Raw genomic sequence first — 98,453 nt, 5'->3', positions numbered from 1 at the left:
ACACTGGTGCAACTGGTGACACTGGTGCAACGGGCGACACTGGTGCAACTGGTGACACTGGTGCTACAGGTGCAACTGGCGACATCGGAGCTACTGGAGCAACCGGAGACACTGGTGCTACTGGTGCAACGGGCGACATCGGTGCTACTGGAGCTACTGGAGCAACGGGTGACACCGGAGACACTGGTGCAACTGGTGCAACTGGTGACACTGGTGCAACTGGTGACACTGGTGCAACGGGCGACACTGGTGCAACTGGTGACACTGGTGCTACCGGTGCAACTGGCGACATCGGTGCTACTGGAGCAACCGGAGACCCTGGTGCTACAGGAGCAACTGGCGACACCGGAGCCACTGGTGACACTGGTGCAACAGGAGCAACTGGCGACACCGGTGCAACTGGAGCAACGGGTGACACCGGTGCAACTGGTGACACTGGTGCTACAGGTGCAACTGGCGACATCGGTGCTACTGGAGCAACCGGAGACACTGGTGCTACCGGAGCTACTGGCGACACCGGAGCCACTGGTGACACTGGTGCTACAGGTGCAACTGGCGACACCGGTGCAACTGGAGCAACGGGTGAAACCGGTGCAACTGGTGACACTGGTGCAACGGGCGACACTGGTGCAACTGGTGACACTGGTGCTACCGGTGCAACTGGCGACATCGGTGCTACTGGAGCACCCGGAGACACTGGTGCTACTGGTGACACTGGTGCTACTGGTGCAACTGGCGACACCGGAGCTACTGGAGCAACGGGTGACACCGGTGCTACGGGAGCAACCGGAGACACTGGTGCTACTGGTGACACTGGTGACACTGGAGCTACTGGAGCTACTGGAGCTACTGGAGCAACCGGAGACACTGGAGCTACCGGAGCTACTGGCGACACGGGCGCTACTGGCGACACGGGCGCTACTGGCGACACGGGCGCTACTGGCGACACGGGCGCTACTGGCGACACGGGCGCTACTGGCGACACGGGCGCTACTGGCGACACGGGCGCTACTGGCGACACGGGCGCTACTGGCGACACGGGCGCTACTGGCGACACGGGTGCTACTGGTGACACTGGTGCTACTGGTGCTACTGGCGACACTGGCGCTACTGGCGACACTGGTGCTACTGGTGACACTGGTGCTACTGGTGCTACTGGTGCTACTGGAGAAAATGGTGCTACTGGAGCTACTGGAGCAACCGGAGACACTGGTGCTACGGGTGACACTGGTGCTACGGGCGCTACGGGCGCCACCGGCGCGACGGGCGACACTGGTGCTACTGGTGACACTGGTGCTACTGGTGCTACTGGTGCTACTGGCGCAACCGGCGACACTGGTGCTACTGGAGCTACCGGAGCTACCGGAGCTACCGGAGCTACCGGCGACATCGGTGCTACTGGTGCAACGGGTGAAACCGGAGCTACTGGAGCAACCGGAGACACTGGTGCTACTGGCGACACCGGAGCTACTGGTGACACTGGTGCTACTGGTGCTACCGGAGCTACCGGAGCTACCGGCGACACCGGTGCTACTGGTGCAACGGGTGATACCGGAGCTACTGGAGCAACCGGAGACACTGGTGCTACTGGCGACACCGGAGCTACTGGTGACACTGGTGCTACAGGTGCTACTGGTGCAACTGGCGCTACTGGTGACACTGGCGCTACCGGCGACACCGGAGCAACTGGCGATACTGGCGCAACTGGTGACACTGGAGCTACTGGTGACACTGGTGCTACAGGTGCTACTGGTGCTACTGGCGCTACTGGTGACACTGGCGCTACCGGCGCCACCGGAGCAACAGGCGCTACTGGCGCAACTGGAGACACTGGCGCTACCGGCGACACCGGAGCAACTGGCGATACTGGCGCAACTGGTGACACTGGCGCTACCGGCGGCACCGGAGCAACTGGCGCTACTGGCGCAACTGGTGACACTGGCGCTACTGGTGACACTGGCGCTACCGGCGGCACCGGAGCAACTGGCGCTACTGGCGCTACTGGTGACACTGGCGCTACCGGCGGCACCGGAGCAACTGGCGCTACTGGCGCTACTGGTGACACTGGCGCTACCGGCGGCACCGGAGCAACTGGCGCTACTGGCGCTACTGGTGACACTGGCGCTACCGGCGGCACCGGAGCAACTGGCGCTACTGGCGCAACTGGTGACACTGGCGCTACTGGTGACACTGGCGCTACCGGCGCTACTGGAGCAACTGGCGCTACCGGCGACACCGGAGCATCTGGCGCTACTGGAGTAACTGGTGACACTGGCGCTACCGGCGACACCGGAGCAACTGGCGCTACTGGAGCAACTGGTGACACTGGCGCTACCGGCGACACCGGAGCAACTGGCGCTACTGGTGACACTGGCGCTACTGGAGCAACTGGTCCTACTGAACCCGAATCAGCGTTTAGAGCATTTAGTAATACTTCTCAACCAGCGACCGGTCAAGTCTTATTTCAAGTTGAAGAGTTTGATTTGAATAATGAATATGACCCAGCTACATCTATATATACTCCACAACAATCAGGGGTATATTCTATTTTATCTTCTGTAGGTATAGATCCCACTGTACTAGGTACCTATGTAGTGGAACTAGATATCCTTGTTAATGGAAGTGTAAGAGCTAGGGAAGTTGAGGAAGAACTTGGAACTCAAGCTACTACTGTAACAGTTTCATCTATTCTTCAGCTACTGGCCGGTGATGAGGTGACTATAACGATTTCTACAACTCAAGCTTCTGCGGTCACAGTACCAGGAATCACAGACACAAACTTTGAAGCAGCAAGATTCCCTTCATAATAAAAAATGCTAAAAATACTCCGCACTTGTTGCGGGGTATTTTATTGCCTACTTACTCAAACACATGTCTTTTTGTCTGAGGATTTTTATAAAATAACAGGTTTTTGTAAAAATAACCTTGGATGGAGCGCCATGGTGGAATCAGACGTATTAGGTTACCACCATTAAGATTCCATGTGATAAAAATTCCTTTTAAGAACGCATATATTGTTGTTATTTACTTTCTTTCTATTTTTACCACTTGTTATTTTATTTGTACGTTCTTTTGAAACGAGTCAGGGTTTCGATTTCTCTAATTATCAATCCATACTGTCTAATAAAGACCTAATAGAGGCCATTGGAAACAGCATGAAAATGTCTATCATTACTGCTGTTATAACAACTATTTCAGCATTTACTCTAGCGTATTCCATCATTTGCACCAGAATCTATCAGCCAATAAAAAGTGTGATTAAAATGGGAATTCTTATTCCGATGCTATTTCCTACAATCACATACGGATTTGCGATTATGTATTCTTTTGGAAAACAAGGATTAATAACAAAACTAGTTGGACGAGATTTATTTGAAATTTACGGATTTAACGGGTTGTTAATTGGCTATGTGATTTACACCAATCTGAAACACAAGCTACTTAAAGGTAGATTGTATTTATTTCAAAAGAAATTAATTGCAAAGTTGCAAATGAAATGGTAAATAATATTCTTGTCACCAAGCCATTCTTTTAACATGAAGTTTCTAATTACCCTCTCCTAAGTGACTCTAATAACTGGTCAATTTAAACTCGCTTTACTTCTAATAACTGTTGAGAAACCTATTAAAAATAGTACCCATATGCTTGGATTAAATGGATGTGTTGAAATAGACGAATCTGCTAATAAGGTACATATGTAATTGAAGAAAAGCGTAAATCCCATTGTTCATGGATCTTAGGCTTCTGCGTCATCTCTCAGACATCATCGATATTTGCTTGAATGGTTAAAGTGGTAGGTTGATTTCCGTGGGCAAGCACCCTCCACTACAATCAACCAAAAAATGTAATAACATACGTTAGTATTGAGCATCTAATCAACACACCTGATATATTGGTTTATTCTTTATCAAATAACACCCTTATAATTGAAGTTACTTCAGATATATGTTGGATAACAAAATCGGCTTGCTCTAATTCACTTAGCTTGGCAAAGTCAAATTGACAACCAATAGCAATCAGTTGATTGTCTTTAGCGGCTTTAATGTCTGATATGCGATCACCGACAACGCAACCATACGAAATATTATTTTCTAGAACAAGACCTTTTACCAATTCGGATTTACTGTCACTCATAATTTCTTGAATGCTATATGTTCGTTTTATCCATCGATCTAATCGATATTTTTCAACAATGGCTTGTAAATACTCAACCTGTCCATTGCTAGCTATGTATAAATCATAATTATTTGCTAACGATTCTAAAGTGGCTTCTACCCCCTCATATAATGCACCATTTCCCGCTTGAATATGTTGCACTAATTGTTCATGAAAAACGGTATTTGCTTCGCTTCGTATTTTTTGTGAATGTTGAGGTAATAACGTTTCCCATACTACAGGTAATGGTACACCCATAATTTCTCTGTATTCTTCTATTGGCGTTTTGTCGTTCCATAATCCTCTATTGCGAAGTACATTAAATGTTGTTTCTAATGCTGGTTCTAAAATGAGATTCGTCTGAAATAAAGTGCCATCCATGTCAAAGATAATTGTTTTATTCAAAATTTACACTTCCTCCCTTTATTTAGTTGACGAATTAGTATGATGAAAGGTTCTATAAAAAAACATAAGATTAGCGTCTCGTTTGGCATAATAATTTAGGGAAAATGCGTAAATATAAGCCTATTTTTTGCAAGCCGGCTCTACAAAGGGATCAGTCAAAAGTAAAAGGCAACTGGAGTTGGCTGCCTTCGATACGATAATTATTTTTTCGTTGTTGGGAAAACGATATAGGAGATACTAATAATGCCATCAACTACAACGACGATTGACCAAATGCTCCAAACATAAAAGAGCGAGATTGTCTGTTCATCTTTCCCAAGAAACAGTAGAATTCCCCATAAAACCGCAGAGCCAATTGCATATGCGAAGAGATGTCGGACAAATCCAATTGTTTCTCGCTTACTTTTTTCCTTACCATATGCTTTTTTAGGTCTTTCATCTACTTTTAATACAAGCCATTTAAATTGTTGATCAGCCCATTCGATCATTTGCTTTCCATAAGCAATGGATACGCCAATATAAATGGCAGACAATCCATGAACGAATGTTGCGATCTCCCCATTTTTCAAATCTAACACCGTAAGTAAAATAAGTACAAGATCGATTACTGGTGATGCCGCTAATACGAAGATACTTAACCGCTTTAGCTTCAAAATGTAGCGTAATACTAAACCGACTACAATCAAAATCCAAAAAGCAATTTCTGCTCCAATTATAAAATATGCAATCATTTAATGCCTCCATTACGCAGAATGTCTTTTAAACGTGTAACAACCTGCTCCTCATCATCCGCTAATTTATAGTAGGGAACGTTTTCTGTAGTACGCGCATTGAAAATAATGTCTAACAACGCTGTGTATGGCTCGGATGCGTTTCTTGGTATGTTAAGCTCGCTTCTACAAATACTCGCAATTGATCTACAGCACTTTCTTTCACTATAGTACGCTATGTATTATAAACCATTGACTGTTCAATCAGTACATAATTCATCAGATCGCTCTTACCTGAAAAATGGTACGAAACAAGTGCAGTAAAAATCCCTGCCCGTTTTGCGATTTGCGACAAACTTATTTTTACGAAACCTATTTCATCTAATGGCATAATAGCTGCTTGCATGATTTGCATCTTCTTGCCTCCACAATGAATGATTGTTTATCTTCTTTCTATAATTACTCTTTTTTAATTAAGTCTTCAGTTTTTATTTGATTAATCAATCAAATTTCAACGTGGGAATAGTTGCATTACAAGTAGCAGAATATAACAAAATCCGAAGAGAAAATGACTTTTCCCTCCGGACTTTTAATTTTTCTCGTTCAGACTTATAAAATCTACAATATCTCTCATATGCATGCTTTGAAAATTATATTTTCTCTTTAAATAATCTACATGCTTTAATATTTCTTCTAGAAACTGCAGGTTTTTTTCGATGTTTTTCCCAAAATTATGTGGATGCCACCATAAATGATAGTACTCATCATTTTTAGCAGCTTCAGTTAGGCTATTTTTTATTCGTTGCAAACGAAGTCTCTCTAATACTTTCAATTTATTGCTATACGGTCGTAAAAAACGGCTAGATGGTAAATTGATGATTGGATGAGCCCTTTCTTTTTCCAGTTTATAACTATGATGACCAGTTAAATTTATATAAGCATCTGTTAATCGGAGCATTTGCTTTATTTTCGTATTCGTTTTTTGGATGTATGGTCCATATATCCAGCTATCTTCATTCCCACGATAAGCAGTTATACCATGTTCAGCACATAACTTTAAATACTCCAAATTAACTTGATTTCTCGGAAATACTAAAGATGTAATTCCCTCTTTCAAATTAATTACTGCTTGCAAATCCTTTTCAAAATGCTCAATTCGCTGTCCATCTTCTAGGCAGTAGTAATGACTGAAAGTATGAGAACCAATTTCTTGGTTTGGAATTTCTTTAATTATTTTAATAAGTGAATTTCCATAATGATACAAATCCTGTTGCTCATCTTCGCCTACATGCGGAAGGTTATATTTTGCCGATAAAGTTTCATTTTCATATGGAATTTCTAAACTTTCCAAGCAAGCTAAAAGTTCATTTTTATTTTTGCAATACAGCATTCCAACAATAGCCCAAGTGGCGTGAATGTCATACTTCAGAAATAACTGTAGTATTTTAGGAATTGCGAGGCGAGCTCCTAGTATATTTTCTCCGTATTCTTCAAGAGTAAATGCATCATGTATTCCCCAATTTAGTTCAAAATCTAATGAAATGATAAGGGCCCCCAGATCCTCATCCTTTCCTCATTTTTTTTGCTCGCAGCCATAGTATAAATTGGCCCATTTTTGAATTTGCTTCATAACCGGAATAAACATGCGCTATTTCTCCACCAAATTCCAATTTGAATTTACGAATATTTTGATTCGTTGTGAGCCCACCCATATCGTAAATCATATGATTTCGCTCTTTAAAATAAAGAATATTTATCCAAATCAAATATCTATTCGCTACACTTATTAACCTTTTCTCCTCTGCATTTTCCTTCATCCGAAAATGCGAGGCAGAGTATAAAGAAGCGGCTATTTCCCCGTCCGTAATGTACACCCGATAGCAAAGTATTTCATTTACTTCATTCATCAACTTAGTAATGATAAGCGAATTTTTGTCTTTTAACATTTTCATCGTATTCACATGGAAAACATTACAAGCGTACGTATTGGCAAATGTCGCAAACTCATTATAAAATTTTTGAAATGCTCGAATATCTGCGGTTGACGGTTTTTCAAGCACTTCTATATGAAAAGGATGGCTCGCAGCTTTATTAATTTGTTTTCTATTTGTTCGATGCAATTGCTGAAATAATTCTTCTTCACTTTTCGTTAAATTGATATGAAGTGTTTCGAATTGCTGAAGTCGCTTTTTCGGGACTAGTGAATTCAAGAAACTTTCTACATCCGTAAACTTTTCATTTGAAACATCCTCTTTTAAAAAATAATAACTATTCATTTTTATACTTAGAAAATTTCTCTTTAAAAGAATAATAAAAGGCACCTTCTCTTTTTATTTTTCTCTTCCCTAAAACTCTTGAGTAAGACAGCCTTTCAGTGAATTCAAAATCAAATGACTCAAGTGTGTGAATACTCTTCTGATCACGTTTATTTACATGCACAAAAATGTACTTTGGTCGATAGTTTACCTGGGCAAAAGAAAGAATCTGCTCTAAATTTTCATTTTCCCAATCCCTAATATAAATACTTTTTTTCTTTAGATTTTCTACTACTTCAATGTCGTCTAACCGAATTACATTTTCATTGACCCAAAATGCTTTATTCACATCAGTTGAATAATATCCTTTATAACCGTTATATATTTTTTGCAGCATTTCTTTTCGATTCTGCTTTATTTCAAGAGCTATTTCAGGGGTCACTTTTTCAAAGTAACTTTCCTTCTTTAATTCGCTAACAGTCAATTTAGCTATTAAATATTGTTTTCGCTCATATACAAAAGGTCGAAGTCTATTCTTCCAGATATCTTTCCAGAAATGGAATTTCTCCTTATTTCGAAGGTAGTATTTCAACTTACCAATCGTGTTTCTTCTAAAAATAACAACTGAATAGTGCTTTCTAAGCTTAGAAAATACAGTTTCTTTTAGCCATATGAAATTACGATATATTCTTGCTCTAAATGTATTTGTCGAGAAAACTGTTTTTCTCGTATAATCATTATCTGTATTCCATTCTAGCTTATAAGGTTCATAGCCTATACTCATATCGAGTTTATGAAATTCATCTTCTATATTTCTTTTAATCTTCTCTTTAACTAAAATCCTACCAGGACCGTAGACATCAAAATCTGAATCATGCCCTAATACATATCCCAAATACCTTCCTCTACATGCAAAACCATAAGTAAATGCAATCATTTCATTTTGTAATGTTAATGTGGATAAGCGAACACGCAACTTCCCATCATTCTGTTCAGCTAAGTATTTGAAAAAAGATTGCTTTCTACCACTAGAAAATCCGCTTGTATCATTTTTCTTTTCCCATCGTTTTTGATGCACTTTGAATACCTGGTTTATCTCCGCTGAAGGGGAAATTTGCAGTTGTACATTTCCAAGTGCTCGCAATCTTTTTTCCCTTCGATCTAATCCATGCAGTTTTTGACGCGGTTTCAAATACTCTTCATAGGAAATATTTTGCAAATCAATGTAAGGAGTGACAATACGAGAATATCGCTCCTTCATATTTCTAGCTTTCAAATAATTCGAAAGTTTACTATGTGTTTCTATACTTTCTAATAATCCATGTAAATAAAAAACTATACTCTTTTTCTCTTTTATTAACGCATCAAATACAAACATAATTACTCGGTCCTTGTCTCGTTCCCTTGCAATTATATCCATATAATTAGCATCTCCAAGTGCTAAAAAGTGCAACATATAGCCATACCAGTTTTTTTTCAATTGAAACGGAAAAAATGCAATAATACGATCATTTTCTTTAACCACATATATTTCCACATTTTCATTACCACCTAAAAACCTCCACCAATTATAAACAAATTCATACTCTATAAATGGATTGGTATTGTCATTTTCCTCTAAAATAGCCGACCATTCTTTCTCGTATCTTCCCAGATCCTTATATGTAGTAATCTGAATGAGTTCCAAGTTATCCTCCATTCGGTTTAGGTTTGTTTTGACGAATTTTATCCCGCAAGAAATTTACTAGTATTTTCGACTCTTTCACCTTTAATAGTGTAATTAGAATGAAATAGATACTGCCCCCTATAAGTATGACCACACCCATTTTTATAGGTGAACTCCAATCTGTTAACACATATTTGTTCAAAATATATACAATAAACCCCATTACACTGGACGCAAAAGTTACTTTTAGTAAGGTTATGAAATTCCCTTTCAAACCGAATGCTCCTATTTTTTTTCGAAGCTTAATAACTAAAAGGGTTGAACAGAAAAGTGCAGAAATGCTCGTGGCTAATGCTATTCCACTGATTCCTATATAAGAAGACAATATAAAACTTAAAATAATGTTCAAAATAACTGCAATAGAAGCATTATACATAGGGGTTTTCGTATCCTGAATAGAATAAAAAGCCCTATTTAAAATCTCACGGATGCCATACCCAATCATCCCTATAGAATAGAAGAAGAGTGCATGCGTTGTCATATCTATTGCATGTTCGTCAAAATGTCCATGTCCAAAGAGTAACCTAATGATTGGCTCTGCTAAAATCATTATTCCAATGCTAGCAGGAATGACGATCAGAATGACCACCGAAATCACCCCACTAATGGATTTTTTAAAATCTTCCTTATTTTTTTGAACTGCCAAATTAGAGATGAGTGGAAACATTACCGTAACGAATGAAAGAACAAAAATACCTTGTACAAAATCATTTAATCGACTAGCATACGTCAAAGCAGAAACTCCACCTTCCACTAGAGTAGAAGCAAGAGTTTTATCAACCATCAAGTTGATCTGATCAATGGATATACCAATCATAATTGGAAAAACGATAACTACCATTTTCTTTATATTCTTGTCGGTAAACTGCACAATCGGAACATAAGAATAATTTGTTTTTTTTAATGAGGGGATTAAGAATAACAGTTGAATGAATGCAGCTGTAACACTTCCAATTGCTAATGCAACAATGTTTGTTTGAGTGCTAACTATAATTGAAAGAATAATAATAAAATTGAAAGGCAAACCAACCATAGCGGGTACTGTGAATTTTCCATACAACTGTAGATAACCACTGAAAAGTTGAGTAACACTAGTGAAATATATACCTACTAATCCTATTCGTGTGAAAAGAACAGCAATTCTTAATGTTTCTTCATCAAATCCTAAAGCAAATAATTTTACCAGCACGTTAGAAAATAGAAGACCAATTAGTATTACAGCAGTTGTAACTATCAATACAATGTTGATGAGATTATTCGTAAAATATGTGGCAGATTGCTTACCTTCGCTATGTTCGATTTGTTTAAACATTGGAATATATGCCGTAGATATACCTGATATGATAAGGCTAAACAATACAGATGTAATCGTAATGGAAATAATATATGCATCACTCGTAGAAGTAGCACCATAAAAATAGGATAGTGTAATATCCCGTAGAAATCCGGAAACTTTTGATAGAATTGTAATGACCATCAAAAGAACAGCTGTTTTTTTTATAGTTTCTATGATTTTTCCTTCTTTTCTTTTTATTTATGTAGCAATGCTATATTTATTATTATCCATAGTCGTTCTTCATCAAATAGTTCTCCAATGAATCAAATTCCTGTAGGTTTTTCATTGCGAAAAGGAGTAAAAGGAAAAAACTTTCGTTAGACATTGCATTTAAAGACAAATAACTTATCCCCATACAAATAATAGGTAGCCAACTTATAAAATCGTTTTTTACATCCTTTCTGTTAGTATTGCCATATTTTAAAAGTGTTGCTACAAATAAGATAAAAACTAGGAATCCTACTATTCCCCATACTACAAGAAGTTCTAAAATAATATTATGTGCTTGAAGTTGAATGCCTGATCTAAGATGATAATCTTGAATTCCTATTCCGAAAATCATATCTTTTGTATCTGACATTAATAATTGTAGATATTGTTCCGCGAGTACATTTCTATTACTTGTAAGAGCTGATGGATCACCAATGAAATCTGTAAACCTAGAAAGTAGTACGTTAATTATTGACGTAAAATCCGCAATAAAGAAGATAGAAAACAGAAAGAGAATACTAATCACAGAAATAATAAAAAACAATATTTTTTTATTTTTCTTCATTTTAAAAATGATCTTAATAAGTAATAACATCAATAATAGTGAGATAACGAGTAAAAACATTCTCGACAAGCTTAGTACACCAAAAGCAACAAACAAAACAAATACTAATGGATAAATGAACTTAAGAAGTTTTTTTGTCTCTCGGTTTACGAGAAACAATAGTAGAAACAAAGAAATCATTATATACATTGAAAAATAATTAGGATCTCCTGCTCCACCTTTAAATCTAATAGTCGCATTATTTGTCATTAGTGTTCCGTATTTCTCAAGAAAATCTAATACACCGTATATTATTGAGATAAATACACCGGTAATAAAATATATAATCACGACTTTATGATTATATGTTTTAAGAGAATAAAAAAAATATAAAGAAACGTACAAAATAGCAAAACTCCAACTAAATAGCAAAATAATCGATTTTATATCATAATAAAAAATGTGGCTCCATTCATAAGCAATAAATAATCCAATAACAAAAAGAAAACTTTTATTAACGGGATTCTTAAAATTTGAAATGCATACCTTAAATAAAGCAACTCCCATTAATACATTTATTATTGGTACAGACATACTTGGAATTGGAATAAACATTACTGCTAAATTGGGGATTAATGAAATTAAAATTGCAAAAGCGTAATTAGATGAAATAAATAATATACGGAAAGCTAAATAGATACCCAGACAATAAACCAATAAATTAATATTTAACAACTTATCACCTAGAATACAAAATCCAATTAGATATAAGTCTAGATAACCAAATCTTTGACGTAAGTATCGACTTGTTTTTTTTGAAGTATAGGACAAGTGTTCTTTTCGAAGTTCAAAGGACACTACAATACACCTGCTGCAATTGATTCTTATAATCTTCCATATTAAACATTTCTTCCGCTTTTTTAGAAGCCCTTAAAGACATCTCTTCATATTCATTCTCTGAAAGTAAAAGTGTAATTATCGCATTGATAAATTCTTGATCATCTTTACAAATAACTCCACAATTACTATTAACAATACTCTTCATTTCTTCCAGGTTAGGTACCACTATAGGCTTGCCCAATGATAACGCTTCAATCGCAACCATTGGTAACCCTTCAGATTTTGATGTCATAACTAGAATTTTTGAGTTTTGTAAAACTGGGTATGGATTATCCATAAATCCTATTAAATCAATATTCTCCTCTAATTCTAATTTTTTAATTAAATCTTTACATTGTCCTTCTAACCTTCCTTCCCCCATCATCACTATTGAGATAGTTGGAATCTCTTTAACTAATTGTGAGATAATTTTAATAAATCGAAGAGGATCTTTAACATCTTCCAATCGTCCTACGAATGCTACGTCATATCTTTTCACAGTTGGTAACGAAGCCCTTTCAGCTATCCATTTTACATCTACAATATTTTTTATTACGATTGTTTTTTCTTTGAATATTCGAGACAAAAATGTAGATTCTTTGATTGCTGGTGTAACTACTATTATTTTTTTTATTTTAATACATGCTAAAAAAAATAGAATTGAGAATTTATTTAGACTTTTCAGCCATTTTGGGTATTGATGAATATGTGATACTACAGGGATATTAATGCTTGCAGTTAAACTTTTAATAGTAGCAGTAAAATCATGTGCATGAATTATATCTGGCTTCCATATTTTAATTACTTTTCTTATTTGTATAATCGAAAGTTTTTTCATCGGAATATAGGTAATATCTCTACTTATCAGTATTTTTTCAATATTTCCCATTGGTGATGAATAGGCCGATTCGGAGAGTTCGGATAAATTATTAATTATACAAATAGCTACATTTTCAGCACCAGCTAGCCCATCAGTACTGAGAATATGTAAGACTTTTCTTTTCATCATGTTCTCCTTCCACTAAACAATATGAAAAAATTTATTCATATCTAGCCACATAGATTATAATTAACAACCTAAATGCGCTCCAAATTATCTTCTTTCAGGTTTGTTTTATATAGGTATTCAACTCACCGAAGTACTTTGTATTTCCATTCCAATAGTCCCCCGAATCAAAACTTTCATTGAATCCAGGTCACATATAATTATTGCGTACACCCTAATAGAAATAACCATCCAATTATATGCTTACTGCATCAACAGTGTTAATCATACATATATCACTTAATTGCTTTTTACTAATCGGCCGTTCACCATATACTTTGGCAAACACGATAAGTAACGGAAACCAGCCGTCCATTCTTAATCGGACTGCTGCTCCGATATTATCATTGAATATTCCAATCAGCATAAACCATACAAGACTATTGATGGTAAGAAAACAAGCTTAGCGTTCTTAGCTGATTTTTCATGTCAATCTAGCTACAATTTACATATCTTCCCCATAATACTGATAAGAATAATGACCCTTTTCAAGCTTAAAGTTGTTAAGAACCGTCCCAATCAGGTGGGCTTTGGCAGCTTGAAGTGCTTCCTTCGCTTTTACAGCATTCCCTTTCTCTGTTGTCCCCGAGCTAATGACAAGAATAGTGGCATCACACTTATCAGATAAAATTTGCGCATCCGCAACTGAAAGAACTGGGGGAGCATCGAAGATAACAAGTTCATATCTAACTTTCATTGCTTCAATAAATACGTCCATTGAAGTCGATCCAAGAAGTTCAGCTGGATTCGAAGGTATCGGTCCGCATGTTACTAGATCTAATCCTTTTGTTCCAGATTCTGTGACAACATCATCAATATGCCATTGACTCATTAGCAAGTTAGTAAGTCCTGGTGAGATTAGCGTTTTAAACGTGTAATGCATAGTAGGTTTTCTCAAATCAGCATCGACGAGAAGTACTTTCTTTCCTTCTTGTGCAAATGTAATCGCAATGTTAGCTGCTACCGTTGACTTACCCTCTCCTATAGAAGCTGAAGTAAATAGCAAAGTGCAAAGTTGCTTGTCCTTCATCGCGAATTTGATATTCGCACGAACAGTTCTAAATTGTTCCGAAACAATTGACTTAGGATCACTGCTTGTCACAAGCTTCCTTGCAAGTTTTATAAGCTTCTGCTTTTTTTTAAACACCTTTCCACCCCCTTTTTTCCTAAACTCTTTTATTCTTTTTCAATTTCTTTTGAGTAATCGGGCTGACTATACCAAGAAGTGGTAAACCTAAAAACTCGTCAACATCTTGCTCCGTTTTAATGGAGTGGTCAAAAAATTCAATAAGAAATGCCATTCCAATACCCAGCATTAATCCGATAATAGCTGCAATTGCCATATTGAGTATTGGATTGGGTTTAACTGATTTTACATTTTTTGTATTGACAGCAGGTGAGAGGATTTTAACGTTATCTACGTTCATCAGTTTCGGAATTTCTTCTTGAAACACTTCTGCAGTCGTATTGGCTATATCTATAGCTTTCTCTAGATCAGGATCTTGCACACTTACGTTTATAACTTGTGAGTTTTGCTCACTGCTAACTTTAATATTTTCATTTAGTAGTTCTAAACTTGTATTAAGCTTTAGATTATCTACTACTTTTGATAGAATAACAGGGCTTTTAATAATGACACTATATGTGTTAACCAGTTGAAGATTCGCCTGAACGTCCTGTGCCATAAATTGATCCCGTTCAGATTCCTTCTGACTAATAAGAATTTGAGTTGAAGCCTCGTAAATTGGTGTTAGAAAGAAGTAACTAACTCCCCCTGCAATCGTCACTGCTAAAAAAAAGGTACTAATAATGAGTAAAAACCTTTTCTTCATTGTTTTGAGTAGTTCCTGTAGACTAAGCGTTTCTTCCATAAGAGTCATCCCCCCTTTTGCCCTACAATTTGAATAGCATTCGCATTTAATTTATTAGTCACGAGTTTTTTTGAAACTGATTGGCGGGATTGGTTGAAATACTGTGCCAAATATGACGTGTTTTGCATTTTCACTATAATAAGTAACATGATCCTCGGAAAACTTTTCTCGCACATATTGATAAGCATCTTTCAATAAAAAAGGTCGCCTAACATAATGGTGTGAATCTGAAGATATAAAGTGAACTAAATTATGTTTTATTAATTTTTTTGTGTACTTTTTTAGTGCTCTCCCCTTTTCACCAATCAAACTAGAAGCCGTTATTTGCACGAGAGACCCTTTATTCACCAAATCATATAGCTTTTGCTTATCTTTTCTAAATACCATATTTCTTTCGGGGTGGGCAATTATTGGGATATACCCCCTTAACTGTATTTGGAAAAGGATATCAAAAGTGAATGTAGGAATATGATTTGTTGGTAGTTCTATTAATATATATTTTCTACTATTGGCTAGTGTTAATAGGTCCTTATCTAAATCTTGTGGAATGCTATTGTATAAATGAATTTCTTGCCCAGGTAGAATTTGCAATGGGATGGCTTTTTCAGAAAGTTCCTTATTGAAATTAACCACTGCATCTTCTACAACAGAGGAAGCGTTCATATATTTTCCATTATGATGATGGGGAGTGGCAATAATATGCGTCATCCCATTAGCCACTGCATTTGTAGCAAGTAACATTGCCTCTTCCATTGACTTTGCACCGTCATCGAGCCCAGGTAAAATATGATTATGTATATCTACTAGCAATCTCTCTCGCCCCTTCTGTCATATTTAGATAAAAAAAGTATGTCGATATTACATTTTTTCATTGCATCGACTAATATATATTTTAATTTGATTCTTATTTATTTTAGCTTCATCTTTTCAATGACTAGTATGTTCCGCTTCCAGTTTTAACAAGTAAAATTGTACGCATGGTACTCCTCAAATCTAGTAGAAAAAAGAGGGCAACAGCTGGGCTCACCCAAAAATAACCGGATTTTTTTGAGTGTCGAATCCTTGGTATTTCTAAAAGTGCAGTCTCCTTAACTATTCATAAATACGAGCTACTTAAAAAAGTTTATTCGACTTCTTTAGTAAAAAGAACTAAACGAAAACAACTATTGGAAAAGTACATGAACTGAAAAAAGCTGTCCTAAGGTTCGCATCCCAAGACAGCTCATATATTATGTTTAACTCAACTTTGGTAGGTTGAAATTGGCAAATAAGCATTGATATTCGTGTTGGGATGTTTGATGGGACTTCTAGGGTATGTACGATTTAGTAGCTTTTCTAATAAAGAGTTAAAAATTAAAATACATCCTTTCCTTAAATTCAGGACAGGATGCATTTACTTACTAAACTAATCTCTTTACAAATCCAGAGCTCTTTAATGTATAACCAAAATCTAAGTAGAACTTATGAGCATCCTCTCTTTCCGTTCTATTACCACTATTTAAAATAATGGTTTTTCCTCCATTTTCAATAATGAAAGTTTCCGCTTCAGCCATTAGTTGTTTGCCTATGCCCATTCTTCGAAATTGTTGATTTACTACCATGCAAACAATCCTGCCATAACAACCGTTAAATTCGTAAGCAATACCTATATGCAAACCAAGTAACCCGACTACATGATTATCTATCTCTGCAACAAATGTATAATAATCAGGATGCCTACTAACTTTTGCTAATCTCTCGCTCATTTCCGCTTTTGTTGTCTTATAACCTAGCTCACCCATTAAATAGGTTATATCTGTTAAATCATTTTCATTTGCATATCGAATAATAACCACTGCAGCTCCCCCTATTTATTAACTTCTTTAATGACTTCTTTATAAGGATTAATATATCCGCTGTACTCTTCAGTTAAAGTATTAGGCAATTTGTCTACATTAAAATATTGTAAATCCAGCGTTTCTACATCATCTTTTAGCATTTCACCTTTAGCATTTCTGGTTAAAAAAACTGCGGTTACTGAATACAGTTCATCACCATTTGCTACTTTGAAATAATAATCTGTTCCGGAAAATACACCTAGAAGTTTTAAATCATCGATTACTAAGCCAGTTTCCTCCAATACTTCTCTTTTTGCTGTTTCTTCTAAACTCTCACCTAGTCCCATTAAACCACCAGGTAATCCCCAACCACCATCCGAACGGTGTTGCAATAATACCTCATTCATTTCATTCACTATAAGTACAACAGATCCAGGTATAATTAATGGTAGATGTCCGACTAGTTTTCTTATTTCGCTTACATAACTCACTAGTTCAACTCCCTCTCATTCAAAATGGCTTCAATAATCCAGTAATCTCCTTGTTTTCGCAAAATATGTGTGTTTGTTTATTCAATTATACTAACTTATCTATTATTTTGACGTAAGAAAGGTATTTTGAAATATGTAAAGAATTAATGGGAAATGATTTATAAATATTTCAACTGAAGGAGGGCGTAACCTTATAAAACTAAAAGCTACACCTACTTATTGGTATTTTTCTTCTAAGATTAAATCTTCTTGAGCATATTTAATCCCGCTACTTCAAAGCCCAATTCATCATATAATTTTATTGCTCCCGTATTCGTTCCAAATACATGTAACTTAAAATAACAAATTCCTTTTTCTGCTATGTAGTCCTCAATTTCTTTCATAACTGTTTTTCCAATCCCCTTTGAACGCTGTGAATCAAAAATATATATTTCATAGAGGAAAGCACTTTTTTTTTGCTCTTCTATTTTCAACCATACATACCCTATTATGTTCTTTTCTTTCTCAATCATATAGAATTCGTGGTTTATGGTGTGGTAACCCTGTGGCAAAATATTAGATAATTGCTTTTGGGCTCTTATCTTTGGATTTTCACTATACTCATGAACATTTTCTGCAAGTACTTCCGCAAATCGAACTTCTTTGTCTTGTATGTATAAAATGAAATCTTCTTCACTCATTCGTTTTAAAGATTGCATACGACTAACAACCCCATTCATATTCATTTTCCTCCCCTAAATAAGCACTAAACTAGTTTCCTTACAAATCTAGAGCCCTTTGATGTAAAACCGAGATCTAAGTAGAACTTATAAACGGCTCCTGTTGTCTTGTAGTTTAGCTAACCGAGTAAATAGGTTATTTCTGTTTAATCACTTTCAATCGCATATCGAATATTAATCATTAAATCTCCACCTCGATAATCAGTTGTGGCTTTGTAATGATTGATACAGTAAGCATAATCTTCCTTGCTATATTCATTTCAATGATTCTTCCCCAATTGACAACAACTGCTGTACGTCATCAAATATAAAGGTGGGTTGTTCCTCAAGTAATTTGTCTCTTCCATGACTTCCCCAAGTAACACCACAAGAAGAAACTTTCGCAGCTTTTGCCATTTGCAAATCAAATATCGCGTCGCCAATCATAATTGTTTCTGCTTTTTCTAATTGATAGAGATCTACCAATTTTAAAATACCTGCTGGATGTGGCTTATAATGTGTTACCTTGTCAGAACCAATTATATCCTTGAAATATGTATCGATTTGGAGTGTTTTCAAGTTGCGAAGTAATACATCTGATTTTTTGCTAGATACAACAAATATTTGTTTGTTCGCTTGTTGTAATTGTTCTAACATTTCTGGAATATACGGGAAAGCGATTAATGAATCGTTTTCCAATACTTTATAATGTTCGCGGAAGTTTTGCAGTAGCAATTCGAAGGATTCTTCGGTAAATGGTTGTTCAGCCATTTCTTTAAATGACACTTCGATGGGAATGCCCATATAATGTTCAATTATTTTTGCACTTGGAGACTCTAATCCACATTCCTTAAAAGCTGCTTGTGTTGCCATCACACTACATTGCTTAGAATCTGCTAATGTACCATCAAAATCGAAAATATAATTTTTCAACGTAAACCCTCTTTTCATTATTTCTATATTTTTTTACAACATTACTCATTCAAAATATTAACATCACTTAGAATCTTTTTATAACAATCAAGTTTTCTGTACTGTATTACTAATAATTTAACGTATGAAGTATATCGAAAATTTCATCCAACTCATCGATCACATATCTCGTCTCATATGATTCGATAAGATGATCTCGTTTCCAAACGCCTAAAATACCCACATTGAAAGCTGCTTCCACATCATTTATTGGGTTATCACCAATAAATATTGCCTCATTCGGTACCACATGTAATTTGGCTAAAGTGTATTCAAAAATGTCCTTATCTGGCTTTTTCATCCCTACTTCTTCAGACACAGTGATGACATCAAAAATATCTGCAATTCCAAGCCCCTGAATATTTTCTCGTTGAAAACCCTTCTTCCCATTTGTAATCATACCGAGCAGAAAACCTTGTTCTTTTAATTCAACTAGCACTTCCTTGTATCTTGGAAATCCTATCACAAAGTGCGGGAACTGCTCAGTATAATCTATTAGCAATTCATCAACTGACGCATTCAGTTTATATTCTTCGATTAACTGAGCATACACTTTATCCTTCCAAACATTACCTCTTTCATCCAGCTCTACAAATCGCTGAATGAATGGCTCTTTTTCGATATGCTCCCATAAATGAAGAAATCTCTCATACTGATCATCCAAAAACGAGAGCAACGACAAATCCCTATTTAAAATCGTCTCATCTAAATCAAAAATGATGGCCTTCATTTAAACCTCCTAAAAAGATGTATTTGGTCATTCAATTACAATGTTTCATGTAAACCTAAAAGTTGTGCACCATTTTGTACATCAATTAAGCTGAATGCTATATTCACTTCCTACACCCACCAACATTCTCCTTAATTAACATAATATTACCACAAATTCACTATATGCTACTGATGGTTATTACATTTTATAACGTAATGAAAAATGACCACTTGCCTTTTGGCGAATCTACGTTAATGATTCATGTTGAAAATGAAGGCTATGTTAAAGTTCTCGGTTGAATAAACCATAATTATTTATGGACTGATTGTAATTAATGACAAAAGGGGTAATTCAAATGACCGTGGCGAATATATTAGCTGATATTTCTTCTTTATGCAATTAAGACTAAGAAAAAACTAATGCTTATCTTAGCGAGTGTCCACCGAACGTGGGAAACCGCAGATACAATAAGACTATTAAATACCGCATTCTAAGGTGAAAAGCTAAAGCAGGTCAACACTAAAAATGAGCTTGGAAATGTATCTCCAAGCTCATAATATTTTTCTGTCATTTTTTTGCTAAAGCCCCTGTTAGTTCAGGAAATTTTGAAATTTGTTGTTCCTATTCATTAAACCTACTCATTAAAATGGTATTATAGTAATTTCCGTCAGATAGAAGTTTGTCCTTGTTTAAAATACCTTCCACTTCAAAACCATATTTTTTATACGTCATCATAGCTTTTTCATTGGTTTCAAGAACATTCAAAGTCATTTTCTTCATTCCATTTGAATCTGCCCAATGAATAGATTCTTTTAATAAATTTGTCCCCATTCTATATCCCCAGTACTCTTTTAATACACAGACTCCAAATCCCACTTTATGAGAAGTTCTTTTCAATTTGTTCCCTTCACATCTTGAAAAACCTACAATCCTTTGATTAACTTCAGCAACTAAAAATAGGTTACTATTACTTTCTGTATCATCTTTAATTAGTTGTTTAAAACCTGATTCATTTATGTACGCCTCGCCTTTCTCTCTATCTAAATTCTCTGTTTCCCCATCTATCTGCAATCTTATTTCAGATAGGTTTTTCGCATCAGTTTCTATTGCTGACCTCACTATATATCGTAAATTATGAATAAAAAATTCTTTTGAATTAACCCTCATTACAATTTCCTCCCATCAATTCTTTCTTGTACTATCCTACCCTTTAGATGAATAAAAATAAAAGCTGTTTAAATAGCTCAGTGCTCTTCAAGTAAAGCCTCCGTTGATGTAAAAATTACTTAAAAGGAAAATCATATCCTATATAGTTAAATACATTTTTGAATCCTATATTTTCTGCAACTGCAATAGAAGGCTTGTTTGATTCCATACAATCCCAATACGGAACAATATTATTATTTAGACAATCGTTTACGAAAGATTTAGCTATTTTTTGGGCTAACTTTTTCCCTCGATGTCCTTCAATAGTTTCAATGGTTACAGCATGTACATTTCCAACGACAAAACCTGAAAAACAAATACTTACAATTTCATCTTTGTAAATCATACAATATCCTATACCTTCACTTAAGAACGTTTCAAAAGAAGACCAAAACTCTAAAATTTTGGAATGTAAAAATTCAATGTTTTTTATTGAGTAATCATTGTTTTCAAAGAGGGTTTCACAAATTTTCACAACCTTATATCCTTCTTCAATGGCAAGTTCATAGTTGCATTTATAATCATCCTTTTGTAACGTATATACCCTCTGATTCCAACTTCCTAATTTACGGCTTTTAAGCACTTTTTTAATAGTTGTATTCCATTTTCTGTGATTACCAATACCTTCAAACCAATTTAATCCAACTTTTATTGCTTCTGGTATAATTATCTTATCAATGAAATTGTTTAATTCGTTATTGAACCCTTCGTTTTTTTCATCCCCAATAAAGATAAAGCCATCATTATTACCTAACCAAATAAGTCCAGAAGTAGGCAAACCAATATCATCTACAAATACTCGACCTGGATTTACTCCTTCAATTACTGCTTTTGCTTCTAATTGACCTTGCTCATATAACAGTTCTTTACATTTATAGAATTCAAACTTTTTTAACTCTGAAATCATACGTGACCCTCCCTGTTAAACACTAACTTTATCATTTATACAAAATTTTTCCTTTTAATCTAAACTGACCCGTTAGTTTAAGTAGAAATCTTCACAATCTTATATTTATTTTAACATAAATATCTACTTATACCTTTTCTTACATAATTATTTTCTAAATCAACATTTTTCTTTAACATAGCCAAAATGAAAGATAAAAAAAGAAAGGGTTGTCTACAGAAACCCTTCCTATACAGGAAATAAATCAATTCAACTTTGGCTTTGATGGAGTTAACTTAATAATCATTTCAACTATCGTAACAGCAGATATAACAATTATAATTGAGGTTATAATTGAATTTACTTCAAGCCCATATTTATTAAAGGCAGATGCTAAAAGATAGCTTATCACAAAAGAAAACAGCAACACACTTAAAGTACTCCACATTTTATCCATTGCCTCACCTCCTTTCACGCTATGTACTGATACGTTTTTAGTGACTGATCAATTGCATTATACTTACCGAAATGAACAACTTGTTTTGAACCACAATGTATGCAAATATATCCATCTTATTTTTTCCGTTCAGTCACTTCTTGCGGCTTCCCTTACAGAATATGAAGTAGGAGAATGGATAAAGAAATCTTACAAACGATGTTGTTCTTCAGGAATCAGCTTTTTAATCGCTGCTTTTAATTCTCTCTCCGTTAATAAACACATTATAGAACGTTCGTTTTAAACGAATATCAATAAAGTATATTTACATAGATTTGACAAGAGTAAATGGTCCGTTATAGTGGGATTTCTTGTTCAATAATTAATTAATTCAGCTTTTCTTCACCCATTTTCTATAAAGCAAAGAAGCAACCATCATCAAACACGGAATTGTAAAAACCTCACTAGCAAGCAATATGTAATGGAAGATCGAGCTTACAATTCCTGTTGTCAGTTCACTTACAAAATACGAAACAACAGTCATCAAGACGAAAAATACCGCTGTCATATATACATTTTTGCTAAGCCGCTGTACTTTATCTATTTGAGACTCTACATCGGTATAAATCGGTTGAGTGCCCATCGGTGCTACAAAAAAATGTATACCTACCTCTGAACAAACATGATTCCAACCAGCCATTTCAAATAGTTCAAAATACTCCTGATCTTCTCCGTCCTGTAAATGTCGATAATCCACACTATATTGCAGTTCCTTTGGCTCGCCCTTTTGCAGGTTATAACCCATAGGTAAAAAGCTAAATAAATGCCATCCTTCTTTCGATTTCTTCTGGAGCCTTTTTAAATCTCTTTTTTCCGAAAATGCTAATCCATCTGACATCATATACTTTGTTGACTGTTTCATTCTGCATTGCCTCCTCTTAATTCACGCTCTGCCAATGACAGCATTGTTTTACGTCGTTCTATATCTTTTACAAGGATGTGATGCCCCTTCTCAGTTAAGGCATACACTTTTCTTCTTGGATTACTTTCATCATGTAGAAAAATTAAATTTTCATTAAGTAGCTTTTTTATAATCGTGTAAAGTGTTGCAGGACCAATTGTAAATTCGCCTCCTGTTTCCTTTTCTACTAATGCCATCACTGCATAACCGTGCTTTGGTTGCACAAGTGCAGCCATTATATAAAAAACAGAGTCAGTCAACTGTTCTAATGATTTCATATACATACCTCCATATTATATCACTAAGTAATATATCATTTAGTGATATAAAAAAACAACCTCAAATGAGATTGCTTTTTGGAAAACTAGTTAAATTATTATGTATTCTTATTGTAAATAGCCTTTGTATACACTAAATCCATCATACTTTTTTGCATATTCGAGTGACTTATGCTTCCAAACTGCGCTTCACTTGTAATATATTTTGCCCCCTGCGGTAAGGCATATTGGGCCCTTGCTTGAATGAGTGCTTTTTGAATACCTTGTCCCCGATATTCAGACAGAGTTGTTGCAGCCGCTAACGTTGCAATATCATCCTGTACGTATAAAACAGCTATCCCTACAATTTTTCCTTGTAGGGTTGCTTTAAAAAATCTCCATCCCCCTATATCATATAAAATCTCATTATTTTGCTTAACGCCCTCCGTTATAAATTCAGGTAATCCAAACCCTCTTACATAGACATCTGCAAAATCAGTGAACTCCTCTTTCTGCAATAATTCAACTTCGAAGTTTGAAGTGGTTGTTGTATCGACAACTTCCTGTATATCTCCAATAAATGATGCATGAAAGCCTGTCTGATAAAATGAACATTTATGTAATTGACGAAACACCTCTTGGCTCGCATTATGCGGTGTCACCTCAATCTGGAAGCCCATATTCTGCTCGTTATACCAAGTTTCAATATCCGAGAAATAAATAAGATCTTCACCATTTAGATTACGAACAGTATTAAAAGCTGGGCCGGGTATTTGTTGCACTTGAAAAGCAAGCGTTGTGCCGAACTGCTTAATGTTAGATCCTAATGCGTTATTATTTACTATCCTAAAAGCATTTAATCGAGAAATTAATACGTTATTTTCACTTTTCATGATAATGTCGGAGTTTCGTTTCATGTTTTCATCCTTTCTATTATTAATCTAAATTGCTTAACTGTAATAACGTGATTTAATCATACTCACTAATTGATGATCAATTTCTCTTAATTGCTTGGATAGTATTAAAACTTCGATACTTGGAAGTTTTAATACCGGAAAGTCTATCATATTTATTCGACCTTCCATATGTTCTTTATACAGGATTGATTTTGGCATAAATGATATCCCTAATCCATCCTGTATAAATCGTTTTACGACATAAGATTGTGTTACACGAATCGATTTCATCGTTGAGAACTCTTTTTGCAATCGAATTAGCAAAGGGTCCCAAATCGTTGGATGATGGTGAGTAAAAAGAGGATATTGTTCAAAATAATGCTCAATATCTAAGTAAATTCCCGTTTCATCATCATAAGCATCAATTGGCACTGCAAATTGTAATGTATCTTGCAATAATTCTGTTACTTGAATTGTCTTATTTTGAGGCTTGATCAAAGAAATCCCTATATGCGCCTCCCCCATTTCCACCATTTTTTCAATTTGATTTGATTCCTCAACAAGTATTGATACATCTATTTCAGGATATCGCTTTATATAGTCATAAATAACATGTGGCAAAATGGTCTCTACCATCATTGGTGTCATTGCCACAATAATTTGTTCACGATAGCCATTTTTAAACAGTTGAAAGTTCTCCAAGCTGCTCTCCCACTGCTCTTGAATCTTGATTGCTTCACTGAAAAACGCTCGTCCAGATTCTGTTAAAGTCACACGATTTTTTTTTCTCTTAAATAACTTTGTATTAAGCGATTGCTCCAATTGATGAATATGTACCGTCACATTAGGCTGTGACATCAGAAGCATTTCGGCCGTTTGCCTAAAATTACATGTCTTCGCTGCAACAATAAAGGTTCGAATCCATTGATAATCCATCAACACATCTCCACTCAATTAACATTTATAATCATATCAATTAAAATGATTTAATTTAGTTAATTATAAATATTCTGTATATTAATTACAACAGAGGCGCACTGTTACATTTGAAAATGGGAAGGTGATAATATGATCGCTTTAGAAAAAATCAGTCGTAATTTTTCTTATTTTGCGAAAACAGAATGTGCAGGTTCCAGTGACTTATATGAATGTTTATCATATGAAATCGCTAAAGATTCATCATTATTAACGTTAGCTAGTAAGATCCCTCAAGGTCAGCCAATACCGAATTTATTTTTTGCCAGTGTACACTATTTATTAGAAACTTCCGAATCAATTGAATTAATGTCCTTCTATAAAAGCTTTGAATCCAACACGAGAAATCCTAATGAGGCATTTCCTTACTTTAAGAACTTTTGCTTAGAACACGAGGAAATGTTAATCTCATTATTTCAAACAAAACTTGTCCAAACAAATGAAGTCAGACGATGTGCTTATCTATATCCAATCTTTACTGAAATATATGCAAGACACCACAAGCCATTAGCACTTATTGAAATTGGCACGAGCGCAGGGCTTCAGCTAGGCTTAGATCAATATGCTTATCAATATAATGAAGGTATGGTTGTGGGGAAAACTAATTCGAAAGTACTTTTAACTTCTGACAATAAAGGAACAGCTTTACCAGGGTCAATAAAGGAAATCCCCCTCGTTAGTAATCGGATCGGCATTGATTTGCATACAAATGACTTAAATAATGTAGAAGATGTGAAATGGTTGCAAGCACTTATTTGGCCAGAACATACAGAACGTCGCACATTATTTAATGCTGCAACCGAAGTTGTTCAAGATTTAGAAATTGAATTAATAGACGGTAATGCAGTGGAATTACTAGAAGAAATTGTACAAAAAATAAGTCCAAATTCAATTATTTGCGTATTTCACACACATGTAGGGAATCAAATACCTCATGTTCAAAAAGAGCTTCTGGTGAAAACATTACACACTATTAGTCAAGGAAGAGAAATTTATCATGTCTATAACAATTTATTTGATACGAATTTGCATCGTGATTATTTCTTTAAAAATACATTTGATGAACAAGTATTTGAACGTCCGGACGGTCATGCTCGTTGGTTTACTTGGAAATAGATAAAACAAAAGAGGAACTGTATCCTTAAACAGTTCCTCTTTGTATTGGTTTAAAATAAATTCAATATAATTATAGACTTGAGCACTAGAATAAGATGAAAAACGTTAGAACTCATCACAAACAATTTCATATAAAAATTCGCCAAAACTATCTGCAATTGCATCATATTGTAGTCCCATTCCTACTTCTGGCATAAAAGATACAATCTCCGGTTCATCATCTTTTATTTGATGAAAATCCAAACAAAATAATTCACCATTTCCAGGATTATAAATGACTAGTAGATTACACGGTAAACCAACTTCCTTCCTTAAAGTTAACGTGTAACTAACACCGTTCAACAATGAGGGATTCCCAAAATCATCACCCGGGATGCCTAATATTTTAACACCCGAAAAAAAACCTGCACCAAAAGTTAAGAGAAATTCTCTATATGAACCTATGATTTTCAAATTCAGGGCATCTTCTACTCGCTCAAGCAATTCGCTCGATTGAGGACCAATGAAATTAGCTATATCAGCTTCTGATAATAATATTTTTTTAGCAGCTTCATAAGGTGACAGCTTCATATTCTCTCATCTCCCATCAATTTAGATGTTTTTTCAATGCAAATTAGGTTTCACTTTATAGTATTCTATGCTTCAAATATAGTTCTCACTACTAATTTTTCAGCAATTAGTAACTTCTACTTTTTTAAAGATGTTTTCAAATAACGGAGGCTCCGCAAGGTTAGTAGAAATTCTATTTTATGAATATCGTACCTTTTATTTTTTTTGAATGAAAGGCGGTGCTGTAGGTTTGAAATAAAGTTATACCGTTTGTTGCATCGTTTCACCCCTTTGGATATGATTATCCAAAGGGGTGTTTTAATTGAAAAATAAATCTATTTCATTTAGAAATAAAACTCAAACTCATGCAAAGCCTTTAATTAGAAAAGCGATACTTTGCATGAGGAAAAATATTTAATCGCTAGATACTATTTCTAATATTTTGGCTTTGCACCTTATTTATGTTAAATCGAAATAAGGAGCGAGCAAATTTGAATTATATAAATGCTACAAAAGTATTACCAAAAGAGCTATTGGCAGAAGTTCAAAAATATATACAAGGGGAAACTTTATATATTCCAATACAACAAACCACTCGAAAAAAATGGGGTTCTGTTAGTGGTATACAAAAGCAACTGAATCATCGAAATCAAAAAATTCGAGAAAACTTTGAGAATGGAATGAACATCCAAGAAATATCTGAAAAGTATTTTTTATCAGTTGAAACAATCAAAAAAATTGTTTATGCAAAAAAAGAAATAAAATAATTGATATGGCTAGTCTGGGGAATTATTAAAATAATACACCAGATAGCCTTTTTGTTTTTTAAAAATCTAAAATATGATGTCTAATTACAAATCAGTATGGGTATAAAGTATTATTAGGCATTAAATGTTTCATTACTATTCTTTATCTATCCTTACTAATAATTATGATGTAATCTTAAAAACAAGTAATGATTGTTAAGTGTTTGAATAAATAATTTATGGAGGAGATATAATGAATTTAACAAGTGAAAGAATTTACCTTCGCTCTTTAAAAGAAACAGATGCACCTCTTTTATTAGCGAACACAAACGATAAAGAGATAAGATATATGACAGGCACAAAATCTACATTTACATTGGAACAAATTCAACAGCACATTAAAAATTTAGATGAAGATCCGTCACGCTTTGATTTAGCTATTTGTTTAAATGAAAATGACGAAATGATTGGAGAACTATCTATTTCTGATATAGAAAAGGATAATAATAAGGCAGGGTTTAGAATTTCAATGTGTTCTATTGAGTTAACTGGTAAAGGCTATGGTACTGAAGCTATTAGACTGGTCTTAAAATTTGTATTTGAAGAATTGAAATTAAATCGTTTACAGTTAGAAGTATTCAGTCATAATAAACGTGGGATCAAAGCTTATGAAAAGACTGGATTTATAAGAGAAGGGATTTTGCGCGAGTCTTTAAATTATAATGGACATTATTCTGATGAAATAATAATGTCTATACTTAAAAGTGACTATGGAAAATTGGAAGATGTTACTTTAACGTAGTAAAGGTTCGTACTTTTATTTGAAAATAAGACAGATATGAAACAATGAATGATAGTTTTTAATCAATCTTTTTTACAAAATTTCACTACATACTAAACCAAACTCACACATTTTGATCAAACTTTGTTCAAAACGCGTGGGCTTCTTCAATATATAAAATCATTATTTGCAGCTTACTTTTGATCAAACTTTATTTCAAAGATACATGTGCCTTTGAATCAGTATTCCTTTCCTTTTGCCATTCCACTTAAGCTATTTATCAATAATAAAAAACGAGTGACCCTAACACTCATTTTTCAATAATCCGAAGAGCCCCTCACTATTGTTTTTTTGATTTAAAATTAGCAAGCAACTAAAAAATATAGTAACATACGTTAATATTGAACATAAAAAAACCATTTTGAACGGTAAATAACACCCTAATCAACACAACTGCTAAATTATATTAATAAAATAAAACACAAGCCTTAGTCTGAATTGAGACTAAGGCTTGTGCGCTAAGAATGGTAGTTGTTATATCCATTCGTATTATTGAATTGCCATTTCCATGAAACTGCACACATCTCCTCTAGCCCTCTTTTAACAGTTCAATTATTACCTGCATCACCAGTAACAAAAATATCCATTTTATAACACTAAAAGGATTTTGCCTGAGATTCTATTTACGTAGAATCAATAAAATTTCGAGTTACTTTCCACAGCTTTAGCTATGTCAGGAGGTAATTGATCAATATTCGATTGTAGTCGTTTTAAAGCTTCACGGCCTAAAATACGCTTGCTTTCGTTATAATAAGCACAAATCGAAATTTCATAATCAAAAAGATAGTCATATACTTGATAATTTATAAAGAGAATGTCATCTTTTGGGAAAGGGATCTCTTTTCCTTGCAAAGCATACATCAAACCGAGGTTATTATTGGATTTAGTACGATGAATTCGAGCTAAAGCATACAAAGATTCCGCTCTGCTCGGTCGGTATTCCCAAGCCTTTTGAAAATAAAAAATAGCTAGAGCCATAGATTGTTCTTCTTGCTGTTTTAACTGCTCAATAATGTGTAGACCATCTACTAATTTATTTCCTTCTGAATTTTGAACTTTCTGTTTATTAATAGCGTTATTTGCTAACCGTTCATAACTCAGCCCTATTTGAAAAAGTGCATAAAACACTTCTTCTTCCCATCCACCAGCTTCTACTCTTTTTTTATACCAGTGAATCGATTGTTCATGTTCGTTGAGGCAGGAATAGGTCTGTGCTAAATAAAACATATAGCGTTGTATTAAATATGGAGGAGTTGTTGGGTCAGAAATTCCTTCTAATAATAATCGTTTATCTCGTTCAAATTTATCAGCCCTACTACCACCATCTGCTTGATCTTGAATCATTAATCCATCTAATTTTCCAGTTGACCCTATATTTATAGCATTCTTAAGTTCTAACTTTTCACGATTCAAATCCCAATATTCATGTGTAACCCCGACAGATTTCCAAGGGATTGAAGTTTTCAAAAGTCGCTTTAACCAATATTTTAAATGACCATCAGATTGGGGCGTAAGATATTGATCATGTGCTAAAGCACGCTTATCAAAATGAGGCTCAACAGTTAAAATCATATCCGCATCAAGCAGCAACAAATAATCTGATTCGGGATACGTTTTTTGCGCAAGCTCTGCAGATAACGTTCGATTATAGCCGAAATTTTTAAACGGCTCACGGTGGACGGTACAAGGCATATTATTTTTTTTACACCAATCTTCAATGATCTCAACAGTTTGATCCGTAGAACCTGTATCACAAATCGAAACATAATCGATAATGGATTTAGCACCATTTAAACATCTTTCTATAATTTTCGATTCATTTTTTACAATCATACAAAGACATAATTTCTTTTCAATTGCACTTTTATTCATCTCTTAAATAGATCCCCCTAATTAAATAAAAATATATTTATTACTCCATATCTGGACAATCTATAGCAAACAAATAAATTACACTCTGTAATATCATATGTATTTTGCTACTAAATGGTGAGACGTTCCACAATTAAATTATGAGATTATAAGTGATTACACTTATCAGATGTCGACGTTTTTAAATCCTTATTTTATGGCATATAAAAAGAATCCATTTTGAAATTCATTGGTCAACATGGATTCTTTCCTTAGTAATAGCTAAATTTACTTATTTACATCATTTTCATATTCAATCAATATGTTATTTATATTTCCTTTTCCATTCATGTACTTTACAAAGTAATCTGCTCCGGCTGATTTAATTTCATTATATTTTGGCCCTTTAAATTCAGCGTTATCAATTAGCGCCCCAGGTTGCTCATATACTGGTGAGAAGTCATATCCGTGTTTTTTCATGAGACGTTTTTTCATATCACCATCCCAATAACTAGGGAAAATTGAAGCATTAGCTAACAATTCAGCAAATTCTTTACCCTGTACATATTCTAAAAATTTTACTGCTTCATCATTGTTACTATACTTAGAAATGGAAAAAAGAGAATCCGAAAATGCAAGACCACCTTTATTTTCTTCAAATATTGGCATGCCGACTAATCCCCATTGCGACTTATCAAAATCTCCATAAAACTCAAGAAATTTAGTATCTACAAGTTTACTTAAAGGTAAAACAGCCATTGCTACTTCGCCCTTTACAAATTCTTCTCCGGTTACTTTTAAGTTATCTTTATAGAGGTTAGTAAAAATCTTCCAATATTTTCTATTTAATTCATTATTAAGTATTGCTTTTCCTTTTTTGTTTTTGAAGTTGCCAATTGGTTCACTTAAGTTTTGATATAAGTAGTAAAATTCATGATCAGAAGTAGGAAAACCTAGTGTAATACCTTTAAAATTCGACTTCACTTGAATTTCTTTAGCCAGGGTACTTACTTCTTCCCAATTCATACTATTTCGTGGTTTGTCTACTCCAACCTCTTTAAAAATATCTTTATTATATACTAGTACATAATCATGAAAAGAAGGAGCAACTGCATAAACAGCTCCTTCACCAGCAAGTTTTATAGGTTCCAAAATAGCGGTTGCTATTTTTTCAATCAAAGCTTCATCCAATAGTGCACTCAAATCTTTTATACTACCTTTTTCAACCAAACCATTTAAATAATCTGGTGTGAAACCATAAACTAAATCAACATCCTTATTTTTTTTTAAGTATTCATCAATCACCACATCTATATCGTCCCAATGAGAAGGTACGTCATTAGAATTAGGGAATACCGATTTAGTTTTTATATCATTATCATAACCTTTACTGTATACATTCTTAATTGTTTCTTCGTATTCGGGAACTAACGTGGCAATTACTAGTGACTTTTCTACGGACACTTTAGGGCCTTGCTGAGAGCATCCAGTTAAAACTAAAAGTACTGATATGAATAACGAAGCATATATTGCTAATTTATTTGGCATAATTACCCCCCCTTTTTCTTTATTCTACTAAAATATAGTCATACTGTAAATAATTCCTATTTAAAATTATTATATGCTAAAAATGTTATATAATGTGTAATTAGGTTAATGCATTGGGAGGGAGAAATATGAATTATTATGTTTCTGTTTTTACGAAAAATATAGCAATGAACTGAAAACGATACTATCAATTGAAGAATAACTAATAACTGCAACTCTAAAATGATTGTAGAGATTATTTTAGTAAAAAGTGTTTTTATAATCCAAACATTAAGTAATCCAAAAATAAAAAGTATCCCCGTTCTCCAAAGTATCAAAACTGCAGTAAGACCTGGAGGAGGGGATAATAATGACAAAGAAGATGAGGAAAGCCGTGAGGATCTGCTACCATGTGCTTGAAGTAGCAGGTAGTATTTCATCTATATATAGGACTATACATAGCATTAATGTAACATCAGGAAAATCCTACATATAAAGTTAACCATTTTATATGTAGGGTTATTTTGATTAATAATCGTAAATATTGAATAAAAAATAGATACAATGATTAAATTTATGAGAGATGGTGTGTGTAATGAGTAGCGTAAAATGGTAAGACTTCCAGCCAGCAATTTCTTAACCTTAGTCCTTTAGATTACGATATTGCCGTGCCTAAGGACAATCAGCTTGTCAAATGAATGAACTTGTCGGTTTTTCATTCGTTTATGAGGAATTACACAATAATAATGTTTCCATAACAGTCGCAATGCAGTGCAATCTATTCGCATGTTTAAAATTTTTTTTACTCAAATCGATTTTTGACTTATCAGATATCGACGTTGTTTAACACTCTAAATATGACATGTCCTTTAAATATTTCTTAGATATGGCGCCAGAAGACCCCGTCATCAATCCCAGTTCATGATGTTTAGTGTGGTAACTTACATTTTACACGGAATCGCTATGGAAGTTTTCTATTTTGTCTTGGTGCTGCACTTAATATTACAACTCGTCGAAAATAGAACGTAAATATTTCAATTGCATCTGCTTCATTGCGAACGTAAATATAAGCAAAGCGATATAAAGCATCTTGTTCATTTTCTATTAAGTATTGAAATGCAGAATGGTCACCATTTCTAGCTGCTATGATCCGTTCTTCTTTTTCGCTCAAATGTTTTGCGCCCCCTTCCCTATCTATTAGATAATTGACAAGCCTAAAACGATTCAATTATTTTACATATTTTATTTTCGTAATAAAATATGTACTACTTTTCTATTACAATTTTCATTTCCATTCATTCAAGGAAAACACATGATTTTTCTTGAATCCACCGCCCATTTCATCATCTTGAGCTCGTTGTACAATTAATACCTTACCCTCATTTAAAAGCACACCTTTAACAGCAACAACATTTTTATTTGCATTTGTCATTTTTAACGCCTTAGCAATCAAATATATAAAAGAAAAAAACAAAAGGATATCCCATTTGGAATATCCTTTCATCTGTTCAGTAATAGTCATACTGATAAAATAAACCTCGAACATAGTAAATTTATTAGACAATAGACTTCATAAGAGAAATAAGCTGATCTTCTTGTTCTGTATTTACTGCTACTTTATTTTTTCCAACCTTGCCACACTTCACACATTCATGGACTAACTGATACCCCTTTTTACTCGAATACTCCATACCAATAGGGGCCATCAATCCTTTACATTTACTAGCCCGGTCACCTGGTTTATCATCCATATGCTTAGAATATAAGCAGTACGGACAATGATTGCGAAAGCTCCCGTTTGTTAATGGTTCAATTTGCGAGCCACATTGCTCGCATTGAAATGCTGTATTTTCTGTTTTTCTGCTCACGTGCCATTCCTCCAAGATGTTATTTTCATCTATGGAGAAAGGGTTCCGTTCGTTTTTACTACAAACTGTAGCTTCAGGCTTTTGAAAAGAATGGACTCATTCACCGCCTCGATTTACGAAGCGATTACTTCTAGTTCCTGCTTCACTAGAGCTTTTTTCATCTCAAGATCCGAACCTCGATTGACTTTATGTATTTGTATCAACCACTGTAGGACAGTCAACGCCACCCTCCACTAGTAGGTGTTCTTTTTCAATCACTGACAAAGGCATCGTCCCCTAGAACGCACGCTCACTTTTATACATGTATTTCATAATACCACTCCAACTTTCACTATGTTCAAAGACTTCAAGATAATTATACCAGGTTTATGTAAATTATCCCCTAAAATGTTTGTTGAAGAGATGTAATAGATAATGGGTACTTCCAGCCATAGCTCTTTTATAAAAACTTATCCGGAAAGGAAATTGGAAGAAAATATTTTTAACTTCAAGCTCCTTGTTACGTATGTTCATTAATATAAATAGTAGCAATACTTGCGGCATTTATCATTCAGTGCATTAGAGCAGCAATAACTAAGTTTTATTTAAGAAATACGTAAAGTAATGGTTAAGATAATAAGCAGTATACTGTGATTCACCCCTCCTAAAAGAACGCTTGGCTTGAAAGTACTATTATGAATAAATATGAATATTAAATTCATGAAATTATTTCTTCTATTTACTTCTACCAATTAAGATGTTTTATTAGATTTAAGGAATTTAATAAGGATTTCATCTGTTTCTTTAGATGATTTACCTAATAAAGTACGTAAACTACTTTATTACAAATCATCGAACCTTATTCAAAATTCACACCCACATTCTTGGGTTATCTGATACCCTTTTCCTTCTCAAAATCCGTACCTCGATAGCCTTTATATTTGTATTAACCACTGTAGGACGGATAGGACGGATATATTCTCCCTCAACCATCACTATGTTAAGGAGATTCACTCTAATTATACCAATCATTTTTTAAACACCCCCTTTAATGTACATTTAACGTCATTTCTATAATGTTGTATTTTATTGTGGATTTATCCAATAAAAATCCAAATAAAAAAAGAACCAAATATGGCTCCTTAGCTATTCATATATTCTTTTTGTGGATTTTTATTAGAAGCTTCATCTATGCTATTTTCTTGTTCATAAACATATGTAACAAAATTTTTATATTGCTCATCAAATACATATTTACTTGCCCAACCGGTTAATTTCACAAGTATTTTGTAGAACCAGTTACTTGGGATTAAACTAGCTTCCACTTCTAACTTTGTTGAATTGCCGACTGGTGTTAATCGATACCGCGTAATACTAGTGCCTTCTTTCGTCTTAGTTTTCATTGTTGCGCGATAAGGTGGCTTGTATTCGATCAATTCAGCCTCAAAAGAATAGACCTTTTTATCGATTTTTTGGACAGTTGTAACTATGGATCCTTCACCTATATCGTCCTCAGAACCTTCATAAATATTTTCTACAATCATTGAATTCCATTTGAGTACATGTTCATCTTTATTTAGATAATCAAATAGATCTTTTATAGGAACTTCAATTATTTCTTCAAATCTATATACGCCTAATTCCTTCATTGTTTGACTTAACCTCCATGAATTACCAATTACCTCTCATTATACCAAATTACTTTATAAATACGAGAGATAATTTATAAATTACCTTAGAGGTACTACCTTTACTATTGAGCTCACACTAGGTGTCTTTCCTATGCTTATAATATTGGTATTCAAATTGTTTTATTCTCTTTTCTAATTTTTTATTTTTCTCCATTATTAGCATGACCTGTATGATCTGTGAAGCAAAAATAATCACTATTCCACCTGTTAAAAGTGCTAGCCTTTTCATCGATTTTCCCCTTTCTTTTTTTCCATACATAAATACGAATTTACTGCTGCTCTAACCACTCGCTTATTCTCTGCTTTTGAAAAAAGATATGGCCATTCAGTTCAATATACGGAACCTCTGGATGTTCAAAAACAAAATTACTCGTCGCTTCTTTTGGCACGTTCAGAAATACGTGTAATTCCTTTGCAGCAATCAGTTCAACTTCTTCACCTTCATCAAGTATGTCTAGTAAACTTTTTGCATTAGGGTTGCCAAAGTTTTTCAAGCCATCTCCTATTAAATAACCGGCCGCAACAATGCTTAAGCTAAGCCATATAAAATCATATGTCATCCTTAAAACTCCTTTAAAACCGCTAGCAGACTAGGCTGCTAACGGCGTCTTTAGTAGATTTATTTCACTAACTTCATATCTTTTGTCATTTTCAAGATATCCTTTATCTTCAAATCTGGATTGATAGGTAAAATTGAGTAGTTATAACCTTTTTCTGACCATGATATAACTCGGAACGATTTCTCTTCCATGACTAAGCCTTTTTGACCACGTATTTTCGTTTGTTTTTCTCCTGGTAACGATCCTACATCTTCAACTTTTTCTTTCGGTGTTGGGAATACAGAAAGCGAGAAGGATAAAACGCCATCTTTTTCATAGTTAATCGTTAATTCTTTATGATCTACAACATCCATTACTTCAACATTCGCTATCTTTAACGAATCTTTCTCTGGAAAATATAGAAATGCTTTTTTAAATACATTTGGCATTTCCTTAGTTGTTACTGTTTTCGCCTTCTTTGAACTATCAATTTTCTCTATTTCAGCATCCTTTGGTAGTTCAATTGTAAATATGCTATCTGGAATTTTCGCATCAAAATCTAATTTTGTGTATTCAATTTCGGAACCACCACTTACACCTGACATGCTGTATTTAAGCGCCATCCAGTTTTCTTTATCGACCCATATTTCTTGGTTACCGAAAAGTGTTTTTTCATCTTTTTCTTTGGCCACTAGGTGATACGTATCACGGCCTAGTATTTTTTCTTCTCCTTTAAGTGAAATCTCATGCGTATCTTTTACCATTTTCAGCATTGCTTCTGCTTGTGCTTTTGGTGAAAATTGTGTGCCATCCTTTAACTCATCTGTTATAGGAATAACAATACCTTTATTTTGCGCTTGATTATAGCTCGTTATATTTTTTCCATCATTTACAGAAATCGATTGCTGTTTGGCCTCTTCATCCCACATTTCTATACGGCGTTTACCATCTTTTCCATTCCATTCTTTAACGTGCATTTTTTCTTTCGACAAGGTCATATCATATTCGCCATAGTATGTGCCTATTGGTTTTGAATCTTTTAATGTATTTTGAATAACCTGTTCTGGTGAAAAATCACTTCCCTCTGTTGAGCAACCTACTAATGCAACTGTCATAATGCCTACTAAACTAAGACTTTTCATAATTTTCTTCATTATTATCACCTGTTCTTTCTATTTTTTGTAGTTTACAAATTACACATGTACCTATTGTTTTATGCGACAACATTTGCACTGTGCCACCATGTTTTTCAATTATACTTTTTGTAATACTTAGTCCGAGCCCTGTACCACTTTCACCCTTTTTACTGCGAGCAGTATCTGCTTGATATAAAGGCTTAAATACATGAGAGAGCTGTTCTTTTTCTAGCCCTGCTCCACTATTTTGTACAATTAATAGAGGACCTTCTAGCTGTAACTCTTGTGTGACAAATGGGAAAACCCACTTTGGCAAGTTTTCAGATGACACCATCGCAAGCCATATCGATCCTTCTATTGGCGTATGCATAATAGCATTGCTCATCAAATTATCTGTTACACGCATAAGTTGTTTCGGATTGACATTGAAAATGCCATCCACATTACTATTTACTTCTAGCGTAATTTTTTTCTCATAGCATAATGGCTCATAATCAGATAGCAGCATGTCAAAGAATTCACTGCCTTCTGCTTGAACAAATTCCATCTCGTAGGTGGGCGATTGTAATAAAGTATACATGAGTAAATCATCTAACATTTGCTGCATATAATTGGCTTTGTTAATGATCACTTCACGATATTCCTCACGCTCGTCTTCATGCAAATTACGGTCAGCTGATAATGATTCTGCATATGCACGAATGGATGTTAAAGGCGTTTTTAAATCATGCGAAATAGCCGCAACCATAAATTCCTTATCCTGCTGTTCTTGCGCTATCTTTTCCCTTGCTACTTCAATCTGCTCCCGCATGCTATAAAAGCTTTCTGTTAATTCACCAATTTCATCTTTTGAAGTCTGGATTTCTTCAACTTTCCCCCTACTTCCATAGGCTGTCATTTGCTTCATCAATTGAGCAAGTCGTTTATTTAACTTACGATTGATTAGTATTGTGACACAAAGGAAAGTAAAGACGAAAATACCAATAAATATTGCAATGACAAGTACTGTACGATTATTTACCCCATCTACCCATTTTTCTCTCGCTAAGGTGACTTCGAAAAAACCGACTAATTTATTGTCTGAAAAGACGGGCTCCCTGTATGAATAACTTCGATAGTCATTTTCAAATTGAAATAGGTTTTTGTACAATGATTCCTTTGATAATACATAATCATTTGTATAAGCGAGTGGATTTGAATTGTACAACGCAAGTCCATCTGGTCGATACAAAACAATAGCTGTTTTTAAATCGGTTAACTCCTCAACTTGTGGTCGTTCAATACCAGGCTCATACAGCATAGGTTCTTTTAATACAATTGAGATTTGTTGTAGTTCCGCCCACTTTTCAAAATACTCTTCTACATTACGATCGTCATGATAGGCATTTATCCATGCAAAAAGCGCATATGCTGCCGCTAAAGGGAGGCTCATGACGATAAAATAGGACAGCAGTAACCACGTTTTCAGTTTCATAATCGTTCACCGATGAAACGATAGCCTTTACCCCATACTGTTTGGATAAAATGTGGTGTTTTGACCGGATCATTCAACTTTTCACGTAAGCCTTTAACGTGAACAGTAACAGTTTGTAAGCCTTCCGCATCTGCTTGCTGCCATACATGTTGATACAGTTCACTTTTTGAAAATACGCGTTGTGGATTTTGCACCATGACATTGAATAAAGCGAATTCCTTTTGCGTTAGATAAATTTCTTCGTTTTGAAGGAATATCTGCTCATTATTTAGGTCGACTGTTAAACCGTTTGTAAATGTTGTTTTATGATCCACATCCGGTACGCCTTGATAGCGCCTCCAGCGGCGTAGTTGAGATTCTACTCTCGCCTTTAATTCAGCCAAACTAAAAGGCTTTGCTAAATAATCATCCGCTCCTAAATGTAAGCCTTCCACTTTATCTTCATCCTCTTTACGCGCGCTAATGATGATGATCGGTACATCACTTTTCCAGCGAATGTTTTGACAAAGTGTTAGTCCGTCCATTTCAGGGAGCATTAAATCCACTAAAACCAGATCGTAAGGATGGCTTTGAAAGTCTTCCCACCCCTCTAACCCTGTCGTTGCCCAAGTAACGCCATATCCCTCACGCAAAAATGTATCGCGTACAACACGTGCAATTTCTATATCATCTTCCACAAGTAATAACTGCCATTTCATGCAATATTCCTCCCACAAACAATGTATCATAGTCAATTTCTCTATTTTAAAACTTAATAAATTCTTTATAATTACAAAAAACTACTATTTCCATTTTAAAGTGAATCTGTCCACATTACAGTAGAATATGAAAATTATTTTCGTTAACAAAAAAAATTCATTTCGGCACTATAGTTGCCCAAATGAATTTCGTATTTACAATCTGTCAATTCACTTTTTTTTGCCCTCATTCGAAAGCCGCTACTTCATTAATTATGATGTAAACCTCGCTAACTTATTGGTTGAAGGAAAGAAAGTATTTCTTTCCTTCTCAACGCCATCTTGTTTAGAAAGGTATTTTATAGTAATTACTACTTCCTCATGTTTGAACAACATTTTTTGTAAAAACACTAATAGTCATCCCAATAACAAGTACTGTGATAATAGAGAGAAAAAGAGTGTCAAAGGATAATATGAAACCTCCAAATAAGATAACAATTGAATCAATGAAGAGAATAAGACTGCCAACATTTATACCTGTTTTATCACTTATGAACTGGGCTATAAGATCAGTACCGCCTGTACTTGTCTTAAAACGTAACATTAGCCCATCGCCAAGACCTATAAGGATTCCCCCTAAAATCGAGCTGTAGACTGCATCAATATGAACTACGAAGTCAACAGATTCTAAAATATCAATAAAAAAAGAAGAAACAATCAAACCATGTAAACTATTATAGAAATAATCTCTGTAGTGCAACCAAGCAATAATAAAAATGGGGATACTTAAAAGTATAATTATGAATCCGACCTTTAGTCCCCATAAATAATTCGAAATTAATCCTAAACCTATAATACCTCCATCCAATACTTCGTATGGTGCTAAAAATAAATTTATACCTAAAGATACTAAAATACTGCCAGCAATCACTATCATACTTTTTTTCAAAAAATACATATAGCTTTACCTCCAAAAATTCCACATGTAGATACCCTATGCAATCATCTATTGGAAAATGTAAAGCTGAAAGCATCAGTAATCTTGTATAATTACTACTAAAGTAATGCTCAGAGTACATTACACTACTGCTCCGTCACATTTTCAATAATATTACCTAATCTTCAAATGGTGAATTTTACAGTATAAGGCTATTTGAAAAATCTATTGTAGGGAAAGTTATTCATCTTAATGACAAACTTTAAATCCTCTAATATTACTAAAGTGTATTTCTCTTTGTTCTAATATTCGGTTAGAAGTATTTTTAATTTAATGTTGTAGTAAAACAGTGTGTGATTCTGTATTTTACTACATACAAAAAATCCATTTCGGTATAAATTACACCCAAATGGATTCTTTTTTCTGTATTTTGTATTTAGTTTTTATAATAAATTTGACTATTTTTGTACTTCATAATGAACATATTGAATTTCAAAAGCAGGTTCAATAAGTTAAATTCCTACTATTATAACAAACAGTAATGTACAGTAAATGACCATTTCTCAAACTTTTATAACAATCCTGCTTCCTCTAAAAATTCGCGTGCTACTTCTGATGCTTTTTTACCTTCTACGTTTACTTGATAATTCATCTCACGCATTTCATCATCAGTTATTTGATCTGTTAGTTTATTCAAAGCTTGCTCTATTTCAGGATACTTTTTAATTGTTTCTTTTCTTAATAACGGTGCACCTTGGTAGGGAGGAAATAAGTGCTTGTCATCTTCTAAAACGATTAAATTGTATTGTCGTATCTCACTGTCAGTTGAATATGCATCTAATAAATCGATATCTCTTGTATTTATGGCCTGATATCTAAGTTTCGGTTCCATCGTAGTAATTTTAGAAATAGTAGTTCCATAACGTTTTTGAATACCACGATACCCATCTTCACGATCATTAAACTCCATTGTAAATCCTGCTTTTATTTTTTCTTGAATAGCCTTTATATCTGAAATACTTTTCAACTGGTATGTTTTTGCTGCTTCTTCTGAAACAGCCAATGCGTAAGTATTGTTATACTTCATAGGGCTGAGCATTACCATGTCAAAATTTCTCTGCATTCCTTCTTTTGCTTGTTTATATACATCTTCTTGATTATTATTTATAGCCTCTTCTTTCAAAAACTCAGAAATTGCTGTACCCGTAAATTCTGGATAAATATCAATATCACCAGATTTTAGTGCATTAAATACAAAAGAAGTCCAACCAAGACCAGGCTTTAATTGAACATTTAAATCAGTGTCATTTTCAATTAGTAATTTATACATATTGATAAGAATTTCGGGTTCTGGTCCACGTTTCCCTGCAATAATTATGTCTTCTTTTTCATTGATGTTTATTAATGGAACAAAAATTATTAGTAACGCTGCAACACTAATCGTACTTAATGCAATTACTGTTTTTTGGAAGGAAAGGGATTCAAGTTTTTTAAGTAAAAAATCAAATACTAACGCTAATAATGCAGCCGGTGCCGCTCCTAAAAGGATCAGAGATGTATTATTCCTGTCAATACCTAGTAAAATAATATCTCCTAATCCCCCAGCACCAATCAGTGCCGCTAATGTAGCTGTACCAACTATCAATACCATGGCTGTCCTGATCCCCGCCATAATAACAGGCATAGCAAGAGGAATCTCCACTTTCACCAATCTCTTTCGAGTATTCATCCCCATAGCCATAGCTGCTTCTTTCAAGGATGGATCCACCTCATTTATGCCTGTGTATGTATTTCGTAAAATGGGCAAAAGAGCATAAACTACTAATGCTATTATTGCAGGCATCTTACCTATCCCAAATAATGGAATTAAAAAACCAAGCAACGCTAATGAAGGAATCGTTTGTAAAATAGCACTAATCCCTATAATACTTTCCGCTATTTTTTTCTTATTAGTTAAATAGATTCCTATTGGTATTGCAATAACTACTGCAAAAAAGAGAGCAATAAATGAAATCTGAATATGTTCTAGTAAAGAGGCTAACAGCTGTCCTTTGCGTTCGTTAAAAACATCTACTAAATTTGTCATATGGTTAACCTCTTTCTAAAGAATCTTTTGCTAAATACTTAATAATCGATTCTCTCGTAATAATACCTATAATTTCACCGTCACGATCTACTGATAAACATTCATGATGTACCAACTTATTAAGGATTACTCGTAGTGAATCATTTACTGAAACTTTGTGTAAAACTTGCAAATAGCCATCTTCTTTTGAGATTGGCTGGATAATACTCTGTATATTGAACGTATCCGAAATATCCCCAGTCAGTCCAATAAATTCTCTAACAAAATCATTTACTGGATTTTGCATAATTTCTTGAGGTGTACCGAGCTGTACTATTTCTCCATCCTTCATCACACATATCCTGTCTCCTAGTTTTAGTGCTTCTTGCATATCGTGCGAAACGAAGACAATCGTTTTTTTGATTGTTCGTTGAAGGGTAAGAAGGTCATCTTGTAATTTGGTACGGCTAAGGGGATCCAAAGCACTGAACGGCTCATCCATTAGAATGATTTCAGGATCTGCTGCTAATGCACGAACAACACCCACTCTTTGTTGTTCTCCACCGGAAAGTTCTGCTGGTTTTCGATGACTATACTTTTCTGCTTCAAGTCCAACCATATTTAGTAAATCATGAACTCGACACTGAATCTGTTTCTTACTCCATTTTTTTAATTCTGGAACAATAGCAACATTCTCTTCAATCGTCATATGTGGAAAAAGTGCAATTTGTTGTAGGACATAGCCAATATTCCAACGTAACTCATGTATGTCATAATCACTTATTCGTTTTCCTTCAATTCTTATAGTTCCTTCAGTCAAATGAATTAATCGATTTATCATTTTCAGTAAAGTTGTTTTCCCACACCCACTTGGACCTATAATGACAAAGAATTCTCCCTTCTTTATTTCCAAATTGAGATAGTTTACTGCGGATTGGTTATTATCATACTTTTTAGATACATTCTCAAATACGATCATTTAATTACCTCGCTTTAATTCTATAATAATCTTTAACTGGACTTACTGATTTACATCAGTTAATTGTTGTTCTATTTTCATTCTTTATTGTAATTCATCTTTTTTTGCATCTCATATGTTAAATATTTTGCTTAAGATAAACAAAAATCACTAATCTTATACGTATTTTAAAATCTTTAAAGCTTTTATTTTCTTATTTTTCCCCCATCTAATTATTTAATTCTGTATTATATTCGTATATGATTGCCTCATTTGAATCTTCTTTCAACCTTTTAAGAAAAATATTTCTATATCAAATATTGATAACCTCTTATTTCATTTGATATTTTCCTTGCATCTTTCATTTAATAGGCGTATAATTCATATTTAGGTGCCAAACCTACGTAATGATTGTTTTCGAACTTTCATTACAAACTAAGATTCCATAACGACTCGGATTGTCGGGAATCTTTTTCTTTTTTCTAGCAGGCAGATGAGCGCCTGCTTTTTTTTATGTCTTTTTTAAGTGATCCTCTATTATTATGCTTATTTCTCAGTAAAATAATGTTTTCTAATTTTAACTTTCAAAACATTAAAGTCACATCACTTATTTGTAGCAGGGACTTTTAAACCTCTGTCATTGTGATTGGATTTAGTTAATATAGCTTATTGAAAATGACAATAAAATTGTTATATTCTTCTTACAACAACGCCCCAACAATTTTTCTATTATACACTATAATATCCATTAAATAATTTATACTGTTCGCAAGAAATCTGTATGAAATCTTCTAAATAAGAGAAAATATATTTATCCTTATGCCACGCAAGCTCAGTAAATACAGTCTCCATTATAATAGTGGTTTGTAATTCTATTAATAGTCCTTTTTCTAACTCTTTTTCAACTGTCATTTTTGGCAACAATGTAATACCTAATCCAGCAATCACGCACTGCTTTATCGCTTCAATACTAGAAAATTCTATTATTTGTTTTGGATGAATACCTTCTGAATGACATTGATATTCAAATTGATTTCGATAAGAGCATCCTTCTTCCGTTAATAATATTGTTTCCTTAGCAACGTTCTGTAAAGTTAAAGTCTTATTATGCGTTAAATGATGAGTTGGTGCCACTACAAATACTAAATTTTCTTCGATTAATTCCTCTTTACATAGCATTGGTGTTTCTTTATGTGTATCCGTTATAAAAGCCAAATCCAGATTACCAGACTGCAATAAATCCTTGGCAACTTCAATTGTATGAACAGGCTTAAATACTATTTTCACCCTCGGATGACGATTTTTAAACAATTGCAAAATTTTTGGTAAACGATAAGTACATTGACTTTCCTGTGCACCGATCGTTAAAGTCACATTCGATTCATCTTGATTGGATAATGCCTTTCTCATTGTTTCCTCAAGATCTACCATCTTTTGTGCATATTGTTCTATTTGCTTACCGTCCTCTGTTAAATAAATTCGTTTTCCTAAACGCTCAAATAAAGGTATTCCTAATTCTCCCTCTAAAGACTTGATTTGAGCTGTAATACTAGACTGTGCGTAATCCAATATTTCTGCTGTTTGCGTAAAACTTAATGTTTTAGCAGCTGTTAAAAATGTATGTAAATGCTTAATATCCATATGCCACACTCCTAAATCGGTTTTAGCGATTAATATGATCGAAACATTCATCTTTATTAATAACGACTTTAAGTTTAAGCTTTTTATATACGAAAGTATAGAGAGGAATGACATATATGAACATTACAACATTTATCGGCAGTTCTAGAGAAGAAAGCAACAGTGAACTACTGTCAGATTTGGTGACAAAGGATATAAAACATCACAAAATTGATTTAAAAAACTTATCCATTCAACCAATTCATGATTTACGTCATGCTGAAGGTGGCTTTCAATTAGTAGACGATGATTATGACAAAATTATTAGCGCTTTCTTAGAAAGTGACCTAATTATCTTTTCTACTCCGATTTATTGGTACAGCATGTCAGGTATTATGAAAACCATGATTGATCGACTAAGCCATGCAATACGAGATGAACGATTTCCACAGTTTAAAGAACACTTAAAATCCGTTAATGCCATTGTAATTGCTGTCGGTGGAGATGAACCAAAAATAAAAGGACTACCTCTTATTCAGCAATTCCAATATACTTTTGACTTCTTAAATATGCGTTTTTCATCTTATATTATAGGTGAAGGTAATAAACCCGGTGATATTTTACAAGATCAACAAGCGGTATCTCAAGCTAACTTACTAAATAAACAATTAAAGAATTTAAAATAATTGTAAGTGACGCTTTTTGGTTTTGAATGGCCTTACTTACAACTAACGGTCCATTATTTCCATGATCTATGCGCTCATTTTTATTCATCTACAATTACTTCACTATCATTAATAACAGCATCCATCTAATACAAAATAAGTATTTCCTGGAAAATAAAAGCGCTCATTAAATGATCCTAATGAGCGCTTTTTTTACATTTCATTTTATTTAGAGAAGATTTCTTCGATTTGATCGAGCATTAAGTCAGTAGCTAATAACGATTTTACCCAATCTTCGGTGCCCCTATGGTAAAGGAAGAGAAATAACGAATCATTAATAGACAAAAGGATGATACACAGTGTGCGCTGTTATCGTCCTTTTCCTTTCTAACGGTTTCTATACTCCACTAACCAGCAATCTCTTAGCTTTCCTTCATGCAGTTCTCGTTTTGGCAAATATTTCACCTTCTGAAAGCCACATTTTTCATAGCAATGAATCGCTCTTTCATTCCATACTTGAGGATCCATCACGATAATATCAGCTTGTTTTTCTTCTATTAAATAGTACCTCATAGCTACTATGAGCTTTGTGCCAATTCCTTGGCCCCAGTAGGATGACTCACCGATAAATTGATCCAATCCATATATTATTTCAGTGTCATCACAGTAATCAAATGCTATTCTACTGTCTTTTTCTAGAGGGTAAAATTGTATGTAACCAATGCTGATGCCATCATATTCAATAATACATCGCGTCTCTACATCATTTTCTTTATAAAATACCTTATTTACTTTTTCTAAATTAAAAGGATTATCTCTTCCCTCATAATATGCTAAAATAGTTGTATCTGAAAGCCATTTTGCAAGAAGTATATCATCTTCTCGCTCAAGTTTTCGAATAGTTAATAGACCCTGTTGTACTATCATTACTCTTCCCTCCATATTTCTTCAGATTATTTTGCTGAATTTGCCAATGGATATCTAACAAAGCTACACATTCGTTCTAACTTTTAACACTTTTTTTAATGGTTTGATTTTGATTGAACTGAGCACAATAATTACATCATTACAACTGTTAAACCACCACTTAAGTTACAATCATATATTAAAATTGTAACGGTTGTAACAATCTTATAACAAATCCTTTGTTTTGTAGAGATATCCAGCACCTTCATGATTAAATTGAAATAGTTAATGTTGTATGACACAGGAAATTAGAATTGTATAGATATTATTTTTCTATTTTATCCCAACAAAATAGAAACAACTGATACAAATTAAATTTTCTATTCAATATCGATATTAATAAAAGTCGTTATGAAAATGGCTTTTAAACGTACAAAGGAGATTAGCATGTCTAATAACAAGATCTTATTTACACAAGAGGAACAAAATACCCACAAGAATAATAAAAATAAGGATGTCAGTACTCAAATTGCCCACGACATTTTAACGCAAAAGAGGTCTGTACCTAGTAGGTCTAATTATGTTGACGTTGCTAAACTACTAAAACGAGAAAATAAAGTTAACCAAGCTACAAAGTTATTGCAAGAAGGTGCAAATATACATTCAATGAGCCTGTCTATTCATGCTGAATTGATGAAGATTTATATTCGCAAAAAAAACTTAAAGGCTATTGCAATGCATTTACCACGAACGGTTAAAAACATACCACGCAGGAAAGAATCTACTCTTTACTACAAGCTATATAAGTATTTAGTATGTAAAAGACATTATGTTGAAGCAGATGAAATACTCCAACTTGTTATAAAGAAAGACCCCACAAATGAAATGCTACGATTTGAATTCACACAGCTAGCATTAGCTGAGAAGAATTGGCCAAAAGCCATCCAAAGAATAGAGGAACTTGTGCAATTTTTAGGTGAAGAGGTACCTGCTTCGGTGCTTGTTGACTTAAGTATTGCCTATCAAATTGTAGGTGATCATTCAAAAGCTGAATTACTATTCGCTGAATGTTTGACGAAATACAAAGAGGAAATACCTAATCTATTTGATAATGGTTATCGAAAAGTCGTTTTATTTGATAATGGTGAAAGCAGAATTGAATTCTATAAATATATAGAACCTACAAAAACTGTATTCGCCACATTTGATGCTATTGATAAAACATGGGAAAGAACACCTTTTGCATTCAATTTATTGAAGAGAAAACAAGTTGATCTAATTTCATTAAGACGCAGAACTACGAAAAATTATCACCAAGATTTATCACGTGAAGAATATTATGATACCGTTGCCAAACTTGCTACTGGCTATGACAAAAAATTCTCTTACGGCACAAGCCTTGGTGGGTATGGGGCTTTGTATTTTGGCTCGACAATTGATTGTAATATCCTAGCACTTAGCCCAAGGAACTCTGCTCATCCAAATCACGGCTCTAAAATGAGAGCGTATACTGAGTTCACACATGGGCTTGAACATCCTTATAATCCTGGGATTTCTCCCACGATTATGTACGATCCTAAGGATCCTATTGATAGTAAATACATGAAAAAAGTAATTCAGAAAGCTTATCCTAATGCGAAATTCATTTACTTCCCTTATGCTGGTCACCGTATTTCTATTTACTTATCACAAGTAGGTATTTTAAAGGATATCGTTAGTAAATTTATGGCGGAGGAAGAAATCCCTAATTACGAACGAGTGTTACGTTCAAAATCAACAGAATATCATCGGATATTAGCTATCCATTGCGCTAGAACAAAGAAAAAGAATTGGGCACTCCAGTTAACGGAGCAATCGATTCAGTTATCACCAACCTATGACCGACCGCGATTATTAAAGGTTGAACTATTACGAGATCTAAACCGAATAGACGAAGCATTTGAAGCTGCATACGCGGGACTAGAGCTCTTCCCTCGATACACAAGAATGCATTTACTATTAATCAGTCTTTTAGAACAGCAAGATCGATTACCTGAAGCAATTGAAGCTGTCGATCATGCACTCCAATCCAGCAAGTCTGCGAAACTGAAAGAGAAAAGAGAAGAACTATTAGCAAAAGCAGAAACTCTTGCGACTATCTAACAACCTTTATAAACAACATCGTAGTTCATTTAACTGCGATGTTGTTTTTCTTTTGCACTTTTGTAGGTGATTCGTGTTTAAACTAAAAAAGAGTAGCTATTCTATATTGTCAATAGAATAGCTACTCAATTATTTATTTCCTTAGTCTAGCTAAAGGGGCGCTACTTTACTATTAAACAAACAGGTGCTTTAACGGACGTAAAGTAGCACTTGCTGTACATCTTGGTATTAGAAATGAAGAATTTAAATTTAATTAGCAAGGACTAAGGGCTTTGTTTATTAGATTTTAGTAAGAGGAAATTACTTTTTCATATACTCTCTTAGATTATCATGCAGTTTTTTAATTTCTTCCGTCTGTTCAAGAATATTATTATTAACTCTTCTTATTGCATCATATATTGCAAAAATTCCTGAAATAATTAAAACAGCAAAAAGCATTTTCATCGATACCCTCCTTTTAAAGCTTCTCTGTATTTATTTCTATATACCTCCTTATATTACCTTTTATAGAGGAACTGCATTCCATTATTATCTTATATTCACTTTTTATCCACAATAGTTCTGCAAGTCAAAAACTCTAACAATAGCACTTCTATATTATACTTTAAAAATATGTTAGGAGTGTTATTCAATGAAGTATGGATTTACCGGCCTTCGTAGTATGGCCTCCGCCATTACAAAAGGCATGTATAATAGTGAATAATTTACATCTACGGAGATTTACTGTTATACCCGGACGATTGAGAAAACGAAAAGTCTTGCGGATAATTACAGCATTATCACTTGTCAATCTGTGTAAGAGATCATGAAAAATACAGATGTCATCATTCTAGCAGTGCAACCACAAATGTTAGCTGAGGTTTTACTTGAGGTGAAAATATATATACACGAAAAGCATCTCATTATTTCAGTCGCGGTTGGAAAATCGATAGACTATTTACAGCAAAATTTACAATCAGACACACCAATTATCCGTGTGATGCCAAATATTAACGCCATTGTTGCCGCTTCCACAACTTGCTTCTCTATTTCTCCAACTGTAAAAGAGCAGCACAAAACAATAGTTGCTACACTTTTTGAAACAATCGGTTCGATTATAGAGCTACCAGAAAATCTCTTCACGATATTTTCAGCTATCGGCGGAGCTTCCCCTGCTTTTACCTATTTATATATCGATTCATTAGCAAGAGCCGCTGTGCGCGAGGGTATTGATAAGAAAATGGCTTTAGAGATCGCTGCGAGCTCTGTCCTTAGCAGTGCCAAAATGATTTTAGAATCTAATGAGCATCCTTGGGAACTTGTTGATCAAGTTTGTTCACCTGGAGGTACAACAATTCAAGGCGTCACTTCCCTACAAAATGACCATTTTGCCAGTACGATCTATGATGCAGTATCAGCTGTAATCGCACAAAATGGTACATTATCATAATTCACTACCTAGACAGAACTTTTCGCTACTTTGCGTTATGTTCTGTCTGTTTTTTATCATTCGGAATCAAATACCTACCTTTCTTATAGGAATAGTGTATAATGAAGATACTATTACTTCGAATTTGAAAGGTGGATTTGATGAATAACTTAACGAATGCATCTAAAGAATATATCGCCAACACTAATAAATCGCCAAAATATTATCATTTACAACCAGCGGAAGTTAGAGCTGCACGAGCACTTTGCCCTCAGCCTAAAATTGACTTACCGCTATTAAAACAAAAAATAGATCGTAAAATCCCTGTCCGAGATGGTAACGAAATTGATGTTCGCATCTACATTCCAAATGGGCAAGGCCCGTTCCCAATTATCATTTATTATCACGGTGGTGGCTGGGTATTTGGTAACTTAGAATCTGCAGATGCAGGCTGTCACTTACTTGCGGCACAAGCAAATGCAGTCGTAGTTTCGGTCGACTACCGCTTAGCACCAGAATATAAATTCCCTACTCCTTTACATGACGCCTTTGATGCACTACTTTGGGCATATGAATATGCTACAGAATTAAACGGAGATCCGAATAATATTAGTGTTGCAGGTGATAGCGCGGGTGGAAATCTAGCAACGGTTGTCACGCATATTGCGAAGGCTCAAAATGGCCCCGATATAACTGCTCAAGTATTAATTTACCCCGTTACTAATATGGATATGACTACTACATCTTACGAAAATTATGCATACGATCTTGGATTGGATCGTGACGGAATGATTTGGTTTGGAGAGCATTATGTTAATGATTTAGCAGAGTATGAAAAGAATACCGTCTCCCCTCTTCTGCAAAATAATTTAAGGTATTTACCAAAAGCACTTATTATTGCTGCCGAATATGACGTCCTTTTTGATGAAGGGGTTGCTTATGCTAAACGATTGCAGGAAGCCGGTGTTCCTACTCAGCATACTGTTATGCCAGGCCTCATCCATAGTTATTTTAGTAAAATGGAATTTTTTGAAGAAGATACGAAAAAGACAGTTCAACTGATTGCAGATTTCATTAAAAGTTAATATAGTAGGTGTGTTGATTAGAGAAATATTACGTTGTTATTTACCGTTAATATGGCTTTTTTAAGTTGAATACTAACGTATGTTACTACATTTTTTAGTTGATTGTAGCGGCGGGTGCTCGACTCCTGCGGGAAATGCAAGCGAACCGAGACCCTGCACGGAGCGTAGCGAAGGAAGCGGCTCGGTGCTTACCCGCGGAAACCGATCATCACGTAGCGGAAATCAACCTACCACTTTAATGGTAATGGTTAAAATTAGTTAATCAATACACCTGTTAAAATAGATTATAAAAAGCCAGTGACTCAATAAGAATCTAGATTGAGTAGCTGGCTTTTATTGTTCACGAACAGGTGTGTTGATTAGGGGAATATTAGGTTGTTATTTACCGTTAAAATGGTTTTTTTATGTTCAATATTAACGTATGTTATTACATTTTTTATTGATTGTAGCTGAGGATGCTCGACTCCTGCGGGAAATGCAAGTGAACCGAGACCCTGCACGGAGCGTAGTGAAGGAAGCGGCTCGGTGCTTGCCCGCGGAAACCGATCATCACGTAGCGGAAATCAACCTACCACTTTAATGGTAATGGTTTAAATTGGTTAATCAACACGCCTTCACAAATATGAAAATTCTTTAAAAGAGAAACATGTACAAAACCGAGAAAAACGCTTGGATCAACCTTTCTCCAAGCGTTTTTTAGCAATCATTTAGTATTAAGCCGCCTTCTTATGAAAACGTTCCTTGTATACATAAGTCAAAGTAATAAAAATATAGATAGCTAGTGTAATACTTGTTACAATAATAGATGTTGTAAAGATAATACCAATTAGGATTGCACATAAAGCGATAATAGCAAACCAAGTTGTATAAGGGAACCATTTAACTGCATAGGCACTTGTTTTTTCGGGTTGTTTTTTACGAGATTTTAGATGAGCAATCGCAATGATTAACCAGATAAATAATACCGTATACCCTAGTGAACCCATTAGAAAATCAAAAGTCTTACTTCCGGCAAATAAAGAAATTAACACACCCATATATAAAGCAGAAGTACACATTAATATGGCATACACTGGAACTTTCTTTTTCGATAAATGCGAAAAGATTTTGGGAATACGGCCATCCATAGCTTGTGTATATAGAACACGTGATGAGCCATATAATCCAGAGTTCATCGATGAAATGATCGCGAGTAAAACCACTGCGTTCATAATATGGTCAGCACCTGGGATTCCAATCATTTTAAATACCATCACAAACGGACTTTCTGGTACCCCGTTTACTTCATTCCAAGGAATTAAACTAACGATAATGAAAAATGGCACTAGATAGAAAGAGATGATTCGTACTAGTGTACTGCGAACGGCTTTTGGAACCACTTTTTCGGGATTTTTCGTTTCAGCTAAAGTGACACCAATAATTTCTGTACCCCCATAAGAATAGATGACAACAAGCATCGCAGTAATTAATCCTGCTGATCCATTCGGAAAGAAACCGCCGTGGTCAGTTAAGTTAGAAAAACCAACTGCTGTATGATTTCCAAAAGTTACGAGTAATAACACGAATCCAGCTATGATAAATACCACAATAACGGTAATTTTAATTAATGCAAGCCAGTACTCCGTTTCAGCAAACACTTTTACAGATAGCAAGTTAATGGCTGTAACTAACACCGAAACCGATAAAGCAAGTATCCAAATTGGATAATCTGGTAACCAGTATTGAATGAAAATTGCCGCAACGACGGATTCAGCTGTAATATTTAAAACCCACATTTTCCAATAGATCCAATCTAAAAAATAAGCGGGGTATTTCCCTAAAATCGATTGGACTAAATCTCTAAATGTTCTTGCATCGCTATTGCGGACTGCCATTTCAGCTAGACCTTGCATAACGAATAATAGAATAATACCACCAATTAAGTACGCAAGAAGTACTGATGGACCTGCCATATCGATAGCCGAACTGCTTCCTTTAAATAATCCTGCTCCAATAGCACCACCTAAAGCCATCATCGTAATATGTCGTGAAGTCATTGTTCTTTGTAAATGCTGTCTGTCTTTCTCCATTTCATTACCTCCTAAAATCAAAAAAGCATATCGTCTTTTCCTTCATAATCAAATGAAAGAAGAGACGATATGCCTTAAACATACCGCGGTACCACTCTTATTGGTTCTTAATGAACCCTACTTAAAAACCTTGTAACGATGGTTAATCGTTAAAATAAAAAGAATAGTCTGTCTATTGTTTTCACTTTACCACTCCTAGGCAAGTTCAAAGTATTATTTGACTGCGTTGCACCAACCCGCAGCTCTCTTGACCAAATAATAAGCTTTTACTACTCCTAATCTTTGCGTTTCGAAAATTATATCTGAAAATTTTTAATGAATATCCAATACTATACGGACTCGTTTTAATTTTGTCAACATTTTATTTCAGAATAATTTATAAAGTGAAAACATAATACCCAATATGATGAAATTGTTCTAAATGTTAGACCATCAATCTTTTGTGAGTTACTACTTTATACTAAACATTTTGACCGTAGAGCATTTGAGTACGCACACTGTCTATTGCACTATTTCTGGGTATTTCCAAGAAATATGCTTGTTGCCATTTCTGCGTTTTTTGGGCTAGACGGCTTGTAGGTTTATCCCAAGGTGGGTAAACGCGCATTGCCCGTTTACCACCTTCCCCTCTATTGGATACTATATCCATATTACATAGAACCGCTTTTGGAAATACAAACTGGCCAAAATTATTTCCTTTGCGGGTACTAATAACAAACAAATCTACTGGATCTGATATGTCGTATGGTTGGATCGGTCCAGCCCCAATTCTGTCCCACAAAGTCACAAATTGCCCTATCTTTGTAGGAGTAATTTTAGCAACACGAAATCGAATGGATAGAGCATTCAACTGAAATACATATGCCCCATATTCAGCATTTTGTGCTTCTATTTTTGGTTGAGAGCATTCGAATCTACATGGACTATAGACAAGATCCCTTGTTGCAAGAAGGTCACTATGAATTGTGGCAGAGGAAGTCCAAAGATTTTGACCTCTGGTGTCAGCATCTGAAAAGTTACTATTTTTCTGATTCATTTGTTCAAATACTCCATTTTAAATATAAAGGTCACTATTCATTATTCAACCGACAAAAAGATCTTGATGCTACCATCCTTCGAATAATATTCAAAATCAGTTTTATATGCTCTTTTTATATCACTGTTCCAAATATCTACCCAAGCGTTAAAAACACCCTTTGGATCCGTATTATCTACGTCTACTACATGGTAGTTACCTGATGGGATTATGATATTACTTACATCATTAAATTTCTCTTCTGTACCAATATGGAAATCATAATCACCTGTAAAATCACTTGAATAATTAGTATATACACCATATATATCACCTTTTAAATTTAAACGAAGAAAGTCTTCCCACAGACTAAGTATGACATCTGTATTTTGATTATTCGTTCTTACACATTTTCCATAAATGGTTTTTTCAGTAACTTCTGTTTTCATATAAATTTCCTCCTATTAGTTAATACAGAAAGCATAGCATTCATATGTTGACAACTGTCTGTCAGCTTTTATAAATAAATTTAATTTCATTCATATATTCATCTTTCAGCCATTGTGGAGATAGAATCTTTACATGCCTACCAAACATCAATATAAATGGCAGTATATTTTTGTTGACATCATAGTTAAAGGCTACCTCAATATGTCCGTCTTCAAGTATCGAAATTTCATCCTCAGTAAAAAAATCATACAGTTTCCCAAGTTCACTTTTTGAAAACATTAAAGTAATCTTCTCCATTTTCATTTCTCTATTCGCTATGTACTCATTTCTCTCAGTATAGGCTGTTCTTGTCGTCTCCTGTATTACTTCCATATTTCTAATCCTAGTTAACTTAAATAATCTTAAAGCCATTTTCCCTTCACAATAAGCCTCTAAATACCAGCTACCATCCATAAAATTTAGTTTTAATGGTTGGATAATTCGACTTGATCTATTCGCTGTTTGTGACACATAGGAAATAGAAATTTTATGTCCGTCTTCAATAATAGAAAGTATATTTTTTATCTTCACTTTTGTTTCTTCTTCTATCGATTCTCGGTGTAATGTAGATGATAACACTGTGATAGTTGGATTAAATTCTTCTTTATTTTCCTTCAATAGCTCTATCTTTCTTTGTAATATGGATAATTGATTGTTATTAAATAATTCATTTTTTAATGTTAAACCTTCTAATAGAAACTTCTTTTCTTCTTCATTAAATGTAAATTTATCTAATTGATAATTATCAATTAGAGTAAAGCCTCCATTCTTTCCTAAGTAAGAAATAATAGGTATACCGATTGATGATAATGCATCCATATCTCGATAAATCGTTCTTTTACTTACTTCAAATTCATTGGCTAATTCTTCAGCAGATACTTTCTTTTTCTTCAATAAATAGATCAGTATTGAAAACATTCTCTCTGTTTTCATGGTTTGTTCATTCCCCTATGCAATGTATTTTAATGTAATGTATCTAGGAGATTCAGAACGACATTGTTTTAACATATTCCTTTCCCTTCAAATTAAAAGGAGCATATATTCTCAACTGTAAAAGGTTAAAAACCCCTTCTTAAAAAGATACATTTACGATATATATCGTCTCAATATTCAGCTAAAACTTCAACAACTAAACATATGTATGGATGTGAAGAATTTGTTACTATTTTCTGTCCAAAAGTACTTTATCCAAGGTTTTATATACTGATTGACTAGCACTTTTGCAAAATATAAGAGATACTATAAGTTAGAACTTAAAATACAATATTATTATTTATGCTTAATAGGAAAGAGGAGTAAAATGCAAAGTGATGTAAAAGGTGATCAGAGTGTAGAATCTTCGGCCCAAACAATGCCGAAACAGCCTCTATCAAAAATTTTATCCCAAACGGTTAAAACCGGTATTATTAAATCCAACTTAATCCCGATGATTGCAGGATTAACATTAGCTTTATATAAAAATCAAATAAGCCCGTTCGATAAGACACTGGAAATTATTTGTGCTCTTTTTGGTACTACTTTAGTTATTGGAGCGGCAGGCGCATTTAATAATGTATATGACCGCGATATTGACGCCGTTATGCAAAGAACTAAAAATAGACCGACTGTAACTGGGGAAATCAAAGCTAGTACAACACTCATTTTAGCATTTTCCATGATGTTCATCGGTTTAGGTGCACTAGCATATGCAACACCAATGGCTGCACTTATGGGCTTCATAGGTTTATTTGGTTATGTCGTTCCATATACAATGTGGAGTAAACGTAGAACGATCTATAATACAGAAATCGGCAGTATTTCAGGCGCTATGCCCCCTCTGGTTGGATGGGCAGCAATCACACCAGATATTTCGCATCCGGCAATTATCGGCCTATTTGTCATAACAGTTATATGGCAAATGCCTCACTTCTATGCGATTGCCATACGTAAGCATGACGACTATAAAGCAGCAAATGTGCCAATGCTTCCCGTAGTAAAAGGCATGAAACGCACATATATTCAAACAAATGTCTATTTAGTCATATTAATTGGTGTTAGCCTTTTACTTGGAACATTAAGTATCGGCCTAATGCTAGTAGCACTTTTACTTAATATTATCTGGCTTATGCTCAGCATCTCAGGGACTAAAAAAGAAGACCCAGAGAAATGGGCGAAATCTATGTTCATTTATTCGCTATACCATATGACGATCTTATTCTCAACGATTATCATCTACTCACTAATCGGGATTTTTTTTAAACTATAAGATTTATAAAAAAAACCAGCTAACGAGAATTTATTCTCGGAGCTGGTTTTTTTGTCTTATTCTTCTTTCGTGACATATTGGACTTCCACACCTTCATCCTGCACAAGACTAAAAAACGTTCTTTGTGCTTCAGCAACATGCCCATTCTCTTTAATAGTCAGCATTTGCCCATCTTTAAAATAGAACTCATAATAGGAAGCTTCTTTATCTTCAGGTTCCATTTCATAATAAATGAGCTTCTTGACTTCATCCCAACCGTATATATTATTCTCTTTTGCGAAAATACCACGAAATGAAATGTCGTCCGAAGTCATTTTAATATAGGATGTTGAACCACCGAATGATACAATTCCACTTGCAATTATACAAATAATAGATAAAACGATAGATAATTTCTTCACATCTAATAAAAATAAGAGTAAGAAAGCTAAAAAGACAAAAAACCAGCCTACTCCAATCACCCAATAATTGACGGACGGTGCATATACAAGGAAGACACCGTATTGATAATGAATGGTATGTACTACTGCTAGAGGCACTAACAGTACAAATAATGGTGAAATTAAGAATGTACATATTGCTAGCACCATGAAAATATGACGCGTTTCATATCTTTTATAGAGCATTTCAGACCCACCTCTCAGATTTTTTAATTTGCGTAATGATTGGACAAATTTTTGATCAGGTTCTAAACCTGGGCGCTCCATTAGTTTTTTCAACCATTTGTCATTTTGCATATAACTCCCCCCCCTTCCTTTGCTAGCCTCTTCTTCAATTGAGCAATCGCCCTATGATAATCAACTCGCACTTTCAATTCTGTACAATCTAATATTTCAGCCGTTTCCTTAATCGTAAACTCCTTCAACCCCTTTAAAATGATTAAGCTACGGTAATGTGGTTTTATAGCGAGCAATGCTTCCTGCAAGATTTCCCATTCCTCCTTCAATAGTAGCTGCTTTTCTGTATTATTTTCACTAGCTACTAAATTCGAACCAATCATTGAAGGAATCAATTGCCTTAACTTATATTTTCTATGAATATCTACCGCTGTATTGCGAGCAATTGATAAAATCCATGTCTTTTGCTTCTCTAGATCTTTTAATTTATGTATATTTTTCATAACCTTTATAAATGTTTCCTGTGTGATGTCTTCTGCTTCTTGCTTGTTATTCGTATAATACAATGCGAAATGATACACATCGCGGTAATACTCATCGTATAACTCTTCTATATTAGCTTGTAATTTGCTCAAAACATCACCTCTTTTCGTTGCTTACTAATAAGTCGTTTGAAATTGGTATTTGTTTCAAATTAGTTGAAATTAATTTATAAATATTAGCCTTACCGAATAATTCTTAACTCCACTACAAAACAGCTACTAACAATGTTAAAGTGGTACATGGAGGTTTTTATATGAAAAAGACAAGTATATTTATAGTTATTTTAATTGCCATTGGATTAATTTTTGAGCTTACTGATTCAAATGAATCAACCGATAAACCTGATTCTGCTAATGCAACGGATGTATTCGTACATATTATCGACATCGGTCAAGGTGATTCCATATTAATACAGACGGAAGAAGAAAATATATTAATTGATGCCGGCAATAAAGGCTCAGGTGATGAAGTCGTTACTTACTTACAAAAGAACAATGTGACAACGTTAGATGCGGTCGTATCTACTCACCCAGATGCTGATCATGTCGGGGGCCTTGCAGAGGTCATTGATTCTTTTAAAGTGAAAAAAGTGTACGCACCGAAAGTAAGTCACACAACCATTGCTTATAAAAATTTCTTAACAGCTGTGAAAAAACAAGGCTTGAAAATTACACAAGCAAAAACAGATGTAGAAATTCCGACTACAGAAGAAAATCTATCTTTAAAATTTATCGCACCAGTTACTACATATAGTCAAAGTGATTTGAATGATTGGAGCGCAGTTTTACTTTTACAGAACGGTAATAACAAATTCCTATTCACAGGTGATGCTGAATTGCCATCTGAAAATGATATGCTGGCGAATGGATTAGTACCAAAAGTAGACGTTCTAAAAGTGAGTCATCACGGGGCGGAAGAAGCTACTTCAGCGGCATTTTTGGATAAAGCGAAGCCTACATTTGCTGCCATTAGTGTAGGTGCTACAAATGGCTACGGCCATCCTACATCCGTTACATTAAATCGCCTAGAGAAAGTCGGTGCCGAAGTATATAGAACTGATAAACAAGGGAATATACTCTTTACATCAAACGGCTCAGACATTTCCGTAAAGGTAAGTCAATGATGAAAACAGGTATTATTGATCGTTTCGAAGGCCAAATCGCTGTCGTAGAATTTGAGGACGGCATGCAGGATATTGTAATATCCGAGCTGCCAAAAGGCGTACAACCTGGCGATGTATTAATCTTTCATCAAGGTAAAATCACCATTGACTCCACTACTAGAAAGAAACTAGAAGTGGAAATTCGTGATTTAATGGATGATTTATTTGAAGATTAGATTGCGTAAAGTAGGCCTTCTCATAAGCGCTTAAAAAGTAAAACGAGTCGAGAAAAATGCAAATTTTCTCGACTCGTTTTTTGTATGGCTTCCTTGAAAAGTAAACATCAAATACTCCACACCATCTAACTTCAATTCAGTTATTTGATAATCTCCTTTAATAATCTTATTCTGGAGGTTTTTATATAATGAATTGAACGTTAAGCCCTTAGAGAGGAACGCGTCCGTGATTTTCAAAATAGGGCACAATCCGTCAAACACTGCCGTAACGTATAGAGTGCAACTTTTAGGATAAGGTTAAATCTCAGTATTTATAGTATTAATTTAGAATAGGAGGGTTTAAAAAAATGAAAATTTTAAAATACATACTGGGATTAATATGGACACTAAGTTTAATTCTTTTAGTTGTAAGTTGCATTAATTATTTACTAAATATTTTTAAAGCTACAGAAGGTATATCTTACATTTTAACACAAATAATCTCTTCCTATATTTAATTACATTTTTAATCTTTTTTATTTTTAACGTTATAGCTAAATCTAATCGTACATGAATTAAAAGTATAATGAAAAAGCTAGCATGCATTGAACTCAACCAAAAAAGATAGACATTTCATTTAGGCAACTATATGGGCATGAGTCTGGTATTCTACGAAGACACTGAAAAACCTGCAATTTTTAAAAATAAATTCATTTTAGAGAAAAATAGAGCCCTTCTTGTTCAATTTTGAACAGGAAGCGTCCTATTTCTTTGTCTATTTGGCACTCTTATTAATTCAGAATATTCAGAGTTTATTTTATATTAACAATTAATATCGTCGTTGCTACCTAATTTACAATATAATGGTTTACAACAGCTATTGTCAGAGCTCAAAGTGCCTAAACAGATTCTGTTATTCATTTCAGACGGCTTAAAGACATCACAGACAGTATTTTCTACATTTATTCATATGGCTAACTCCAAACGTGCTGCGTCCATATTATGTGCAATATCGTTATAAAGTGCGTGTTTCAGGTCAGCTCATTTATACAAAAATATTGATACTTTCTCAAAATGGAGGTTAAAAAAATGAATCTCATCAACCACTTAGAAGTAATAGAATATGAATATAATTTAGATAAAATTGCTTCTATTGAGCAAATTTATCAGGGTAAAACAGCAATGACATTTACTATCAGCACCGATTCAAATCAATTTATCCTCCGCTCGTTAGCAACTGTTATTGATGCAGGTTTTGAATTTTCATTACATCAGCATTTAAATACGAGCTGTTCAAGAAAAATGGTACCGTTCATTTTCCCTACCCTTGAAGGAAAATCGTATATTCAAATAAATGAACATATTTTTCGTTTGCAGCCATTCATAGCTTCTGCTAAAAGTGAAGTGCTCTTAACTCAATAGATAAATACTTACTTTGATTTACAAAAAGGTCTACGCACTTTTAAGAATACTAGCGTGAAAAAGGATCGTTGTGATACATTAGCCACTTGGACAGCTATAAAGAATAACTGGGGTAACGTTCAACAATTTCCTACCAGAACAGATATGGAACTGTTAATTAGAGAATTAGTTAATAGAACCTCACTTGAAACACAATGGATTCACGGTGATTTAGGTATTTGGAATACTCTTTATAACGGTGAATTATTTATTATTGATTTTGGTGAAGCTAGAATGGGACATCCTTATTTTGATTTAGCTGCAATCCTTACATCAAATGCTCCAGCGCACTGCAATGATGATGAGCTTAGACATTATATCAATCATTTTGTAGCTTTCTACTCTAAAGTTGAAACGATCGATATCCATTTATTGAATGACTTTATCTCATTATGGTTTATAAGAGGTGTGTTAACTGCTTATGAGCAGAAGGCATTTGATGCCGCACTTATCTTTTTCAATTTGTATACCAAATATAAAAGAGCTTTTGCTTAAACTTAAAAAGCTGCTAACTTCACAATCCAATGCCCATTAGCAGCTCTATTTCTGAAATCACAATGTAGCTTTTACAAATTCCTCAAATTTTTGTTCTTCCTCCACAAACGGATAGTGATTGCTCTCTTCAAACGTAAATAGCTTGGCATTTGGGATTAGATCGGCCATTTCCTGAGAAAAATAATAAGGACATTGTGTATCATGTATACCGCCATATATGTAGGAAGGTATAGTAACCTTTGGAAGTTGTGGTCTTAAATCGTATTTTTTTAATTCTATATACGAAAAATAGTTGAGACGCGCATTTACTACTTTTCCGCTATTTGGGCGACTAAAATATACATCATAGCGCTCTTTATGGTATATAGACATCTCCGTCCACTCACGACCTAGCTTTCGGCGCTCTTCCAAAGGCATTTGTGGGTCATTTAATAGTTGCATAATCTCTTTTATACGCTCATTATTAGCATTCTCTTTACAGTAAATGCTATCTTTATGATGCATGTACTCACTTGATGCTGCCGCTCCGCCTGCTATGATTTTAGTCAATGATTGCTCTGCTAAAATAGCATATATTAATGCTAACATGCCCCCAGTGGAATGCCCTGCAAACGCCCATTTCTCATACTGAAGTGCTTCACGAATTGCCTCTAAATCTTTCACTGATTCTGCCATGCTTAAATCGTGCTCCTTAAGTGACGGTGCAGACTGGCCTGCTGCTCTTAAATTCACTAAATATACCGTATGATGCTTTGTAAACGGATTTGCCACGGTATTGCCGTTTGCGTTAAACTCACTATACAAATGCGTTACACAAAGTGGCTCACCGCTGCCCTTCACAAAAATTTCAAACGTACCACGAGATGTATTAATTAATCTTTGCTCCCACATAATGATGCCCCCTATGAATTAAAAGTCTATTTCATAAATACAAGTTCATGCTGAATATTAAACCCTGCAGATTGATACAAATGAATTGCTCCTCGTTCACTCTTCTCCACTGTTAAAGAAATATCAGTTATTGAATCATAAGAAAATAAATAATCTAAACCATGCAGAAGCAACTTCCTTCCTACTCCGTTCTTACGGAACCGATCATCAACTGCTATGTACTCAATTGTACCTTCTCCGTTCTCGGCATCTGCCTCAACAAAAACATAACCTTTTAATCCCCACTCATCACAATAGCAAAATACTACTCGATTTGCGTTAAGTCGAGATAAGATTGTTTGTCCATTATAATATGTATTTGGAAAAGCTAAGTCATGTAATTTTTGAAAAGCTTCTTCATTAATTGAATCTAATTTAAAGATTTTTTCCGAGCTTTCATTTATATGATTTTGACGTTCTTTATGTAAAATGTAATGATGTCCCTTCAGATCAGCACCAACGTCACTAGCAAAATCTATCGCAATTTCATTTTCAATATTGATGAAAAAATGAGGGTATTTCAAAGAAATGGTCAGCTGTTCGCATAATCGATTCCACATTTTAGGCAATAAATCCGTTGCTCCCCTATCCCTTACAAAAGGCCCCCATACTTCTGCAGATTGATCTTCCTCATCAAAATCAAGACCAATTGCTGCAATAATACTATCATTTTCAACAGCAATAATTATTGAATTTTCAAAAGGTAAATCTGAAAATTCATTTTGCAATACACCTTTTATTTCCTGCTCATCTTGTCCACAATAGCCAATATGGTGAAGTGATGATTCATTACACTTGGATAAAAAATGTGCCAGCTTCTCTATGTCTAATTTTGTAGCCATCCTAATCATTTTTTTCATCTCCTGAATTTTGTCTAGAATTACTTAAATACATCTCATCCACATTTACTTTCATTGGAAAAGCGGAAATATTATACTCAAATGAAATATAGATTTTAATCCACCTTAATTCTATTGTTATACATGCAACTCCCTTTTTAGAGTCATTTATATTTTAGTGTAGCAACACTAGCTTTCCATTCATCAATCCAATTTGTTTTCCCCGTTCCATAGCTCTCTTTTTGTCCCAAGTCTTGTAATGAACTATTTTCATATCCAATCGCTAAAACTAAATCAGGGATGGAATCGAAACCATTTTTGGCAAGTCCAGCTAATTGCTGACCGTAATGCGATGCTGCAATGCCAGCATTCGCTGCACTATAAGGATTTTTACGAAGTCCTTCCTTATACAACTCAAAAATATCAGTTCCATCTTCTGTCACAAACTTACCATTCACAACCTCTAAATTTTTCAAATCATAACCCGTCACATTTTTAATTTGACGGACAAGATGGTATTTATCGTATTTTTCACGCGTAAATTGGTTGGAATCATCCGAACGACTTTGGATAATATGAAAAAATAGCTCTCTTGCATTATTGTCCGTATTGAGTACGCTTTCTAATTGAGTAATGAGTGATATATCTTTTGTGTTCCTCCAACCATTAGTTTGAAATGATTAGGGTCAATGGTAAACGTTAAGTTTGTCCCATTAGGAATGGTTATTCCATTTTTAGCAAACAGCCCGTTTAACTGACCATTCACTTTTTCGCGATTAAATGCTCTCCGTTCAACTTCCTCTACTCCCATATAAATAGGCAACTCATTACGAAAAGCTGCATCCCAAAAATCATATTGCCCTCCGCTACCATGCCTAGCCCATGTCATTTCCATAGTCATTGCAGCCTTCCTCTCTGCTTCTGTCAAGTCACTCCTAAAGTAAGGCGATTTGGGATTTCGATACTTATCACTAATATGTGCAAAGGGATTTTTAAATTGTTTATTTTGTTCGTTGATTTTTCGGTATTTCTCATCTAATATTTTCATTCTTTTTTCAGATTCACTTGTCCAGTCATTTTTACTTTGATTACTGGGTTCACCTTTGTCTCCAGTGATTGTTTTATCCTGAACTATTTGTTTGGTTGATGTTGTCGTTATAAAAGGTGTTGAGATAGCGTTAATATTCATTTTGATTCTCCTTAAATATAATATTTTCTAAATAATTACTTATTGTTCAAATTATCGGTAATTATATGGTGATATTAAGTAGTAAACAACTAAATTAGTTAGTTATAAATCACATTAAATACTAATATTAACTTATATCCATATTATGGTATAATGAGAGATAAAAGGGGAGGTAGAAATATTTTTAAAAAAATGTTTAAACATTTTTTAAGTTTTGCGTTGTTAGTACTTTTTATATCTACTCTAGCTGTACCGGCTTCTGCGGCTGACACTATTACTGGAAATAATAGTTCCAACACTGCCTACATAATAGGCAATTGGAAATACAGTAGTACAGGTACTACAATATTACCTGAAGGTGAAAACGAAGCTTATTATAAGTTCACTGCAAATGCAGGAGAAAGAGTTTATGTAAGAAGTTCATACCAGCATCAATATGCAGGTATGAAAATAGAAGTATATAAAAATTCATTATCCGTTAACACAGGAACGAACGTAATTGATCCTAGCTCACTTACTCCTTTTATTTATGCAAAAGCTGACGATGTCTCTTCAGCTTCGGAAACTTTTTATGTAAAAGTTAGTCGAGGGACTTATACTGGTAACATGTATTTTACTGTATCTATTCTAGACCGCATTAAATCTGGTAGTGGCAAATTTAATTTTAAAGAAACTGCTATTAATAATGGCAATACTAGTTTAAATTTAGATGGTGTTGATTCCTCTGTCATTACTATGGATTTAACTACTAACGCTACTATTCCACTACATGCAGTTGTCAAATCTATCACGACTTCTAGTACCCAAACACCTATTCAAGGAAATGTAACGCATAAATTAATATCAAATCAAAACGGGATTTGGAATACAGCTATTGTTTCTAATCCAACTAGCGGCTCCTACAACATCTCCTTACAGAATAAACTCGATGTGGCTAGCATATGGAGTTTCAAATACAATGCAAAAGCAACTGCAAAATCTACTATGACCAATGTCAATGCCAATATTAATTATGAATATGATGTAACTGACCAATTCTAGCATTCCACTTCTTATAGTTGTTAAATGAGGAACTATACAATACAGAGAGGTAACCTTTCGTTTTCTTCCTCTATTTAAATGATTAGACTTGATTTTGAAGAGCAGTATAACTAATACAATAAGCCCTCTCTATCCAGTAATCCCATATTAGAGAGGGCTATTTTATACTGTTTAGCTGTATGTTTTTAGTAAATCAGCTAGTGTGTTAGCAAATTCAAGAATCAGAGGTTCCCCAATACCAAGCGCAATCAACAACAACATTACAAAACCAAGTGGTAAGCTATTTAAAACAAACCAACAATGATCTAGAAAGCTTGTCTAGACACAATGACAAATACAATTCACTACTAATAATCAAACTTGTTCATCTACTTCACCCCTTCATAGACCGTATTTATTCCTTTTTCTTGAGTTCGATTTTCGTTATAACAACTTTTTATAAATCTTTTCGCAATTTTAGTGAGTTATTTCCAGTATTGAATTCAAGTTAGACTTACAATTTAAAACAAACAACTATTCATTGGAAGCGCTTTCGTATATAATGAAATTAGGAGGGGATCGTAATGAATATGGTTTCTGTTACATCATCAAAATTAACACATGTTGGTTTTGATTCAAGCGCGATGATTTTAAGAATTGAGTTTAAAGATGGCGTATTTGAATATTACGGCGTTCCTGAACGGGTTTATAATGAATTAATGGAAGCAGACTCAAAAGGAATCTACTTCAAGCGCTATATAAAAGATCGCTTTAGATTTGTCCGCGTATAATACACAACAGCATCCAATTTTGGATGCTGTTTTTTCTATTTGCATATATAATTTTTAGATAAAAATGTTAGTTCTCAAGTGTTATTTTACCAATTTGTTCCGAAATAGGGGTGTTACTATGCTGCATCAACACGCTTCCGTAGTTTATCCGTTTATTATTTTTATCAAGGTATTTACCCATTAGCAGGATCGACTGGGGCTGGTTTAATAGGAATATTTACTTTCTTGTACTAAGGTACCCTAACAAGATTTCTTCATATGATAAAAGAGCTATTTTAATCATTTTAGCTCTTAGTTTTATTTTCACTTTAAGTGCACCTAATATAAGTATTTCTGGACATGTTGGAGGGATTATTAGTGGTTTTGTATTAGCCTTCATTATTTCAATTTTAGATAGCAATAAAAAGGACGTATTTTTTTCACAAAATTATACATTAAGTATTAAAAGCAGCTCATGAAGTTGTTTTATCGATTAAGAAGAGCAGAGGATATACTATCTATGAATTTTAAAAAACGGAAGAGACATCCTGAACATTCAATCCGTAATTGATTACGCACACATATATGAAAAATAGATTTCATAAAGCACAGGAACTGTTGAATGTGCGATCCTATAAAGGAATTTAATTCCGTACCTTTCCTGGGGCGAAGTCTGAAGGCAGCGAAAGTCCAATCTTCACTTGGGTTTAGACACAGTATCCAAAGGTTAATTTATCCGTATAATTATGCCCTTAAAATAGATTCTCTCCAACAGACTACCTCAATAGTCTTGACAACTACAGACTATCATAGTAGTATTAATGTGTGGCAAACTATTGCAATAGTCCACTTAATAAAAGGAGCATGCGCGTATGCAAGTTAAATTGTTTGATTCGGAATTACAAGTGATGAATATTTTATGGGAAGAAGGCGATTTGACAGCTAAACAGCTCTCACAAATGTTAAACGAACGAATAGGTTGGAATAAAAATACCACCTATACAGTTATAAAAAAATGTATAAAAAAAGAGGCCATTGAAAGAATTGAACCTAACTTTATCTGTCATCCAATCATCAGAAAAGAACAGATACAAGAACAAGAAACGACGGAATTGATTGATAAAATATTTAATGGTTCTAAATCTTTACTATTCGCATCCTTACTAGACAAGAAAAAAATGTCCGCGAGTGAGATCGATAAATTAAAGCAAATTGTTAAAGATTTTGAGTGAGGAATTATGATATGAGTATTCTCAACATGAGTGTAGACGCATCTCTCCTCCTCATCATTGTGCTATTGATGCGGATGTTAGTAAGAAATAAAGTGCCAAAACAAACATTTTTAATTCTTTGGGGAATCGTTGCATTTAAACTACTCATCCCCTACTCTTTTTATTCAAAGTTGAGCATGCAGCCTATGCTGAAAAACTTATTTGTTACGCTCACTCACTCAAATGATTCGGAAAGTATGCACAATACAATCGAAATCGCACAAACATCAAACACGTTGTATCATCAGCTTTTGCTTGTGATGACAAGCGATTTTGTTCAGTACCTTTGGGCATGTGGGGGTATCGGGGTTTCGCTATTCTTTATAGTGGCCTATGTTAGATTTTATAAAGAATTTCAAACAGCCATCCCAGTGAAGAATAATGAGTATCTCGATCAATGGCTAGAAGACCATAAGTTAAAAAGAACGATTCAAATTGCAGTATCAGATAGAATTACAACTCCGTTAACATATGGAATCTTTAAACCAGTCATCTTATTGCCGAAATCAATAAATTGGGAAGACGCTGCAAGTATTCAGTTTATTCTCACGCATGAATTAATTCATATTAAACGCTTCGACGTTTTGTGGAAAGTAGTTTTAATGATTATGGTAGCTTTGCATTGGTTTAATCCATTAGTTTGGATTATGTATTTTTTAGTAAACAGAGACATTGAATTGTCTTGCGACGAAAGGGTTATTAGACAGTTTGGAGATAAGGCAAAGTCAGCATATGCACTATCTCTCGTCAATATGGCAGATGAAACCTATACGGTTACGCCGCTTTGTAATCATTTTAGTAAAAACGGGATTGAAGAAAGGATAGTGTCCATTATGACCTTAAAGAAAAAGTCGGTATTAGGAACAGCATTAGCATGTACATTAGTCATTGGAGGGATGACCGTCTTTGCGGCAACTAGCCAAGAGCCACCAACGCTGAAAGAAGGCAAAGAACGAAATCCAGTTATTGTTACGAATGCATCAAATAGTACGACAGAACCACATGTAATCGCAACAAATAAAGGCAAAGAACGAAATCCAGTTATTGTTACGAATGCATCAAATAGTACGACAGAACCACATGTAATCGCAACAAATAAAGGCAAAGAACGAAATCCAGTTATTGTTACGAATGCATCAACTAGTACGACGGACCCACGTGTAATCGCAACAAATTAAGGCAAAGAACGAAATCCAGTTATTGTTACGAATGCATCAACTAGTACGACGGACCCACGTGTAATCGCAACAAATTAAGGCAAAGAACGAAATCCAGTTATTGTTACGACTGCATCAAATAGTACGACGGAACCACGGGTAATCGCAACAAATAAAGGCAAAGAACGAAATCCAGTTATTGTTGATTCATCAAATAGTACGACGGAACCACGTGTAATCGCAACAAATAAAGGCAAAGAACGAAATCCAGTTATTGTTGATTCATCAAATAGTACGACGGAACCACGTGTAATCGCAACAAATGAAAAATAAATAAATTACTCCAAAGACTAGTCCTGAAATCCGGGACTAGTTTTTTCATTGGATGCTGTACGTAAATTCAGTAGCATTCAAATTACTGGTAGAATCAACACTATAACATTAAACCATTTCACATAAACTTCAGATAACTCCGCATAAACTTCATCTTAGATTCATGAGTTTTGCAACACCCAGTTGTTAATAATTTGTAAATGGATTTAATTGTAGTAAAAAATATATTAGAAGTTATGTTAGGGGATATTTTATGAGAAAAATAACGTCTGTATTTTTAGCATCAACCTTGGTTACAGGATTAATTTTTGGAGCTGTTCATCTTCTATTTTTTGATTGATTTACTTCATCTGTCACCATCTTTATATTAATATGACGTATCTTCCTGCCAATATAAAGCATACTATTGTCAATTATAAAAAAAGGAAAAAAGGGTGAAAACATGAAATATAAAATGTCTCCTACCAAAGATATTAACAACACTGTTTTCAATAAAAGGAAAAAACCAGTCATACTCATCACTGTAGACTCTCTTATGAGTCAGTCCATCCAAAAAGTCATTCAAGAAAGAAGAGCCCCTGCCTTTTCATTTTTAATAGAAAACGGACAATTTTACCCAGAAGTAATTAGCTCTTATCCTACAATGTCCGTTGCTATTGACAGTACTTTGTTGACTGGTACTTATGCTGATCAACATAAGATTCCAGGCCTTATTTGGTTTAAGAAAGATGAAAATCGCATTATAAGCTATGGGAGCGGCATAAGCGAAATCTGGAACCTTGGAGTTAAAAATGTTGCACTCGATGGTATTGTTAATCTAAACAAAGAGCATCTGAGCAAAAATGTTCAGACCATTCATGAAGAACTCTCAAAGGATAACATTCAATCTGCATCTATCAATGGCCTTTTATATCGTGGAAGTTTTCACCACCAATTAAATGTTCCAAAACTAATTTCAGCAATAGGACTTCTACCAAATGAAATAGATATCAACGGACCATCATTACTTTCATTGGGAACATTGTCTCAATATGATTCCAAAAATGGTCGTCATAAGTTTGCGTGGAAAAGTATGGGCTTTAATAATCAATTTACCGTTAACGAGTTAAAATTCTTAATTAAACATAATAAATTACCTTCATTTACTCTCGCCTATTTACCAGATGCAGACAAATTTTTACATATAAACGGCCCGGAGGATATAGATCCAATTGAAAAAGCAGATCAATATCTTCGAGCGCTACTAAATTCTTATCCTACTTGGGAGGAAGCAATTGAACAGGCAATTTGGATTGTACATGGGGATAGTGCCCAATCTAAGATTATTAAAGATAAGAACATTTCGCTAATCGATTTAAATGATGTGTTAAAAGACTATACTTTTTGGGAACGTAAGAAGAATGGCGAAATTGCAATCGCGATTAACGAGAGAATGGCGTACATTAACTTAATCAAAGAAAACATTGAAATTTCAAAAATAATAGAGACATTAAAAAAAGATGATCGAATTGGTATTATTGCATGGAAAGAGGAAGAAACAAACTATGTTATTTCTCCACAATCCGATAAGTATTTTACATTTTCACCAAATGGTCCGTATAAGGATCTGTATAACCAATCATGGAAGTTAGATGGTGATCATTCCATTTTAAATTTGGAAATTGATAATCAAAGGCTTATCGAATATGGCAATTATCCAGATGCGCTCGCAAGACTTAATGGTGCCCTGCATTCACATGAAGGTCAATTTATAATTGTAGATGCCAAACCACACTTTGAATTCATAGAAAAACATAGTCATAACCATGCTGGTGGAGGAGCACATGGTTCTTTACACAAAATCGATTCCCTTGTTCCTCTCATAATCGCTGGTACTCGTGAAAAACCTGAATACAATAGACTCGTTGACATTAAAAAATGGATTATAAAATTAACAAAGTGACTCCCTTACTTTAGACAATATAGAGGTAGCGTCAGGAAAATGCGTATTTACAATGTTAAGAAGATTACATGATTACAAACCCCAATTTCTTTAATAAGATGAGAAATTCGGGTTTTTTCGTTATGGAGAAATCAAGAAACGTGAAAAAAGCAGTAGAGACTTTGTTTGAAATTGAAAATGATTAAGCCGTTTTCTCTCCCCTATTCCAATAGTCTTTTTCTTTCAAGACCCCGAACATCCTTCAAACAGGAATGCTGCCCCTTTAGAGTACCAATAAGAAAAACACCTCAACTCTAAGAAATCGATAGAGGTGAGGTGATTTTTATCAAACTTTTTACAAAGCTACAGAAATCCAATATCACAAAGTTTTAAATTTTTAGTTGTAATCCCCCCTTACTTCACTTTTGGAATTTGTCTATATCCGAATTTAATCCTTACGATTGTGCCTTCTTCATTTCTTTTAAAACGCAGAATAAAATTCGAGTCTTTTATGTGTACTAAAAATGTGTCTTCTGCAATTGGTTTAATTATTGTATGAATTCCATCTGAATCCATATGAAGTTTTCCCGCTTCAACATGAAGTCTCACTTTCGCTCCTTCACCAGAAACAAATTCACCTTCATATTCCTTTAATTTAGCAAGGGATACATCAATTTCTTTCAAACTAAAATGAGTATCGTAAACAGATTTACCCAGTTGTTCTGCAAACGCACTATATAATAGTTGTGTAGATGGTACTCCTGCTAAGTTAGCAAATGCGATACCTGCTAAACCTAATTCTGGAATCATATTCAATTGGGATGCTACACCTTTAATGGAACCTCCATGTTCTATCAGTCGATATCCAAAAAAGTCTGGTACTATTGTTAAACCGTATCCGTAATATTTATCAGGATCACATTGTATATAAGGTGTTGTCATTAATTCGACGCTCTTTGGTGTCAATATTTGTGCTGAGCCTACTTTTCCGTTGTTTCTGAAGATTTCCGAGTATTTAAGCATATCGTTTATAGTAGATTTCAAGAATCCAGCTGCACGCATAGCGGGCGCGTCCCAAGGATTATTCGATTCAAACACGATTGTTTCTTCCGCTTTTCTCCGTGAATTATAAAGGGTGGCAATATCCTCGTGTCCATCTAATTCTTCTAAATGAAATACACTTTGATACATGCCTGCCGGATCTAGAATGTAATCTTTCATATATTGTTCGTATTTGATTCCACTTACTCTTTCAATAATAGTGCCTAAAAGAGCGTAACACTCATTTGAATAGCTAAACTCTGTACCAGGTGCACCAAATAGCTGATACTCCGCGTTCGCAATACCTTCCATCAGTTCCTCATATGTTTCAATACATGGAATTTTAGATAATTCATTTTCTTTCTTTTCATCTTCTTCAAATCTTGGATCCAACTCTATACTCTTACGTAATGCACCCATTAATAATGTTAAAGGAGGTAATCCTGCAGAATGAGTCATAAAGTGATGAATCGTCATTTGTTTTGTATACTCTTCATCATTAGTTTTAAATTCTGGTAAATATTGAACAACAGCATCATGAACAGAAAGTTTTCCAGCCTCTTGTAGCTGGAGAATGGCCATACACGTAAATGACTTCGTTATTGAACCGATTCCAAATACGGTGTCAGAGGATAAAGGTAGCTCCTTTTCTACATTTCGATAGCCAAAGTCACTTTCATAAAATAATTGCCCGTCTTTCGCCAAGCCCATTGCAAACCCTGGAATTTGATATTTCTTTGTAAGTTCACCAGCATACTGATCGAATTCTTTCATCATTGTTTCTTGTTTCATATTGTACATCTCTCCATTTCTTGATTTTCTGATTTTTTAATAAATATATCTTTTGGAAATTCATTGTTCTAGAGGCCTGAATTGCTGCATGTGAATGTGATGCAATGATTGGGTTATTGCTTATTTATAGACAATAAGAAATCGATTTCCCCCTTTCGCTGTCTACTTTAATTGTATGGAACGAACTTCTCTTTTTTCTTACTCAATTCTTACAAATCCCTTAAGCTTTGAGACAAGCCTAAAAAAGACACTAAGTAAACGTAAAACAGGAGCTTTCGCAGATTCCTCTAATAATGCTACTGTTCAACCAGGGAAAAACCGAAACCTGCTAGCGAATCACTTTGGTTAGGATCTACTGTGCAGAGTCCCCAAAACACTATATATGCAAATAACAGTGTTAACATTACATTTGATTTCGGTTCTTTAGGTGAAACTCTTACTTTATGGGGTAAAAATATCTATAAAATACCCTGCAAGAAGGAAATGCTATCTTTGGTAGGAAAGAACGCACTAGTGTTGTATAAATAAAGATAGAAAACTCTGTCTATTTAAACTTAGGGTTTAGAGCCAAAAAAGTGAACACTTCAATAAAGGTGGCTCCATCCGCTTGGATTTTATTTACAATTACATATTATTCACACTAATATTTTGTTATTCGCACCAAGCTGTAACATTTTTATTGCCACTCGCTCGAAATGCAGCAATTCGTTCTTGCCACATCGCCTGTCGTTCAGATTGTGTCATGGAAAAATCCTCCCTTACTTAGCTGAATTTATAATTGATCTTTCAATTTCATTTATTATGAAACTTTATTGTAAATGTGGTTCTATCAGACTTCTGTTCTATTGTTCTAAGGCTGGTATATACAAAATTTTCTTTTATTGAAATAAATTGGTTGCACGGTGTTTTATATATGTATATAATGTGAATATAGTATATATACATTATATAAGGATGTGAATTTAGTAAATACTCAAAATGAAGAAGCATGAGAGGGGCAGTGTTCAAATGACAGGCACAGAAAAAACTCATAATATTCATCTAGCTAAACGCTGGATGATCACCATTGGAATATTTTTAATTGTTCAATTGATCTTTATCGCCGTTGATGGCACTTTCCTGGAGCCAAAACTAAACGATAGTGGTAACTTATTTGCCAGGATAAGTAGCTGGATTTTGGACTCGAAGCTCTTTACTGAATGGATTAACCCTTATTCCTTTTCATTTTTTAATATGTTCATGACAATTCACGTTATTGCTATACTGATTCCAGCAGTACATGGCATTATTTCAAGTATGTTTTCAAAAAAATAAAGAAGAGGGATTGGCATGCAAATAATTATTTCCAACAGTTCAAAGGAGCCGATTTATGAACAAATTACGAATCAAATTAAATCGTCTATTTTAGCAGGTGAACTACAAGAGGGTACAGCAATACCTTCCATGCGTAATCTCGCAAAGGATTTACAAATTAGTGTTATAACGACGAAACGTGCTTATGAGGAATTGGAGAAGGCGGGCTTTATCTATTCCATTGTCGGAAAAGGGTCTTTTGTCGCAGAGCAAAATTTAGAGGTTATAAGAGAGAAGAAGCTGAAGGTCATTGAGGAGCAGCTGGGTGCGGTCATAACGAATAGCAGAGAAATTGGTCTGTCACTTGATGAGCTGAAGCAATTATTAAAGATTTTATATGAGGAGTGAAATGAATGGAAAATGTGGTTGAATTAAAAAATGTAACAAAGAAATTTAAAGGTTTTTCCGTTAAAAATATTGATTTACAAGTGAAGCAAGGCTTTGTAACTGGGTTCATTGGAGCAAATGGAGCTGGTAAGTCGACAACGATAAAAATGATGATGAATCTATTAAAGCCGGATGCCGGAGAAGTTAAGCTTTTCGGGTTGGACTACAAAACGCATGAGAAGGCTATCAAAGAAAGAATTGGATTTGTCTACGATGGCAATATTTTTTTTGAAGGGCTGAACTTAAAAGATATAAAACGTATAGTTGCACCAGCTTACAAACAATGGGATGATACTTTATTTTATCAATATGTTGAACAATTCAAATTACCGCTTAATAAAGCGATAAAAACTTTCTCAAAAGGAATGCAAATGAAAGCTTCATTGGCGATAGCACTATCACATCATGCAGAGCTGATTATCATGGACGAACCAACAGCAGGCTTAGACCCCATTTTTAGACGAGAGCTATTGGATCTTTTACAGGAATTAATGATTGAAGGTAATCGTACCATTTTCTTCTCTACACATATTACAACAGATTTAAATCGTATCGCAGATTATATAGCTTTTATGCAGAATGGGGAATTAGTATTTAATCAGTCCATTCACGACGTAGCTGAAAACTATGCGCTCGTTAAAGGAGGATTAAATCTTCTGGATAGCGACACTGAAAAGGCCTTTGTTCATGTTCATCGTGCATCAACAGGATTTGAAGCATTAACGGATAATATTAAAGCAGTGAAAAATACTTTTGGAGACACAGTTGTCTTTGAACGGGCCTCTCTGGAAGATATCATGTATTACTTGAAAGGGGGCATACACCATGTTTAATTTAATCAGACGTGATGTCATACTACAGAAAAGGCAGCTATTAATCTTTCTTCCTGTTATCTTATTCTTTATCATTATTGACAAACATCCAGCTTGGACTTTTCTCATTGCCAGTATTTTTATTCCCTTTAACACTTATGCTTACGATGAAAAAGTAGAGACAAACATATTATTAAATTCCTTACCTTATACACGTACGGAAATTATCGCATCACGCTATCTTGGGGCTATTGTTTATATGCTTTTAGCAATTGGGGTGACAAGTCTAGCATTATTTGCTTTCAATAAACCGTTTACGATGATTGATATTGCGATTGGCAGTAGCTTATTCTTATTATTTGCCGCGTTTACATTTCCATTATTTTACATATTAAAACCAGGCCATATTACAATGGTTGTAATGATCAGCTTTTTCCTTTTAGCAGCTATAGGACCGGCCATTGTATTGTTTTTAGCTGAACATTTAACAGCAATAACTGATTTTATTGTTAATTTATCCGTACCGGTTTTATATACAGGAGCGACACTTGTTATCATGGTAGTCTATGTTATTTCTTGGGTGACTACTACTGTTATTTACCAACGAAAGGCGTTCTAAGTAGGTTCTTTGTACTAGCTGAAAAATTTAAGTCAACTCCGACTAGATGTATTATGCAGGAAGCAGCGATATTCTTTTTTGGATGTATGGCTATATATATGAAAGCGTAGTAGTGGTTCTTTAATAATCATTGGTTGACGGATAGAAGTTAACTTTGGATAAATTTTTCTGGAAGTTGATTCTACACAGGTTTGGTGGTGTTCTTATATATACTGCTGTGCTAAATGTTAAACCGAGGAATCTGATGTAATGTATCTTAGATATCGAATTTTAAAATAATACTTATACATTAATTGTCACTAGCGTTGCATTAAAATAACTTTAGTTTCAAAAATACTCAAAATGTTCCATAATCCTGTTTTGTGCATAAAAAAGTCCTTTATAATGGATAAAGTCAGGTGATAACCCATCCAAATCCACTAATAAAGGAACTACATATGGACAAGATTACACGAAGAACATCATTTGGACAATGGTTTTTACCCATAAATCTTCAACTTTTTGAAGAAAACGTGAAAACGATGAAATTAGATGCGTATACGAAAAAACTTACGACGGATTCATTCTTAAAATTACTGCTTTTTGGGCACCTACATGAAACAGAAAGTCTGCACGCACTTAGTGATTTCCTTTTACTTCAAGAGGGGACAAATTTAGATTCTATCAGTGTTTCACAACTGTCACGTCGTTTAAATACGTGAATCCAGACATCTTCCAACAGCTTTTCCTTGATTTTGTCGTTCAAATTCACCAAAAAACGAATGTCTCGAAAAGCGTCATGCCTTTAAAGTTCATTGATTCGAGTACATTACCTCTTAATTTAACGAATCACAAATGGGCTGAATTTCGTAAAACAAAAGCGGGCGTTAAGCTTCATTTACGCCTGGTGTTCATTGCCCTCATTGTATTTTGCTTGAATGTTTTAGCTCAAATTGAAACCAATAGTAAACGAAAAATCCTGCAAATCAGCCGATATTTAAGAGCTTCTTTATGGAAACCAGCCTAAATCTGGCTTCGAAATTAAGAAGAGCAGAGGAGATACTATCTATGAATTAAAAAACGGAAGAGACCTCCTGAACATTCAATCCGCAATTGATACGCACACATATATGAAAAATAGATTTCATAAAGCACAGTAACTGTTGGATGTGCGACATCCTATAAAGGAATTTAATTCGATACCAAAAATCCCCTTTTTTGGTATCGAATTATTAAAAAAGCAAAAAACATAATATTTGGAGCATCTCAAATCCGTTGTGTCCAACAGAACCTAAACAATTTCTACAGTCTTCACATTCTCGAACTCTTTAAACGGTCAATATGCTTTTGTGCTATAGCATCGCCTGCAATAACAGCTCGTTCATACCATATAATAGCGCGATTTATATCCATTGGAACACCTATTGCGAACTCGTACATTTCTCCAATACGCACCTTTGCACTGGCATCTCCTTGTATAGCCGCGCGCTTATACCATACGAGCGCCTCGTCGTAATTGACGTTTGTCCCAATACCATTTTGATACATATAACCGACACTATATTCTGCATCTATATTGCCATTTTCCGCAGCTTTTTTATACCAACCAAAGGCCAGCTCCTTATTTTGCTTCACACCAATCCCTTGATCATATAAATTACCCATTCGATATTTTGCATCTATATAGCCGTTTTCTGCGGAAATTTTATAAAATATTAATGCTTGCCCTATATTTTTCTTTAAACCTAGGCCTTGTTCATACATAATACCGAGTGTAAATTGTGCCTCTTTGACACCTGCTTTAGACGCTAATGTGAACCATTTGAATGCCTCCACGAAGTTTTCTTCTACATATTCTCCGTTAAAATACATATCCGCTAAATTATTTGCTGCATCCGCATGTCCCTGCTTTGCCGCAAGTTCATAAAGATGAAAAGCTTTTTCTAAATCTTCCTGGACACCAACCCCCGCGTAATAGTAATTTGCCAAGCAAAACTGACCTTCCGCAACATTTAATTCAACTGCTAATTCATACCAATTGTAGGCTTTTTCATACTCTTTCTGATTTTCATAAAAGTATCCTATTCCAGTTGTAGCAGTTGCAATATCTCCAATTAGCCCTTCCTGCATATAAGCTGAGACTTGATTTGACAAGGAGAAATCTATCTTTTTTATATCCTCATTTAATACAGCCATTAACGTTGTCATTTTCTTTGCAAATTGATCTTCTATTTGTAACACCTCATCTATATCGTATTCGTAAAATTCATTTACATTCATGTTTGCCATTTAACTTCATATGTATAACTAAAAAACCATCTACCATCATTTCCCGATAGTAGATAGCTTCGTTAATTGTTTGTTTCTTTAATTATTTTTTCGCTAAAAATGTACCAGCCATTACAAGCATTTCTTTCCAAGTAGAGAATTGCGAGTTTTGATTGATAAATTTATTTAGATCGCCTTCAGGAATCCTCTTCAAATCATCGAGACTTTTAATACCAAACGGCAGTTTTTCTAATAACTCTTGGATAGTATTAAAATTTGTATGTTCTTTTATAAATGAGTTCGATAAGATAGCCTTCATATCAAAATTGCCACTTACTGCAACATCTTTTACCTTGTTGAATAAATCATTTAAATCCACTAAAATCCCCTCCTTTTCTTTACATTATACTTGAATTGACCAGTACAGTCATACATAGCATTTACAGCATCCCTGCTTTCTTCTATTATTAAAAGACAGGACGAAATTTTTTAGAGGTGTGGAATGACGACAGCTAGAGTGAAAACAAAAAGCAAAATGAGAACAGTTGATATTGTCTATTGTGGTATGTTCGCAACATTAATGATGATTGGCGCTAACATTACAGCCTTTGCCCCTTTTCTTGTCATTGGGGGCGTACCTATTACACTACAAACCTTTTTCGCCATTTTAGCTGGCCTTATATTAGGAAGTAGACTTGGTGCAATTTCTGTCTTAGTCTACGCATGTATTGGCTTAGCAGGTGCACCTGTTTTTGCGCGATTTGGCGGAGGTTTTGGGCAAATTTTGAGCCCAACATTTGGCTTTATAATCGGCTTTATCATATCGGCGTATATTGCAGGGAAAATTGTAGAACGATATTCATCTATAAAAGGCTATATTACCGCTTCAATTATGGCAACAATCATCGGTTATATCATAGGCACAAACTGGATGTATGTAGCTTATAAACTATGGGCAAATGCACCAGATGCCCTAACCTATAAATTAGTCTGGTTATGGATGGTTCCCCCATTTCCAAAGGATATAATACTTGGCATTCTAGCTGGAATGTTCGGGCATCGTATGTATAAAATATTGAAAATTAGACGTGATTAATAAAAGCCACTAGCAAATATTTTTTTGCTAGTGGCTTTATTAATTAATAGTTTACTCTTACAGCTGCACTTTCAGAAATGCCTGCTTTTTTAACGGTAATATATAATTTACCGCCTTTGCTGTTCAAAGATTTCAAGCGGATTGTTGCTGATTTACCACTCTTTGTTTTCGTTGCTAAAGTTTTTTTCTTGCTCGCATCTGCGTAAATTTTCACAGTACTTCCTGATTGTAGATTTGAAACGATTACTTTATCGTTTTTAGTGCCTTTTTTATTGATCACTTTAACAGTGGATTTCTTTGGCGTTTTTGTTTTCACTGAAGTTTTTAATGTATATGAAACACGGTCGCTCATTGAATCCATTAAGTCCATCATATCGCCGTTCACTTTAATATAATACGTGCCCTTTGATAAATAAACAGAGCCATTATATGATTTATTGCTTTTTGTTACTTTTAAACCTTTAACTGTTTTCTTTTTCGCATCCAACACTTTTAATTTGAATTTTGTCTTATACTTTTGATTTACATTTAATTTTAAGTATCCTGATTTAGGAACCGTTACTTTATAATAATCATCTGTATCAAACAGATTAAATGATGCATTATATGTTTTGTTTAATTTAATCGATGTCGCTTGTTTAATAGTATTATTTGCTTCTTTTTCATAGCTGCTACTTGCTTTTAAAGTGAATTTTGCTGTGTAGTTTTTATTTTTACCTTCGTCTAAATTCATTGCTAAAACGTAGTATGTACCCTTTTTCAGACCAACAGAGAAGGTGTGCATCGTTTTATCATAATCAAATATCTCTGAGTTTATAGCATAGCCTAATATTTCTACATCCATAAGTGCACTATCCATTATATCTAGATTTGACTCATCGATATTTTCTATATCCTCTAATAGAATAGGATCGAATTCGCTAAATAGAGCAATACCCATTTCACGTTTCTTAGGATTATCCAGTTTCATCGTGAATAAACCATCTGCTGGTACAGTCACTTTCATAATATCAATTTGGTCTTTATTGAATTTTCGGTTAACTGTTTTTTGCTTATTTTTCGTTAAAGAAATTGTTTCCACTTTAGTTGCTGCTTCTGTATTATTTGTTGAAGCCCCAAATGCAAATGCAAAAGCCACTACTAAAGCTAACATCATTTTAATAAAATTAAATCGTTTTTTTCTCATATTTACCCTCCAAAGTCATTTGTTCACTAAAATTATATACATATTTTTTTGATAGGTATATGGTTATTTAGGCGGATAATTAACATTTTAGAAAGTAATTTGGACTAAATCATACGAAATAGGGTTTTTCTTTATATAGCCAATACATAAGAAAAAAGCTATCCAATACGTAGATAGCTTTCAATTAAACGTATTTAAACCGTTGCTAAAATTGTTTCTTTCAGTTGTTTACGTGCACTTTCAATATCAACCTCTTGTCCTAGTTCCTGCAACGTTTCTCCTATTTTCACAATTGCTTCTTCTAGCATTTCAGGCGTGGTACTACCCATATGACCGATGCGAAAGGCTTTGCCTGCAAGATGCGCAAGTGAGCCTGCCACGATTACGCCTTTTTTCGCAAGTATTGTGCGGAAATCGGCATCACTAATACCTTCTGGATAAAGGATGCAGCTTAATGTTGGAGCCGCGACTTCTTCTGTTGCAAGTGGGGACATACCATACGTTGTTAGTGCAGCTCGAACCGCTTTACCAAATGATGTATGACGCGCTATACGGGCTTCCATTCCTTCAGCGATAACATTCTTCATCGCAACATCATAGGCATATATTAAATTCACAGGCGGTGTTGCAAAATAATTTGATGGGTTGTCCATTACAGATCTCCAGTTATGAATGTCCGCATAGTATGCAGGAATACGCCCTAACCGTTCACGTGCAGCAAGAGCTATTTTGCTAAATGCAATGATCCCTAACCCCGGTGGCACGCCAATCGCTTTTTGTGAACCCGTTAAAATTACATCAATTTTATAATCAGGATCACCATACGTTTTTGACATATTTTCTTCCATTGCAGCTGTTGCGCACACGCCATCTAGAATAAATAGAGCACCATGCTTTTTCACAACGGGTACAAGTTCTTCTAAATTGGCTGCCACACCTGTAGAAGTATCCGCATGTGTCACGGTTACGGCTTTATAGCCACCATTCTCTAGTTTCTCCTCTACTTGCTCAGGTGCAATTTGCTTGCCCCATTCAGCTTGTAACACATCGACCTCAATGCCAAATGCCTGTCCTAGCTGGATAAAACGATCACCAAAATAGCCATGACTTACTACTAATACTTTCTCCCCAACAGCGACTGTATTAATAAGCGCCATTTCCATCGCCAACGTCCCCGAGCCAGCAACAACATATACTTCTCCGTCTGTCTGGAATATTTTCTTCGTATTCTCTAGCGCATTTTTATAAATCGCTACAAAGCGCGGATCTGTATGCCCTCTCGTCTCACTTGCTAACGCATTATAAATTTCATCCGTCACCGGTGTTGGCCCTGGTATTAAAAGTAACTCTTCATTTATCATCATAAATCCCCCCTTCTTATGAAACTATCATATGTAATATATTGGTACGAAGTCAATCAGATTCAGAAAATTCTAATATGACGATTAATTTCCAATGCTATATTTTATTTGTACCCGTGCTGTTAGGACATACACCCCCACTTTATGCATAGAATAAGCAAATAAAAAGGCCAGAATTAGGTATCTCCATGTACAGCTGGATTCGTTTTTATGAGGCAGATCAAAAGTTATCAACGTTATTTGAGGGTATAGTGTTTGGTATTAGTATGATTAGTTTATTTTTCATTAATATTGGTGGGTTTGGCTTATGGTTGTCGAATAAGTTATTACAGAAGGAAGATTTTGAGTAGGAAGTTTAGGAGAAATTAGAAGAAGAAGACTCTCCAGAGAGGAGAGTCTTCTTAGAAATAATCAACTTAAAACATTAGAGTGGCTCATTCAAGCAGCGAAAATGCGCCAATTTCAGCCGCAACACCAGAGTCAATCTCAACACCATCAATGAAAATTGAAAAACGAAAAGTATCCAAAGTAATATGTATAGATGGACTGAAAAGTTTAACACAGTTGAAGAAAATAGCCATCTACGACATCTAAATACATTTGGTGAAAATCCGGCAGCGTGTGCAGTGGCTTTAAAAAATATCGAAATCATGGAGAGAGAAAACTTGTTCAATCGCTCGACTGAGTTAGATGATAGACTACAAAAAGAGCTTCTTATGGTATTTAAACAACATCATTGCCCGCTATAGTAAATCTGATGTTCTCTTTAATACGAATAATACCGTTGCAATTCATAATGCTGTTAAAGATGGTGCCTTAACAATTGGTCTGGATTACTCTTTTTCAGATCATGAAGGTATGATTGAATCTCCTATGGTGACAATTTCAGCGGTTAGCTGATCATGGCGTTTCCCAAGTAGTCGATGATAATGCTTAAGGTTGTTTGGTCGTACTCTCAACTTTAGCGGATACAGATGTTTTTTTATACTATTTTTTAATCAAGAACAGATTTTAGTGTTGAGCCTAAATTATCAAACTTTTTTCAAAAGCTACAACACATCAAAAGAAACAAAAACTTTTTCCTTTTCTAATCCATTTTTCGCTATTCTTTGCTGTACTTATTCTATTCTATTTTTTAATCATTACAAATCGCACTATTAAAAAGAATGACACAGTATATTTTAAAACCGTTTATCATTTTGGAAATTTTGAATGAAATGGTTCCTATCATCATATACACCAAAATGATAACCCTTTTCCTTATAAAAAGAAATGATTTCTGGAAGTACTTGCAGTACCTGAGTATTTTCGTGCATGAGAACGACTTCTACATCTCTTACGGTTCCATTTTTAATATTTTCTACAATTTGATTGGGGTTACCTTTTGATTGCCAGTCCAAAGAATCAATTGTCCAATCCCATACTTTAATATCCGCTTCTGCAATTTCATTACGAAGTTGTTTACTGTTCAACCCCGGTACTGAACCATATGGAGGTCGAACCAATTTAGGGTTTGTACCAGTAATATCATGAATAAGATTCAATGTTTCAATCATCTCCGGTACAAACTGTCCATCGGTGTAAAGACGTTTACTATCGTGTGACATACTATGTCCCCCTATGTAATGTCCTTCTTGCGTTGCTCGCTTAACACTTTCTTCGAAACTCTTATTCTGTAAATTAACCCCTTGCATGAAAAAAGTCGCTTTTATATCATGTTCTTTTAATATATCTAAAAATTGCCCTGTTAATTGACTAGGACCATCATCAAACGTGAGGTAAACAACTTTTCCTAAGGGCTTACTAGCTGCTCTTTCCTTTTTTATAGGATGCTGTTTACTTAAATCATTTTGCTTTTGTGTAGTATTTTGTTTAGTACTTTCTTCTACTACTTTAACAGTCGTTGTAGTGAATTTTTCTTTCAAATAGAACATTAGAAAAATAGTAGCTAGAATAACTCCTAACAATATTAATCCTTTTTTTATCCAACTTCGCTTAATATCTTTTCGTGGTGTTTTCACTGCTCAATCTCTCCTTTACAAAGAATAGAGTAATTGAACAATATAAAGATAAAATGCAGATTGTGTCGATTTAAATTAAAGAAAAAAAGTTATCTCAAATCTTTCTATCCTAGTCTACTCTTCTCACTCTATTCGTGTGAGATTACCAACTCTCCTATAATTCGTACAGCTGTATTTCCCCAATGTTAAGGACAATAATTAGTTTTATTTCATATTTATCTTGTCTTCATTTCATCTTTATATCGGCATCTTATTATTGGTCATGTTAATCACTTGAGCTTAAAAGATAAAGGAGAATTTGAAATATGAAGAAAAAGAATTTGAAATATCTATTTGCTTCCTTAATAGGTGTTAGTTTAGTTTGTCTAGTTTGTCTAATGGATAATACCGAAGTTAATGATGTGGAGATATTTAAAAAAAGCATTCATACATTAAAAAGTCATACGGTAAATAGTAATTCATTTGACAGTGAAACTGTAGATCTTTTAAATGGAAAAACCATCGTTATTGATCCTGGGCATGGTGGGGTTGATGGTGGGACAATTGGCTTGACCTATGGAACAATTGAAAAAGAGGTGAATCTTACAGTAGCGCAAAATATTAAAAAGCAACTTGAAGAAAGAACCGGGGCAACAGTCATCCTAACACGCGATAAAGATATGGATTTAGGCAATACTCAAAAAGAAGCTTTACGAAAAAGAATTCATATTGCCGATAAGGCTCTAGCTGATCTATATATTAGTATTCATCACGATGCTTTTACAGACACTGATGTTAAAGGAATAACGACACATTACAGTTCAAATCATAGAGAGAGTAAAAATTTAGCGATAATCTTACAAAATTCTATCTTCAATCAAAGTAGTAACGCTAAAAATCGTGGTGTAAAAGAAAGTGATTATTATGTTTTAAAGAACAATTCTGCTCCAGCAGTATTATTAGAATTGGGCTTTACTTCAAATAAGGAAGATGAAATACGAATGACATCCAAAGATTTTCAAAGAAAAACTGCAATATCAATAGTAAATGGAATTATTGAATTCTTTGAAAAATAAGAGAAAATTGCATCAACCCATTTAAATTTATGTATTTCCATATAAAAGAACAGATCATACGATTGGCATTCAAAACCATTCTTATGATCTGTTTTACTTACTCTTCTATTTTTAAATAAAAATAAAACTGTACTCCATTATCTGTATTACAAACACCATATTCTACTCCATGTAGTATTAATATATTTTTGGAGATAGCAAGCCCTAAGCCGGTTCCTCCTCTTGACCTTTGTCTAGAAGCATCAATGCGATAAAAGCGATCCCATACCTTTTCAAGATGTTCTTCTTCAATATGAGCACCTTTATTCTCCACACTTATTTTCACCATTTCCCCCTTCTTCTCTGTAACCATTATTATTCTTTCTTGCGAAGGTGAATATCGAATGGCGTTAGTTAAAAAATTCGTTAGAACTTGTTCGATACGACGTTGGTTGGCTGCGACTTTAATGGGAAATACATGCGTTTGAATCCGTAACTCCTTTTGTTGGATTTCAGTTGATAGTTTCTCACAAACCTCTTCCAATAGCTCGTTAATATAAAAGACATTCATTTTCATTTTGTAAGTACCTGATTCATACTTTGCCAATTCAAGCATATCCACAATCATTAAATCCATCTTATCGACTTCTTTTTCCATTGCATTAAAATAATACTCTTTTTTATGGCTTGCTACATTACCTCTTAGTATTGTTATACAGCTTTGCAAAATACTTAAAGGTGTTTTTAATTCATGTGAAACACCCGAAATGAACTCTTTTCGAGTATTCTCTAGCTTTTTTTCTTTTTCAATATCTTGCTGTAGCTGCTTAATATACATACTCAATCGGTGAGAAAGTAGGTTGATATTTTGTGATAAATCACCAATCTCATCTTTTGAATGAACAGCAATTGTCTCTGAAAAATCTAAATTTGCTATTTTCTTCGTAGTACTATTAATTCTTAATAATGGCCTAGCAATTTTTATGGAATAGTAAAAAGAAGCTAGCAAAATTAATATGGAAACAAAAGCAACAATGTATATATAATATTCTTCAATCATTTGCACAGCTTCATCAACAGGCTGTAACGAAGTCATTGAGAAAATATAAGCATTCGTGCCATCTGAATTTTCTATTGGTTTTATCAAAATATTGTATTTAATATCATTTTGTTCATAATCAACAATTTGCATAGTAGTATTCAGTATATCCATTTCATCCAGCAATAACTTGTTTTGAAAATCTTTAATTTGATCTAAAAATAATGAATTTGAATAAATAACGTTGGATAAATCATTTCTTTCAGGAAATTGAACATTTAAAATTTTCCCACTAAAACCAACCAAATCAGACTTTTTATCTGATGAATCTATTTCTTTTAAATTTAACCTTGGTTTCCCCATTTCTTTTAACTTTATCCTAGGATCCCCTATTTTTTCATAAAGCATTTCATTTTTTATTATCCAATTATCTGGATTTGTATTATTCACTTCGTTATTTACCGTGATCTCAATAGGGGTCAATTGTGCCCCTTTCAAAATTCCAAATATATATACCTCACTATTCTTCATCAATGATTCTGATTCTGACAACCGATCCAATTTACTTCTATCAATCATATATAAAGGGACTTTAGTTGTTTTCATCCCCAAAATTTGTTGATTATATTTATCTAATTGTACTTCTATGTTGAAATCATTCTCATATTTTAGATTACCATTCTGATTTAATATTGTAATCCAAGCATTATTATCTTCAGCAAAATCTCTTTCAAGCTGCTGAATTGTTGAAATATCATTCGTATTTTTCATATACTCTTTTTCGAATAAAGTTATATTGGATTCTAAATCTTTCACTTTTTTATTAACATAAAATTGTTTGAAAAAGATAGTTTGTCCTATAAAAACTGTAGCTAAAATAAGTATGCAAAGCATTGACGTTAACAAAAACAACTTAAGAACAATTCCTCTTTTCATCGTAAATCCTCAAATTTGTATCCCGTTCGAACAATGGTTTTAATACAAGTGGAATGGTCTCCTAATTTATTTCGTAAGTTGCGCATGTGGCTATTAATCGTTCGGTCATCTCCAATATGTTCATAACCCCATACTTTTGTTATGAATTGCTCTCTCGTTATAACAATACCTTTATTTTCCAATAAATAAATTAGCATTTCATATTCTGTATGAGTTAAGGAAATCCCTTTTTTATTTACCTTTACTGTTCTGGAAGGAGTGTGAACTTGAATTCCTCCACTTTCAAGATAGTCATTTCCCATATCGTTTTTTTGTTCTCGATTACATAAGAGCCTTTTAGCACGGGCTAATAATACGAGGGGATTATAAGGTTTCGTCACATAGTCATCGGCTCCTAATTCAAAGCCTAATAAAGTATCATCTTCATCCGAACGAGCTGTTAACATAATAATAGGGATATTTGAAGATTTTCTTATTCGACGACATATAGACCATCCATCCAATTTAGGTAACATGATATCTAATATTATTAAACTAAGCTCATTTTCTTGAAACACCTTTAGTGCCTCTTCGCCATTTGTAGCTTCTAAAACTGAATAACCTTCATTCAGAAAATAATCTTTAAGAATCTCTCTTAAAATATCCTCATCTTCTACAATTAATATATCTGCCATTTTATATCCCCTGCTTTAGTTATTTTTTCTTATTTTAGCCAAGTATTAATGTAAGTAACATTTGATTCGCACATGTCCATATTAAGTGAGGAATCAAACATAAGCAATCTCATTAAACATATAGAAGCAAAATTTCATTCAGTCTTTATTTAATCTTTATTTAATCTTTACATCAAGAATGCACTAACATGGCATTACACAAAGGATGTCTCGTAAAAGCAACTGTTACGACAACTCCGTCATGGAAAATTTCTTTGGAATCATGAAATCTGAATTCCTCTACTTAAAGGAATTTGAGAGTGTAGAACATTTTAAGTTAGAATTAGAAAAATATATCGATTATTATAATCACAAACGAATTAAGGCAAAACTAAAAGGCCTGAGCCCGGTACAATACCGAGTTCAGACCTTAGCTTTGAAATAACCGTGTCTAACTTTTAGGAGTCAGTTCAACTACCAGGAGCGGCTTTTTTATGCATGGAATAGTAAAGTAACTTTTTTTACGTCACTTGACTACGCATTAATATTTAAACTGACTTATAAGGCCTTTTAACTCATCAGCCATATGCGAAAGTGCTTGAGCAGATGCATTAATCTCTTCCATAGAGGCTAATTGCTCTTCTGTAGAAGCAGCAACTTCTTCAGATGTAGCAGCATTTTCTTTAGCTGAAAATGCCAAATCCTCTGTACTAGCTGTGATTTCTTGGACACTAGCCGACATCTGTTCTGATGTAGCAGAAACTTCTTCCATTTGAGGAGTAATTTCTTTCATACTTGTCATAATTAAATGGAATTTGGCGATAGCTTCATCTGATACTTGTAAGCCATTTAGTACATCTTCTGTAACTTTAGCCATAATTAGTACAGATTGCTCTGTATCTGCTTGAATGCCATGAATTAGTTCAAAAATTTGTTTGGCTGATTGTTGTGATTGATCTGCCAGTTTTCGCACTTCATCGGCTACAACGGCAAAACCTTTCCCATGTTCCCCTGCTCTTGCTGCTTCAATTGCAGCATTAAGAGAAAGTAAATTTGTTTGCTCAGCAATGCTTGCAATGACATCTAAAATAGACGTGATTTGTTGCGAACGTTCATGTAACGTTTGGATTTTCGTGTTTGATTCTGTAACAGACATGTGTATAGAATTCATTTGATTTTTTGTATTTTGTACTGCTTCCCCACCCTCTTCTGCTTGCTTAGTAGCATGTTGGGAGAGATCGGTTACTGTGGAAGAACTCTCTGCAATATGAAGGATTGAATTTGAAAGTTCATTTAACGCTTCTGCATTCTTATCCGCATGAGTTGTTTGTGTGTCTGCACTACTAGAAACTTCTTGTATGGCAATAGCCACTTGCTCTGTTGCCATACTAGTCTGATCAGCATTTGCGGTTAACTCTTCTGCTGAAGATGCTACTTGTTCTGCATTTATTTCTACTTTTTGAATAAGTGTTCGAAGACTATCCTGCATGTCATTAAACGCTTGCCCCAATTGTCCAATCTCATCATTAGATTTGATGTCCACTTTTTCAGTTAAATCACCTTTACTAATCGTAACTGCACATTCTTTTAAATTGCCAATTGGTTTAGTAATTGCTTTTATCACAAAATAGACTGCAATGGAGCTAGCAACAATTGCAACGGCTAATACTAAAATAGTCGTAAATAATATAGGCGAAGCAGCATTATCTATTTCTTTCGAAAATATTGTTCCTGTAATCTTCCAATCTGTCAATTTATTCGTTGTAAAAGTTAATATTCGTTTATCTCCCTCATATACATAATCATAAGTGCCATTATCTTTCTCATACATCTTATCAAAAAAGCTTTCTTTCACTTCCCCCCCACCTTTTAAAGTAGGGTGTGAAACAACCTTTTTATTCTCATCAAAAATAGAGGAGTATCCATTTTCCCCAATACTAATAGACTCTGCGACTTGTTGTATGTTCGTCAATTCAATATCTACTCCGACAACTCCTGAGCGGTCTTTTAACTGCTGAGCAATTGTAAAGATCATTTCTCCAGTCCTCGCATCAACGTAAGGCTCCGTTATATAAAGCTCTCCTTTAAGCTCTACTGCTCCTTTATACCAACTACTATCCAGGGGATTATAATTCGGGGCAGTAGGCACGTCCTCTCCTTGGATAAACGCTCCATTTGTCGTTGCTACAAAAATACTCAATACATCTGGATTTAGTTTATCGTATTGCTCAAGAGATGACTTTAGGGATGCTGCATCCTTTGCATACTTAGAAGCATTAATCTCCTTACTAAAAACACCTATTTCGCTAACTTTTTGACTTAAGGTTTTGTCTATAAGGGTATTTAGTACTTCAACACTCTCGTTTGCACTATGGAGAATTTCCTTTTCTATCGAATCTTTAGCTGATAAATATGACAAGATCCCAACTGAAACTACTGGGATTAGTAATACGAGAGCAAATGAAATATACAGCTTCCTTTTTAAACTTCCAAATAATTTTTTCATATAACAGTACTCCTTTTTCTAAATAGGTATTTATTCGAGAACCTTAAATCCATATACATAAAAGATTCTAGAAGAAGACAACTTTCATACAAGATATTTACTCACAATAGCTCCTTCTATTGAAAAAAATACTCTATGCTTTTATCGGTAAAAATACTTCAATTCGCACCCTATTATTTAATTTTTTTAATGAATACCCTTACATAAATGACAACAAATATAACTTTTTATTCAGTCAATTTTGTTTCAAGGGATAATATGGAAATACTTAAAAGTTTGTAAGTTGAGCTTTCAGAGGATAATAAGATGGAGTTTATTTTATAGGTAGCATTGTATAAATTTGACCACTATATAAATTGGTACGTAAATTTCAAAGGGAACATTTTAATTCCCCATTCCTTTTTTCTGGGTTATTACTGATTTTATGAAAGGAGAATACCAACTACAATAATGATTAATAGAATCCAGATTGGCCACTAATTGATGGTTTTTAGGATATAAGAAAAAGAACGTTAAACCCTTATCATTCGCAGATTTTAGCAGACTGTTTCTTTGTCTTGGTCTGCCCATTGAATGAAGGCTTAACGTGAAGCAAATCTCTGCACTTCATACACAAATGAATCAGATGATCGTTGTATAGTTTTAGTTAATCAACAGACTTGATAACTATTATTTAAACATCCTTTTTTTGATAATTTTCTGGAGTTTAATGGAGCAAATATCGTACGTCTATCTATTCACTTATCTTTTATAATTGTTCTTTTGGCTTTTTTTATAATTCTATTCGTTGCTTTTGTATCAGACTCTTTTCCCCACTTTTCACAAAGGCTGATCACCCATTCAGGTTGGGTCTTACTAACATCATTTAACCAGTTCCCAACAGAATCCTGAACATACTTAGACGGATCTGATTTGAGTAAAGTAAGAATAGGGAGTACTTTATAAGGTTGCTCTTTTAATATTTCAATATGCTTAGTCCAGACACCTCGAGGACGAATAGACTCTACAGAAAACCTGCGGATATTTTCATCATCACTTTTTGCCCATTCTATTAACAATTCCACACTCTGTTCTATATCTTGTGAAAGGTCTTCTCTAATAGACATCCAGGCAATTTCCCGAACACCAAAATGATGATCTGCCGCAAAAGGTCGGATATACAACAGTTTATCTAATAATGAAGAATTTGATTTTTTATTCATAAATGCTGCCCAACAACGCACACTATCTGATAGATGATTGGAGCATTTCATCGTTAAATCTTCCTTTTTTCTATCACTCTCTTCAATCATAACTTTATCTAATAATGCCCCTGTCATACGAATAGCTGTCATTCCAGATTCCGTGTTCTGCTTTTCTAATTCAGATACTATTAACTCTAACTTTTCGTTTAAACCTATTGATGGTAAAACACTTTGAAGTAAAGTTATATGGTTAATTGCAAGCCATTCAGTTAGATTAACACTTTCTATTTCTCCTTGATTAAGTAATATGAAAACTTCCTTTGGGATCTCGCTTACTTTCCTAGCTCCCTTTCGATTTGAAATGTCTTCTCTCACAACCATTTAGTATCCTCCTTTTAATTTGCCCAATCAAACTTATACCTTTCACATCTAAATATGGTAATATTTATTTCTTAATAACTTTATTGTAAAAGAAACGACCTTATTTGTAATTAACACTATTATACCATTCCACAGAACAGGTGTTTCTATTATAACTATAAAAAAGACCAAATCGCCATTAGTAGCCATCTGGTCAATCATTATTAAATCAATGGGAGCCAATCTTGTTAGATGTACAGTGAATTTAATATAGGTATTTCTATTCAAACTCGCTTCGCTAGCATAGTCCCAACACCTAACACTATAAATAAAACCATCATATAGATAAATAGCATTCCAACTTCAATTGTCTGCACATCCATCAAAAACAAAATGATCAAAATACCACCGCTACCAAAGAGCACTAAATATAATGCTGCCGCATAGAACTTTTTCAAATTCTGCAACGTACGTTCATCAACAGTTGGCACATTTCCATGTCGCTTTTTTTGAATGAGCCATACAATGAAAGTCGTACCTATTCCGAGTAAATTTCCAACTACAATTGGCAGAAATAAGCCCCCAGATCGTCCTGGTTCCTTCAATTCTATCAAATATAAACCCAGCATCCCACCTCCCGCTATACATAATCCAATGAACAACATCGAAAATACGGTTAACTTTTTCATTTTTCACCCTCCTCTAAAGTAAATAACTCTTCTATCGACAGATCAAAGTATTGCAACAATTTCAAAGTTAATTCAAGACTTGGATTGTATTTATGATTTTCAATTGCCGTAATCGTTTGACGGGTAATTTGCAAATCTTCCGCCATTTGTAGCTGGGTAATGCCTTTTTGCAGACGGACTTCCTTTATTCGATTATGAACCTTTGTCATATCAACCACTGCTTTCGATCGTAAAAAAATAGTTACCCAACCGAATGGTTAGATAACTATCTTTTTAAATCATTAAGCTTGGGCTAATCTTCTTAGCTCATGCTCTGTATATTTCTTTAAATTTTGATCGGAGTAATCATAAAAATCTTGTAAATGGTCCACCCATTGAGCATTCTCAACAAATGCGATTTTTTCTTTCAAATACTGATCATTCCATAAGTTTACTCGCAAAGTATCAGATAGATTTTTCGCATCAGCTGTCACCTTTGAGGTAGTTACTAATACTGAAATGTCGCAATCATAATAGACCTTTTCAACGGCAATTTTATGTACGTCATCTGTATTTATAAAATTGACATTATTAATGCAGCGGAACGCCACTTTACCATCAGGACTGTCAGCAAAGATGTCCACCTTAAAATCACTGTCATCCCTTGTTAAACGTACATTTTCAAAATTAAGTTTTTGCAAAAGCTTTGCAATATATAATTTGAAATCATATTGACTCATCTGGGTGATTTTCCGATTGCTAAAAAAATTACTATCGTATTTCATTTTATTAATATTCACAAACTCATTCACTTGTTTTACTTTAGATGGCGTTTGGAATTTCTCATGAATTTCAGTCTCATTTGCAAATGGTTTCAGTAAAATGGCTTCTTCATTTTTCAGTTGCTTCAAGCTTTTAGTTGCAGAAAACCAAAAATATCCTCCAAGGCCTATAAAGCAAAGTGCAATGGCTAAAACGATTGGTTGGAAAATGAAGTTTCTATAAATTTCTTCAACACCAGAGGAGTATTCTAATATACTCTTCGGAGAATGAGTAAAAAAGACTATGAATAAAGGTAAGATTTCTATGTAAAAAGCTAACACTACACTTTTCCAAAGCTCCTTCATTCCAATCTGGCGCCTTTTCCGAAGACTTGCTAACTCCTCCGACTTCAATACTTTTTCTTCTTGCATCACTATTTTATGTATGTTTGCCTCAGCACATTTTGGACAGTAAACAACAATTTTATCGTCTACTAGTACTTCAGCTGCTTTTACTTTATGTATGTAACAACGATTCTCTGTCATGCTAAACCCTCTCATTGATATAAATATATAGTCCTATAATTGTCGACATTATTCGTAACTATAACTAATTATATAATAAGTAAATGATTATTCAATGATATAAAAATACCACATTATTGGTATTTCTTATACAAAAAACTATACGAATAGTATGCAAAAATGGAATTGGAGTTAATATATCCGGCGTGTTGATTAACCAGTTTTAACTATTACTATTAAAGTGGTAGGTTGATTTCCGCTACGAGATGCTCGCTTTCCGCGGGCAAGCACCCTCCGCTACAATCAATTAAAAAATGGAGTAACATACGTTAGTATTGCACATAAAAAAACCCTTTTAACGGTAAATAACATCCTAATATTCCCCTAATCAACACACCTGTTAATATATAACTTTTTTAATATAAGCTCCTACTAAATTTTGATCTGATTTAATAAAAAAGCATTTTGACAGATGTTATAGTGTTCTGCAAAACGTTTTAATTGTATATTCTTTAGAAAGGAAATACATTTTATTTCGCTAAATTCGGCTACAATCCTAGAGATACATCTTGGTAACAACTAACTGAAATCCTTTTAATAAATATTCTCCTCATTGGAGAACCTAATATTGCTTATAAGAAATATATAAACTCACAATCAGAGGAGGGTTGGCCATGAAAATTTCAATCGAATGGATTTACAGAACACCAAAAAGAACAGAAACCGTATTTCGCTCCGAGGAAATGCCTGCAGCACAAGGGCTATTAATTGCTGAAGACCTTGAGAAGACTGGACGTGCCAAAAGCATTGCATTTATAGACTCGTTCGACAGCACATGGACGATCAAGGAGATGAAGCGCTATTTAACAGAAATCGAAACAGAACCGCATAATATCACGGTTTATTTCGATGGTGGCTTTGATCGTGCGACTAGCAGTTCTGGTTTAGGTTGCGTTATTTATTTTGATCAGGGTGGGAAGTCGTATAGGCTAAGGCAGAATGCACCTTCTGAAGTGCTCAAATCGAATAACGAGGCTGAATATGCCGCGCTGCATTTGAGCCTAGTGGAGCTCGAGCTATTAAATGTTCACCATTTACCTGTCGTTTTCATTGGAGATTCTCAGGTGGTCATTAACCAGATGAGCGGGGAATGGGCGTTACTTGAGAAGGACTTATCCGGCTGGGCAAAACGCATTGACGAGAAGTTAAAAGACCTTGGTATTCGTCCTAAGTACGAACTCGTGCCGCGAAAAGCAAATGCAGAGGCGGATCGTCTGGCAACACAAGCGCTAAACGGAATTGACATCACTGCGCAAGTTGAACTGGCAGTAGATAATGATTGATATGAACATAGTGTTAGTTATTTTCACACTACATTCCCCTTCTACGCGAGTCCATAATCCGTCAACTTTTGAAAGTGAATATCTCGTGTGGTTTTTGAATATAGTTGAATGATTTATTATAAAATCTGATTGTTTAAAAAAGATTAAGCTTGTTATGATAATACATCATTTTCTCCCCATCAGATTAATTTTTTCACAAATACCAAAAATTAGTTATTTCTGTAACGTTTGGGTGTATTTAAATGAACAAAATAACTATTGTTATTATAATATTATTTGCGCTTTGGTTAATTCTTTCGTTATTCAGCATAAACTCACACTATATAATACCTAATATAGTTGAATGGGTTACAAAGTTCATTCTTCCGTGGATAATGCTGTATTGGATGATCAGACTCGTTAAAAGTTTAGAAAAAAGTAAATAACCCTCTTCAACTAACGGATTGCTTCAGTTTAGGAAAAATTGTAAGAAGGGTTAAGTTTTTTATTATAGATAAGTATTTCGTCAACAACGAAATGCGATAGCTTTTCCAGCACAATTATGGTAGCATTAACTACTATATAATAATGAGGACGTGAATTTTTTTGATCAAAATTGAAATGCCAAAACCAGACGTAGTAATTCGTCAACGTGAACAAAAAATCCAAGAAGGGGATGCAATTATTCCTTCAATTAATGGTTTCATCGACATGCATGAAATCCCTCGTGATAAAGGCGGATTTTTCATGTTCTTTAACAAAGAAAATGAAGTTTTATTCGTTGGTAAAGCACGTAAAATCCGTCAACGTGTGAAAAAACACTTTGAAGATAGTGTATCTCCAATTAAAGATCACCGTAAAGAAGTTTATAAAATTGAAGTATTCGTTGTCGAAGATCAAATGGAACGTGAAATTTACGAAACTTTTGTTATCAATACTTTCCGTGCAAAATATAACACTGAAAAAGTATTCTTCTAATTACAATAAGAGAGCGTTCAGCCTGTGCAAAAGCACTTGCTGAACGCTTTTTTCATACCTTGATTTACATGGAATGCATCTCTTGTTTATTATTTCATTCCACATGAAAATTCAGATGTTGCCAATGTCATCACAGAGGCGACCTCGACTGGCAGTTGTATGTCAGTGGAAGAAATAGAAAAAATGATTCCCACAACAAATCTTTACATAACGAATTTAGTATTAAATAACTAAAAGTATTATCTTGAAATAAAAAAGAATATTATTACATTTATTTCTTTTTCTGTATATTTAATTTAACTTCTCACGATTTTTAGTATAGACTTTTACTTTTAATGTTTCATTATCAGCTATTAATGGTGACGTTCCTTCCGTTAAGGCCTCCCTAATGTCTTCTTCAATTCGTTTCCCTCGATTGATATTAGGCGAATCACTTTTTTCTATAGATGTATAGACATTAATAATTAACTTATTGGGCAGTTTTTCTGTCATGATATTTTCTATTTCTTCATATCCTTTCACTTTAAGGCTAGCTTGAATAGTCATTGTTATTTTACCTAATTGCTTATTTTGGTCTGATGTTTGATCGGCATTGTCAATAATTTGCCTGTAAACTATAATTGAATAATCTTTGAAAATTGTTTCTTTTGCCATTTCATGAACAATTTCTTTTATGCTTTTTTCAACCTCATCTACATACTGTTGGGTACCTTTTACTTGGATATGTATTTCTTTTTTCTTATAATGTATACCAATTGAGGATATATCTAGAATGTGCTCATCCTTTAATCTAGTCTGTATTGATTCCGTTAACATTTGAGCATTCTTATTTAGATATTCATCCGAGTACTCTCTTTTTGAATCGAATGTTTGTACAACTTCACGATCTTGGTCCTCCTTGTTAAACCATATAACTGCAAGTACTATACAAACAAGTCCCCCTACTAAAGTTATAGTTCTCTTCAAGATGAATATCCCCCTCTTTAATGCTGTTACATTAGCAATTCAAGACGTTGATAGGTTGATAAGAATTTTTTATCCACCATCATTATATGCCCTTTTCAAAGTAAATATTTGATATATAAAGTACTTTTCGTACTCAGACAACTCGCAATAAGTCATGAAGATTTTATACCACGTTAAAAAGCAGCCGAATTTTAAAATCGGCTGCTTTTACGTTCATATTCAGCTATATTTTTTCCCAACCGTAAGTGAGCAATTCTAATTCATCCCCTGCAACTAACATTGGATTTGAGTCAATTTTCTCTGCACCCATTGCCTCATAAAAACGGCAGGAAGTATTGTCTGCTAATACTTTCACAATTGACGAGTCGTAATTCATTGTCTTGAACTCTGCTAATAGTCTTTTTAACATAGCTTTTCCAATACCTTTTCCTTGCTCGTGCTCAAATAGATAAATCGCTGTGACATCCGCATCATATGTCGGGTATTCATCTTCTTTTGTTTTACATCCAGAAGTAAAACCGATGATCTGTTCTTCTGCATTTACTGCAACAAAAACAATATTTCCTTTGCATTCAATATTCTGTCTCCATGATGCTTCTCTACTGCTGTATGTGAGATTATCTAAAACAGTTTGCTTCATAATTCCTTTGTAAGTAGATTTCCAGCTATCTACATGTACTTTCGCAATGCCTGCAGCATCTTGGATTGTTGCAGTTCGGATGGAATATGTCATAGACTAGACCTCACCTTTTTTAGGATCACTGTATACATCATTGCATCTTCTAAAATTACTTGCTCATGATAAACCCAGCTTTCATAGTCCATTTTGCCACCCGGAATGATTTCTTCAATGACTAATGAAGTATCTGCTAGCAACTTTTCAAACTCAGCTACATCATAACACCGCAATGATTGTTGCATTTTTTCAGTTGGATTTTCCACCAGCCACCAAGCATCTAGCATTCTGTTGTTTTCTATATCGTAATCATATTGTCTATGAACAGTCTTGGATAGCTTCATAAATTGTCCCGCTGTTTTGGCCCAATATGCTGGTGCGTATACATCTATGAATACTTTGCCCTTGGGTTTTAGCCAGTGATCGATATTATGGAGTAATAATTGTTGTTCGGCATCTGTCCCAACGCCAAAGCCATCCCAATAACAAATGGCATCAAATTTATCGGTAAGTTGTATTGTATAGAAGCTATCCAGATGGGCGTGAATTTGTTTTGTCACCTTATGTTCTTCTGCGATTTCAAGCATTTTTCTCATGGCTGGTTGAATGATTTCAACAGTTGAAACTTGATGTTCATGCAATGCTGCGGCAACCGCGAATTCCCCGTTGCCACTACCCAGCTCTAAAATGTGTAACGATTGATATTGGTTACTTTTCTCTACTATTTCAACCCGTTCATGATGGTATGGGTATATTGTTACTCCAGATTTTTGAGTCATCCATTCATATTGTTTATCGTAAAATTGTTCATTCTTTTTCATTGTTTAACACTCCTTTTTTAATAGCTGAAAGGTGTGTTAGTTAATTAAATTACGAATACCCATGTGAAATCAGTCCTTTTGTTTAATGAACATATTGTAACATACTGGTAATTATATTTAAACAGAATATTTAATTATTATGAATAAGAAATAGACTAACTAATAGAAACTCCTCCAATTTTGAATCAGCATGAGTACGCTTTTA

Annotated in this window: 102 protein-coding genes, 4 pseudogenes and 1 other annotated feature; of the genes and pseudogenes, 36 read left to right on the top strand and 70 right to left on the bottom strand. The window is 34.4% G+C overall.

Annotation, left to right across the window (positions count from 1 at the left end):
• The 4 genes and pseudogenes from JFL43_RS05180 to JFL43_RS05175 all read left to right on the top strand — a co-directional run.
• A pseudogene (locus tag JFL43_RS05180) lies at positions 1–2,262 on the top strand (hypothetical protein); the annotation flags it as partial.
• Between the two features lie 3 nt (positions 2,263–2,265).
• On the top strand, positions 2,266–2,487 hold the full coding sequence (locus tag JFL43_RS22355) for a hypothetical protein (protein WP_234447600.1): 222 nt from the start codon (positions 2,266–2,268) through the stop codon (positions 2,485–2,487).
• Entirely contained in the window at positions 2,484–2,807 is a 324-nt protein-coding gene (locus JFL43_RS22350; RefSeq protein WP_234447599.1) for an ABC transporter permease, read from the top strand. Before JFL43_RS22355 ends, JFL43_RS22350 begins: the two co-directional genes overlap by 4 nt.
• Positions 2,808–3,014: 207 nt before the next feature.
• On the top strand, positions 3,015–3,503 hold the full coding sequence (locus tag JFL43_RS05175; protein WP_200748213.1) for an ABC transporter permease family protein: 489 nt from the start codon (positions 3,015–3,017) through the stop codon (positions 3,501–3,503).
• Positions 3,504–3,897: 394 nt separating this feature from the next.
• On the opposite strand, the gene JFL43_RS05170 is transcribed toward JFL43_RS05175, so the two are convergent.
• The 25 genes from JFL43_RS05170 to JFL43_RS05050 all read right to left on the bottom strand — a co-directional run bounded on the left by JFL43_RS05170 (position 3,898) and on the right by JFL43_RS05050 (position 25,404).
• Positions 3,898–4,560, bottom strand: coding sequence for an HAD hydrolase-like protein (locus JFL43_RS05170; RefSeq protein WP_200748212.1), 663 nt, complete (start codon positions 4,558–4,560; stop codon positions 3,898–3,900).
• A 200-nt stretch (positions 4,561–4,760) separates the two neighbouring features.
• Complete coding sequence (locus JFL43_RS05165; RefSeq protein WP_234447598.1) at positions 4,761–5,291, bottom strand: hypothetical protein; 531 nt, start codon at positions 5,289–5,291, stop codon at positions 4,761–4,763.
• 214 nt (positions 5,292–5,505) lie between these two features.
• Positions 5,506–5,685 carry a TetR/AcrR family transcriptional regulator gene (locus JFL43_RS05160; protein ID WP_200748211.1) on the bottom strand — a complete coding sequence of 60 codons (180 nt, stop codon included), beginning with the start codon at positions 5,683–5,685 and terminating at the stop codon, positions 5,506–5,508.
• A gap of 174 nt (positions 5,686–5,859) precedes the next feature.
• Positions 5,860–6,621: a polysaccharide deacetylase family protein gene (locus JFL43_RS05155; protein ID WP_325166632.1), complete on the bottom strand. Its 762-nt coding sequence runs from the start codon at positions 6,619–6,621 to the stop codon at positions 5,860–5,862.
• Between the two features lie 211 nt (positions 6,622–6,832).
• Complete coding sequence (locus JFL43_RS05150) at positions 6,833–7,480, bottom strand: hypothetical protein (RefSeq protein WP_200748210.1); 648 nt, start codon at positions 7,478–7,480, stop codon at positions 6,833–6,835.
• A 58-nt stretch (positions 7,481–7,538) separates the two neighbouring features.
• Complete coding sequence (locus tag JFL43_RS05145; RefSeq protein ID WP_200748209.1) at positions 7,539–9,212, bottom strand: GNAT family N-acetyltransferase; 1,674 nt, start codon at positions 9,210–9,212, stop codon at positions 7,539–7,541.
• Between the two features lies 1 nt (position 9,213).
• Positions 9,214–10,752, bottom strand: coding sequence for a murein biosynthesis integral membrane protein MurJ (gene murJ, locus JFL43_RS05140; protein WP_325166635.1), 1,539 nt, complete (start codon positions 10,750–10,752; stop codon positions 9,214–9,216).
• A 58-nt stretch (positions 10,753–10,810) separates the two neighbouring features.
• A complete protein-coding gene (locus JFL43_RS05135) occupies positions 10,811–12,199 on the bottom strand; it encodes an O-antigen ligase family protein (RefSeq protein ID WP_200748207.1) in 1,389 nt (462 codons plus the stop codon).
• The gene (locus tag JFL43_RS05130; protein ID WP_100797736.1) at positions 12,189–13,229 is read right to left on the bottom strand and encodes a glycosyltransferase; all 1,041 of its coding nucleotides are present in this window, start codon (positions 13,227–13,229) and stop codon (positions 12,189–12,191) included. The genes JFL43_RS05135 and JFL43_RS05130 overlap by 11 nt, the downstream gene beginning before the upstream one ends.
• A 232-nt stretch (positions 13,230–13,461) precedes the next feature.
• A complete protein-coding gene (locus tag JFL43_RS05125; RefSeq protein WP_200748206.1) occupies positions 13,462–13,632 on the bottom strand; it encodes a hypothetical protein in 171 nt (56 codons plus the stop codon).
• 78 nt (positions 13,633–13,710) lie between these two features.
• Entirely contained in the window at positions 13,711–14,412 is a 702-nt protein-coding gene (locus JFL43_RS05120) for a CpsD/CapB family tyrosine-protein kinase (RefSeq protein WP_100797737.1), read from the bottom strand.
• Positions 14,413–14,431: 19 nt separating this feature from the next.
• On the bottom strand, positions 14,432–15,136 hold the full coding sequence (locus tag JFL43_RS05115) for a YveK family protein (protein WP_200748205.1): 705 nt from the start codon (positions 15,134–15,136) through the stop codon (positions 14,432–14,434).
• Between the two features lie 54 nt (positions 15,137–15,190).
• Positions 15,191–15,946, bottom strand: a complete 756-nt coding sequence (locus JFL43_RS05110; protein ID WP_200748204.1) for a tyrosine-protein phosphatase — start codon at positions 15,944–15,946, stop codon at positions 15,191–15,193.
• A 590-nt stretch (positions 15,947–16,536) separates the two neighbouring features.
• Positions 16,537–16,971, bottom strand: a complete 435-nt coding sequence (locus tag JFL43_RS05105) for a GNAT family N-acetyltransferase (protein WP_325166631.1) — start codon at positions 16,969–16,971, stop codon at positions 16,537–16,539.
• An 11-nt stretch (positions 16,972–16,982) separates the two neighbouring features.
• Positions 16,983–17,444 carry an NUDIX hydrolase gene (locus JFL43_RS05100; protein ID WP_200748203.1) on the bottom strand — a complete coding sequence of 154 codons (462 nt, stop codon included), beginning with the start codon at positions 17,442–17,444 and terminating at the stop codon, positions 16,983–16,985.
• 239 nt (positions 17,445–17,683) lie between these two features.
• Positions 17,684–18,142, bottom strand: coding sequence for a GNAT family N-acetyltransferase (locus JFL43_RS05095; RefSeq protein WP_200748202.1), 459 nt, complete (start codon positions 18,140–18,142; stop codon positions 17,684–17,686).
• A 276-nt stretch (positions 18,143–18,418) separates the two neighbouring features.
• Positions 18,419–19,075, bottom strand: a complete 657-nt coding sequence (locus JFL43_RS05090) for an HAD family hydrolase (protein ID WP_267907755.1) — start codon at positions 19,073–19,075, stop codon at positions 18,419–18,421.
• Between the two features lie 109 nt (positions 19,076–19,184).
• Positions 19,185–19,844: an HAD family hydrolase gene (locus JFL43_RS05085; protein ID WP_200748200.1), complete on the bottom strand. Its 660-nt coding sequence runs from the start codon at positions 19,842–19,844 to the stop codon at positions 19,185–19,187.
• A 603-nt stretch (positions 19,845–20,447) separates the two neighbouring features.
• Entirely contained in the window at positions 20,448–20,993 is a 546-nt protein-coding gene (locus tag JFL43_RS05080; RefSeq protein WP_200748199.1) for a GNAT family N-acetyltransferase, read from the bottom strand.
• Between the two features lie 115 nt (positions 20,994–21,108).
• Positions 21,109–21,939, bottom strand: a complete 831-nt coding sequence (locus tag JFL43_RS05075) for a GNAT family N-acetyltransferase (protein ID WP_200748198.1) — start codon at positions 21,937–21,939, stop codon at positions 21,109–21,111.
• Positions 21,940–22,183: 244 nt separating this feature from the next.
• The gene (locus tag JFL43_RS05070; RefSeq protein WP_200748197.1) at positions 22,184–22,375 is read right to left on the bottom strand and encodes a hypothetical protein; all 192 of its coding nucleotides are present in this window, start codon (positions 22,373–22,375) and stop codon (positions 22,184–22,186) included.
• Positions 22,376–22,745: 370 nt separating this feature from the next.
• Entirely contained in the window at positions 22,746–23,276 is a 531-nt protein-coding gene (locus JFL43_RS05065) for a DUF2812 domain-containing protein (RefSeq protein WP_200748196.1), read from the bottom strand.
• Positions 23,273–23,593, bottom strand: a complete 321-nt coding sequence (locus tag JFL43_RS05060; RefSeq protein WP_100797744.1) for a PadR family transcriptional regulator — start codon at positions 23,591–23,593, stop codon at positions 23,273–23,275. The genes JFL43_RS05065 and JFL43_RS05060 overlap by 4 nt, the downstream gene beginning before the upstream one ends.
• Positions 23,594–23,691: 98 nt before the next feature.
• Entirely contained in the window at positions 23,692–24,489 is a 798-nt protein-coding gene (locus tag JFL43_RS05055; RefSeq protein WP_200748195.1) for a GNAT family N-acetyltransferase, read from the bottom strand.
• Positions 24,490–24,522: 33 nt separating this feature from the next.
• Entirely contained in the window at positions 24,523–25,404 is an 882-nt protein-coding gene (locus tag JFL43_RS05050) for a LysR family transcriptional regulator (protein ID WP_200748194.1), read from the bottom strand.
• A 132-nt stretch (positions 25,405–25,536) separates the two neighbouring features.
• Here JFL43_RS05050 and JFL43_RS05045 point away from each other — a divergent pair, with 132 nt between their 5' ends.
• Positions 25,537–26,559: a DUF2332 domain-containing protein gene (locus JFL43_RS05045; protein ID WP_200748193.1), complete on the top strand. Its 1,023-nt coding sequence runs from the start codon at positions 25,537–25,539 to the stop codon at positions 26,557–26,559.
• Positions 26,560–26,664: 105 nt separating this feature from the next.
• Here the strand turns inward: JFL43_RS05045 and JFL43_RS05040 are convergent, their stop codons facing one another.
• A complete protein-coding gene (locus JFL43_RS05040) occupies positions 26,665–27,129 on the bottom strand; it encodes an SMI1/KNR4 family protein (protein ID WP_200748192.1) in 465 nt (154 codons plus the stop codon).
• Positions 27,130–27,599: 470 nt separating this feature from the next.
• Here JFL43_RS05040 and JFL43_RS05035 point away from each other — a divergent pair, with 470 nt between their 5' ends.
• Both JFL43_RS05035 and JFL43_RS05030 read left to right on the top strand, forming a co-directional pair.
• Entirely contained in the window at positions 27,600–27,875 is a 276-nt protein-coding gene (locus JFL43_RS05035) for a CD3324 family protein (RefSeq protein ID WP_100797749.1), read from the top strand.
• Positions 27,876–28,107: 232 nt separating this feature from the next.
• Positions 28,108–28,656 (top strand): GNAT family N-acetyltransferase, encoded by a 549-nt coding sequence (locus JFL43_RS05030; protein ID WP_200748191.1) that lies wholly within the window; start codon positions 28,108–28,110, stop codon positions 28,654–28,656.
• A 672-nt stretch (positions 28,657–29,328) separates the two neighbouring features.
• Here the strand turns inward: JFL43_RS05030 and JFL43_RS05025 are convergent.
• Positions 29,329–30,567, bottom strand: coding sequence for a glycosyltransferase (locus JFL43_RS05025; RefSeq protein WP_234447597.1), 1,239 nt, complete (start codon positions 30,565–30,567; stop codon positions 29,329–29,331).
• A gap of 267 nt (positions 30,568–30,834) precedes the next feature.
• Positions 30,835–32,094, bottom strand: a complete 1,260-nt coding sequence (locus JFL43_RS05020; protein WP_200748190.1) for an ABC transporter substrate-binding protein — start codon at positions 32,092–32,094, stop codon at positions 30,835–30,837.
• Positions 32,095–32,443: 349 nt separating this feature from the next.
• Here JFL43_RS05020 and JFL43_RS23005 point away from each other — a divergent pair, with 349 nt between their 5' ends.
• Positions 32,444–32,569, top strand: coding sequence for a hypothetical protein (locus JFL43_RS23005; protein ID WP_267907754.1), 126 nt, complete (start codon positions 32,444–32,446; stop codon positions 32,567–32,569).
• 166 nt (positions 32,570–32,735) lie between these two features.
• Positions 32,736–32,995, top strand: a pseudogene (locus JFL43_RS05015) (transposase); the annotation flags it as partial.
• 39 nt (positions 32,996–33,034) lie between these two features.
• Here JFL43_RS05015 and JFL43_RS05010 read toward each other — a convergent pair.
• The 13 genes from JFL43_RS05010 to JFL43_RS04950 form a co-directional block, all read right to left on the bottom strand.
• Entirely contained in the window at positions 33,035–33,244 is a 210-nt protein-coding gene (locus JFL43_RS05010; RefSeq protein WP_200748189.1) for an RNA polymerase sigma factor, read from the bottom strand.
• Between the two features lie 114 nt (positions 33,245–33,358).
• Entirely contained in the window at positions 33,359–33,595 is a 237-nt protein-coding gene (locus JFL43_RS05005; protein WP_200748188.1) for an NUDIX hydrolase, read from the bottom strand.
• Positions 33,596–33,629: 34 nt separating this feature from the next.
• Positions 33,630–33,941, bottom strand: a complete 312-nt coding sequence (locus tag JFL43_RS05000) for an RNHCP domain-containing protein (protein WP_200748187.1) — start codon at positions 33,939–33,941, stop codon at positions 33,630–33,632.
• A gap of 1,121 nt (positions 33,942–35,062) precedes the next feature.
• Positions 35,063–35,569, bottom strand: coding sequence for an SRPBCC family protein (locus JFL43_RS04995; protein WP_200748186.1), 507 nt, complete (start codon positions 35,567–35,569; stop codon positions 35,063–35,065).
• Between the two features lie 118 nt (positions 35,570–35,687).
• Positions 35,688–35,840: a hypothetical protein gene (locus JFL43_RS04990; protein ID WP_200748185.1), complete on the bottom strand. Its 153-nt coding sequence runs from the start codon at positions 35,838–35,840 to the stop codon at positions 35,688–35,690.
• A 40-nt stretch (positions 35,841–35,880) separates the two neighbouring features.
• Positions 35,881–36,171, bottom strand: a complete 291-nt coding sequence (locus tag JFL43_RS04985; RefSeq protein ID WP_100797762.1) for a DNA-binding protein — start codon at positions 36,169–36,171, stop codon at positions 35,881–35,883.
• Positions 36,172–36,230: 59 nt separating this feature from the next.
• A complete protein-coding gene (locus JFL43_RS04980; protein ID WP_200748184.1) occupies positions 36,231–37,304 on the bottom strand; it encodes a LolA family protein in 1,074 nt (357 codons plus the stop codon).
• Entirely contained in the window at positions 37,279–38,760 is a 1,482-nt protein-coding gene (locus JFL43_RS04975; RefSeq protein ID WP_200748183.1) for a sensor histidine kinase, read from the bottom strand. Before JFL43_RS04975 ends, JFL43_RS04980 begins: the two co-directional genes overlap by 26 nt.
• Entirely contained in the window at positions 38,757–39,458 is a 702-nt protein-coding gene (locus JFL43_RS04970) for a response regulator transcription factor (RefSeq protein ID WP_200748182.1), read from the bottom strand. The genes JFL43_RS04975 and JFL43_RS04970 overlap by 4 nt, the downstream gene beginning before the upstream one ends.
• 358 nt (positions 39,459–39,816) lie before the next feature.
• Positions 39,817–40,395, bottom strand: coding sequence for a YitT family protein (locus JFL43_RS04965; protein WP_200748181.1), 579 nt, complete (start codon positions 40,393–40,395; stop codon positions 39,817–39,819).
• Positions 40,396–40,945: 550 nt separating this feature from the next.
• A complete protein-coding gene (locus tag JFL43_RS04960) occupies positions 40,946–42,460 on the bottom strand; it encodes an ABC transporter permease/substrate-binding protein (protein WP_200748180.1) in 1,515 nt (504 codons plus the stop codon).
• Between the two features lie 4 nt (positions 42,461–42,464).
• Positions 42,465–43,418, bottom strand: a complete 954-nt coding sequence (locus JFL43_RS04955; protein ID WP_200748179.1) for an ABC transporter ATP-binding protein — start codon at positions 43,416–43,418, stop codon at positions 42,465–42,467.
• 708 nt (positions 43,419–44,126) lie between these two features.
• Positions 44,127–45,038, bottom strand: a complete 912-nt coding sequence (locus tag JFL43_RS04950; RefSeq protein ID WP_200748178.1) for a LysR family transcriptional regulator — start codon at positions 45,036–45,038, stop codon at positions 44,127–44,129.
• 116 nt (positions 45,039–45,154) lie between these two features.
• On the opposite strand from JFL43_RS04950, the gene JFL43_RS04945 reads away from it, so the two are divergent.
• A complete protein-coding gene (locus JFL43_RS04945) occupies positions 45,155–45,703 on the top strand; it encodes a flavodoxin family protein (RefSeq protein WP_100797770.1) in 549 nt (182 codons plus the stop codon).
• A 366-nt stretch (positions 45,704–46,069) separates the two neighbouring features.
• Here JFL43_RS04945 and JFL43_RS04940 read toward each other — a convergent pair whose 3' ends face one another.
• Positions 46,070–46,609: a GNAT family N-acetyltransferase gene (locus tag JFL43_RS04940; RefSeq protein ID WP_200748177.1), complete on the bottom strand. Its 540-nt coding sequence runs from the start codon at positions 46,607–46,609 to the stop codon at positions 46,070–46,072.
• Positions 46,610–47,035: 426 nt separating this feature from the next.
• Between JFL43_RS04940 and JFL43_RS04935 the strand changes: the two genes are divergently transcribed.
• Complete coding sequence (locus tag JFL43_RS04935; RefSeq protein ID WP_200748176.1) at positions 47,036–48,730, top strand: tetratricopeptide repeat protein; 1,695 nt, start codon at positions 47,036–47,038, stop codon at positions 48,728–48,730.
• 300 nt (positions 48,731–49,030) lie between these two features.
• Here the strand turns inward: JFL43_RS04935 and JFL43_RS04930 are convergent, their stop codons facing one another.
• Positions 49,031–49,174, bottom strand: coding sequence for a hypothetical protein (locus JFL43_RS04930; RefSeq protein ID WP_200748175.1), 144 nt, complete (start codon positions 49,172–49,174; stop codon positions 49,031–49,033).
• A 361-nt stretch (positions 49,175–49,535) separates the two neighbouring features.
• Between JFL43_RS04930 and proC the strand changes: the two genes are divergently transcribed.
• Both proC and JFL43_RS04920 read left to right on the top strand, forming a co-directional pair.
• Positions 49,536–50,159: a pyrroline-5-carboxylate reductase gene (gene proC / locus JFL43_RS04925; RefSeq protein WP_234447595.1), complete on the top strand. Its 624-nt coding sequence runs from the start codon at positions 49,536–49,538 to the stop codon at positions 50,157–50,159.
• 140 nt (positions 50,160–50,299) lie between these two features.
• Positions 50,300–51,223, top strand: a complete 924-nt coding sequence (locus JFL43_RS04920; RefSeq protein ID WP_200748174.1) for an alpha/beta hydrolase — start codon at positions 50,300–50,302, stop codon at positions 51,221–51,223.
• Positions 51,224–51,936: 713 nt separating this feature from the next.
• Here the strand turns inward: JFL43_RS04920 and JFL43_RS04915 are convergent.
• The 4 genes from JFL43_RS04915 to JFL43_RS04900 form a co-directional block, all read right to left on the bottom strand.
• Positions 51,937–53,292 (bottom strand): amino acid permease, encoded by a 1,356-nt coding sequence (locus JFL43_RS04915; protein ID WP_200748173.1) that lies wholly within the window; start codon positions 53,290–53,292, stop codon positions 51,937–51,939.
• Between the two features lie 57 nt (positions 53,293–53,349).
• Positions 53,350–53,584 (bottom strand) — a binding site (T-box leader).
• 168 nt (positions 53,585–53,752) lie between these two features.
• The gene (locus tag JFL43_RS04910) at positions 53,753–54,328 is read right to left on the bottom strand and encodes a MepB family protein (protein ID WP_200748172.1); all 576 of its coding nucleotides are present in this window, start codon (positions 54,326–54,328) and stop codon (positions 53,753–53,755) included.
• A gap of 41 nt (positions 54,329–54,369) precedes the next feature.
• Positions 54,370–54,756 (bottom strand): GyrI-like domain-containing protein, encoded by a 387-nt coding sequence (locus JFL43_RS04905; RefSeq protein ID WP_200748171.1) that lies wholly within the window; start codon positions 54,754–54,756, stop codon positions 54,370–54,372.
• Between the two features lie 61 nt (positions 54,757–54,817).
• Positions 54,818–55,729, bottom strand: a complete 912-nt coding sequence (locus JFL43_RS04900) for a helix-turn-helix transcriptional regulator (RefSeq protein ID WP_100797777.1) — start codon at positions 55,727–55,729, stop codon at positions 54,818–54,820.
• Between the two features lie 367 nt (positions 55,730–56,096).
• Between JFL43_RS04900 and cyoE the strand changes: the two genes are divergently transcribed.
• A complete protein-coding gene (cyoE, locus tag JFL43_RS04895; protein WP_100797778.1) occupies positions 56,097–57,041 on the top strand; it encodes a heme o synthase in 945 nt (314 codons plus the stop codon).
• 56 nt (positions 57,042–57,097) lie between these two features.
• Here cyoE and JFL43_RS04890 read toward each other — a convergent pair whose 3' ends face one another.
• Complete coding sequence (locus tag JFL43_RS04890) at positions 57,098–57,778, bottom strand: hypothetical protein (RefSeq protein WP_200748170.1); 681 nt, start codon at positions 57,776–57,778, stop codon at positions 57,098–57,100.
• Positions 57,757–58,293 carry an RNA polymerase sigma factor gene (locus JFL43_RS04885; protein WP_200748169.1) on the bottom strand — a complete coding sequence of 179 codons (537 nt, stop codon included), beginning with the start codon at positions 58,291–58,293 and terminating at the stop codon, positions 57,757–57,759. Before JFL43_RS04885 ends, JFL43_RS04890 begins: the two co-directional genes overlap by 22 nt.
• A 161-nt stretch (positions 58,294–58,454) precedes the next feature.
• On the opposite strand from JFL43_RS04885, the gene JFL43_RS04880 reads away from it, so the two are divergent.
• From JFL43_RS04880 to JFL43_RS04865, 4 genes are all read left to right on the top strand, one after another.
• Entirely contained in the window at positions 58,455–59,324 is an 870-nt protein-coding gene (locus tag JFL43_RS04880; RefSeq protein ID WP_200748168.1) for a ComEC/Rec2 family competence protein, read from the top strand.
• On the top strand, positions 59,321–59,539 hold the full coding sequence (locus JFL43_RS04875; protein ID WP_234447594.1) for a DUF3006 domain-containing protein: 219 nt from the start codon (positions 59,321–59,323) through the stop codon (positions 59,537–59,539). The genes JFL43_RS04880 and JFL43_RS04875 overlap by 4 nt, the downstream gene beginning before the upstream one ends.
• A gap of 1,068 nt (positions 59,540–60,607) precedes the next feature.
• Entirely contained in the window at positions 60,608–60,940 is a 333-nt protein-coding gene (locus tag JFL43_RS04870; RefSeq protein ID WP_200748167.1) for a protein kinase family protein, read from the top strand.
• Positions 60,941–60,994: 54 nt separating this feature from the next.
• Positions 60,995–61,474, top strand: a complete 480-nt coding sequence (locus JFL43_RS04865) for a phosphotransferase (protein ID WP_200748166.1) — start codon at positions 60,995–60,997, stop codon at positions 61,472–61,474.
• Positions 61,475–61,531: 57 nt separating this feature from the next.
• On the opposite strand, the gene JFL43_RS04860 is transcribed toward JFL43_RS04865, so the two are convergent.
• The 4 genes from JFL43_RS04860 to JFL43_RS22995 all read right to left on the bottom strand — a co-directional run bounded on the left by JFL43_RS04860 (position 61,532) and on the right by JFL43_RS22995 (position 64,432).
• Entirely contained in the window at positions 61,532–62,365 is an 834-nt protein-coding gene (locus tag JFL43_RS04860) for an alpha/beta fold hydrolase (protein ID WP_200748165.1), read from the bottom strand.
• Between the two features lie 26 nt (positions 62,366–62,391).
• The gene (locus JFL43_RS04855; protein WP_200748164.1) at positions 62,392–63,255 is read right to left on the bottom strand and encodes a GNAT family N-acetyltransferase; all 864 of its coding nucleotides are present in this window, start codon (positions 63,253–63,255) and stop codon (positions 62,392–62,394) included.
• Positions 63,256–63,407: 152 nt separating this feature from the next.
• Complete coding sequence (locus tag JFL43_RS23000; RefSeq protein ID WP_325166634.1) at positions 63,408–63,878, bottom strand: DUF4885 family protein; 471 nt, start codon at positions 63,876–63,878, stop codon at positions 63,408–63,410.
• Positions 63,866–64,432: a DUF4885 family protein gene (locus tag JFL43_RS22995; protein WP_267907753.1), complete on the bottom strand. Its 567-nt coding sequence runs from the start codon at positions 64,430–64,432 to the stop codon at positions 63,866–63,868. The genes JFL43_RS23000 and JFL43_RS22995 overlap by 13 nt, the downstream gene beginning before the upstream one ends.
• 153 nt (positions 64,433–64,585) lie before the next feature.
• On the opposite strand from JFL43_RS22995, the gene JFL43_RS04845 reads away from it, so the two are divergent.
• The 5 genes from JFL43_RS04845 (at position 64,586) to JFL43_RS04825 (ending at position 68,671) form a co-directional block, all read left to right on the top strand.
• Entirely contained in the window at positions 64,586–65,473 is an 888-nt protein-coding gene (locus tag JFL43_RS04845) for a hypothetical protein (RefSeq protein ID WP_407701954.1), read from the top strand.
• Between the two features lie 563 nt (positions 65,474–66,036).
• Entirely contained in the window at positions 66,037–66,243 is a 207-nt protein-coding gene (locus JFL43_RS04840) for a KTSC domain-containing protein (RefSeq protein WP_234447593.1), read from the top strand.
• Between the two features lie 146 nt (positions 66,244–66,389).
• The gene (locus JFL43_RS23410; RefSeq protein ID WP_200748223.1) at positions 66,390–66,701 is read left to right on the top strand and encodes a rhomboid family intramembrane serine protease; all 312 of its coding nucleotides are present in this window, start codon (positions 66,390–66,392) and stop codon (positions 66,699–66,701) included.
• Between the two features lie 393 nt (positions 66,702–67,094).
• On the top strand, positions 67,095–67,454 hold the full coding sequence (locus JFL43_RS04830) for a BlaI/MecI/CopY family transcriptional regulator (protein WP_200748163.1): 360 nt from the start codon (positions 67,095–67,097) through the stop codon (positions 67,452–67,454).
• 11 nt (positions 67,455–67,465) lie between these two features.
• The gene (locus JFL43_RS04825; RefSeq protein ID WP_200748162.1) at positions 67,466–68,671 is read left to right on the top strand and encodes a M56 family metallopeptidase; all 1,206 of its coding nucleotides are present in this window, start codon (positions 67,466–67,468) and stop codon (positions 68,669–68,671) included.
• 74 nt (positions 68,672–68,745) lie between these two features.
• Here the strand turns inward: JFL43_RS04825 and JFL43_RS04820 are convergent, their stop codons facing one another.
• On the bottom strand, positions 68,746–68,907 hold the full coding sequence (locus tag JFL43_RS04820; protein WP_200748161.1) for a hypothetical protein: 162 nt from the start codon (positions 68,905–68,907) through the stop codon (positions 68,746–68,748).
• 518 nt (positions 68,908–69,425) lie between these two features.
• Here JFL43_RS04820 and JFL43_RS04815 point away from each other — a divergent pair.
• Positions 69,426–70,925, top strand: coding sequence for an alkaline phosphatase family protein (locus JFL43_RS04815; protein WP_200748160.1), 1,500 nt, complete (start codon positions 69,426–69,428; stop codon positions 70,923–70,925).
• Positions 70,926–71,318: 393 nt separating this feature from the next.
• On the opposite strand, the gene JFL43_RS04810 is transcribed toward JFL43_RS04815, so the two are convergent.
• On the bottom strand, positions 71,319–72,737 hold the full coding sequence (locus JFL43_RS04810) for a serine hydrolase domain-containing protein (RefSeq protein ID WP_200748159.1): 1,419 nt from the start codon (positions 72,735–72,737) through the stop codon (positions 71,319–71,321).
• A gap of 1,008 nt (positions 72,738–73,745) precedes the next feature.
• On the opposite strand from JFL43_RS04810, the gene JFL43_RS04805 reads away from it, so the two are divergent.
• From JFL43_RS04805 to JFL43_RS04785, 5 genes and pseudogenes are all read left to right on the top strand, one after another.
• Entirely contained in the window at positions 73,746–74,051 is a 306-nt protein-coding gene (locus JFL43_RS04805; RefSeq protein WP_200748158.1) for a YfzA family protein, read from the top strand.
• Between the two features lie 15 nt (positions 74,052–74,066).
• Complete coding sequence (locus JFL43_RS04800; RefSeq protein ID WP_200748157.1) at positions 74,067–74,438, top strand: GntR family transcriptional regulator; 372 nt, start codon at positions 74,067–74,069, stop codon at positions 74,436–74,438.
• 5 nt (positions 74,439–74,443) lie between these two features.
• A complete protein-coding gene (locus JFL43_RS04795) occupies positions 74,444–75,310 on the top strand; it encodes an ABC transporter ATP-binding protein (protein WP_200748156.1) in 867 nt (288 codons plus the stop codon).
• Entirely contained in the window at positions 75,303–75,908 is a 606-nt protein-coding gene (locus tag JFL43_RS04790; RefSeq protein WP_200748155.1) for an ABC-2 transporter permease, read from the top strand. The genes JFL43_RS04795 and JFL43_RS04790 overlap by 8 nt, the downstream gene beginning before the upstream one ends.
• A 437-nt stretch (positions 75,909–76,345) precedes the next feature.
• A pseudogene (locus JFL43_RS04785) lies at positions 76,346–76,818 on the top strand (DUF4372 domain-containing protein); the annotation flags it as partial.
• Positions 76,819–77,198: 380 nt separating this feature from the next.
• Here the strand turns inward: JFL43_RS04785 and JFL43_RS04780 are convergent.
• Entirely contained in the window at positions 77,199–78,176 is a 978-nt protein-coding gene (locus tag JFL43_RS04780) for a tetratricopeptide repeat protein (RefSeq protein WP_200748154.1), read from the bottom strand.
• Between the two features lie 82 nt (positions 78,177–78,258).
• Positions 78,259–78,534: a hypothetical protein gene (locus JFL43_RS04775; protein ID WP_200748153.1), complete on the bottom strand. Its 276-nt coding sequence runs from the start codon at positions 78,532–78,534 to the stop codon at positions 78,259–78,261.
• A 123-nt stretch (positions 78,535–78,657) separates the two neighbouring features.
• Between JFL43_RS04775 and JFL43_RS04770 the strand changes: the two genes are divergently transcribed.
• The gene (locus tag JFL43_RS04770; RefSeq protein WP_200748152.1) at positions 78,658–79,251 is read left to right on the top strand and encodes a biotin transporter BioY; all 594 of its coding nucleotides are present in this window, start codon (positions 78,658–78,660) and stop codon (positions 79,249–79,251) included.
• A gap of 43 nt (positions 79,252–79,294) precedes the next feature.
• On the opposite strand, the gene JFL43_RS04765 is transcribed toward JFL43_RS04770, so the two are convergent.
• Together JFL43_RS04765 and JFL43_RS04760 are read right to left on the bottom strand one after the other, a co-directional pair.
• Positions 79,295–80,437 (bottom strand): hypothetical protein, encoded by a 1,143-nt coding sequence (locus tag JFL43_RS04765; protein ID WP_200748151.1) that lies wholly within the window; start codon positions 80,435–80,437, stop codon positions 79,295–79,297.
• 194 nt (positions 80,438–80,631) lie between these two features.
• Entirely contained in the window at positions 80,632–81,798 is a 1,167-nt protein-coding gene (locus JFL43_RS04760) for a pyridoxal-phosphate-dependent aminotransferase family protein (protein ID WP_200748222.1), read from the bottom strand.
• Positions 81,799–82,331: 533 nt separating this feature from the next.
• On the opposite strand from JFL43_RS04760, the gene JFL43_RS22345 reads away from it, so the two are divergent.
• The gene (locus JFL43_RS22345) at positions 82,332–82,547 is read left to right on the top strand and encodes an aminotransferase class III-fold pyridoxal phosphate-dependent enzyme (RefSeq protein WP_200748150.1); all 216 of its coding nucleotides are present in this window, start codon (positions 82,332–82,334) and stop codon (positions 82,545–82,547) included.
• Positions 82,489–82,698: a hypothetical protein gene (locus tag JFL43_RS04750; RefSeq protein ID WP_200748230.1), complete on the top strand. Its 210-nt coding sequence runs from the start codon at positions 82,489–82,491 to the stop codon at positions 82,696–82,698. The genes JFL43_RS22345 and JFL43_RS04750 overlap by 59 nt, the downstream gene beginning before the upstream one ends.
• A 281-nt stretch (positions 82,699–82,979) precedes the next feature.
• Here the strand turns inward: JFL43_RS04750 and JFL43_RS04745 are convergent, their stop codons facing one another.
• Complete coding sequence (locus tag JFL43_RS04745; RefSeq protein WP_325166630.1) at positions 82,980–83,819, bottom strand: polysaccharide deacetylase family protein; 840 nt, start codon at positions 83,817–83,819, stop codon at positions 82,980–82,982.
• A 305-nt stretch (positions 83,820–84,124) separates the two neighbouring features.
• On the opposite strand from JFL43_RS04745, the gene JFL43_RS04740 reads away from it, so the two are divergent.
• Positions 84,125–84,874: an N-acetylmuramoyl-L-alanine amidase family protein gene (locus JFL43_RS04740; protein WP_234447592.1), complete on the top strand. Its 750-nt coding sequence runs from the start codon at positions 84,125–84,127 to the stop codon at positions 84,872–84,874.
• Positions 84,875–84,971: 97 nt separating this feature from the next.
• Here the strand turns inward: JFL43_RS04740 and JFL43_RS04735 are convergent, their stop codons facing one another.
• Positions 84,972–86,828, bottom strand: a complete 1,857-nt coding sequence (locus tag JFL43_RS04735; protein ID WP_200748149.1) for a sensor histidine kinase — start codon at positions 86,826–86,828, stop codon at positions 84,972–84,974.
• Positions 86,825–87,502: a response regulator transcription factor gene (locus JFL43_RS04730; protein ID WP_200748148.1), complete on the bottom strand. Its 678-nt coding sequence runs from the start codon at positions 87,500–87,502 to the stop codon at positions 86,825–86,827. The genes JFL43_RS04735 and JFL43_RS04730 overlap by 4 nt, the downstream gene beginning before the upstream one ends.
• A 190-nt stretch (positions 87,503–87,692) precedes the next feature.
• Between JFL43_RS04730 and JFL43_RS04725 the strand changes: the two are divergent.
• Positions 87,693–87,926: pseudogene (locus JFL43_RS04725) on the top strand (IS3 family transposase); the annotation flags it as partial.
• Positions 87,927–88,022: 96 nt separating this feature from the next.
• On the opposite strand, the gene JFL43_RS04720 reads toward JFL43_RS04725, so the two are convergent.
• The 5 genes from JFL43_RS04720 to JFL43_RS04700 form a co-directional block, all read right to left on the bottom strand.
• Positions 88,023–89,987: a methyl-accepting chemotaxis protein gene (locus JFL43_RS04720; protein WP_200748147.1), complete on the bottom strand. Its 1,965-nt coding sequence runs from the start codon at positions 89,985–89,987 to the stop codon at positions 88,023–88,025.
• A gap of 737 nt (positions 89,988–90,724) precedes the next feature.
• Positions 90,725–91,552: a DNA alkylation repair protein gene (locus tag JFL43_RS04715; protein ID WP_200748146.1), complete on the bottom strand. Its 828-nt coding sequence runs from the start codon at positions 91,550–91,552 to the stop codon at positions 90,725–90,727.
• Positions 91,553–91,815: 263 nt separating this feature from the next.
• A complete protein-coding gene (locus tag JFL43_RS04710; protein WP_200748145.1) occupies positions 91,816–92,220 on the bottom strand; it encodes a hypothetical protein in 405 nt (134 codons plus the stop codon).
• Positions 92,217–92,429 carry a helix-turn-helix transcriptional regulator gene (locus JFL43_RS04705; protein WP_200748144.1) on the bottom strand — a complete coding sequence of 71 codons (213 nt, stop codon included), beginning with the start codon at positions 92,427–92,429 and terminating at the stop codon, positions 92,217–92,219. Before JFL43_RS04705 ends, JFL43_RS04710 begins: the two co-directional genes overlap by 4 nt.
• Before the next feature lie 72 nt (positions 92,430–92,501).
• On the bottom strand, positions 92,502–93,506 hold the full coding sequence (locus JFL43_RS04700; RefSeq protein WP_200748143.1) for a restriction endonuclease: 1,005 nt from the start codon (positions 93,504–93,506) through the stop codon (positions 92,502–92,504).
• Between the two features lie 653 nt (positions 93,507–94,159).
• Here JFL43_RS04700 and JFL43_RS04695 point away from each other — a divergent pair.
• Positions 94,160–94,828, top strand: a complete 669-nt coding sequence (locus JFL43_RS04695) for a ribonuclease H family protein (protein WP_100797805.1) — start codon at positions 94,160–94,162, stop codon at positions 94,826–94,828.
• A 585-nt stretch (positions 94,829–95,413) separates the two neighbouring features.
• A complete protein-coding gene (locus JFL43_RS04690) occupies positions 95,414–95,785 on the top strand; it encodes a nucleotide excision repair endonuclease (RefSeq protein ID WP_100797807.1) in 372 nt (123 codons plus the stop codon).
• A 291-nt stretch (positions 95,786–96,076) separates the two neighbouring features.
• Here JFL43_RS04690 and JFL43_RS04685 read toward each other — a convergent pair whose 3' ends face one another.
• The 3 genes from JFL43_RS04685 to JFL43_RS04675 all read right to left on the bottom strand — a co-directional run bounded on the left by JFL43_RS04685 (position 96,077) and on the right by JFL43_RS04675 (position 98,248).
• Positions 96,077–96,751, bottom strand: a complete 675-nt coding sequence (locus JFL43_RS04685; RefSeq protein WP_200748142.1) for a hypothetical protein — start codon at positions 96,749–96,751, stop codon at positions 96,077–96,079.
• 223 nt (positions 96,752–96,974) lie between these two features.
• Positions 96,975–97,484 (bottom strand): GNAT family N-acetyltransferase, encoded by a 510-nt coding sequence (locus JFL43_RS04680; RefSeq protein WP_200748141.1) that lies wholly within the window; start codon positions 97,482–97,484, stop codon positions 96,975–96,977.
• Positions 97,481–98,248, bottom strand: coding sequence for a class I SAM-dependent methyltransferase (locus JFL43_RS04675; protein ID WP_200748140.1), 768 nt, complete (start codon positions 98,246–98,248; stop codon positions 97,481–97,483). The genes JFL43_RS04680 and JFL43_RS04675 overlap by 4 nt, the downstream gene beginning before the upstream one ends.
• Positions 98,249–98,453 lie beyond the last annotated feature (205 nt).

Origin of the sequence: Viridibacillus soli (assembly GCF_016612995.1) — a bacterium.
In the GTDB taxonomy this organism is placed as follows: domain Bacteria; phylum Bacillota; class Bacilli; order Bacillales_A; family Planococcaceae; genus Viridibacillus; species Viridibacillus soli.
This window is presented reverse-complemented; position numbering and strand designations above follow the sequence as displayed.

Excerpts from the sequence above, each read along its gene's own strand:
- JFL43_RS05165 (WP_234447598.1), bottom strand. The coding sequence starts at position 5,291 with ATGATTGCATATTTTATAATTGGAGCAGAAATTGCTTTTTGGATTTTG.
- JFL43_RS05160 (WP_200748211.1), bottom strand. The coding sequence starts at position 5,685 with ATGCAAATCATGCAAGCAGCTATTATGCCATTAGATGAAATAGGTTTC.
- JFL43_RS05130 (WP_100797736.1), bottom strand. The coding sequence starts at position 13,229 with ATGATGAAAAGAAAAGTCTTACATATTCTCAGTACTGATGGGCTAGCT.
- JFL43_RS05125 (WP_200748206.1), bottom strand. The coding sequence starts at position 13,632 with ATGCTGATTGGAATATTCAATGATAATATCGGAGCAGCAGTCCGATTA.
- JFL43_RS05115 (WP_200748205.1), bottom strand. The coding sequence starts at position 15,136 with ATGGAAGAAACGCTTAGTCTACAGGAACTACTCAAAACAATGAAGAAA.
- JFL43_RS05095 (WP_200748202.1), bottom strand. The coding sequence starts at position 18,142 with ATGCAATCTTTAAAACGAATGAGTGAAGAAGATTTCATTTTATACATA.
- JFL43_RS05085 (WP_200748200.1), bottom strand. The coding sequence starts at position 19,844 with ATGAAGGCCATCATTTTTGATTTAGATGAGACGATTTTAAATAGGGAT.
- JFL43_RS05080 (WP_200748199.1), bottom strand. The coding sequence starts at position 20,993 with ATGAGGGTTAATTCAAAAGAATTTTTTATTCATAATTTACGATATATA.
- JFL43_RS05075 (WP_200748198.1), bottom strand. The coding sequence starts at position 21,939 with ATGATTTCAGAGTTAAAAAAGTTTGAATTCTATAAATGTAAAGAACTG.
- JFL43_RS05070 (WP_200748197.1), bottom strand. The coding sequence starts at position 22,375 with ATGGATAAAATGTGGAGTACTTTAAGTGTGTTGCTGTTTTCTTTTGTG.
- JFL43_RS05065 (WP_200748196.1), bottom strand. The coding sequence starts at position 23,276 with ATGAAACAGTCAACAAAGTATATGATGTCAGATGGATTAGCATTTTCG.
- JFL43_RS05060 (WP_100797744.1), bottom strand. The coding sequence starts at position 23,593 with ATGAAATCATTAGAACAGTTGACTGACTCTGTTTTTTATATAATGGCT.
- JFL43_RS05055 (WP_200748195.1), bottom strand. The coding sequence starts at position 24,489 with ATGAAACGAAACTCCGACATTATCATGAAAAGTGAAAATAACGTATTA.
- JFL43_RS05050 (WP_200748194.1), bottom strand. The coding sequence starts at position 25,404 with ATGGATTATCAATGGATTCGAACCTTTATTGTTGCAGCGAAGACATGT.
- JFL43_RS05045 (WP_200748193.1), top strand. The coding sequence starts at position 25,537 with ATGATCGCTTTAGAAAAAATCAGTCGTAATTTTTCTTATTTTGCGAAA.
- JFL43_RS05040 (WP_200748192.1), bottom strand. The coding sequence starts at position 27,129 with ATGAAGCTGTCACCTTATGAAGCTGCTAAAAAAATATTATTATCAGAA.
- JFL43_RS05030 (WP_200748191.1), top strand. The coding sequence starts at position 28,108 with ATGAATTTAACAAGTGAAAGAATTTACCTTCGCTCTTTAAAAGAAACA.
- JFL43_RS05025 (WP_234447597.1), bottom strand. The coding sequence starts at position 30,567 with ATGAATAAAAGTGCAATTGAAAAGAAATTATGTCTTTGTATGATTGTA.
- JFL43_RS05020 (WP_200748190.1), bottom strand. The coding sequence starts at position 32,094 with ATGCCAAATAAATTAGCAATATATGCTTCGTTATTCATATCAGTACTT.
- JFL43_RS23005 (WP_267907754.1), top strand. The coding sequence starts at position 32,444 with ATGACAAAGAAGATGAGGAAAGCCGTGAGGATCTGCTACCATGTGCTT.
- JFL43_RS05005 (WP_200748188.1), bottom strand. The coding sequence starts at position 33,595 with ATGACTATTACTGAACAGATGAAAGGATATTCCAAATGGGATATCCTT.
- JFL43_RS04995 (WP_200748186.1), bottom strand. The coding sequence starts at position 35,569 with ATGAAGGAATTAGGCGTATATAGATTTGAAGAAATAATTGAAGTTCCT.
- JFL43_RS04990 (WP_200748185.1), bottom strand. The coding sequence starts at position 35,840 with ATGAAAAGGCTAGCACTTTTAACAGGTGGAATAGTGATTATTTTTGCT.
- JFL43_RS04985 (WP_100797762.1), bottom strand. The coding sequence starts at position 36,171 with ATGACATATGATTTTATATGGCTTAGCTTAAGCATTGTTGCGGCCGGT.
- JFL43_RS04980 (WP_200748184.1), bottom strand. The coding sequence starts at position 37,304 with ATGAAGAAAATTATGAAAAGTCTTAGTTTAGTAGGCATTATGACAGTT.
- JFL43_RS04975 (WP_200748183.1), bottom strand. The coding sequence starts at position 38,760 with ATGAAACTGAAAACGTGGTTACTGCTGTCCTATTTTATCGTCATGAGC.
- JFL43_RS04970 (WP_200748182.1), bottom strand. The coding sequence starts at position 39,458 with ATGAAATGGCAGTTATTACTTGTGGAAGATGATATAGAAATTGCACGT.
- JFL43_RS04965 (WP_200748181.1), bottom strand. The coding sequence starts at position 40,395 with ATGTATTTTTTGAAAAAAAGTATGATAGTGATTGCTGGCAGTATTTTA.
- JFL43_RS04960 (WP_200748180.1), bottom strand. The coding sequence starts at position 42,460 with ATGACAAATTTAGTAGATGTTTTTAACGAACGCAAAGGACAGCTGTTA.
- JFL43_RS04955 (WP_200748179.1), bottom strand. The coding sequence starts at position 43,418 with ATGATCGTATTTGAGAATGTATCTAAAAAGTATGATAATAACCAATCC.
- JFL43_RS04950 (WP_200748178.1), bottom strand. The coding sequence starts at position 45,038 with ATGGATATTAAGCATTTACATACATTTTTAACAGCTGCTAAAACATTA.
- JFL43_RS04945 (WP_100797770.1), top strand. The coding sequence starts at position 45,155 with ATGAACATTACAACATTTATCGGCAGTTCTAGAGAAGAAAGCAACAGT.
- JFL43_RS04940 (WP_200748177.1), bottom strand. The coding sequence starts at position 46,609 with ATGATAGTACAACAGGGTCTATTAACTATTCGAAAACTTGAGCGAGAA.
- JFL43_RS04935 (WP_200748176.1), top strand. The coding sequence starts at position 47,036 with ATGTCTAATAACAAGATCTTATTTACACAAGAGGAACAAAATACCCAC.
- JFL43_RS04930 (WP_200748175.1), bottom strand. The coding sequence starts at position 49,174 with ATGAAAATGCTTTTTGCTGTTTTAATTATTTCAGGAATTTTTGCAATA.
- proC (WP_234447595.1), top strand. The coding sequence starts at position 49,536 with ATGAAAAATACAGATGTCATCATTCTAGCAGTGCAACCACAAATGTTA.
- JFL43_RS04920 (WP_200748174.1), top strand. The coding sequence starts at position 50,300 with ATGAATAACTTAACGAATGCATCTAAAGAATATATCGCCAACACTAAT.
- JFL43_RS04915 (WP_200748173.1), bottom strand. The coding sequence starts at position 53,292 with ATGGAGAAAGACAGACAGCATTTACAAAGAACAATGACTTCACGACAT.
- JFL43_RS04910 (WP_200748172.1), bottom strand. The coding sequence starts at position 54,328 with ATGAATCAGAAAAATAGTAACTTTTCAGATGCTGACACCAGAGGTCAA.
- JFL43_RS04905 (WP_200748171.1), bottom strand. The coding sequence starts at position 54,756 with ATGAAAACAGAAGTTACTGAAAAAACCATTTATGGAAAATGTGTAAGA.
- JFL43_RS04900 (WP_100797777.1), bottom strand. The coding sequence starts at position 55,729 with ATGAAAACAGAGAGAATGTTTTCAATACTGATCTATTTATTGAAGAAA.
- cyoE (WP_100797778.1), top strand. The coding sequence starts at position 56,097 with ATGCAAAGTGATGTAAAAGGTGATCAGAGTGTAGAATCTTCGGCCCAA.
- JFL43_RS04890 (WP_200748170.1), bottom strand. The coding sequence starts at position 57,778 with ATGCAAAATGACAAATGGTTGAAAAAACTAATGGAGCGCCCAGGTTTA.
- JFL43_RS04880 (WP_200748168.1), top strand. The coding sequence starts at position 58,455 with ATGAAAAAGACAAGTATATTTATAGTTATTTTAATTGCCATTGGATTA.
- JFL43_RS04875 (WP_234447594.1), top strand. The coding sequence starts at position 59,321 with ATGATGAAAACAGGTATTATTGATCGTTTCGAAGGCCAAATCGCTGTC.
- JFL43_RS04870 (WP_200748167.1), top strand. The coding sequence starts at position 60,608 with ATGAATCTCATCAACCACTTAGAAGTAATAGAATATGAATATAATTTA.
- JFL43_RS04860 (WP_200748165.1), bottom strand. The coding sequence starts at position 62,365 with ATGTGGGAGCAAAGATTAATTAATACATCTCGTGGTACGTTTGAAATT.
- JFL43_RS04855 (WP_200748164.1), bottom strand. The coding sequence starts at position 63,255 with ATGATTAGGATGGCTACAAAATTAGACATAGAGAAGCTGGCACATTTT.
- JFL43_RS22995 (WP_267907753.1), bottom strand. The coding sequence starts at position 64,432 with ATGAATATTAACGCTATCTCAACACCTTTTATAACGACAACATCAACC.
- JFL43_RS04845 (WP_407701954.1), top strand. The coding sequence starts at position 64,586 with ATGAGAGATAAAAGGGGAGGTAGAAATATTTTTAAAAAAATGTTTAAA.
- JFL43_RS04840 (WP_234447593.1), top strand. The coding sequence starts at position 66,037 with ATGAATATGGTTTCTGTTACATCATCAAAATTAACACATGTTGGTTTT.
- JFL43_RS04830 (WP_200748163.1), top strand. The coding sequence starts at position 67,095 with ATGCAAGTTAAATTGTTTGATTCGGAATTACAAGTGATGAATATTTTA.
- JFL43_RS04825 (WP_200748162.1), top strand. The coding sequence starts at position 67,466 with ATGAGTATTCTCAACATGAGTGTAGACGCATCTCTCCTCCTCATCATT.
- JFL43_RS04815 (WP_200748160.1), top strand. The coding sequence starts at position 69,426 with ATGAAATATAAAATGTCTCCTACCAAAGATATTAACAACACTGTTTTC.
- JFL43_RS04810 (WP_200748159.1), bottom strand. The coding sequence starts at position 72,737 with ATGAAACAAGAAACAATGATGAAAGAATTCGATCAGTATGCTGGTGAA.
- JFL43_RS04805 (WP_200748158.1), top strand. The coding sequence starts at position 73,746 with ATGACAGGCACAGAAAAAACTCATAATATTCATCTAGCTAAACGCTGG.
- JFL43_RS04800 (WP_200748157.1), top strand. The coding sequence starts at position 74,067 with ATGCAAATAATTATTTCCAACAGTTCAAAGGAGCCGATTTATGAACAA.
- JFL43_RS04795 (WP_200748156.1), top strand. The coding sequence starts at position 74,444 with ATGGAAAATGTGGTTGAATTAAAAAATGTAACAAAGAAATTTAAAGGT.
- JFL43_RS04790 (WP_200748155.1), top strand. The coding sequence starts at position 75,303 with ATGTTTAATTTAATCAGACGTGATGTCATACTACAGAAAAGGCAGCTA.
- JFL43_RS04780 (WP_200748154.1), bottom strand. The coding sequence starts at position 78,176 with ATGGCAAACATGAATGTAAATGAATTTTACGAATACGATATAGATGAG.
- JFL43_RS04770 (WP_200748152.1), top strand. The coding sequence starts at position 78,658 with ATGACGACAGCTAGAGTGAAAACAAAAAGCAAAATGAGAACAGTTGAT.
- JFL43_RS04765 (WP_200748151.1), bottom strand. The coding sequence starts at position 80,437 with ATGAGAAAAAAACGATTTAATTTTATTAAAATGATGTTAGCTTTAGTA.
- JFL43_RS04760 (WP_200748222.1), bottom strand. The coding sequence starts at position 81,798 with ATGATAAATGAAGAGTTACTTTTAATACCAGGGCCAACACCGGTGACG.
- JFL43_RS22345 (WP_200748150.1), top strand. The coding sequence starts at position 82,332 with ATGTATAGATGGACTGAAAAGTTTAACACAGTTGAAGAAAATAGCCAT.
- JFL43_RS04750 (WP_200748230.1), top strand. The coding sequence starts at position 82,489 with ATGATAGACTACAAAAAGAGCTTCTTATGGTATTTAAACAACATCATT.
- JFL43_RS04740 (WP_234447592.1), top strand. The coding sequence starts at position 84,125 with ATGAAGAAAAAGAATTTGAAATATCTATTTGCTTCCTTAATAGGTGTT.
- JFL43_RS04735 (WP_200748149.1), bottom strand. The coding sequence starts at position 86,828 with ATGAAAAGAGGAATTGTTCTTAAGTTGTTTTTGTTAACGTCAATGCTT.
- JFL43_RS04730 (WP_200748148.1), bottom strand. The coding sequence starts at position 87,502 with ATGGCAGATATATTAATTGTAGAAGATGAGGATATTTTAAGAGAGATT.
- JFL43_RS04720 (WP_200748147.1), bottom strand. The coding sequence starts at position 89,987 with ATGAAAAAATTATTTGGAAGTTTAAAAAGGAAGCTGTATATTTCATTT.
- JFL43_RS04715 (WP_200748146.1), bottom strand. The coding sequence starts at position 91,552 with ATGGTTGTGAGAGAAGACATTTCAAATCGAAAGGGAGCTAGGAAAGTA.
- JFL43_RS04710 (WP_200748145.1), bottom strand. The coding sequence starts at position 92,220 with ATGAAAAAGTTAACCGTATTTTCGATGTTGTTCATTGGATTATGTATA.
- JFL43_RS04705 (WP_200748144.1), bottom strand. The coding sequence starts at position 92,429 with ATGACAAAGGTTCATAATCGAATAAAGGAAGTCCGTCTGCAAAAAGGC.
- JFL43_RS04700 (WP_200748143.1), bottom strand. The coding sequence starts at position 93,506 with ATGACAGAGAATCGTTGTTACATACATAAAGTAAAAGCAGCTGAAGTA.
- JFL43_RS04695 (WP_100797805.1), top strand. The coding sequence starts at position 94,160 with ATGAAAATTTCAATCGAATGGATTTACAGAACACCAAAAAGAACAGAA.
- JFL43_RS04680 (WP_200748141.1), bottom strand. The coding sequence starts at position 97,484 with ATGACATATTCCATCCGAACTGCAACAATCCAAGATGCTGCAGGCATT.
- JFL43_RS04675 (WP_200748140.1), bottom strand. The coding sequence starts at position 98,248 with ATGAAAAAGAATGAACAATTTTACGATAAACAATATGAATGGATGACT.